This window comes from Klebsiella terrigena, assembly GCF_006539725.1.
GTDB lineage: Bacteria > Pseudomonadota > Gammaproteobacteria > Enterobacterales > Enterobacteriaceae > Klebsiella > Klebsiella terrigena.
Genome location: NZ_BJNO01000004.1, coordinates 57,095 through 172,437, shown reverse-complemented (window position 1 = coordinate 172,437; position 115,343 = coordinate 57,095). Strand labels below are relative to the sequence as shown.

94 protein-coding genes, 2 tRNA genes and 3 pseudogenes (2 of these 99 running past the window's edge) are annotated in these 115,343 nt (G+C 58.5%); 56 read left to right on the top strand and 43 right to left on the bottom strand.

Annotation, left to right across the window (positions count from 1 at the left end; all coding sequences use genetic code 11):
- Together ybcJ and folD are read right to left on the bottom strand one after the other, a co-directional pair.
- Positions 1–194, bottom strand: partial view of a ribosome-associated protein YbcJ gene (ybcJ, locus tag RTE01_RS07405; RefSeq protein ID WP_041144397.1) — the 5' portion only. 19 nt of this gene lie to the left of the window's left edge; only the first 194 of its 213 coding nucleotides appear in the window; the start codon lies at positions 192–194; its stop codon lies beyond the left edge, outside the window.
- Position 195: 1 nt separating this feature from the next.
- Positions 196–1,062, bottom strand: coding sequence for a bifunctional methylenetetrahydrofolate dehydrogenase/methenyltetrahydrofolate cyclohydrolase FolD (folD, locus tag RTE01_RS07400; protein ID WP_041144398.1), 867 nt, complete (start codon positions 1,060–1,062; stop codon positions 196–198).
- 353 nt (positions 1,063–1,415) lie between these two features.
- Here folD and RTE01_RS07395 point away from each other — a divergent pair.
- Together RTE01_RS07395 and RTE01_RS26365 are read left to right on the top strand one after the other, a co-directional pair.
- Positions 1,416–1,492, top strand: a tRNA-Arg gene (locus RTE01_RS07395).
- Between the two features lie 418 nt (positions 1,493–1,910).
- On the top strand, positions 1,911–2,006 hold the full coding sequence (locus RTE01_RS26365; protein ID WP_255313511.1) for a hypothetical protein: 96 nt from the start codon (positions 1,911–1,913) through the stop codon (positions 2,004–2,006).
- 91 nt (positions 2,007–2,097) lie between these two features.
- On the opposite strand, the pseudogene RTE01_RS26360 reads toward RTE01_RS26365, so the two are convergent.
- A pseudogene (locus RTE01_RS26360) lies at positions 2,098–2,242 on the bottom strand (IS3 family transposase); the annotation flags it as partial.
- A 491-nt stretch (positions 2,243–2,733) separates the two neighbouring features.
- Between RTE01_RS26360 and RTE01_RS26140 the strand changes: the two are divergent.
- A tRNA-OTHER gene (locus tag RTE01_RS26140) sits at positions 2,734–2,827 on the top strand.
- 15 nt (positions 2,828–2,842) lie between these two features.
- On the opposite strand, the pseudogene RTE01_RS07385 reads toward RTE01_RS26140, so the two are convergent.
- A pseudogene (locus RTE01_RS07385) lies at positions 2,843–3,240 on the bottom strand (tyrosine-type recombinase/integrase); the annotation flags it as partial.
- A 327-nt stretch (positions 3,241–3,567) separates the two neighbouring features.
- Between RTE01_RS07385 and RTE01_RS07380 the strand changes: the two are divergent.
- The 6 genes from RTE01_RS07380 to RTE01_RS07355 all read left to right on the top strand — a co-directional run bounded on the left by RTE01_RS07380 (position 3,568) and on the right by RTE01_RS07355 (position 17,537).
- Positions 3,568–5,229 carry a ShlB/FhaC/HecB family hemolysin secretion/activation protein gene (locus RTE01_RS07380; RefSeq protein WP_134525353.1) on the top strand — a complete coding sequence of 554 codons (1,662 nt, stop codon included), beginning with the start codon at positions 3,568–3,570 and terminating at the stop codon, positions 5,227–5,229.
- 12 nt (positions 5,230–5,241) lie between these two features.
- Positions 5,242–15,099, top strand: coding sequence for a hemagglutinin repeat-containing protein (locus RTE01_RS07375; protein WP_141334888.1), 9,858 nt, complete (start codon positions 5,242–5,244; stop codon positions 15,097–15,099).
- The gene (locus RTE01_RS07370) at positions 15,099–15,602 is read left to right on the top strand and encodes a contact-dependent growth inhibition system immunity protein (protein ID WP_134525354.1); all 504 of its coding nucleotides are present in this window, start codon (positions 15,099–15,101) and stop codon (positions 15,600–15,602) included. Before RTE01_RS07375 ends, RTE01_RS07370 begins: the two co-directional genes overlap by 1 nt.
- Positions 15,603–15,824: 222 nt before the next feature.
- Entirely contained in the window at positions 15,825–16,502 is a 678-nt protein-coding gene (locus tag RTE01_RS07365) for a CsgG/HfaB family protein (RefSeq protein ID WP_141334886.1), read from the top strand.
- Positions 16,503–16,514: 12 nt separating this feature from the next.
- A complete protein-coding gene (locus RTE01_RS07360; protein WP_134525355.1) occupies positions 16,515–16,859 on the top strand; it encodes a DUF4810 domain-containing protein in 345 nt (114 codons plus the stop codon).
- Positions 16,860–16,871: 12 nt separating this feature from the next.
- Positions 16,872–17,537, top strand: coding sequence for a DUF799 domain-containing protein (locus RTE01_RS07355; protein WP_041144405.1), 666 nt, complete (start codon positions 16,872–16,874; stop codon positions 17,535–17,537).
- 365 nt (positions 17,538–17,902) lie between these two features.
- Here RTE01_RS07355 and RTE01_RS07350 read toward each other — a convergent pair whose 3' ends face one another.
- Complete coding sequence (locus RTE01_RS07350; RefSeq protein ID WP_134525356.1) at positions 17,903–18,823, bottom strand: LysR family transcriptional regulator; 921 nt, start codon at positions 18,821–18,823, stop codon at positions 17,903–17,905.
- A 116-nt stretch (positions 18,824–18,939) separates the two neighbouring features.
- Here RTE01_RS07350 and RTE01_RS07345 point away from each other — a divergent pair, with 116 nt between their 5' ends.
- Positions 18,940–20,133 carry a serine hydrolase domain-containing protein gene (locus RTE01_RS07345; protein ID WP_134525357.1) on the top strand — a complete coding sequence of 398 codons (1,194 nt, stop codon included), beginning with the start codon at positions 18,940–18,942 and terminating at the stop codon, positions 20,131–20,133.
- Positions 20,130–21,302 carry an MFS transporter gene (locus tag RTE01_RS07340; RefSeq protein WP_041144408.1) on the top strand — a complete coding sequence of 391 codons (1,173 nt, stop codon included), beginning with the start codon at positions 20,130–20,132 and terminating at the stop codon, positions 21,300–21,302. The genes RTE01_RS07345 and RTE01_RS07340 overlap by 4 nt, the downstream gene beginning before the upstream one ends.
- 23 nt (positions 21,303–21,325) lie before the next feature.
- Here the strand turns inward: RTE01_RS07340 and RTE01_RS07335 are convergent, their stop codons facing one another.
- The 3 genes from RTE01_RS07335 to RTE01_RS07325 all read right to left on the bottom strand — a co-directional run bounded on the left by RTE01_RS07335 (position 21,326) and on the right by RTE01_RS07325 (position 23,403).
- The gene (locus tag RTE01_RS07335) at positions 21,326–21,934 is read right to left on the bottom strand and encodes a nucleotidyltransferase domain-containing protein (RefSeq protein WP_134525358.1); all 609 of its coding nucleotides are present in this window, start codon (positions 21,932–21,934) and stop codon (positions 21,326–21,328) included.
- A gap of 1 nt (position 21,935) precedes the next feature.
- Positions 21,936–22,760, bottom strand: a complete 825-nt coding sequence (locus tag RTE01_RS07330) for a hypothetical protein (RefSeq protein WP_134525359.1) — start codon at positions 22,758–22,760, stop codon at positions 21,936–21,938.
- 292 nt (positions 22,761–23,052) lie between these two features.
- Positions 23,053–23,403, bottom strand: a complete 351-nt coding sequence (locus tag RTE01_RS07325) for a DUF1304 domain-containing protein (RefSeq protein ID WP_115194009.1) — start codon at positions 23,401–23,403, stop codon at positions 23,053–23,055.
- Between the two features lie 380 nt (positions 23,404–23,783).
- On the opposite strand from RTE01_RS07325, the gene RTE01_RS07320 reads away from it, so the two are divergent.
- The 3 genes from RTE01_RS07320 to RTE01_RS07310 are packed head-to-tail and all read left to right on the top strand — an operon-like array spanning position 23,784 to position 25,263.
- Positions 23,784–24,287, top strand: a complete 504-nt coding sequence (locus tag RTE01_RS07320; RefSeq protein WP_041144411.1) for a hypothetical protein — start codon at positions 23,784–23,786, stop codon at positions 24,285–24,287.
- A 9-nt stretch (positions 24,288–24,296) separates the two neighbouring features.
- Positions 24,297–24,743: a DUF421 domain-containing protein gene (locus RTE01_RS07315; protein WP_041144412.1), complete on the top strand. Its 447-nt coding sequence runs from the start codon at positions 24,297–24,299 to the stop codon at positions 24,741–24,743.
- Between the two features lie 13 nt (positions 24,744–24,756).
- Positions 24,757–25,263, top strand: a complete 507-nt coding sequence (locus tag RTE01_RS07310; protein WP_255313510.1) for a 2-oxo-tetronate isomerase — start codon at positions 24,757–24,759, stop codon at positions 25,261–25,263.
- 148 nt (positions 25,264–25,411) lie between these two features.
- Here the strand turns inward: RTE01_RS07310 and RTE01_RS07305 are convergent, their stop codons facing one another.
- The 4 genes from RTE01_RS07305 to RTE01_RS07290 all read right to left on the bottom strand — a co-directional run bounded on the left by RTE01_RS07305 (position 25,412) and on the right by RTE01_RS07290 (position 29,472).
- The gene (locus RTE01_RS07305; protein ID WP_134525361.1) at positions 25,412–26,038 is read right to left on the bottom strand and encodes an IbrB-like domain-containing protein; all 627 of its coding nucleotides are present in this window, start codon (positions 26,036–26,038) and stop codon (positions 25,412–25,414) included.
- Positions 26,038–27,252: a phosphoadenosine phosphosulfate reductase gene (locus RTE01_RS07300; protein ID WP_218645778.1), complete on the bottom strand. Its 1,215-nt coding sequence runs from the start codon at positions 27,250–27,252 to the stop codon at positions 26,038–26,040. Before RTE01_RS07300 ends, RTE01_RS07305 begins: the two co-directional genes overlap by 1 nt.
- Positions 27,253–27,394: 142 nt before the next feature.
- Positions 27,395–27,964, bottom strand: coding sequence for a hypothetical protein (locus tag RTE01_RS07295; RefSeq protein WP_134525362.1), 570 nt, complete (start codon positions 27,962–27,964; stop codon positions 27,395–27,397).
- A gap of 641 nt (positions 27,965–28,605) precedes the next feature.
- A complete protein-coding gene (locus tag RTE01_RS07290; protein ID WP_134525363.1) occupies positions 28,606–29,472 on the bottom strand; it encodes a GNAT family N-acetyltransferase in 867 nt (288 codons plus the stop codon).
- Between the two features lie 841 nt (positions 29,473–30,313).
- Between RTE01_RS07290 and RTE01_RS07285 the strand changes: the two genes are divergently transcribed.
- The 7 genes from RTE01_RS07285 to lysS all read left to right on the top strand — a co-directional run bounded on the left by RTE01_RS07285 (position 30,314) and on the right by lysS (position 41,145).
- Positions 30,314–31,234, top strand: a complete 921-nt coding sequence (locus RTE01_RS07285) for a Kdo(2)-lipid IV(A) acyltransferase (RefSeq protein WP_134525364.1) — start codon at positions 30,314–30,316, stop codon at positions 31,232–31,234.
- A gap of 73 nt (positions 31,235–31,307) precedes the next feature.
- A complete protein-coding gene (locus tag RTE01_RS07280; protein WP_134525365.1) occupies positions 31,308–31,934 on the top strand; it encodes a CatB-related O-acetyltransferase in 627 nt (208 codons plus the stop codon).
- Between the two features lie 446 nt (positions 31,935–32,380).
- Positions 32,381–33,904 (top strand): lysine decarboxylation/transport transcriptional activator CadC, encoded by a 1,524-nt coding sequence (gene cadC, locus RTE01_RS07275; RefSeq protein WP_041144420.1) that lies wholly within the window; start codon positions 32,381–32,383, stop codon positions 33,902–33,904.
- Positions 33,905–34,269: 365 nt separating this feature from the next.
- The gene (gene cadB / locus RTE01_RS07270) at positions 34,270–35,607 is read left to right on the top strand and encodes a cadaverine/lysine antiporter (protein ID WP_041144421.1); all 1,338 of its coding nucleotides are present in this window, start codon (positions 34,270–34,272) and stop codon (positions 35,605–35,607) included.
- Between the two features lie 82 nt (positions 35,608–35,689).
- Positions 35,690–37,837 carry a lysine decarboxylase CadA gene (gene cadA, locus RTE01_RS07265; protein WP_041144422.1) on the top strand — a complete coding sequence of 716 codons (2,148 nt, stop codon included), beginning with the start codon at positions 35,690–35,692 and terminating at the stop codon, positions 37,835–37,837.
- Positions 37,838–37,896: 59 nt separating this feature from the next.
- Positions 37,897–39,369, top strand: coding sequence for a dipeptide permease DtpD (gene dtpD, locus RTE01_RS07260; RefSeq protein WP_134525366.1), 1,473 nt, complete (start codon positions 37,897–37,899; stop codon positions 39,367–39,369).
- Positions 39,370–39,627: 258 nt separating this feature from the next.
- Positions 39,628–41,145 (top strand): lysine--tRNA ligase, encoded by a 1,518-nt coding sequence (gene lysS, locus RTE01_RS07255; protein WP_041144424.1) that lies wholly within the window; start codon positions 39,628–39,630, stop codon positions 41,143–41,145.
- Between the two features lie 66 nt (positions 41,146–41,211).
- Here lysS and RTE01_RS07250 read toward each other — a convergent pair whose 3' ends face one another.
- The 6 genes from RTE01_RS07250 to RTE01_RS07225 form a co-directional block, all read right to left on the bottom strand.
- Positions 41,212–42,600, bottom strand: coding sequence for an amidohydrolase family protein (locus RTE01_RS07250; RefSeq protein WP_141334882.1), 1,389 nt, complete (start codon positions 42,598–42,600; stop codon positions 41,212–41,214).
- A 24-nt stretch (positions 42,601–42,624) separates the two neighbouring features.
- The gene (locus RTE01_RS07245) at positions 42,625–43,575 is read right to left on the bottom strand and encodes a carbamate kinase family protein (RefSeq protein WP_134525367.1); all 951 of its coding nucleotides are present in this window, start codon (positions 43,573–43,575) and stop codon (positions 42,625–42,627) included.
- A 79-nt stretch (positions 43,576–43,654) separates the two neighbouring features.
- Positions 43,655–45,073, bottom strand: a complete 1,419-nt coding sequence (locus RTE01_RS07240; RefSeq protein WP_134525368.1) for a YlbE family protein — start codon at positions 45,071–45,073, stop codon at positions 43,655–43,657.
- On the bottom strand, positions 45,073–46,620 hold the full coding sequence (gene fdrA / locus RTE01_RS07235) for an acyl-CoA synthetase FdrA (protein ID WP_134525369.1): 1,548 nt from the start codon (positions 46,618–46,620) through the stop codon (positions 45,073–45,075). The genes RTE01_RS07240 and fdrA overlap by 1 nt, the downstream gene beginning before the upstream one ends.
- The gene (locus RTE01_RS07230) at positions 46,598–47,473 is read right to left on the bottom strand and encodes an oxamate carbamoyltransferase subunit AllH family protein (RefSeq protein ID WP_115193405.1); all 876 of its coding nucleotides are present in this window, start codon (positions 47,471–47,473) and stop codon (positions 46,598–46,600) included. The genes fdrA and RTE01_RS07230 overlap by 23 nt, the downstream gene beginning before the upstream one ends.
- 39 nt (positions 47,474–47,512) lie before the next feature.
- The gene (locus tag RTE01_RS07225) at positions 47,513–48,118 is read right to left on the bottom strand and encodes an ankyrin repeat domain-containing protein (protein WP_041144430.1); all 606 of its coding nucleotides are present in this window, start codon (positions 48,116–48,118) and stop codon (positions 47,513–47,515) included.
- 264 nt (positions 48,119–48,382) lie between these two features.
- On the opposite strand from RTE01_RS07225, the gene RTE01_RS07220 reads away from it, so the two are divergent.
- From RTE01_RS07220 to RTE01_RS07190, 7 genes are all read left to right on the top strand, one after another.
- On the top strand, positions 48,383–48,877 hold the full coding sequence (locus tag RTE01_RS07220) for a DUF1097 domain-containing protein (RefSeq protein ID WP_041144431.1): 495 nt from the start codon (positions 48,383–48,385) through the stop codon (positions 48,875–48,877).
- A gap of 158 nt (positions 48,878–49,035) precedes the next feature.
- Positions 49,036–49,968 carry a LysR substrate-binding domain-containing protein gene (locus tag RTE01_RS07215; protein ID WP_041144432.1) on the top strand — a complete coding sequence of 311 codons (933 nt, stop codon included), beginning with the start codon at positions 49,036–49,038 and terminating at the stop codon, positions 49,966–49,968.
- A gap of 134 nt (positions 49,969–50,102) precedes the next feature.
- Positions 50,103–50,447, top strand: coding sequence for a DNA breaking-rejoining protein (locus RTE01_RS07210; RefSeq protein ID WP_228283751.1), 345 nt, complete (start codon positions 50,103–50,105; stop codon positions 50,445–50,447).
- Positions 50,448–50,511: 64 nt separating this feature from the next.
- Positions 50,512–50,727 (top strand): hypothetical protein, encoded by a 216-nt coding sequence (locus RTE01_RS07205; protein ID WP_134525371.1) that lies wholly within the window; start codon positions 50,512–50,514, stop codon positions 50,725–50,727.
- Positions 50,728–51,179: 452 nt separating this feature from the next.
- Positions 51,180–52,103, top strand: a complete 924-nt coding sequence (locus RTE01_RS07200; RefSeq protein ID WP_041147543.1) for a sugar ABC transporter substrate-binding protein — start codon at positions 51,180–51,182, stop codon at positions 52,101–52,103.
- 33 nt (positions 52,104–52,136) lie between these two features.
- The gene (locus tag RTE01_RS07195; RefSeq protein WP_115193403.1) at positions 52,137–53,621 is read left to right on the top strand and encodes a sugar ABC transporter ATP-binding protein; all 1,485 of its coding nucleotides are present in this window, start codon (positions 52,137–52,139) and stop codon (positions 53,619–53,621) included.
- Positions 53,622–53,640: 19 nt separating this feature from the next.
- On the top strand, positions 53,641–54,663 hold the full coding sequence (locus tag RTE01_RS07190) for an ABC transporter permease (RefSeq protein ID WP_172620482.1): 1,023 nt from the start codon (positions 53,641–53,643) through the stop codon (positions 54,661–54,663).
- Between the two features lie 44 nt (positions 54,664–54,707).
- On the opposite strand, the gene RTE01_RS07185 is transcribed toward RTE01_RS07190, so the two are convergent.
- The 8 genes from RTE01_RS07185 to RTE01_RS07150 all read right to left on the bottom strand — a co-directional run bounded on the left by RTE01_RS07185 (position 54,708) and on the right by RTE01_RS07150 (position 63,143).
- Positions 54,708–56,405, bottom strand: coding sequence for a GGDEF domain-containing protein (locus tag RTE01_RS07185; RefSeq protein ID WP_115193402.1), 1,698 nt, complete (start codon positions 56,403–56,405; stop codon positions 54,708–54,710).
- 318 nt (positions 56,406–56,723) lie between these two features.
- Positions 56,724–57,953, bottom strand: a complete 1,230-nt coding sequence (locus tag RTE01_RS07180; protein ID WP_134525372.1) for a Zn-dependent hydrolase — start codon at positions 57,951–57,953, stop codon at positions 56,724–56,726.
- Positions 57,950–58,432, bottom strand: a complete 483-nt coding sequence (locus RTE01_RS07175) for an L-2-amino-thiazoline-4-carboxylic acid hydrolase (RefSeq protein WP_041144439.1) — start codon at positions 58,430–58,432, stop codon at positions 57,950–57,952. Before RTE01_RS07175 ends, RTE01_RS07180 begins: the two co-directional genes overlap by 4 nt.
- Positions 58,433–58,449: 17 nt before the next feature.
- Positions 58,450–59,607 (bottom strand): branched-chain amino acid ABC transporter substrate-binding protein, encoded by a 1,158-nt coding sequence (locus tag RTE01_RS07170; RefSeq protein ID WP_134525373.1) that lies wholly within the window; start codon positions 59,605–59,607, stop codon positions 58,450–58,452.
- A 27-nt stretch (positions 59,608–59,634) separates the two neighbouring features.
- Positions 59,635–60,354 carry an ABC transporter ATP-binding protein gene (locus tag RTE01_RS07165; protein ID WP_115193399.1) on the bottom strand — a complete coding sequence of 240 codons (720 nt, stop codon included), beginning with the start codon at positions 60,352–60,354 and terminating at the stop codon, positions 59,635–59,637.
- Positions 60,347–61,114 carry an ABC transporter ATP-binding protein gene (locus RTE01_RS07160; RefSeq protein WP_041144442.1) on the bottom strand — a complete coding sequence of 256 codons (768 nt, stop codon included), beginning with the start codon at positions 61,112–61,114 and terminating at the stop codon, positions 60,347–60,349. Before RTE01_RS07160 ends, RTE01_RS07165 begins: the two co-directional genes overlap by 8 nt.
- The gene (locus tag RTE01_RS07155) at positions 61,111–62,220 is read right to left on the bottom strand and encodes a branched-chain amino acid ABC transporter permease (RefSeq protein ID WP_076944814.1); all 1,110 of its coding nucleotides are present in this window, start codon (positions 62,218–62,220) and stop codon (positions 61,111–61,113) included. The genes RTE01_RS07160 and RTE01_RS07155 overlap by 4 nt, the downstream gene beginning before the upstream one ends.
- An 8-nt stretch (positions 62,221–62,228) precedes the next feature.
- Positions 62,229–63,143, bottom strand: coding sequence for a branched-chain amino acid ABC transporter permease (locus RTE01_RS07150; RefSeq protein ID WP_457920874.1), 915 nt, complete (start codon positions 63,141–63,143; stop codon positions 62,229–62,231).
- Between the two features lie 207 nt (positions 63,144–63,350).
- Here RTE01_RS07150 and RTE01_RS07145 point away from each other — a divergent pair, with 207 nt between their 5' ends.
- From RTE01_RS07145 to RTE01_RS07130, 4 genes are all read left to right on the top strand, one after another.
- A complete protein-coding gene (locus tag RTE01_RS07145; protein ID WP_041144445.1) occupies positions 63,351–64,280 on the top strand; it encodes a LysR substrate-binding domain-containing protein in 930 nt (309 codons plus the stop codon).
- Positions 64,281–64,506: 226 nt separating this feature from the next.
- Positions 64,507–66,387, top strand: a complete 1,881-nt coding sequence (locus RTE01_RS07140) for a beta-glucoside-specific PTS transporter subunit IIABC (RefSeq protein ID WP_134525374.1) — start codon at positions 64,507–64,509, stop codon at positions 66,385–66,387.
- Positions 66,384–67,802: a glycoside hydrolase family 1 protein gene (locus tag RTE01_RS07135; protein ID WP_134525375.1), complete on the top strand. Its 1,419-nt coding sequence runs from the start codon at positions 66,384–66,386 to the stop codon at positions 67,800–67,802. The genes RTE01_RS07140 and RTE01_RS07135 overlap by 4 nt, the downstream gene beginning before the upstream one ends.
- A 2-nt stretch (positions 67,803–67,804) precedes the next feature.
- On the top strand, positions 67,805–68,644 hold the full coding sequence (locus RTE01_RS07130; RefSeq protein ID WP_134525376.1) for a PRD domain-containing protein: 840 nt from the start codon (positions 67,805–67,807) through the stop codon (positions 68,642–68,644).
- Position 68,645: 1 nt separating this feature from the next.
- On the opposite strand, the gene RTE01_RS07125 is transcribed toward RTE01_RS07130, so the two are convergent.
- The 5 genes from RTE01_RS07125 to RTE01_RS07105 form a co-directional block, all read right to left on the bottom strand.
- A complete protein-coding gene (locus RTE01_RS07125; protein WP_115193395.1) occupies positions 68,646–69,650 on the bottom strand; it encodes a LacI family DNA-binding transcriptional regulator in 1,005 nt (334 codons plus the stop codon).
- Between the two features lie 21 nt (positions 69,651–69,671).
- Entirely contained in the window at positions 69,672–71,081 is a 1,410-nt protein-coding gene (locus RTE01_RS07120; protein WP_141334878.1) for a sucrose-6-phosphate hydrolase, read from the bottom strand.
- The gene (locus RTE01_RS07115) at positions 71,081–72,451 is read right to left on the bottom strand and encodes a sucrose-specific PTS transporter subunit IIBC (protein ID WP_076944818.1); all 1,371 of its coding nucleotides are present in this window, start codon (positions 72,449–72,451) and stop codon (positions 71,081–71,083) included. The genes RTE01_RS07120 and RTE01_RS07115 overlap by 1 nt, the downstream gene beginning before the upstream one ends.
- 95 nt (positions 72,452–72,546) lie before the next feature.
- Entirely contained in the window at positions 72,547–74,064 is a 1,518-nt protein-coding gene (locus tag RTE01_RS07110; RefSeq protein WP_115193393.1) for a carbohydrate porin, read from the bottom strand.
- Between the two features lie 167 nt (positions 74,065–74,231).
- Positions 74,232–75,155: an aminoimidazole riboside kinase gene (locus tag RTE01_RS07105; protein WP_041144451.1), complete on the bottom strand. Its 924-nt coding sequence runs from the start codon at positions 75,153–75,155 to the stop codon at positions 74,232–74,234.
- A 256-nt stretch (positions 75,156–75,411) separates the two neighbouring features.
- On the opposite strand from RTE01_RS07105, the gene RTE01_RS07100 reads away from it, so the two are divergent.
- The 3 genes from RTE01_RS07100 (at position 75,412) to RTE01_RS07090 (ending at position 77,721) form a co-directional block, all read left to right on the top strand.
- The gene (locus RTE01_RS07100; RefSeq protein ID WP_134525377.1) at positions 75,412–76,053 is read left to right on the top strand and encodes a helix-turn-helix domain-containing protein; all 642 of its coding nucleotides are present in this window, start codon (positions 75,412–75,414) and stop codon (positions 76,051–76,053) included.
- A gap of 142 nt (positions 76,054–76,195) precedes the next feature.
- Positions 76,196–76,579, top strand: a complete 384-nt coding sequence (locus RTE01_RS07095; RefSeq protein ID WP_141334876.1) for a DUF3302 domain-containing protein — start codon at positions 76,196–76,198, stop codon at positions 76,577–76,579.
- Complete coding sequence (locus tag RTE01_RS07090) at positions 76,579–77,721, top strand: HlyD family secretion protein (RefSeq protein WP_141334874.1); 1,143 nt, start codon at positions 76,579–76,581, stop codon at positions 77,719–77,721. Before RTE01_RS07095 ends, RTE01_RS07090 begins: the two co-directional genes overlap by 1 nt.
- Positions 77,722–77,781: 60 nt before the next feature.
- Here the strand turns inward: RTE01_RS07090 and RTE01_RS07085 are convergent, their stop codons facing one another.
- From RTE01_RS07085 to RTE01_RS07075, 3 genes are read right to left on the bottom strand one after another with little or no spacing between them, the layout of a single operon-like run.
- The gene (locus RTE01_RS07085) at positions 77,782–78,585 is read right to left on the bottom strand and encodes an ABC transporter ATP-binding protein (RefSeq protein ID WP_141334872.1); all 804 of its coding nucleotides are present in this window, start codon (positions 78,583–78,585) and stop codon (positions 77,782–77,784) included.
- A complete protein-coding gene (locus RTE01_RS07080; protein WP_166793767.1) occupies positions 78,582–79,610 on the bottom strand; it encodes a FecCD family ABC transporter permease in 1,029 nt (342 codons plus the stop codon). The genes RTE01_RS07085 and RTE01_RS07080 overlap by 4 nt, the downstream gene beginning before the upstream one ends.
- Positions 79,611–79,667: 57 nt before the next feature.
- Positions 79,668–80,786 carry an ABC transporter substrate-binding protein gene (locus tag RTE01_RS07075; protein WP_134525378.1) on the bottom strand — a complete coding sequence of 373 codons (1,119 nt, stop codon included), beginning with the start codon at positions 80,784–80,786 and terminating at the stop codon, positions 79,668–79,670.
- 270 nt (positions 80,787–81,056) lie between these two features.
- On the opposite strand from RTE01_RS07075, the gene RTE01_RS07070 reads away from it, so the two are divergent.
- Both RTE01_RS07070 and RTE01_RS07065 read left to right on the top strand, forming a co-directional pair.
- Entirely contained in the window at positions 81,057–81,452 is a 396-nt protein-coding gene (locus RTE01_RS07070; RefSeq protein WP_134525379.1) for a hypothetical protein, read from the top strand.
- 188 nt (positions 81,453–81,640) lie between these two features.
- The gene (locus RTE01_RS07065; RefSeq protein ID WP_134525380.1) at positions 81,641–82,186 is read left to right on the top strand and encodes an RcnB family protein; all 546 of its coding nucleotides are present in this window, start codon (positions 81,641–81,643) and stop codon (positions 82,184–82,186) included.
- 57 nt (positions 82,187–82,243) lie between these two features.
- Here RTE01_RS07065 and RTE01_RS07060 read toward each other — a convergent pair whose 3' ends face one another.
- The gene (locus RTE01_RS07060; RefSeq protein ID WP_123551050.1) at positions 82,244–82,834 is read right to left on the bottom strand and encodes a lipid-binding SYLF domain-containing protein; all 591 of its coding nucleotides are present in this window, start codon (positions 82,832–82,834) and stop codon (positions 82,244–82,246) included.
- A 530-nt stretch (positions 82,835–83,364) separates the two neighbouring features.
- On the opposite strand from RTE01_RS07060, the gene RTE01_RS07055 reads away from it, so the two are divergent.
- The 11 genes and pseudogenes from RTE01_RS07055 (at position 83,365) to RTE01_RS07005 (ending at position 97,100) form a co-directional block, all read left to right on the top strand.
- Positions 83,365–84,543 carry a M20 aminoacylase family protein gene (locus RTE01_RS07055; protein WP_141334870.1) on the top strand — a complete coding sequence of 393 codons (1,179 nt, stop codon included), beginning with the start codon at positions 83,365–83,367 and terminating at the stop codon, positions 84,541–84,543.
- 19 nt (positions 84,544–84,562) lie between these two features.
- Positions 84,563–85,339, top strand: coding sequence for an ABC transporter substrate-binding protein (locus RTE01_RS07050; protein ID WP_041144462.1), 777 nt, complete (start codon positions 84,563–84,565; stop codon positions 85,337–85,339).
- Positions 85,340–85,520: 181 nt separating this feature from the next.
- Positions 85,521–86,474 (top strand): aldo/keto reductase, encoded by a 954-nt coding sequence (locus RTE01_RS07045; protein ID WP_134525381.1) that lies wholly within the window; start codon positions 85,521–85,523, stop codon positions 86,472–86,474.
- Between the two features lie 79 nt (positions 86,475–86,553).
- Positions 86,554–86,667: pseudogene (locus RTE01_RS07040) on the top strand (aldehyde dehydrogenase family protein); the annotation flags it as partial.
- A 348-nt stretch (positions 86,668–87,015) separates the two neighbouring features.
- Entirely contained in the window at positions 87,016–88,320 is a 1,305-nt protein-coding gene (locus tag RTE01_RS07035; protein ID WP_134525382.1) for an NAD(P)/FAD-dependent oxidoreductase, read from the top strand.
- A 348-nt stretch (positions 88,321–88,668) separates the two neighbouring features.
- Complete coding sequence (locus tag RTE01_RS07030) at positions 88,669–89,754, top strand: YncE family protein (RefSeq protein ID WP_141334868.1); 1,086 nt, start codon at positions 88,669–88,671, stop codon at positions 89,752–89,754.
- Positions 89,755–89,812: 58 nt separating this feature from the next.
- Positions 89,813–92,011, top strand: a complete 2,199-nt coding sequence (locus RTE01_RS07025; RefSeq protein ID WP_141334866.1) for a TonB-dependent receptor — start codon at positions 89,813–89,815, stop codon at positions 92,009–92,011.
- Positions 92,012–92,138: 127 nt separating this feature from the next.
- Positions 92,139–93,515, top strand: a complete 1,377-nt coding sequence (pheP, locus tag RTE01_RS07020) for a phenylalanine transporter (RefSeq protein WP_041144467.1) — start codon at positions 92,139–92,141, stop codon at positions 93,513–93,515.
- A gap of 186 nt (positions 93,516–93,701) precedes the next feature.
- Positions 93,702–94,907, top strand: a complete 1,206-nt coding sequence (locus tag RTE01_RS07015; RefSeq protein ID WP_166793768.1) for an MFS transporter — start codon at positions 93,702–93,704, stop codon at positions 94,905–94,907.
- A 16-nt stretch (positions 94,908–94,923) separates the two neighbouring features.
- A complete protein-coding gene (locus RTE01_RS07010) occupies positions 94,924–95,952 on the top strand; it encodes a sugar phosphate isomerase/epimerase family protein (RefSeq protein WP_141334864.1) in 1,029 nt (342 codons plus the stop codon).
- Complete coding sequence (locus RTE01_RS07005; protein WP_141334862.1) at positions 95,949–97,100, top strand: Gfo/Idh/MocA family protein; 1,152 nt, start codon at positions 95,949–95,951, stop codon at positions 97,098–97,100. The genes RTE01_RS07010 and RTE01_RS07005 overlap by 4 nt, the downstream gene beginning before the upstream one ends.
- A gap of 38 nt (positions 97,101–97,138) precedes the next feature.
- Here the strand turns inward: RTE01_RS07005 and RTE01_RS07000 are convergent, their stop codons facing one another.
- Complete coding sequence (locus RTE01_RS07000) at positions 97,139–97,555, bottom strand: Exc2 family lipoprotein (protein WP_041144471.1); 417 nt, start codon at positions 97,553–97,555, stop codon at positions 97,139–97,141.
- Positions 97,556–97,863: 308 nt separating this feature from the next.
- Between RTE01_RS07000 and RTE01_RS06995 the strand changes: the two genes are divergently transcribed.
- Entirely contained in the window at positions 97,864–98,844 is a 981-nt protein-coding gene (locus RTE01_RS06995; protein WP_134525384.1) for a LacI family DNA-binding transcriptional regulator, read from the top strand.
- A gap of 2 nt (positions 98,845–98,846) precedes the next feature.
- Here RTE01_RS06995 and RTE01_RS06990 read toward each other — a convergent pair whose 3' ends face one another.
- Together RTE01_RS06990 and RTE01_RS06985 are read right to left on the bottom strand one after the other, a co-directional pair.
- Positions 98,847–100,091 carry a mechanosensitive ion channel family protein gene (locus RTE01_RS06990; protein WP_041144474.1) on the bottom strand — a complete coding sequence of 415 codons (1,245 nt, stop codon included), beginning with the start codon at positions 100,089–100,091 and terminating at the stop codon, positions 98,847–98,849.
- Positions 100,092–100,168: 77 nt separating this feature from the next.
- Positions 100,169–101,596 carry an MFS transporter gene (locus tag RTE01_RS06985; protein WP_041144475.1) on the bottom strand — a complete coding sequence of 476 codons (1,428 nt, stop codon included), beginning with the start codon at positions 101,594–101,596 and terminating at the stop codon, positions 100,169–100,171.
- Between the two features lie 109 nt (positions 101,597–101,705).
- On the opposite strand from RTE01_RS06985, the gene RTE01_RS06980 reads away from it, so the two are divergent.
- Together RTE01_RS06980 and RTE01_RS06975 are read left to right on the top strand one after the other, a co-directional pair.
- On the top strand, positions 101,706–102,575 hold the full coding sequence (locus RTE01_RS06980; RefSeq protein ID WP_041144476.1) for a helix-turn-helix transcriptional regulator: 870 nt from the start codon (positions 101,706–101,708) through the stop codon (positions 102,573–102,575).
- Positions 102,576–102,729: 154 nt separating this feature from the next.
- Positions 102,730–103,692, top strand: coding sequence for a DUF2157 domain-containing protein (locus tag RTE01_RS06975; protein WP_409372330.1), 963 nt, complete (start codon positions 102,730–102,732; stop codon positions 103,690–103,692).
- Here the strand turns inward: RTE01_RS06975 and nfsB are convergent.
- From nfsB to RTE01_RS06960, 3 genes are all read right to left on the bottom strand, one after another.
- Positions 103,689–104,342, bottom strand: coding sequence for an oxygen-insensitive NAD(P)H nitroreductase (nfsB, locus tag RTE01_RS06970; RefSeq protein ID WP_041144478.1), 654 nt, complete (start codon positions 104,340–104,342; stop codon positions 103,689–103,691). The two genes, RTE01_RS06975 and nfsB, sit on opposite strands and share 4 nt — an antisense overlap.
- A 139-nt stretch (positions 104,343–104,481) precedes the next feature.
- Complete coding sequence (locus RTE01_RS06965) at positions 104,482–104,850, bottom strand: MmcQ/YjbR family DNA-binding protein (protein WP_041144479.1); 369 nt, start codon at positions 104,848–104,850, stop codon at positions 104,482–104,484.
- Positions 104,850–105,431: a TetR/AcrR family transcriptional regulator gene (locus RTE01_RS06960; protein ID WP_134525385.1), complete on the bottom strand. Its 582-nt coding sequence runs from the start codon at positions 105,429–105,431 to the stop codon at positions 104,850–104,852. Before RTE01_RS06960 ends, RTE01_RS06965 begins: the two co-directional genes overlap by 1 nt.
- Positions 105,432–105,620: 189 nt before the next feature.
- Here RTE01_RS06960 and RTE01_RS06955 point away from each other — a divergent pair, with 189 nt between their 5' ends.
- Together RTE01_RS06955 and RTE01_RS06950 are read left to right on the top strand one after the other, a co-directional pair.
- Complete coding sequence (locus RTE01_RS06955) at positions 105,621–106,721, top strand: MBL fold metallo-hydrolase (RefSeq protein WP_041144481.1); 1,101 nt, start codon at positions 105,621–105,623, stop codon at positions 106,719–106,721.
- Between the two features lie 32 nt (positions 106,722–106,753).
- Positions 106,754–107,095: a RamA family antibiotic efflux transcriptional regulator gene (locus tag RTE01_RS06950; RefSeq protein WP_041144482.1), complete on the top strand. Its 342-nt coding sequence runs from the start codon at positions 106,754–106,756 to the stop codon at positions 107,093–107,095.
- 36 nt (positions 107,096–107,131) lie between these two features.
- Here the strand turns inward: RTE01_RS06950 and RTE01_RS06945 are convergent, their stop codons facing one another.
- On the bottom strand, positions 107,132–109,276 hold the full coding sequence (locus tag RTE01_RS06945) for a TonB-dependent siderophore receptor (RefSeq protein ID WP_134525386.1): 2,145 nt from the start codon (positions 109,274–109,276) through the stop codon (positions 107,132–107,134).
- 154 nt (positions 109,277–109,430) lie between these two features.
- Between RTE01_RS06945 and RTE01_RS06940 the strand changes: the two genes are divergently transcribed.
- On the top strand, positions 109,431–111,053 hold the full coding sequence (locus RTE01_RS06940) for an alpha/beta hydrolase-fold protein (RefSeq protein ID WP_141334858.1): 1,623 nt from the start codon (positions 109,431–109,433) through the stop codon (positions 111,051–111,053).
- On the opposite strand, the gene RTE01_RS06935 is transcribed toward RTE01_RS06940, so the two are convergent.
- Positions 110,982–111,230 (bottom strand): DUF1158 domain-containing protein, encoded by a 249-nt coding sequence (locus RTE01_RS06935; RefSeq protein ID WP_041144484.1) that lies wholly within the window; start codon positions 111,228–111,230, stop codon positions 110,982–110,984. The two genes, RTE01_RS06940 and RTE01_RS06935, sit on opposite strands and share 72 nt — an antisense overlap.
- A gap of 499 nt (positions 111,231–111,729) precedes the next feature.
- Here RTE01_RS06935 and RTE01_RS06930 point away from each other — a divergent pair, with 499 nt between their 5' ends.
- Together RTE01_RS06930 and RTE01_RS06925 are read left to right on the top strand one after the other, a co-directional pair.
- Complete coding sequence (locus tag RTE01_RS06930; RefSeq protein WP_170197850.1) at positions 111,730–114,453, top strand: cation-transporting P-type ATPase; 2,724 nt, start codon at positions 111,730–111,732, stop codon at positions 114,451–114,453.
- 58 nt (positions 114,454–114,511) lie between these two features.
- A protein-coding gene (locus RTE01_RS06925; RefSeq protein WP_134525387.1) for an efflux RND transporter periplasmic adaptor subunit crosses the window boundary here: on the top strand, positions 114,512–115,343 show its 5' portion. It continues 248 nt past the right edge of the window; the window shows 832 of its 1,080 coding nt (coding positions 1–832); it begins with the start codon at positions 114,512–114,514; the stop codon falls past the right edge of the window.

The window sequence follows — 115,343 nt, the reverse complement described above, 5'->3', positions numbered from 1 at the left end:
CTCTGACCGGCAAAGCTGACCGTCTGGCCGGCAACGATCTTACAGCGCTTGCGGGTTTCAACCGCGCCGTCAACTTTCACCAGACCGTCGGCAATCACGATTTTTGCCTGCGCGCCGCTTTCGCTCCAGCCTTCGAGCTTCAGCAGATCGCACAGCTCAACGTGCGGGTGTTTACCCAGAGAAAAAGTCGCCATCTTAGGCCTCCTGAATGTCGTGATACTCTTCGCACGCCTGCAGCGTGTTCTGAATGAGGGTGGCTACGGTCATCGGGCCGACGCCGCCGGGGACCGGCGTGATGTATGACGCGCGCGCGGCGGCATCTTCATAGACCACGTCGCCAACCACTTTGCCGCTTTCCAGGCGGTTAATGCCGACATCGACCACAATCGCGCCTTCTTTAATCCATTCGCCCGGAATAAAGCCCGGCTTACCAACCGCGACGATCAGCAGATCGGCATTTTCGACGTGCTGACGCAGGTTTTTGGTGAAGCGGTGGGTCACGGTGGTGGTGCAGCCAGCCAGCAGCAGCTCCATGCTCATCGGACGGCCGACGATGTTAGAGGCGCCGATTACCACGGCGTTCAGGCCGTAGGTGTCGATGTTGTAACGCTCAAGCAGCGTCACGATACCGCGCGGCGTACAAGGGCGCAGGCGCGGAGCGCGCTGGCACAGGCGGCCGACGTTGTAGGGATGGAAGCCATCGACGTCTTTGTCCGGCGCGATGCGTTCCAGCACTTTCACATTATCGATCCCGGCAGGCAGCGGCAGCTGCACCAGGATACCGTCGATAGCCGAATCGGCATTCAGCGTGTCGATAAGCTCCAGCAGCTCCGCTTCGCTGGTGGTTTCCGGGAGATCGTATGAGCGGGAGATGAACCCCACCTCTTCACACGCCTTGCGCTTGCTGCCGACATAAATCTGCGATGCCGGGTTGCTGCCAACCAGCACGACGGCTAACCCTGGGGCGCGTTTTCCGGCCGCAGTGCGCGCCTTCACTTTTTCCGCGACTTCAGAGCGCACCTGCTGCGCAATCGTTTTACCGTCAATAATTTTTGCTGCCATCAGAGAGAGGATTCCATCTGTATCTTAACGAAAGGGGGTTGCTGATATTTTGTCAGAAGCCAGCCTCTCTGTCAGTCCTCGTTTGATTTTTTATCGCTTTTCGGCGCGCGGAGGGGCGATAAACCCTGCCGTTGCGGCGCGATTAAGATGCATAGCCGGCGAACCGGCTGGCATTTAAGCCGATGTTATGCGGGGAAATGACGACGCGGATTGGATAATCCTTATGCGTCGCCTGGTGCATAAGTAGGCAAGTGGGCCGTAGAAAACAGTTTGATGGCAAAATGCATTGACTCATCAGGCATGCACCGTATAATTCCCGGCGATTGCACATCATGAAGCTCCCGCTTCTCAGTGCGCCCTTAGCTCAGTTGGATAGAGCAACGGCCTTCTAAGCCGTAGGTCACAGGTTCGAGCCCTGTAGGGCGTACCATTTCAGTACGATTTGAAAATCAGCAACGGTTAATTGTGACGTATCTTTCAATATACCTCTTGCCAGAGCAAGCTTACGATTAAGAAACTTGTCCAGCGTCTCTTCAAAAGTCATAACTCACTATCATGGCCCATAGGGTAACCAGTAATAAAATAAGAATATTCTTATAATCGAATGTATAGAGTGTTATACACATCGCAAGAGTATTGATTCTGCGCATATCTAATAAATTTAAATACCTTGATATGGGGCATTCATAAAATTTATGATTAAAGTCCATCGTTTACGTGATTTTATTTTTATTCGGAATCTGAGTGCAGCCCACATATCATAATATCGTCATGTTTACAGCGGGTTCGCATAGCAGCCGTATCCAGCACAGTGAGCACGGGCGAGCCTGGATGATATCGATTTTGAAATGCCACTGCTCCACTGCGATGAAATTAACGTTGGCTACCTTTTGAAACTGTTGGCAGGTATTCAGGTAATACCGCCGAAAGAGCTGCTGGAGTAGAAGAAAAAAATCATGGATATCGTTGACAGCAATATCACGATGCGCAGAAAAGTGAGCTGATTGAAAACTTTATTGAAGAAAATCTGCTACACGTCACTGGTGTGGTTTTAGGTGTCTTTCCCTTACACTCAGCACACAGCTGTTTATACCCATTATGCCATTGTAGAAAGTCTAACATTTATAACACTTTCCGCTTCAGCAAAGGCGTAATTTTGATCGACAACAAGCTGAGCGGATTAGCGTTTGAACTCTGTGTGAATTATTTTTCATTATGGCAGCTATAATGTTCTGAGGTGAGCATATCACCTATGTTTAGGTGGCCAAATTCAGCGTAGCATTACAATAAGCGAGGGTACTATTGGTGGTAGGTATTTCGCAGAAAATTTCCGAACACCTCTTAATATTTATGTGTTTTTTATCCTTAGTTACGAAATGGATGTGTCGCTACTACCCTTTTGGCTCTACACACAAGCAAAATCAATAAGGAATTACACAGATGGCTAATTTCAAAGCTGGTGATAGAGTGGTCCATGCCTCGGGGTCTGGGCCCGAAATGATAGTTCTAAGGGCTTTCGATGGATTTGAAGGCTCCGAGATTCAAACACCTATGTGTGAGTGCGAATACTGGAGTGAGGGGCAAGGAAAGTTTATTCGCGAACGTTTTCCTCAAACTTCCTTAAAACTTGTGTCAGTGCCCGACGGCACTTGTTAATAGTTTTGAGTAAAAGCGCCCTTACAGGCGCTTTTTATTGCGAAAGAAATCAAGGGTTTTCGGCCTTCTAAGCCGTAGGTCACAGGTTCGAGCCCTGTAGGGCGTACCATTTAAAATCAATACCTTACGTCAATTCTAATCCAGCCTGATTTTCTCCTTGTGTCGTATTTGTGTCGTTAGCGCCCAAAATGACGTCAATTTTCCGTGCGTGTTCGGTCAAATAGTTCGCTGCCAGGTGAGCATAACGGCGCACCACCCGATGCTCTCCCAGCCGCCCATTTCCTGCAGAACAGAAAGCGGGACGCCGGACTGAATTAACCCGCTTGCCCAGATGTGCCGGAGGCCATGAAAGCGGAAATCTTCGCTCCCGGACTTCCTCAGGCCTGAACGTCAGGCATGATTATCATCAACCCGCCTGTTTCTTAGCTCGGGCGTCAACGTTGCATCCGGCCGATATTTTGCCGTGGTGTGAACGAATACCCACCTGAAATACTTCCCTATCCGATCCCTTAATACTCTGTATATCGACCTGCTGTCACTCAAACCCGATTATGTTTGAGCGGCGGCCATCTGCCTGGAATATATTTACGACCTTTTATATAAGTGGCTGTCCGCAGATATATTGATTCTGCGCCTGCTCATTTAAGTTCTCTGATATATATAGCTTCAGATTTGCCATCGCCATAATCTGATTTACTTAAATAAAGCCCCAATAAAAATCTGAAAATTGCCGCATTCCTGTCTTTGCTGTTTTAATCCCCCCGGGGCTGAGTGTAAGGTAGCCAAAGGTGTAAATAAAAGTCATTAAATACATTCATGACGTAAATAATAAAATATACAGGATCAGGGATGAAAGCTTTATATCCGGCGTGGGTATTACTGGCACTCAGTCAGCCCGTTTTGGCAGCCCCATTGTCACCAGCCGATCGCAGCAGCATTGAACAACAGCAGCAGCAATTACTCCTTCACAACCAGCAGCAGCGCGAGTCTCTGGAGCGTGCTGTACCCCTGATCCGCCCCTCTCAACCGGAGCGGCCTGCGCTGACATCCGGGCCTTGTTTCACTATCAACCGCATTGTGCTTGATGGCGCCACCCTTATTGATGCCCGCAGGCAGCGGAATTTACTTGCGCCCTGGCAGGGCCGGTGCCTGGATATGGCGCGAATTAATAAACTCACTAATAGCGTTTCCGACTGGTACATCAGCAGAGGATATATCACCAGCCGCGCCTTCCTGACCGAACAGGATTTACGTTCAGGGGAATTACGCTTAGGTATTCTGGAAGGAAAGCTTGAGAAAATCCGCATGGACGGCGCGCCAGAGCGCGAACTGAACATGGTATTCCCGGGCCTTGAAGGAAAAATACTTAATCTGCGCGATATTGAACAAGGCATGGAGCAGATTAACCGCACGCGCACCACGCCGGTACAAATTGAAATATTACCGGGCACGCAGCAGGGCTGGTCGGTAGTGCATCTTACCGCCACGCCGGAATTTCCCCTTTCGGCCTCCGCGAGCTTCGATAACAGCGGACAAAAAAATACGGGCGTCGGGCAGATTAACGGCGGGCTGAACGGCAACAATTTACTGGGTCTGGCCGACAGCTGGTTCGTCAGCGGCGGGCGCAGCAGCGCGTTTTCGCATGCAAAAGACGCGCAGAATTTTGCGGCGGGCGTCAGCGTGCCCTGGGGCTACAGCCTGCTGGAGTACAGCTACAGCTGGAACAACTATCTCAGCACCATCGATAACAACGGCTACCTCTGGCGCTCAAGCGGCGATACCGAAACGCACCGCGTCAATCTGTCGCACGTGCTGTTCCGCAACGGCGATATCAAAACGGGCGTCTCCCTGGGCTTAAGCCATCGCAGCAACCGCAACTATCTTGACGACGTGTTGCTGGAAAGCAGCAGCCGTAAGCTCACCAGCCTGCTGTTTGGCCTGAACCACACCCAGAAAATATTCGGTGGCGTAGCGACGTTTAACCCGACCTTCAGTCGCGGCATGCCGTGGCTCGGTGCTGAAAGCGACGGCAGCAAAAACGGTGATTTACCGAAAGCGCAGTTCCGCAAATGGAGCCTGAACGCCAGCTTCCAGCGTCCGGTGGCTGACAATCTGTGGTGGCTGGCGAGCGCCTATGGGCAATGGTCCCCGGACCGCCTCTACGGCAGCGAACGCATGACCATCGGCGGCGAAAGCTCGGTGCGCGGGTTTAAAGAGCAAACCATTTCCGGCGACAACGGCGCCTGGTGGCGAAACGAGCTCAACCACACCCTGTTCACGCTGCCGGTCATCGGCCAGGTCAGCGCGCTGGCGGCCCTCGACGGCGGCTGGCTGCACTCCGACAAGTGGGATCGCTATTCCGCAGGCACCCTCTGGGGCACGGCCGCCGGGCTCAGCACCGCCAATGGCCACGTTTCCAGCTCGTTCACCGTTGGACTGCCTCTCGTTTACCCGGACTGGCTTGGCCCGGATCACGTCACTGTTTATTACCGCGTTGCCGTCGCATTTTAAGGGATTATTGTCATGAATCAGCAGCCTCCCGTTCGCTTAACTTACCGCCTGCTCAGCTATCTGATGAGTGCCCTGCTCGCGACGCAGCCCTTGCTGCCTGCCGTTGCCGCTACGCTGACGCCAGTGGGTAATACCGCCATGGATAAAGCGGCAAACGGCGTGCCGGTGGTGAACATTGCCACCCCGAACGGGGCCGGGATTTCGCACAACCAGTTTAACGATTACAACGTTGGCAAAGAGGGGCTGATCCTCAATAACGCCACGGGCAAGCTCAATCAGACGCAGCTTGGCGGGCTGATTAGCGGCAACGCCAGGCTGAAAGCGGGCAAGGAAGCGAAGGGCATCATCAACGAAGTGACCGGCGGCAACCGTTCACAGCTTCAGGGCTATACGGAAGTGGCGGGCAACGCGGCGAACGTGATGGTCGCCAACCCGTACGGCATCACCTGTAACGGCTGCGGGTTTATCAACACCCCGCAAGCCACCCTGACCACGGGCAAACCTGTGTTTGACGCCAGCGGCAATTTACAGGCGCTGGACGTGAAAAAGGGCAGCATCACCATTGAGGGGCAAGGGCTGGATGCCAGCAGCAGCGATGCGCTGTCGATCATTTCACGCGCAACCGAAGTGAACGCCGCCATTCATGCGAAGGATTTAAAGGTGGTTGCCGGGGCCAACCGCGTTGGCACCGACGGCAGCGTGCAGGCGCAGCAGGGCGAAGGCAGCGCTCCTACGGTTGCGGTGGATACCGGTGCGCTCGGCGGGATGTACGCCAACCGCATTCATCTGGTGTCCAGCGAGAAAGGCGTCGGGGTTAACCTCGGCGACCTGAATGCTCGCCAGGGAGACATCACCCTGGATGCCGGTGGCAAACTCACCGTTCACAACAGCCTCGCCAGCGGGGCGCTGTCCGCTAAGGGTGAAAGCCTCACCCTGACGGGCGACCACAAATCCGGCGGCAGTATGTCGCTGAACAGCCAGGACGACATTGCCCTGAGCAACGGCTCGCTGAACAGCGACGGCGACCTGGTACTGAACGCCAACGGCACGATTTCGCACGCCAGTGAAAAGCTGACCGCCGGACGCGATGCGACGTTGACCGCGAAAAACATCAGTCAGGATGCTTCCAGCCAGATTAACGCTGCCCGCGATATCGCGGCTAAAGCCAGCGATACGCTTACAACACAAGGGCAGATGACCGCCGGGCAAAACCTGACGGTGAGCAGTAACACCCTGACGCAAAACGGCAAGCTGCTGGCGCATAACCGCGCTCAGCTGAATGCCGACACGCTCAATAACAGCGGCTCCGTTCAGGGCGCTTCCCTGAGCGTGGGCAGCGCCACGCTCGGCAACTCGGGTTCCCTGCTGAGCGGCGGTAACCTGACGGTTAATACCAACGATTTTACCCAAAGCGGCAGCACCGGCGCGAAGGGCAAAGCGAGCATCACCGCCAGCGGGAAGCTGACCAATACCGGCGCTCTGGTGAGCGACGATGCGCTGGCGCTGAAGGCGCAGGATGTGACGCAGAACGGCGTGCTGTCCGGCGGCAAAGGGCTGACGGTCAACGCGCAGACCCTGACTTCCGGCAAAAATTCGGTGACCCACAGCGACGCCGCCATAACGCTGATTACCACCACGGCGACGCTCGACGGGGAAACCAGCGCGGGCGGCGATCTAGAGCTTCAGGGCGACAGGCTCACCACGGCGGCGAGTGCCCAGCTCCAGAGTGGCAATAATCTCAGCCTCAGCGCGCGGGAAGCGGCGCTTGCGGGTACGCAGGCGGCACAAAAAGCCATGACGGTTAACGCCCGCGAAAAACTCACCCACAGCGGCAAAAGCAGCGCGGCATCACTCAGCCTTAGTGCGCCAGAACTGACCAACAGCGGCGTGCTCGTGGCTTCCACCCTGAACACTCAGTCGCAAACTCTCACCAACAGCGGCCTGATGCAGGGCGACAGTGCGTTGCTGATTGGCACACAAAAGCTGGACAACCAGCAGAACGGCACCCTCTACAGCGCCGCAAATCTGACGCTGGCTATTTCGGATATCCGCAACAGCGGGCTTATCACCAGCGATAACGGTTTAACGCTAAGCGCTGGCTCCCTCAGCAATCCAGGCAAAATCCTCGCTGACACGCTGAACGTCAAAGCGACCGCGCTGAGCGGCGACGGCCTGTTGCAGGGAACCGGGGCGCTGACCCTTGCCGGGGATACGCTCTCGCAGGGTGCCAACGGGCGCTGGCTGACGGCGGGCGATCTCGCCCTCAACGGTAAAACTCTGGATACCGCCGGGACTACGCAGGGGCAGAACCTTACCGCTCAGGCGGATAGCTGGACTAACAATGGCTCGGTGCTGGCAACCGGCAATCTTAACGCTACGCTGGGCGCCTCTCTGCTCAACAATGGCGACCTGATGAGCCAGGGCAATTTCGGGCTGAATGCGCCCGGGCTGAGCAACCACGGCAGCATTCTCTCGTCAGGCGAAATGTCGCTCGCCGGAACAACCTTTACCAGCGACGGCACGCTTCAGGGCTACACGCTGTCGCTGCGTCACAACAGCATCGACAACAGAGGATCGGTCACTGGCCTGAACGGCCTGGCCCTGAACAGTACGGGTCGGCTTACCAACAGCGGCGATCTGCTGAGCCAGAAATCGCTGACGCTGAGCGCAGGAGACGTGAGCAACAGCGGCCGGCTTCAGGGGCAGAACATCGCCCTGGACGGCAGCAGCCTGACCAACAGCGGCGCTATTCAGAGCGCGCTGGATTTAGCCCTCGCCCTGAGCGGCGACGTTATCGCCGCCACCGGCAGCAAAATCACCGCCCTGGGCGACGCCCGGCTGACCGGCAACGTGCTGAGCAACCAGGGATTAATCAGTGCGAAAACGCTGGAGGTGAAAGGCGATTCGCTCGGCAACGGCGGCGAAATCAGCGGCGTCAACGGCCTGAACGTGACGCTCAGCGGTAACCTGCAACAGCAGGGCAAAATGCTGACCGGCGGCCTGCTTAACGTCAACGCGAAAGACGTCAGCAACAGCGGGCAGCTTCAGGGCGCAGATAGCCAAATCAGCGCCAGCTCGCTCACCAACAGCGGGCGCGTGCAGGGCGACAGCGGCCTGACGCTCACCGTGCTTAATGCGCTCACCAACCAGGCCAGCGGCGTGCTTCTCAGCCAGAATGCGTTAAGCCTCACCGCGCCCGTGCTGACCAACGACGGCACCCTTCAGGGCAACGGCAAAACTACGCTCAGCGCGGCAACGCAGGCCCGCAACGGCGGCAAAATTCTCTCCGGCGGCGATCTGAGCTTCACCACGCCGGACTACAGCGGCAGCGGCTGGCTGCAGGCCACTAACCTGATGCTGAACGTGGCGAAGCTTGCCAGTAACGGCACCGTGATGGCGGCGAACCAGGCGACGCTCACAGGTAACAGTTTGACCAACGGCGGCACCTTCCAGGCCGCACGGCTGAACGTCAACACGCAGACCATCACCAACAGCGGCACGCTGCTCGGCAATCAGGGTTTGACGCTCAAAGGGAGCAGCCTCAATAACGCGGGCGGGAAGGTGTTCAGCGGCGGCGATATGCTTGCCGAAATGGTCTCGCTCAGCGGCGCAGGCCAGCTGGTGGCGCTCGGCAACCTGACGCTGAAACTCACCAACGGCTTGACCACCCAGGGCGTTATCGCCGCGAACAAGCAGCTCTCCGTCAGCAGCCAGGGCGATATCACCAACGGAGCCACATTGCAGGGCAACGGCATCACGCTGAATGCGGCGGGCAAGTTGACCAACAACGGCCAGCTGTCCGCAGGCAGCGGCGCCACGGCATTGAGCGGCAGCCAGATTGCGATGAACGCCAGCGGCAGCCTGCAGGCAGGCGGCGACGTCAGCCTGACCAGCCGGGGCAATATCACTCTCGACGGCTTTACCGGCACGGCGGGGAGCCTGGCGTTAACGGCGGTCGGGTCGATCGTTAACACCGCGCTGCTGTATGCGGGCAACAACCTCTCGCTGTTTGCCAACAGCATCTACAACCTGCACGGCGATATGCTGGCGGGTAATAACCTGGTGATGCAGAAAGACGCCAGCGGCACGGCGAACGCCGAGGTGATCAATACCTCCGGCAATATCGAAACCACCCGCGGCGATATCACCATTAAGACCGGGAGGCTTGAAAATTCATATCAACAAATCGAGTTTACCCACTCAAAAAATGATTATCGTGACCAGATACCTGACCTGGATGGCAACTCGATAAAAGTCTGGGCAAACGAAGAGTGGCACCCGGATTATGAGGTGCTGGTGGGCGGTGGGAATTCGGGGCCTGCGCCAAAACTTTATGTCTATATTGATGCAACAACCCGCACAAAGCGTTATCTGATTGAGAGTAACACTGAGAAGGCTATTGCTACAGGCAATGCATCGCGGATCATGTCTGCTGGCAAGATAAATATTGAGGCTGATTATCTTTTTAATAATGCATCTTTCATATTAGCGAACGGTGATATCAATCTTCGTGGGAATGTTTTCGAAAATAAGTCATATCAAAATAAAGTTTATGAGATCTGGCAGACATATGAATTTGACTCGGCTGGATTTAATTCAAACTGGGTACCGAAACCAGAGGATATATGGTTCCAGTATACTCTTTCAGATAACGAAGTTAATGAGGTTCAGGGCGAGACTTACAGAGCTGTCATCCAGGCGGGCGGCACTGTTAAGGCCATCTTCACCAGCGATATCAGTAACACCAATACAACCGCTAACGCCGGGCAAATCAGTAACACCATCGTCGCCCCGAACCTTAACACGCCTTCAGCGCAAAGCATCGGCGGCGGCGCAAGCCAGCAGGCGCTTGCCGACGCCGGAACCCAGACCATTACCGCTCCGGACTGGAAAGACAGCACCGCCAGCCAGGCAATTAGCGGCGGCTCGGGGCTGGCGCCAGGCGGCATGGACGGCAACTATCCTCTGCCTTCCGGCAACAACGGCTACTTCGTGCCGTCCACCGATCCGGACAGCCCGTATCTGATCACCGTTAACCCAAAACTCGATGGCCTCGGCCAGCTCGATCCGTCGCTGTTTGGCGATCTGTATAAGCTGCTCGGCATGAACCCCGGTGCTGCCCCACGCGAGACGGGCAGCCAGTACACCGACATGAATCAGTTCCTCGGTTCGTCGTATATGCTGGATCGCCTCAGCCTGAACCCGGACAAAGACTACCGCTTCCTCGGCGATGCGGCGTTTGATACCCGCTATGTGTCGAACTATGTGCTGAACCAGACCGGCACGCGCTATATCAACGGGATTGGTTCCGACCTCGACCAGATGCGCTACCTGATGGATAACGCCGCCGACGCGCAGAGTTCGCTTGGCCTGAAGTTTGGCGTGGCGCTGACCGCCGACCAGGTGGCGGCGCTCGACCACAGTATCCTGTGGTATGAAACCGCGACCATTAACGGCCAGACCGTGATGGTGCCGAAAGTGTATCTGTCGCCAAAAGACGTAACGGTGCAGCGCGGCAGCGCGATCGGCGGCAACAACGTGCAGCTGGCGGGCGGCAACGTCACCAACAGCGGCAGTTCGCTGCTGGCGCAGAACGCTCTGGCCATCGACAGCAGCAACAGCCTGAGCAACCTTAACGCCGGGCTTATCCAGGCGGGCGGTGGGCTGGAACTGAGCGCGCTGGGCGACATCAATAACATCGGCTCAGCCATCAGCGGCAAAACCGTCCAGCTGGAAAGCGTGGGCGGCAGCATCAATAACATCACCCGGACGCAGCAGTGGAGCGTGGGCGACGACAGCCGTCGCGACAGCGTGCACGTCAGCGGCACCGACGTTGGACAAACCGCCTCCATCAGCGCCAGCGACGGTCTGTATATGGCGGCGGCAAACGACATCAACATCACCGGGGCGAAGGTGAGTGCGGGCGCGAGCCTTACGATGGGCGCAGGCAATAACATCAACATCGCCGCCAATCAGATAACCGACAGCAGCAGCCGGTCGGGCTTCGGTGGCAAAAAAGACACCAGTTCGTCAGCGACCTCAAACCAGGGCAGCAGCATTACGGCGGGCGGTAACGCGGTGATGCAGGCGGGCAACGACCTGAACGTCACGGCGAGCGCCATCGACGCAGGTAAAACCGCGCAGCTGGTGGCGGGCAATGACATGAACCTGAACGCGGCGGGCAACGGACAGACCCGCCGCACGGGCGGCAGCGAAAGCCATCAGAGCAGCGCAGACAGAACCACCGTTTCAGCGGGCGACAACGTGACGCTGGTCGCCGGGCAGGACGTGACCAGCCAGGCGGCAGGCATGGCGGCGGAAGGGAATGTCGGTATCCAGGCCGGACGTGATGTGAACCTGCTGGCCGAAGAGTCCGTGACCGGCAGCAGCTCGCACTCGAAAAAGAAAACTGTTATCGACGAATCCGTGCGCCAGCAGGGCACCGAAATTGCCAGCTCCGGTAACACCGCGATTATCGCCGGACGCGACGTGAACAGCGAAGCCGCGCAGGTGACCGCCAGCGGTGATATCGGCGTGGCGGCAGGTCGCGATATCAACCTGACCACTGCGACGGAAAGCGACTATCACTACAAAGAAGAGACGAAGACCAAAAAAGGGTTCCTCAGCAAGAAAACGACCCACACCATCGCGGAAGACAGCGCGACCCGTGAAGCAGGCACCCTGCTTTCCGGCGATAACGTGACCGTTCAGGCGGGCAACAACCTGCTGGTGAAAGGCTCCTCCGTGGTGGGCGATAACACCGTGGCGCTGGGCGCAGGTAACAACGTCGATATCGTGGCGGCCACCAACACCGATTCCTCCTGGCGCTTTAAAGAAGAGAAGAAGAGCGGCCTGATGGGCACCGGCGGTATCGGTATCACCGTCGGCAGCAGCAAATCCACCCATGACCTGCGTGAAGCGGGCACCACGCAAAGCCAGAGCTTCAGCACCGTCGGTTCTACGGGCGGCAACGTGGTTATCGCTGCCGGCAACCAGGCGCACATTGGCGGCGCAGACCTGATTGCCGGGAAGGACATGAGCCTCAGCGGCAGCAGCGTCATTATCGACCCGGGCCACGACAAGCGCACCCGCGATGAAACCTTCGAGCAGAAGAAAAGCGGGCTGACGCTGGCGCTTTCGGGCACCGTCGGCAGCGCGATTAACAATGCCGTCACGTCGGCACAGGACACAAAAGAGGAGAGCGACGGACGGCTGAAGGCATTGCAGGCGACTAAAACGGTCCTCTCTGGCATTCAGGCTGGTCAGGCGGCGGACATGGCAAACCTCACGGCCGACCCGAACGCGATGGGCGTCAGCCTCTCGCTGACCACGCAGAAATCCAAATCGCAGCAGCATGCCGAAAGCGATGCGGTGGCGGGCAGCACCCTGAACGCGGGCAACAACCTTTCTATCACCGCCAACGGCAAAAAGGGTGAAGGCGATATCGTTATTGCCGGAAGCCAGCTGAAGGCAGGCGGCGACACGCTGCTGGACGCGAAGAACGACGTCATTCTCAGCGGCGCGGCCAACACCCAACAATCCAGCGGCAAGAACAGCAGCAGCGGCGGCGGTGTCGGCGTAAGTATTGGTGCAGGTAAAGGTGCCGGTATCAGCGTGTTTGCCAACGTCAACGCGGCAAAAGGCAAGGACAATGGCAACGGTACCGACTGGACTGAAACCACGATAGACAGCGGCAAAACCGTGACCATTAAGAGCGGGAACGACACCGTGCTCAATGGCGCGCAGGTTAACGGCAATAAAATTGTCGCCGATGTGGGCCACGACCTGCTGATGAGCAGCCAGCAGGACACCAACAAATACGACAGCAAGCAGAGCAGCGTGGCGGCGGGCGGCAGCTTCACCTTCGGCAGCATGACGGGCTCCGGCTATATCTCTGCCTCGCAGGACAAGATGAAGAGCCGCTTTGACTCCGTTGCCGAACAAACCGGGATGTTCGCCGGTGATGGCGGGTTCGATATCACCGTTGGTAATCACACCCAGCTTGATGGTGCGGTTATCGCTTCCACGGCGACGGCAGATAAAAACAGCCTCGATACCGGGACGCTGGGCTTCACGGACATCCATAACGAAGCGGATTTCAAAACCCAGCACACCGGCATCAGCATCAGCGGCGCGGGCAGCTTCGGCGACCAGTTCAAGGGCAACATGCCGGGTGGGATGATTGCGGTGGCGGGCAACAAAGGCCATGCCGAAGGCACAACTCAGGCTGCTGTCGCTGATAGCACCATCACCATCCGCGACAAGGATAACCAGAAACAGAATGTCGCTGATCTCAGCCGCGATACAGAGCACGCCAACGACAGTATCAGCCCGATCTTCGACAAAGAGAAAGAGCAGAACCGCCTGAAGGAAATCGGGATGATCAGCGATATCGGCGGTCAGGTGGCAGATATTGCCCGGACGCAGGGGGAGCTGAATGCGCTGAATGCTGCGCAGGATAAATACGGGCCTCTTCCTGCGGATGCGACGGAAGAGCAGCGGCAGGCATATCTGGCGAAACTGCGTGACACGCCGGAATACAAAAAAGAGCAGGAAAAATATGGCACCGGTAGCGATATCCAGCGCGGCATCCAGGCTGCAACGGCAGCGCTTCAGGGCCTGGCGGGCGGCAATTTAGCGGGTGCACTGGCGGGGGCTTCGGCACCGGAGCTGGCACATCTGCTGAAATCAACAGAAGACAATACAGCTGTTAACTCCATAGCCCACGCGATCCTTGGTGGTGCGGTTGCAGCGCTTCAGGGTAACAGCGCGGCGGCAGGTGCGCTTGGTGCAGGTGGTGGAGAGTTGGCGGCACGCGCTATCGCCAATATGCTCTATCCGGGCGTGGAAAAGTTATCTGAAGAACAGAAGCAGACAGTCAGTGCTCTGGCGAGTATATCGGCGGGGATGGCTGGTGGGATTGCTACGGGGAATACAGCTGGAGTCGCGACAGGCGCCGGTGCCGGGAAAAATGCGGTTGAGAATAACTATCTGAGCAGTACTCAGGCGCTGACTTTTGATAAGGAATTGTCGGACTGCCGCAAATCTGGCGGTGATTGCCAGGCTGTTATCGATAAATGGAAGAAAGTCAGTGATGAGCAGAGTGTCACTGTTGATGAACAACTGAAGGACGACCCTTTAACAGCTGTTGGCTGGGATAAGGAAGTTGCGGAGGGCGGATATGATATGACACAGCGCCCTGGCTGGCTGGGTAACATTGGTGCAGAAGTAATGACCAGTGATGAAGCCAAAGCCTATGTACAGCAGTGGAATGGCCAGGATTTGGCAAAAATAGATGTAAACAGTCCTGAATGGATGAAATACGCTGTGTTCGTGTCAGATCCGGAGAATCAGGCTATGCTGGCCTCCGGTGGGTTGCTGTTGAAGGATGTAACAAAAGCAGCTGTATCCTTCATGAGTCGCAATTCGGCAACTGCAAGTGTCAGCGCTTCTGAGCTAGGAATGCAGTGGGGTCAGGGTAATATGAAACAAGGAATGCCATGGGAGGATTATGTCGGAGGTTCATTGCCTGCTGATGCTCGTCTGCCGAAGAACTTCAAAACGTTTGATTATTATGACGGTGCGACAAAAACGGCAGTCAGCGCCAAATCGATGGACACTCAGACAATGGCAAAACTGGCTAACCCGAATCAGGTTTACAGCTCGATTAAAGAAAATATTGATGCCGCAGCTAAATTTGAGACATATACTCTTTCGAAGGCTCCCCTTGATTCTTCAATGATCTCTAATAGAGAAATCCAACTTGCAGTTCCGGCCAATACTACTAAAACACAATGGACAGAGATAAATAGGGCTATTGAGTACGGTAAAAGTCAGGGTGTAACCGTTAAAGTGACTCAGGTGAAATAATGAAATTTAATAAAGAACAGGATTATTGGGCGACTTGTTATTGTAATAATGAGTTCTTGCTAATTGAAACTCAATCAGGACTAGGAAGAACTAGTGCAGATCCACTATTCCCTCCCCATATACTACTACCTGAAGCTGACGACGAATCTGCTGGTGAAACTATATTGCAGGCTTTGTCTAATAGCCGGACACTGAATAATTTAGAGGATCGCGTTGCTTTTTTTGACCTTGAGAAAGGTAAGGAGAAGTATGCGGCCTGGATAGCCATGTTGATGGATAAATACGGTTATAAAACCAAACGTGCTTTATTCAAGGATATGAAATATTGCATTATTCATTGTGTGAATGGAGTTATCACCATACGGCCCACTCGCCATGAAAAACTGGAAGCATGGGGAAGAACAAAAGGAGATGGCCTTGAAGATGTTATTCTTTCTAATGACAACTCTCCTGCTGAAATTGGTGCGGGACTTCGACTGGCATTAAATCGATGTAAAGGATAACTAGATATCAATAAATCCCGCCTTATCCGGGCGGGAAGATTTTCCCAAACTTAAAGATCTCCAGTTCCATATGAGCTATTACACCCTATAAATAAACCATGAGGAGGTTTCAGCTATTACAACTCATCGAACTAAAACAAATTTGGAAAAATCCACAATGTAATATCACTAATGTTAGTGGATAAAGATTTGTCTCATTAATGTATAAAAGGAATAATATACATGATTAAAAAGATGATAGTCGGTTCTCTCAGCTTAAGCGCGTTACTTCTGGTGGGCTGTGCTACGGAATCTTCCCGCTCTGTTGAAGTCGCTAAAGTTGAAACAGCGCAAACAGTCTGGCAGGGGCAGCGTAGCCTTATAGCAGTTGGGAAATTTGATAACCGCTCAAGCTATATGAATGGCATATTTTCAGATGGCGTGGATCGACTGGGTAATCAGTCGAAAACAATTTTGGTTACTCATCTACAACAAACAGGTCGCTTTAATGTCCTGGATCGTTCCAATATGGATGAGATCAAAACTGAAGCGAACATCAGTGGCAAAGGCCAGGCGCTGAAAGGTGCGACCTATGTTATTACGGGAGACGTAACCGAGTTTGGTCGTAAAGAAACTGGCGACAGAGCTCTGTTTGGTATTTTAGGTCGAGGTAAATCGCAGGTTGCATATGCCAAGGTTGCCCTTAACGTCGTCAATGTCAAAACGTCCGAAGTGGTGTTCACCACTCAAGGCGCCGGGGAATACGAGCTGTCCAATCGTGAAATTCTTGGTTTTGGTGGTACCGCCAGTTACGACTCCACGTTAAACGGCAAAGTATTGGATCTGGCAATCCGGGAGTCTGTAAATCATCTGGTTGCTGCTATTGGAAATGGCACCTGGAATCCAGGAAGCACTAATTAAAAGGAATTAAAAATGAAAAAATTTAATAAAGTAATGCTTTGCGCCCTGGTGTTAATACTGGCTGGCTGTGCTGCAAAAGCTCCACAAAAAATTTATAACTGGGATGGCCATCAGGATTCTGTTTATCATTTCTACACCAATGAAAACAGTCCGCAGGAGCAAATCGCTACGCTACAGAAACTGGTTGAACAGTCGAAGGCAAATAATAAACCGGTTCCCCCAGGCGTACATGCTCAACTGGGAATGCTTTACGGTAAAACCGGTAATACGGACCTGGCAATGGCGGAATTTAATGCGGAAAAAAATCAATATCCGGAATCGACTTCTTATATTAATTTCCTGACAGCCAAAAAATAAAAGGACAATAACATGAAAGGATTATTCGCATTCTTTACTCTTGCTCTGGCACTGTTAGCAACGGGTTGTAGCACCGGGAATAAAAAATCGACTGACTATTCTGCATTCAGGGAGAGCAAGCCGCGCAGTATTCTGGTATTGCCACCTAAAAATCAGTCACCGGATGTCAATGCCAGCAATAGCTTGCTTAGCGTTGTTACTATGCCACTGGCTGAGTCCGGGTACTATGTCTTCCCTGTTGCGGTTGTGAGCGAAACATTTAAACAAAACGGCGTGACTAACCCGGATGATATCAGCTCTGTCCCGCTTAAAAAGTTGCACGATACCTTTGGTGCCGATGCGGTGATGTATATCTCAATTACCGATTACGGTACCTCTTATCAGGTTGTGAATAGCGATACGCGAGTGACTGCAACTGCACGTCTGGTGGATTCACGCACTGGTAAAGAGTTATGGACTGGCGGGGCAACGGCATCGAGCAATGAAGGTCAGAAAAATAGTGGTGGGGGATTGATTGGCATTTTGCTGACGGCAGCCATCACACAAATCGCACATACATCGACTGATAAAGCTCATGATATTGCAGAGGTTACTGGCGCACGTATGTTCAGCGCAGGCTCAAACGGTGGTCTGCTGTATGGTCCTCGTTCGCCAAATTACAATAAAACACAGTTGTAAAATCAACTGCGTATGACGGTCAGGGTCACCAAAGGTTTGGTGACCTTTTTGAAAATACATTAACAGCGGTCTGTTGCATTTTTAGTGCTTTCTGTAAGGGCGGTAACACGGTGATGCAGGGGGCAACGACCTGAACCTGAACGCGGCGGGCGCCGGGCAGACCAGCCGCACGGGCGGCAGCGAAGCCATCAGAGCAGTGCCGACAGAACCACGATTTCAGCGGACGACAACCTGACGCTGGCCGCCGGGCGGGACGTTACCAGCCAGGCAGCAGGCACGGCCATTAACCGACAGGATTGCCGGTCATTTAAATGATTCTCGAGCCGCGGCTATTCATCCCTGAGGCTCGGATCAAACGCTTAATCTCAGCTTCTGCTGCTGATTATCTTTCCACCGTTGGCGGTCGGAAACACCCGAGCGCAGAGGAAATCGACCAGCGCCCGAACCTTCGGCGAGGGGTGCCTGCTGGCGGGCCAGAGCACGTGGAAGACGCCGGCGCGTTCCACCCGATCGGCCAGAACGGCGAGCAGCCGGCCATCCGCCAGCGGTTCCGCAATCGCGAATTCCGGCAGATAGGCGATCCCCAGACCTTGCAGAGCAAAGCACACTCGCGTCTCAATGTTGTTGCAGATCATTGAGGTAGGGAGCTGCAGCTCGGGGTCTCCGGGCGCCAGCCGTAGCGCCCACGGCTCCAGTTTGCCGCTGTTGGGAAAGCGGTAGTGCAGGCAGGTATGCTCCAGCAGATCGGCCGGCGCCGTAGGGAGACCACGCTGCGCCAGGTAATCGGGCGAGGCGACCAGCATCGAGCGGAAGGTGCCCAGCCTGCGCGCCGACAGGCGCGAGTCCGTCGGGTGTCCCGTTCTGACTACCACGTCGAAGCCTTCTTCAATCACGTCGACCAGCCGGTCCGTGAAGTCCAGATCCAGCTCGATAGCCGGATATTCGCGCATGAACTCGCCGAGCACCGGCAGCACCAGCGAGCTGACCAGGGGCAGGCTGACCCGCAACCGGCCGCGCGGCGCTGCCGTTGCCTGCGACAGCTCCAGCTCCGCCGCCTCGATCTCGGCAAGAATGCGCCGGCTGCGCTCCAGGAACAGCGTGCCCTCGGCCGTCAGCGTCACGCTGCGGGTGCTGCGGTGAAACAGGCGCACGCCGAGCTTCTCTTCCAGCCTCGCCACGCTCTTGCCGATGGCCGATGCCGAAACGCCAAGCAGCCGGCTGGCCGCGACGAAGCTGCGCGTTTCGGCGACCCGTACGAACACCACGAAACCGTTAAGGTTGTCCACTTCACTCCTCCATTGCGGACATATAGTTCCGCTAAGACAGGAACTGTACCCTACTTTTTCTTTAATAGCCGCGTTTCTATCATGGCGGGAACGTTCACTGATGAAAGGAATTTCCCATGTCGGTTCCCGCATTTTCGCTACACACAGGCGTTGCGCCTGCGCAACTCTCCGCCCGAGTTCAGGCCGCCGTTCAACGGGCGCTGGACGAACGGCGTCTGGTCGGCGCCGTGGTCCTGGTGGCCCGCGACGGCGCGCTTATTCACCGCCAGGCCGCCGGCTGGGCCGATCGTGAAAGCGGTCGGACGATGGCCGCGGATGCGGTCTTCCGTCTGGCATCGGTAAGCAAGCCTATCGTCTCAACGGCGGCGCTGGTGCTGGTGGCGCAGGGAAGGCTCAGCCTGGACGACAGCCTCGAGCGCTGGTTGCCTGAGTTCAGGCCGCTGCTGCCCGACGGCCAGCCTGCGCGGATCGCCGTACGGCAACTCCTCAGCCATACGGCCGGGCTGGGCTACCGATTCTTCGAGGCCGATGCCAACGGCCCCTATGCGCGGGCCGGCGTATCGGACGGCATGGATGCGTCCGGTATCAGCCTGGCGGAGAACCTGCGCCGCATCGCCAGCGTGCCGCTGCTGTACGAGCCTGGCACGGGCTGGGGCTACTCGCTGGCGACCGACGTGCTGGGCGCCTTGATCGAGCGGGTGCAGGGCGAACCGCTTGACGCAGCCGTGCGCCAGCTGGTGACCGGCCCGTTGGGCATGGCCGATACCGGCTTTATCGCGCGGGATGCGCAGCGCGTGGCGACCGTCTACGTGAACGATACGCCTCAGCCGCATCCGCTGGCGGAAGGTGAAATCGTTTCGCCCTTCGAGGGGGCGGTTGGCATTCCCTACAGCCCTGCGCGCATCTTCGACCCGCAGGCGTTTCCCTCGGGCGGTGCGGGCATGGCGGGAACCGCCGAAGACTTCCTGCGCCTGCTGGAGGCCCTGCGTCAGGGCGGCGGCGCGATCCTGCCGGATGAGTTGATTGCGGAAATGGCGCGGGATCGGGCGGAGAATCTGGAGCTGCCCAATGCGCCGGGCTGCGGCTTCGGGCTCGGTTTTTCGGTTCTGCGCGATCGGACGCTGGCCGCTTCGCCTGAATCAGAAGGCACCTGGCGCTGGGGAGGCGCCTACGGCCACTCGTGGTTCGTGGATCGGGCGCGCGGGCTGAGCGTCGTCGCTTTCACGAACACCTTATACGAAGGGATGTCGGGCCGTTTCGTCGGCGATCTGCGCGATGCGGTCTACGGCGCCCTGGAGGCTGAACGATGAATTCGGCAACCGCGCATCGCATGCCCGTCGCGTCGCTGCTGGCGCTCGCGATGGCGGCTTTCATCACCATTCTGACCGAAGCGCTGCCGGCCGGCCTGCTGCCCCAGATGGCGCAAGGCCTGGCCGTCTCCGAGGCGTGGGTCGGCCAGACGGTTACTGTCTATGCCATCGGTTCTCTGGTGGCCGCCATTCCGCTGACCGCCGCCACTCAAGGAGTCCGTCGCCGGCCGCTGCTGCTGGCCGCCATTGGCGGATTCGCCATCGCCAACACGGTCACGACGCTCTCCGCCAGCTATGCGCTGACGCTAGCGGCGCGCTTCGTGGCGGGCGTTTCGGCGGGCCTGCTGTGGGCTCTGCTGGCTGGCTACGCGGCGCGGATGGTGCCGGAGCATCAGAAGGGCCGCGCCATCGCTATCGCCATGGTGGGCACGCCGCTGGCGCTTTCTCTGGGCGTGCCTGCCGGTACGTTGCTCGGCAATCTGCTGGGATGGCGGATGTGTTTTGGCATCATCAGCCTGCTGGCGCTACTGCTGATGGGCTGGGTGAGGCTGAAAGTGCCGGACTTCGCCGGGCAGCCGACGGACAAGCGGTTGTCGCTGCGGCAGGTGTTCATCCTGCCGGGGATCCGCCCGGTGCTGTTCGTGGTGCTGGCCTTCGTGCTGGCGCATAACATCCTCTACACCTATATCGCTCCGTATCTGCTGACGGCGGGAATGGTGGACCGCACGGATGTGGTGCTGCTGGTTTTTGGCGGGACGTCGGTAGCGGGTATCTGGATCGTCGGCGTGCTGATCGACCGCTACCTGCGCAGGCTGACCCTGGCAAGCACAATCCTGTTCGGCGCGGCGGCGTTGACGCTGGGTATGGCCGGTGGCGATCCTGTCGCGGTCTACGCGGCGGTAGGGGCGTGGGGGCTGGCTTTCGGCGGGGCGGCGACCTTGTTTCAGACCGCGCTGGCGAGGAGCGCCGGCGATGCGGCCGATATCGCGCAGTCGATGCTGGTGACCGCCTGGAATGCGGCTATTGCCAGCGGAGGTATCGTTGGCGGCGTGCTGCTGGACCGTTTTGGCGTCGGGGCATTCTCTCCTGCGCTGCTGGTGTTGCTGCTGGCCACGCTGCTGGTGGCGTGGTCGGCCAGAGATCGCGGCTTTCCCGCGTCGGTGGGATGACCGGCCGGGCGTTATCCCGGCCGTTACAGCATGCCTGCCCACGGATGGTGCGGGTGCAGGCGCTCGAGACACTCCCGCAGCCATAAACGCTCGGCCGGGAGTAATCCCGGCATGGCCCTGGCGAAATCCTCCTCGTCCTTCGGCCGACGGTGCTTTGCCTTGAACAGCAGCACGGCTGAGGGGCTTAGGTAAGGAATGCCGCTCGCGGTCCGCGCGACCATTTCGCTGCGCGGTCGCGTGAGCTGCGGATCCCGCTTATAGGCCCAGCGCTCATCCGTTCCCGGCTCAATCATCATATCCGCCCGCCAGCGGCCAGCGGGGCGATCGAAGCACCAGATCTGGGAAATCGCGGCCTCCGGTTGCCGGTCGGCCGCCAGCCGCTCGAGCACGCCGTCGCTGACGGTGTAAAACGCCATATCGCGCAGCGCACTACGAAAAAGGGGCAGATCCTCGCGCAGGATCGTGAACTCGATATCCTCATGCTCGCGCGTCTTCTTCCCGTGCCACAGATCGAGCGCCCAGCCGCCCACGACGCACCACGGCCTCGATACGCGGCTCAGCCGACGGGAGAGCTCGGCAGGGCTCCAGGAGTCCCAGCTATTCTCGTCTGGCACAATCGGTCGCTCGTTCATCTTATCGACCCTCATATTCGACCATCGGCGGACGGTTTTGCCGGGCCACCGCCCCGGCAGCTCCGCCAGAAATGCGGTACGTCAGGCCAGTGGATGAGAAGGCTGAGGGTAATTCCCGCTGCCCGGCCTCCGGCGAGGGGGCCGCCGCGTCCTGCTGATCAATTTTTTGCCTGAGCCAGGGGGCAAACTTTTTATAAAACTGCCGGGCTCTCCGCGAGCGCTCAAATTCATTCATGATGAAAAAAACAAAGGCGAAATTAAGCAGGTAAAAGGCCATCGCCATGACGATGAAGAAGGTTTTTTCCGGGCCGGTGCTGTTTTTCGCTATACCGGCAAAGAGCATGAATGCGGCAAATAAAATTAAAAAAGAGATGCCGGAAAATAGGGCGCGCTGTTTTCGTTCTCTTCTGTACCTGACGTTGTAAAGGCTCACCGAGCCGCTTTCAACACCCTGAGCAAGCGGCGCTTTGATAAATGACCGGAAGTCGCGGTCATCATAAGAGAGGCTATTCTCACGCAAAAAGGTCAGCAGCCGCTCATTGATTGAGAGGGGATAGAACATGCCGATAGTTTCATATAGCGCTTTGATGGTGTTTTTACCGGCATCGGTTAGCCTCTCATTCATCATGCCCGATATAGCGGCAAGGACCTTTGACCTCTTTTCCGTCACCGCTATTTTCTCTGCCGGCTGAATATCAAAGAATTTTCGCAGCCCAAGGAGGGCATACTTCATGATGCCTGGGACCAGCACCCCTAAAAAAAGCTTTAATGATTCCGAGCTAATAAAGGCGGAGATGTTATTTGCTGCTGAAGCGACGTCACTCACGGGCGAACTCCCTTTATTTCTTCCATAGCAACGGAATGACTCCCGCTATCCACAACCTTAGCCGGTTTATTTTCCAGGCAGACTAAACGATACAGGCTCATAACCCTGGGTTCAATGCCGCTGCCTTATTGACCGATTAATGCAAAGCGCGTGATTTTGACCCAGGATATTGGCGGGGATCTGCAGGGCTTGAGGCTCATCTCCTGTGCGCACCTGCAGCGGCGGCCGCTGATAGCCTCGTTACGCAACGGCCGGGGCAGGTTAACGGTGTCTTATTTACCGTAGCCCGCCGTCAGCCGATAAACAGGGCCGCCAGCGCCGCGATGGCGGGCAAAGCCTGAACGTAGAGTATTTTCCTGCTTGCCGTGATCGAGCCGTATACTCCGGCGAGTACAACGCAGGACAGGAAAAAGACTTTAAGCTGAAACCCGCTCTCTCCCGCCCAAAGTCCCCACAGCAAGCCCGCGGCTAAAAAGCCGTTGTACAACCCCTGGTTCGCGGCCATTACCCGGGTGTCGCGAGCGAAATCAGCGCTCAGATTAAATGCCTGACGGCCCGTTTTGGTATCCCATAGAAACATCTCGAGGATCAGTATGTAGAGGTGGATGGCGGCCACCAGGGCGATAAGAAGATTGGCTAACACGGCAGGCCTCGCTGAAAATGTGGGAGCAGGGTGATTATAGTTAAAACTCATTTGCGCCGCCGCTCGCTGTTTATCAGGGCGGCGGCGGGATGCGTTTTATACCTTAAATATGATGTATTAAATAGCGCGGCTATTTTAAACGCTCTGAACGAAGCGGCGCCCTGGCACACCCCAGCGCGAATGCAGCCAGTGCGTCGCGATTAAAAACGGACACAATAGCGCTACCGCCAATAACCTCGCGCTGCCTTCCTGCGGCGATCGGCTTGACATATTAAGCGTGCTTGCTATTGCTTAATCAGGCAAAGAATATGCGCCTTAAAGCAATATCTAATTGTAAAATATACGGTTTATAGCTTGCAGGCGAAGCGGTGGGGTGATGAATGGCAGATAATAAGGTGAAGTTGCCGGGGATAAAAGAGAGTCAGCGCCTGCTGAATTTTGAGGCCGCTTCGAGGAACGTGGGCCTGGTTATTCTGCTGGCTATTATCTGCATCGCGCTGGCCGGAGGATTTTCTGTCGGCTATTTCAGCGAGGCTGAAAAAACCAATCCGCCGGGGACGCTAAAGATCGACTACGAGTATTTTGGCCGGCTGCAAAAAGAGTTTCGCCTCAAAATCACGGCGCACCCGCAGCGGGGCGATAAATATGTCTTCAGCCTCGGCGGCGATTTCAATGAAAACTATGAGCCTGGCAGCATCTGGCCGCAGCCGGACGGGATGTACAGCCAGGGAAAGACGCTGTATCTGATCTACAACAACGTGAAAAATAAAGGCGACTTCGCCATCTGGCTATACGTCACGCCGGCGAAGCCGGGGAGGTCGGAGAATTCTATCCAGGTGAACGCCGAGCCTGAAATCCGCTTTTGGCAGTTTATTTATCCTTAGGGGGTTGCTATGGAGATGGTCTTCCGGGCGTTAGCCATTTATTTAATCCTGCTGGTGGTATTTAAAATTGCCGGCCGCCGCGCGCTGCTGCAAATGACCAGCTTCGACCTGATCCTGCTGCTGATTATCAGCGAGGCGACGCAGCAGGCCCTGCTCGGCAACGATTTTTCGGTTACCGGGGCGATGCTGACGATTATTACGCTGGTGGTGGTCGATATCCTGTTTGGGCTAATGAAAAAGTATATTTCCGGCGCGGAGTCCGCGCTCGATGGCTCCCCCGTGGTGCTGGTGGCCGACGGGGTACCGTTAACCGATAACCTGAAAAAGGTCGATGTCTCCTGCGACGACATCCTGGTCGCCGCGCGTCAAAATCAGGGCATTACGGAGTTTCGCAAAATAAAATATGCCATTCTGGAGCGCAACGGCCATATATCGGTTATCCCGGCAGAAGAGTAAGGAGCGCATCATCATGACGGATTCGGGCAAAACAACCCCACAGCTGACGGAGCGGGTGGCCGGGGCGCTGACCCGGCGAGGATTGATCCTGACCACCGCCGAGTCCTGTACCGGCGGTAACCTCGCGGTAGCGCTCTGCGCGCAGGAAAATACGGCCGCATTTTATGATATTGGCACGATTGTCTTCAGCGACTCGGCGAAGCGCAGGCTACTCGGCGTGCGTGCCAGCACGCTGGAGCACTTCACCGCCGTCAGCGGGCAAGCGGTAAGCGAGATGTCAGTCGGCGCGCTGGAGCGTGCCGGGGCTGATATCAGTATTGCGATCAGCGGCTATGCCGGGCCTGACGGCGGCGAGGACGGTACCCCGGCGGGAACGGTTTGGTTTGCATGGAATTTTCGCGGGCAGATATACACCGAACGGCTGCTGTTTTCTGGCCCCTGTCAGGAAGTGGTGGAAAAAGCGGTGCGCTATTCTCTGGCCGCGCTGCTGGAGAAGCTGGAGGAATGGGCGCCCGCGTGACGGCGTGCTCGTTGTGGCGGCCTGGCGGCAGCCGCGTTAGCTGCGCGGGGCCGCCGGCTGCGGTAAGGCGTGGGTGACCGGGCAGGGGCGCGTGGGCCGGATGTCGCCGCGGGCGCTAGCCTTGCGCTCAGGCGATCCCGGCCGTGGGCTATTCAACCGTCCAGGCCTGGCTGAAGCTATCGTTGATAAAAATCTCTGCCAGCCCGCTAATCTGCTTCAGGCGTAAAACCTCATCGCTGTCCATTCCCAGCTCCTGGCCGATGCGCCGATCGTCCCAGCCCAGGCGGTAAAGATCGCGAACGATATCCGACATGGCGGCGATCTGGTGCTTGCCTCGGGCGCGGTTGTGGCGAATGGTCGCGGCGATGCGCTCCTTCTTCCCCTGACGCGATACGTTGATCAGCGTAACCGGCAGATAGCCATGCAGGCGCTGGTGAATCTGCGGGTTGGCCGCGCTTATCAGATGCCGATGAAAGCCATCGACAACCAGATACTGCTCCTGCTGGCGAGCGACCACCACCGGCTGGGTGAAGCCATCCATTTCAATCGAGCGTTCCAGCAGCTTTTTCTCCGTTGCGCTCATGCTATTGGGGTTATAGTCGTTCGCCGTGACCGATTCGGCGTCAACCCATAATACGCAATCCACGGGCTCGTCGCGGAAGGGGCTGTGCCGGTGGATAAGCGTCTTGAGCTGGTTTATGGCATCAATCTTACTTTTCATATCTGAGAAAGATTCAAGGTATTCGGCCACGACCTTGCTGATATCCTTCGACATTACAGAGTCCCCCATGTCTTTCGTTTATTACTGATATTGTTGCAGTATCTTTTGTAATGCTCGGACTGGGTCGGACTGAATGACAGCGTCCGGCACCAGTAATCATTCTTGAGGATCGTTTTGCAGATCCGGCGCCAGGAGGGAATATCGCGAAAGCCAAGGTCCTTCTCCTGGGCATCAGGAATATCCTGCGGAAAGCCGCGCGTCTGATACCAGTGCAGGTAGATGGCTATCTTGTTGCGGTAATGCTCGGCGGTTGTCTCCGGCATGCTGTCGAGCAGGAACAGCGCGTAGCTGCGCCAGGTATGCTGCTCCGGCTTGCGCATCTGCGTTCTGAGGGCGAAATAATCACCGCTTTCGTTAGCGTACTTCGCGGCGCCGTGCGCGCCGGACACCCGGCGACACATCTTCTCCCAGGTGTCCGGTTCGAGCGTGTGGTAAAGCCATAACCCGCGGCGCTGCTCCGGGCCAAAGGGTTCGCACACGCGCATGTTTTTCAGCGTGACGCCGGCACGGTACATCAGGTCATACAGCGGGTTATAGGGGAGCTTTGATTTGGCGTTGAAGATCCAGATATCCTGAGTACGCCAGTCGTACAGAGGATAGCAGGTATAGCTTTTGCCTCCCGGCAGCGCCGTCGTCCAGGGTTTGTCATCAGCAAAACGCGATTTTGTCTGCGATGTCAGCGCCATATAGCGGTGTAGCGACTCGTCGGTGCGAATGCCGATCAGCGAGGCCAGGCTGCGTCCGGCGGCCAGCCACTGAATGAACGCCGGCACAAAGGATTCAAAGGTCATCGGATAGTGATAGAAGGGGAGGTCGGCGCCGTGGGTGACTGCCCCCGCTGGCGGCTGGCGCACCCATTCGACGCCGGGCTCCCAGCAGATCCACTCCGGCTGGTGCTGTGATACGCCGCTGACCGTGGTCAGCGGCAGGGCAATCCAGTAAAAGTGGCTGATGACGTCCTGATAGAGAGCCCGCATTTTTTCGACATGCTCAATGGTTAATAAATACTGCGCCTCCCAGTCAATAAACAGGACCACGAACTTTTTGCGCTTCTTACGCGCAACGGTTGCCGCCAGGTGAAACAGGATGGTTGAGTCCTTGCCCCCAGAGAAAGATAAACAAACCTGCTCAAATGATTCAAATACCCAGTCGAGGCGAAGCAGCGCCGCATCAAGCACATCCAGGTCGAGATTTATTTTCTTCACCAGCCCTCCAGGTTATTAAATGTAGGTTTAATTGTTCAGGCCCCGCGCGAACTAAGGGAATAGCCAACCTATATAGTTGAGCATGGCGAGCTTATTATTTATGCCAAGCTTGTCTTTTATTCTCAGATAGTAATGGGATACCTGCTTATTGCTCATGGAGAGCAGCCGTTCGACGCCGCCGCGGGACGGTGAAGTATATGCGGCGCGAAGGAACGTCATACTCTCTTTTTGTTAAGAGGCCGCCGCTGCGCAGTTCGCTATAATATCTCAGCAGCTTACCGATGCTGGTGGCGTTGTTGCCCTTGAGCTTTCTGCGCCATTCGCGTAATCCGGCCTGTTTAGAGATAAAGAAATCGGTCATGCCGTCTTTTATTTTGCGGTCACTGATAATTAATATTGACGCGTTACCGCGAATAATCAGCACCTGAATAACCGTGAGAAGCGCACAGATATTAGGGAAGTAGCTTTCTTCAAGAACAAAGAGATCCCCGGCACCGCTGGGCCGTATCGAGGCTTTTAGCGTCTCAAGGCCGTCGCTGAGGTACTGGTTCGCCATATAGGAATATGCAGAGATCGCCGCTGCCGGCGGGATATCCGTAAGGCTGCCGCCGCTATAGTTTTTCAACAATAGCTCAAGATCTAAGTAAGCGTAGTGTTCCGTATCGGGTTTAATTATCTTACTCTGTTGACCGGGTGCGCTTATTTGTTCATGCATAGAGAATGCCCGCAATTTTAATTGTTCACAGGGAGCGTCTGAACTCATGGGGGAAAATCATAAGGCGGGTTATATTGTTTTGGGTAGTTAATTTATCTTAAGTAATCTTTAGTAAGGAAAGTTGTTATTTTAATTACTGAAGCTCAGATCTTTTTATTTCTTATTTTTCTTTAGATGCTGATTTACATCATTGACATTTTTAATTGTTTTTAATGCGGGTTACGATCGCGCGCTATCTTAGGGGCTGGCGCGCTCTGTTTAGGCGTGAGGGGCAGAGGAATAGACCCTTTACTTTCGCCGTTGCCGCCAGGGCAGATTAAGATTAAGGGATCCTCTATTAGGCTGAGGATGAAGTCAATCCTATTTATGCCTTATTGCGCGCTTATTTAAAGCGCTCTGCCGCGGTAAATTAAAATAAAGCAAGGTGATTAATGATGGTGATAAATCATAAGCGGCAGCGGAGGCGCTCATCCGCCGTTTTATCCCTGCGTGGTCCCTGCTTTGTCCCTTCATTGCTCCCGCCTCGTCCCGGTTTTGACTCAGCCTTTTCTCCGTTCTTTCTCAGCGCTGTCTCAGTTTTGCCCCTCATGATTTCTCATGAGGGGATTTTGCGCTGAGAAAAGGCTGCAGGCCGCCGCGGCTCAGGCATGGGATAGCGTCGGGAACATCAGCCTGTTGCCTTTAAAAATGTTCTCTTTGGCCGTAGAGATAAATAAGAAGTCGTCGCCCTCTATTTTTTCATACTCGCCGATGCGACCTTCGAGCGGAGTGAAACCTAAAATCGCCAGCTGGGTGCGTTGGTCGGCGAGCTCATTGACGATAGCCGACATCGAACCGCTGGCGTCGCAGAAAATATCAAAGCAGATCAGCGCACGATCGTTTTGCATCGCGATGGCTACGGCACTATTTTTTTCCGAATAGTAGACGAAGTGCTTCATAAACGCCGAGCAGTAGAACATCAGCAGGCCGAAGTTATTGTGCGCCGAGAGCTGAGAGAAGGGATTGGATTTCTGATAATAGTGCCTGAGGATTGCCACATCGCTCTCTTTATCCATATCAAGACGACGGAAGTCGCCCTGGGCTGGGGTCACCGGCAGGGTATACTGATACTCATCGTACTGCTCGAAGCCAAATCTCGGATAGAAATCGACGGTGGTAGAGTTAGCAAACAGAAAAATCGCGTCGGCCTTATCCTTCCAGTCATCGAGAATATGATTAATCAACTGTGTCGCAAGGCCTTTATCGCGATGGTCGGTATCGGTCATCACGGTGCCTATCTGAATATAGTGCACGAGCTTCCCTTGCCACTTGAGGTCGATGACGTTGGCGGAGGCGTTAGCAATTACCTTATTATTATCAACGAAAGCGTAGGGAATGTATGACTCGGTCCAGTAGCCTTTTTTGTACCAGTCCTTGAATGAGAGGTCAAAGGTCTTAATAGCCAGGTCAATGAAGCTGTTCCTCAGGGCATCATTATCCTTAACCTGTTTGACTAATTTGTATTTCATTGGCCGGTCTTCCTTTTTATTTATTCTGCTACACGACAGTGCTGATGCTAATTTAATATTGAAAATCAATGACTCATCTATACCGGTAAGTATGAACGGTTCAGGATATTTGTACACCCCGCAGCCGACGGTCATTTCTCAGGACGTTGGCTCGGTCACAGTAAATACGAGGGAAGCGGGTGCCTGGCCGACCCTGGGGAGGCCGCTGCGTGTGGGGAAGGCGGATAGGGCGGCGGCCAGTCGGCCTGATACGGCATTTTTGACCCTATTTAGCGGTCGCGGTCCCAGTCGCAGATAATAAGCTTATCAAGGTCATGGCACCGAGGAAGCCGGTTTGCTTCAGCAGAGCGGATCAAAGCCTCCGGCGCCGTTCCCGGCGCGCTCCCCATGCACGAGGTCAGAAGCAGCACCGCGCGGAGTATAAGCATTTTAACCATGGTAGAGCCTGTCAGCAGAGTAAAATAGCCTGCCTGGTACCACTTCTGTTCGCTGAAATTGCAAGCGTGCTGTTTAATTTTGGATAATAAATCGCTGGTTAAACTAAAACGACAACGAGATGTATTACTTTATGATGCTATTACCGGTAGATATCCTCGTAAGCCCATCGCGCTATTGCTATAAACCTCGCGGTTATTTAGTTAATAATAAATTTGTTACCGGGATTAAGTCATTTTATGGCGGTGAAAGACCTATAATCCCCGGCAGAAAATAGCGCGCGGCCTGGGCGGAAATAAACTTCCGCACGATGAATTCACGACCTGTTTATTGCTAAACAGTATGCCCGTCCTCTGGCCTTATACATCGAAGCGTCTATATATTTGACTGAATTAACAGGAATAATATGACCCAGCTACCGAAGTTTTCCGCATCCCTGCTGCATCCTCGTTACGGCTTGATATGGCTGGGGGCTGGCCTGCTGTGGCTGGTTGTGCAGCTGCCGTATCCGCTTATTTACCGCCTGGGGACCTCGATTGGCCGCCTGGCGATGCGCTTTATGACGCGTCGTGCACGCATTGCCCGGCGTAACGTCGAACTCTGCTTCCCGGAAATGAGCGCCGCGCAGCGCCACAAGATGGTGGTGCAGAATTTTGAATCGCTGGGCATGGGGGTAATGGAAACCGGCATGGCGTGGTTCTGGCCGGAGCGGCGGATTGCCCGCTGGACCGAGACCAGCGGGCTTGAGGCGGTCATCGATTTACAGGCGCAAAAGCAGGGAGTGCTGCTGATCGGCGTCCATTTTCTGACCCTTGAGCTCGGGGCGCGGATGTTCGGCATGCATACGCCGGGGATCGGCGTGTACCGCCCCAATGACAACCCGGTGCTTGACTGGCTGCAAACCTGCGGGCGGCTGCGTTCCAATAAGACGATGCTCGATCGCAAAAACCTGAAGGGAATGGTGCGGGTGCTGAAGGAGGGCGAAATTCTGTGGTACGCGCCCGATCATGACTACGGGCCAGGCAGCAGCGTGTTTGCGCCATTTTTTGGCGTGGAGCAGGCGGCCACGACGACCGGCACCTGGGTGCTGGCCAAAATGTCGAAGGCGACGATCGTCCCCTTCGTCCCACGGCGTAAGCCAAACGGCGGCGGATATGAGCTCATCTCTATGATCCCAGAGTCGAGGCCGCCGCTGGAGAATCCGCAAACCACGGCGACGTGGATGAACAAGATCGTTGAGAAGTGCATCCTGATGGCGCCGGAGCAATATATGTGGCTCCATCGCCGCTTTAAAACCTGCCCTGACGGCGTCGCTTCGCGCTATTGAGCGCCGGTTGAGCGTTTCCGGCTTATGATATGTCCTGACTAACAGGACATATTAACGCGGAAGGAATGCCCCCATGACCGACAAACACTGGTCGAGAACCGAACGTCTGCACCAGACGGTGACCAATCCGAACATCATTATTAAAGGCACCCACAGCTACTACAGCGACTGCTGGGACAACGGCTTTGAGCGCTCCGTGGTGCGCTATCTGCACGGGGATGCGGTTAGCCAGCAGTGGCAGCCCTTAGGACAGCTGGATAAGCTCATCATCGGCAATTTCGTCTGCATCGGCGCGGAAACGGCGATCCTGATGGGCGGCAACAGCACCCATCGGATCGACTGGATCAGCCTCTATCCGTTTATGGAGTCCATTGCCGCATCGTATCAGCACCGCGGCGATACGGTGCTCAACGATGGCTGCTGGCTTGGCATGCGGGCGATGATTATGCCCGGCGTGACGATAGGCGAAGGGGCGGTGGTTGCCGCAGGCGCGGTGGTGACTAAAGACGTGCCGCCGTATGCGGTGGTGGGCGGTAACCCGGCCAAATTTATCAAATACCGCTTTGCCGAGTCGGATATTCAGCGCCTGCTTGCGCTGAACCTCTACGCTTTGCCGGAGGACGAGCTGCTGGCGCTGCAGCCGCTGCTGTCCGGGGAGGATATTACGGCGCTGGAGCAGGCGGTGCGGCGCCGTCGCTAACGCGTGAAAGTCCCGCAGCAAAAGGGCGGCGGGCGAGTGCCGCTTGACTTCGCCGCGACGGCGGGGTCGTCAGGATAGCCTGCCTGACCCCGCCGAAGAGCGCTCGGGGGCATAACAATACGATTTTTCAGCGTCAGCGCCGGTAAAGAGTAGGAATTAAATAGCATGATGCGTCTCCGTGGAGCCCGTTCGCTATCGGCGCGTAAACCGTCGCGCCCGAGGGAATGAACGCTGAATAAACGATGGACGCAGAGTGGTTCCCGGATATTTTTAATGAAATGGCAAAAGTGTTAATAAACTATTGCTGGTTTTGTCTAAAAACAAAAAATGGCTAAACTTAATAAACGCAGAGCGATATAACGCGTTCAAGGTCATGACCCCTATCATAAATAGGTAGGGTAAATGTGGTATCATCGCGCCTTTCCCTTTTCGTTTGGGCCCTTTTTATGCAACAACCTGTTGTTCGCGTTGGAGAATGGCTGGTTACCCCCTCTGTTAACCAAATTAGCCGGAAGGGACGCCAGCTCACTCTTGAACCGCGCTTAATCGATCTTCTGGTTTTCTTTGCCCGCCATCCTGGCGAAGTGCTCAGCAGGGACGAGCTGATTGATAATGTCTGGACGCGCAACGTTGTGACCAGCCACGTCGTCACCCAGAGCATTTCTGAACTGCGCAAGTCGCTGAAGGACGGCGACGATAGCAGCCTCGAATATATCGCAACGGTACCGAAACGCGGCTATAAGCTGACGGTGCCGGTCATCTGGTGTACGGAGGAGGGGGAAGAGCTGACGCCGCTCCTTTCGCCGCTCGCGCCGCAGGCGGTGCCGGAAGCCGCTGCGCCATCCGCGCCCGTCGCGTCCGGCGTTCAACCCCCGGCCAGGCCGGAGAGACGCAAGGGGATCAGCACCTTTATCGTCTGGGGGCTGTTCCTGCTGGCGCTGGCAACCTGCGTGGCGCTGGTGGCGCTGTCGAGCATCGAATCGCGCCCGCCGGTCAATAAAGCCCGCCTGCTGTTAAACCCGCGCGACATTGATATCCACCTGCTTAACGGTAACTCCTGCACCAACTGGGCGTCTCAGCACTCCTATGCGGTGGGGCTTGGCAGCCTGGTGACCACCTCGCTGAATACCTTCTCCACCTTTATGGTGCATGACAAAACCAACTACAACATCAACGAGCCGAGCAGCTCGGGTAAAACGCTGACCATTGAGTTCGTCAACCAGCGCCACTACCGCGCCCAGCAGTGCTTTATGTCGGTGCAGATGGTGGATAACGCCGACGGTTCCACCATGATGGACAAGCGCTACTTCATCACCAGCGACAACCAGCTGTCGATTCAAAACGATCTGCTCAATAGCCTGTCGGAAGCGCTCAAGCAGCCGTGGCCGGAACGCATGCAGACCATGCTTAAGCAGTACCAGCCTTCGCAAAGCGTTGCGCTGACCCACTTCTACCAGTCGCATCAGCTATTAATGAATGGCGATGTCGAATCCTTAGGAAAAGCCAGCGCGCTGCTTGATGACGTTATTAAACAGGCTCCTGACTTTACCTATGCGTATGCGGAAAAGGCGCTGGTGGACGTATTACGTCATTCGCAACAGCCGCTGGATGAACAGCAGCTCGCGGCGCTGTATGCGGAAATAAACCGGGTTGGCGATATGCCGGGTATTAAAGATCTGGCGGTGTTTTATCAAATTAAAGCCGTGGATATGCTGGGGCAGGGGAAAGTAGACGAAGCGTACCATGCGATTAATACCGGGATTGACATGGAAATGTCGTGGATGAATTACGTACTGCTGGGTAAAGTCTACGAGATGAAGGGCGAGAACCGGGAAGCAGCCGATGCTTACCTGACCGCTTTTAATTTACGCCCTGGCGAAAACACCTTTTACTGGATTGAAAACGCGGTATTCCAGACCTCGGTTACCCGGGTGGTGCCGTATCTCGATAACTTCCTCTCTTCAGAATAAGTAAACCCTCACCATGCGAATGGTTTTTGGCATGGTGAGGTTAAACTTATGTTTCTCATGAGGCCGGCGATTGTTATATTTGTGGGGTGATTTAACCGCCGCCAGCAACACATTTCCAACATAAAAATCTTCTCGTAACTGACTGTAATTTAATGATGTTTATCTTTTTATGATATCAACATGTCATCCTTATATGTTAATCAAAAAAGGTCAAAATATCATTTGTCTGATGTTTGCTGTTATTTCACTTTATCTTTAGGACTTATCTTCTTTGAATCAGTAATCTGGTTGGCAGTTGGTCGGGTCAATAAAAGGTTCACTATCATGATCTGTACCTCCCAAATAAACTTAGGAGAAAAGCAAACATGAGTTCTGCCAAGAAGATCGGGCTATTTGCCTGTACCGGCGTAGTTGCCGGTAATATGATGGGGAGCGGTATTGCATTATTACCTGCGAACCTCGCCAGTATTGGTTCAATTGCAATCTGGGGGTGGGTGATTTCTATTATTGGCGCAATGTCTCTGGCTTATGTTTATGCCCGACTGGCGACCAAGAATCCGCAGCAGGGTGGCCCAATTGCGTACGCTGGCGAAATATCTCCGGCGTTCGGTTTCCAGACTGGCGTCCTTTATTATCATGCCAACTGGATTGGTAACCTGGCTATCGGGATTACCGCCGTATCCTACCTGTCGACATTCTTCCCTATATTAAATAACCCGGTTCCAGCCGGTATTGCCTGTATTGCAATCGTCTGGATATTTACCTTCGTTAATATGCTCGGGGGGACCTGGGTAAGCCGCCTGACCACCATTGGTCTGGTGCTGGTATTAATTCCGGTGGTCATGACGGCGGTTGTCGGCTGGCACTGGTTTGACGCTGCCACCTATCAGGCAAACTGGAACACCTCCAGCACCACCGATAGCCACGCGGTCGTGAAAAGTATCCTGCTGTGCCTGTGGGCCTTCGTCGGCGTAGAATCCGCCGCCGTCAGTACCGGGATGGTGAAAAACCCGAAACGTACCGTGCCGCTGGCTACCATGCTGGGTACCGCGCTGGCAGGTATCGTCTATATCGCCGCGACTCAGGTTATTGCCGGGATGTACCCTGCTGCGCAGATGGCCGCATCGGGCGCACCGTTCGCCATTAGTGCTTCAACTATCCTCGGCGGCTGGGCGGCTCCGATGGTTTCCGCCTTCACCGCCTTTGCCTGCCTGACCTCTCTCGGTTCCTGGATGATGCTGGTTGGCCAGGCCGGCGTACGTGCCGCCAACGACGGTAACTTCCCGAAAATCTACGGCGAACTTGATAGCAACGGTAACCCGAAAAAAGGCCTGCTGCTGGCGGCGGTGAAAATGACCGTGCTGATGGTGCTGATTACCCTGATGAACTCCAGCGGCGGTAAAGCCTCTGACCTGTTCGGTGAGCTGACCGGTATCGCCGTACTGCTGACCATGCTGCCTTACTTCTACTCCTGCGTTGACCTGATTCGCTTCGAAGGCATCAACATTCGTAACCTGGTGAGCCTGATTTGTTCGGTGCTGGGCTGCGGCTTCTGCTTCATCGCCCTGATGGGGGCAAGCTCCTTCGAACTGGCCGGGACCTTTATCGTCAGCCTGATAATCCTGATGTTCTACGGCCGCAAAATGCACCAACGCCAGCACGCCAATGACTCTGCGGACAACTCTACCGCCGGCGCACATTAATCAGTAACCCCTTTTCCTGGAGCTCCTTCCTGCACCTGTCACTACGTGGCGGGAGGGGCTTTCTCTATCTGGAGATTTGACTATGAACGTTATCGCAATCATGAATCACATGGGCGTCTACTTTAAAGAAGAGCCTATCCGTGAACTGCATCGTGCCCTTGAACGCCTGGACTTCCGTATTGTCTATCCGAACGACCGCGAAGATTTACTGAAACTTATCGAAAATAACTCCCGCCTGTGCGGCGTTATCTTTGACTGGGATAAATACAATCTTGAGCTGTGCGAAGAGATCAGCAAGCTGAACGAATATATGCCGCTGTACGCTTTCGCCAACACCTACTCCACGCTGGACGTCAGTCTCAACGATCTGCGGATGCAGGTTCGCTTCTTCGAATATGCGCTGGGCGCGGCTGACGACATCGCCGATAAAATCAAACAGAACACCGATGAGTATATCGATACGATTCTGCCGCCGCTGACCAAGGCGCTGTTCAAATACGTGCGTGAAGGCAAATACACCTTCTGTACCCCAGGCCACATGGGCGGTACCGCCTTCCAGAAAAGCCCGGTAGGCAGCATCTTCTACGATTTCTTTGGCCCGAACACCATGAAGTCGGATATCTCGATTTCGGTTTCTGAGCTGGGCTCCCTGCTGGATCACAGCGGCCCGCACAAAGAAGCGGAAGAGTATATCGCCCGCGTCTTTAACGCTGAACGCAGCTACATGGTGACCAACGGCACCTCTACCGCCAACAAAATCGTCGGTATGTACTCGGCCCCGGCCGGCAGCACCGTGCTGATTGACCGTAACTGCCACAAATCGCTGACCCATCTGATGATGATGAGCGACATTACGCCAATCTACTTCCGCCCGACCCGTAACGCCTACGGTATCCTCGGCGGCATCCCGCAGAGCGAATTCCAGCACGCGACCATCGCGAAGCGCGTTAAAGAGACCCCGAACGCGACCTGGCCGGTGCACGCGGTTATCACCAACTCCACCTACGATGGCCTGCTGTACAACACCGATTTCATCAAGAAAACCCTCGATGTTAAATCCATCCACTTTGACTCAGCGTGGGTGCCTTACACCAACTTCTCGCCAATCTATGCCGGTAAATGCGGGATGAGCGGCGGCCGCGTGGAAGGGAAAATCATTTACGAAACCCAGTCCACCCACAAGCTGCTGGCGGCGTTCTCCCAGGCTTCAATGATCCACGTGAAAGGTGACATCAACGAAGAAACCTTTAACGAAGCCTACATGATGCACACCACCACCTCTCCGCACTACGGGATCGTGGCCTCCACCGAAACCGCCGCGGCGATGATGAAAGGCAACGCCGGTAAGCGTCTGATCGACGGCTCTATTGAACGTTCAATCAAGTTCCGTAAAGAGATCAAGCGTCTGAAAGGCGAGTCTGAAGGCTGGTTCTTCGACGTATGGCAGCCGGAGCATATCGACGGTGCAGAATGCTGGCCGTTGCGTTCCGACAGCGCATGGCACGGTTTCAAAAACATCGATAACGAGCACATGTACCTCGACCCGATTAAGGTCACTCTGCTGACTCCGGGGATGAAAAAAGACGGCACCATGGATGAGTTCGGTATTCCGGCCAGCATCGTGGCGAAATACCTCGACGAACACGGCATCGTGGTCGAGAAAACCGGCCCGTACAACCTGCTGTTCCTGTTCAGCATTGGTATCGACAAAACCAAGGCCCTGAGCCTGCTGCGCGCGCTAACCGACTTCAAACGCGCGTTCGACCTCAACCTGCGTGTGAAAAACATGCTGCCGTCTCTGTACCGCGAAGATCCTGAATTCTATGAAAACATGCGCGTTCAGGAGCTGGCACAGAACATTCACAAACTGGTCGAGCATCACAACCTGCCGGACCTGATGTTCCGCGCGTTTGAAGTGCTGCCAAAAATGATGGTGACGCCGTACGCCGCGTTCCAGAAAGAGCTGCACGGTCAGACCGAAGAGGTCTATCTCGAAGAGATGGTTGGTCGCGTCAATGCCAACATGATCCTGCCGTATCCTCCGGGAGTTCCGCTGGTCATGCCGGGTGAGATGATCACCGAAGAGAGCCGTCCGGTGCTGGAGTTCCTGCAGATGCTGTGCGAAATCGGCGCCCACTACCCGGGCTTCGAAACCGATATCCACGGCGCATATCGTCAGGCGGATGGTCGCTACACCGTTAAGGTGCTGAAAGACGAAAACACCAAGTAACTGAAGCACCAAAGGGAAGTGGCCTGCCACTTCCCTTTTTCACGCTGCAAGGAGACCTCATGAAAACACCCTCACAGCCGCGCGCGATCTATTACATCGTAGCGATTCAAATCTGGGAATACTTCAGCTTTTACGGCATGCGTGCCCTACTTATCCTCTACCTCACCCATCAGCTTGGCTTTGATGACAGCCACGCGATCAGCCTGTTTAGCGCCTACGCCTCTCTGGTTTACGTTACCCCTATTCTCGGCGGCTGGCTTGCCGACCGCCTGCTCGGCAACCGCACGGCGGTCATTGCCGGCGCGCTGCTGATGACGCTCGGCCACGTGGTGCTCGGCGTCGAATCCGATGCAACCTGGAGCCTGTACCTCGCGCTGGCGATCATCATCTGCGGCTACGGTCTGTTCAAATCCAACATCAGCTGCCTGCTCGGCGAGCTCTACGCCGTTGACGACCCTCGTCGCGACGGCGGTTTTTCGCTGCTCTACGCGGCGGGGAACGTCGGCTCAATCGCCGCGCCGATTGCCTGCGGGCTGACCGCCCAGTGGTACGGCTGGCACATCGGCTTTGCGCTGGCGGGGATCGGCATGTTTATCGGTCTGCTGATTTTCTTAAGCGGCAGCCGCTATTTCCGCCACACCCGCGGCGTCGACAAGCAGGCGCTGCGGGCGGTGACGTTTGTGCTGCCGACCTGGGGCTGGCTGGTGGTGATGCTGTGCGTGGCGCCGGTGTTCTTTACGCTGCTGCTGCAAAATAACTGGTCCGGCTATCTGCTGGCGATCGTCTGCGTGTTTGCCGCCCAGATGGTCGCGCGGATCATGATCGCCTCCCCGCAGCACCGCCGGGCGCTGTGGCAAATCGTTCTGCTGATGCTGACCGGGACGCTGTTCTGGGTTCTGGCGCAGCAGGGCGGCAGCTCGATTAGCCTGTTTATCGACCACTTCGTTAATCGTCGCCTGCTGAATATTGAAGTGCCGACGGCGCTGTTCCAGTCGGTCAACGCGGTGGCGGTGATGGCGGCGGGGGTGGCGCTGGCGTGGCTGATGCGCCCGGAAGGCGCCACCCGCTCCGCGCTGCGGGTATGGCTGAAATTCGCCTTTGGCCTGGTGCTGATGGGCTGCGGATTTATGCTGCTGGCGCTTAACGCCCGCCACGCAACCGTCGACGGCCAGGCCTCAATGGGGCTGATGGTCGGCGGCCTGGCGCTGATGGGGTTTGCCGAGCTGTTTATCGACCCGGTGGCGATGGCGCAGATCACCCGCCTCAACATGCCCGGCGTGACCGGGGTGCTGACCGGTATTTACATGCTCGCTACCGGCGCGGTCGCCAACTGGCTGGCGGGGATGGTGGCGCAGCAGACCACCGAATCGCAAATCAGCGAAACGGCCATTGCCGCTTATCAGCACTTTTTCTCCCAGATGGGCGCATGGACGCTCGGCTGCGTGGCGGCGATCGTGCTGATGGCGTTTGCCGCAACCTGCAGCCTTAGCAAACGTCGCGCCGCCGGCGAAATTCCCGGCGGCGGCGCGTAAGGCCTGAGGCTATCTCAGGTGCGGGAGCGGCATACGCTCCTTGCACCGTTCAATAATCAGGAGGAGGATATTCTGGCTGGCGCGGAAGCCTAAGATAAAAAATCGTTAGTGAAGCGATGGCTGAGTGAGATCAGCCGGAAGTGAAGCCAGGTTCGTTAAGATTGTTCTCCGGCGATAGCGCCCGAGACGGGCCGCGCTGGATGGTGACCTGGTTCAATTATCGAAGCAAGTTTGAAAGCAGGGTTATGAGGAACCAACATGTCTGAACAACAAGCACAAAGTGCCGATGAGGCAATTGACCTTAATAATGAACTGAAAAGCCGTCGTGAAAAGCTGGCTGCGCTGCGCGAGCAGGGTATCCCGTTCCCGAACGATTTTCGCCGTGACCATACCTCTGACCAGCTGCACGCTGAATTTGACGGCAAGGACAACGAAGCGCTCACCTCCTTGAACGTTGAAGTCTCCGTGGCTGGCCGCATGATGACCCGTCGTATCATGGGTAAAGCCTCCTTCGTGACCTTGCAGGACGTTGGCGGCCGTATCCAGCTGTACGTGGCGCGTGACGATCTGCCGGAAGGCGTCTACAACGAGCAGTTTAAAAAGTGGGACCTCGGCGACATCATCGCCGCCCGCGGTAAGCTGTTCAAGACCCAAACCGGCGAGCTGTCGATCCACTGCAGCGAGCTGCGTCTGCTGACCAAAGCCCTGCGCCCGCTGCCGGATAAGTTCCACGGCCTGCAGGATCAGGAGGCGCGCTATCGCCAGCGCTATCTGGATCTGATTTCCAATGACGCCTCGCGCCACACCTTTAAAGTACGCTCGCAGATCCTCGCGACGATGCGTCAGTTCATGGTGGCTCGCGGCTTTATGGAAGTCGAAACCCCGATGATGCAGGTGATCCCGGGCGGCGCGTCAGCCCGTCCGTTTATCACCCACCACAACGCGCTGGACATGGACATGTACCTGCGCATTGCGCCGGAACTGTACCTTAAACGCCTGGTCGTTGGCGGCTTCGAGCGCGTCTTTGAGATCAACCGTAACTTCCGTAACGAAGGCATCTCCGTGCGCCATAACCCCGAGTTCACCATGATGGAACTCTATATGGCGTACGCGGATTACAAAGATCTGATCGAACTCACCGAGTCGCTGTTCCGCACCCTGGCGCAGACCGTGCTGGGTAAAACCGAAGTGCCTTACGGCGACCAGGTTTTCGACTTCGGCAAGCCGTTTGAAAAGCTGACCATGCGCGAGGCTATCAAGAAATATCGTCCGCAAACTGAGATGGCGGATCTCGATAGCTTCGACGCGGCGAAAGCGATTGCCGAATCTATCGGCATCAACGTTGAGAAGAGCTGGGGCCTGGGCCGCATCGTCACCGAAATCTTTGACGAAGTGGCGGAAGCGCACCTGATTCAGCCGACCTTCATCACCGAGTACCCGGCAGAAGTGTCGCCTCTGGCGCGGCGTAACGACGCCAATCCGGAGATCACCGACCGCTTTGAGTTCTTTATCGGCGGACGTGAAATCGGCAACGGCTTCAGCGAGCTCAACGACGCCGAAGACCAGGCGCAGCGCTTCCTCGACCAGGTGAACGCCAAGGCCGCCGGCGACGACGAAGCGATGTTCTACGACGAAGACTACGTGACCGCGCTGGAGTATGGCCTGCCGCCGACCGCCGGTCTGGGCATTGGTATCGACCGAATGGTGATGCTGTTTACCAACAGCCACACCATCCGCGACGTGATCCTGTTCCCGGCGATGCGTCCGCAGAAATAAGCGACCGTAAAAAGCAAAGCCCCGAGGCGCGTCGGCGTCCCGGGGCTTTTTTATGTCCGCCTGCCGTCAGGCGCGGCCGACGCTGCCCCAGACCATTCGGCCCCGGTGGAAGGTTGCGGCGCGCGGCGAAATACGCGCCACCGCTTCGGCGGAGCAGGAGGCGTCAACCAGCACGAAGCTGGCGTCGTCCTGGACTTTGGGCCACACGCGCTCGCCCTTATCGTTCAGCGGCAGCACGTCGCCGGTGGCAATCGCCAGCGAACGGGAGAGCGTCTGCTCATTCGGGCGAATGTAGAGCTGGGCGTAGAGGTTGGCCTTCTCCAGCATGTCGCCGAGGCCGTACGGCGACCAGTGATCGATAACGCTGTCGGTACCGGTCATCACAAACACGCCTTTCTCACGCAGCTGGCTCAGCGGCATATGCAGGGTACCGATCGGCACGGTTGAGGCGATGGTTATCTGCGTGGCCGCCATGCGCTCGGCAATCGCCGCGACCTGCCGTTCGTTGAGGGTCGCCAGGGCAAAGGCGTGGCTGATGGTCAGCTTGCCCTTCAGCTGCGGGGTTTTCTCCACGGTTTCTACCATGTAGTTTATCGCCGCCACGCCCGCCGGGCTGGTTTCGTGCAGATGTATATCGACCCCTTTGTCATAGTCCAGCGCTATCTGGAACATCGTATCGAGCGACTTCTCCATTGCGCCGTCGACGTTGGTCGGGTCCAGGCCGCCGACATAGTGCGCCCCGGCCTGCATCGCTTCGCGTACCAGCGACTCGGAGTGCGACAGCAGCAGGCCGTGCTGCGGGAAGGCGACGATTTCACATTCGAATCCCGGACTGCGCCGTGCCAGCACCGCCTGCAGATTTTCGAGGTTTTTGAGCCCCGAGGTCGGTTCGATATTGCAGTGGCTGCGGGCCACGGTGGAGCCTTTGGACTGGATAAGATCGATCAGCTTCTCTGCGTGCTGCTGGGTATAGGGCTGCAGCTCCGGCAGGAGCTTCTGCTCAAGCTTAATCATATCCTGAATTGTGGTGCCCGCCGGGCGGTTCAGGGAGCGCCACGGGCCGCCGTAAAAGGTTTTATCGAGGTGAATATGCATGTCGCGCATCGCCGGGAGCATCAGCATGCCCGCCGCGTCGTAGCGGGGGAGGGTGGCATCGGGATGGCTTTTATTGCTCCGCAGGGCCGCTATTTTCCCGTCGCGAATCTCCAGGGTCTGCAGCTCGGTGCGGGTATGGACTACCGCCCCGTTCTCATACTCGAAGCCGCTCTCCAGCAGCACGTTGTCGAGGTAGTAGTGTTTATCGCCGAGGCTCGTGGTCCCCTGGGGATCGCTGCAGGCGGCCGGGCTGCCGCCGTCCGCGTAGGCCGAGGGGGCCGCTGCGCCGAGCAGGGCCGCGGCGGCGGCTATTTTTCCACTGCGGGTGAGAAACTCCCGGCGGCTATTGTCGTTATTCATCTTTCTTCCTTAAGCTATGCGCCGTTAGTTATGCACAATATGGGTGCCCGTTTCCCCGCGCAGCGCGGCGGGCAGGCGTTCGGGGGTGGTAATAATGACCCGGCTGCCGCCGTGGGCTAAGAAGGCCAGGCTGGCGACGATTTTCGGCAGCATGCTGCCCGCCGGAAAGTGGCCCTCCTGCAGATAGCGGGTCATCTCGCCGACCGTCACCGTTCCCAGCGCCTGCTGGTTGGCTTTGCCAAAATGAATGCACACCTTTTCGACGCCGGTGGTAATAACCAGCACGTCGGCGTGAATTTCCCGCGCCAGCAGCGCGGTAGAGAGGTCTTTATCGATGACCGCATCCACGCTCTGATAATCGCCGCCTTCGCCGCGCACGACCGGAATACCGCCGCCGCCGGCGCCGATGACCAGGAAGCCCTGGCGGGCGAGGGTTTTAATCGCCTCGGCCTCGACGATGCGCTTTGGCTCCGGCGAGGCCACCACCCGGCGATAGCCGCGCCCGGCATCTTCGACGAAGCGCCAGTCGGGATGCGCCAGCTGCAGTTCGTCGCGCTGGGATGCGCTAAAAAATGCGCCAATCGGCTTGGTGGGATGGGCAAAACCGGGATCGTTTTTGTCCACCTCAACCTGGGTGACGACGGTGACCGCCTTCTGCTCGCCGCGATGGGCCAGACGATTATTGAGCGCCTGCTGGATCAGATAGCCGATGCCGCCCTGGGTATCGGCAACGCAGTTGGCCAGCGGAGTGAGCGGCAGGCCTTCGCGCTCGTGGGCGATTTCGGCGCGACGGAGATCCAGCCCAACCTGCGGCCCGTTGCCGTGGGTGAGCACGATGTTATAGTCCGATGCCAGCATCTCCAGTACCGTATCCGCCACGGCTCTCACGGCTTCGGCCTGATGCTCAACCGACTGGCTGGCGTTATCTTTGATGATGCTGTTGCCGCCAATGGCAACGACCACGAGTTCTTTCATTGTCCGGGTTCCGCTACAGAGGGTAAGAGTTTTGGTTGTTCGCCGTTGCCCGGGAGCGGCGCCCCCGGGGAACCCTTTGCTACGCGAGGTAACGCTCGCTCCAGCGCAAAATGGCCTTTTCAAAGCAGGCGAACGGCGGGTGGACAATGCCGGCGCCGATCATGCCGATCCCGGCATCCTTATGGGCGATGGCGGTATTGATCACCGGCAGAATGCCGCTGCTGCCGACGCGGGTAATATCGATGGCGGTCGGGACGCCCATAAAGCCGAGCAGCGGAATGGTGACGTTGGGGTTTTCGCCGAGGGTGATTTCGCGCATCTGGCGCGAAAAGTCGATAGCCTCCTCAACCGTGCCGCCCACCAGCGCGACGATAGCCGGCGCCGTCGCCATCGCAAAGCCGCCGATGCCGTAGGTTTCGGTAATCGCGCTATCGCCGATATCCAGCCCGGAGTCTTCCGGTTTATAGCCGGCAAACATCGGACCGATAACCTGCTGGGCCGGGCCGGTAAACCACTCTCCCGGCAGGCCGCTGACCCGCAGACCGAACTCGACGCCGTTGCGCGCCATGGTGGTGACCACGGTGCTGTACTCAATGCCGTGGGCCGCGTCCATCGCCGCTTTGCACATCGCCATCCACGTCGGGCCGGAGAAGTAGTCGCTGCTGGCGACAAACTCGAAGACCTGGCGCTGCTGCTCAACGGAGTAGCCGGCCTGAATAATGCCCGGCGTCAGCGCCTGAATCAGCAGAGTGGTGCCCGCATTGTTGCGGTTGTGGCACTCGTCGCCCATATGCAGGGCCTGGGCCAGCATCAGGCGCAGGTCGATTTCGCCGACGATCTTCATCGCCTCCCGCAGCATCGGCCCCTGCACGTCGCGCATCCAGTTAAGGCGATCGATAACGCTCTGGTCGTTGGCCCCCATGCGCAGGATCTTCGCCATCTGCTCGCTCATGTTGGTAAACGCGACGTTGCCGTAGGTTTTATTCTCGACAATATGCATGAACATTGAGGCCGAGGTGACCCCCGCCATTGAGCCGACGCAGTCGTGCTCGTGGCACGGTGAGAAGATGATCTCCCCGGAGGCCGCCAGCTCTGCGGCCTCATTCAAATCCTGCGCCAGGCCTTCGAACACCAGCGCCCCGGTCACCGCGCCCTTCATCGCGCCGCACATCTGCTCCCATTTGACCGGCGGCCCGGCGTGGAGGATGGTTTTGGCGGTCATGCCGGGAACTACGTTAATGGCCTGATCGAAGCCGGTCAGCACCGGGTGCGACTGAATAATGCGCTCCAGCGCCTGCCGGTTGGCGGCGGCGATTTTGTCGGCCAGCGCGGAGTCGGCGATGGCGTCCAGCGCCTGCACGACCTGCATATTGCCCTGACCCGGTGGCGTCCAGTCGAGCTGGGTAACGGCGACGTGCTGCTTTTTCAGATCCTCGCTGAACAGGGCGATCCCAACGTTAATCACGTTCAGCGGCTGGTTGAATAGTGGCTGGCTCATCAGGCTTTCTCTCCTTTGCAGATAAATTCACGCGCCAGCAGGCCGGTATGGCTGCTGCTGCTGGCCAGAATGACGCCCGCATCGCTAAGCCGGCGGCGCTGTTGTTCCAGGGAAGGGGTATCGAGGTCGGTGCCGAGCACGTAGCCGAGGATCGCCAGCGGGCGCCCGTCGGCGGCGGCAATGGCCTGCGCCTGCTTGATCGCCTCCAGCATCGCGCCGGCGGGATCTTCGTGGGAGCCGAAGCCCAGCACGAAATCCATAACGATAACGGCGACCTGCGGATCGCGCGCCTCCTGCAATAGCCGCTGGATGCGGCTGGTCGGGTCGATCATCGGGTGCGGTCTGCCGTTGGTGAAGTCGTCATCGCCGAAGTCGAGGAAGGTATGCCCGACGCTGCGGTTGATATCCGTCAGGCGCAGGGCCGGGTCGGGGTGAATATTGCTGTAGACCTCGGCCTCGTGTTCCAGCAGCGCAAACATCGTCTCATCGCACAGGGTGCCGCCGCAGAACAGGCCACGAATATACTTCTGCTGCGGGGTCAGGCGTGCGCGAACGTCGGCAATCAGCGCCCGATCCGCCGCCAGGCGATCGCTGCCCGCCGGCGTAATGCCGCAGAGCGCGACCGCTTTCAGCGCCGCGTCGTAGGTGCCGCGGGCAAACTGCAGGCCGCTCTCATCCGCAGGCGCTTCGGCGCGACCGAGGAAGCAGGCCACCACCGGCTTGCGGCAGGCGCGGGCGCGTTCAATGACTCTACGCGCCACCGCCGGAGCCGGGGGTTTTGAGATCAGGACGATGATCTCGGTCTGCGGATCGTCTTCCAGCATCCCGATGGCGTCCAGCATCATCAGGCCGCCGATTTTTTCGCTCAGATCGCGCCCGCCGGTGCCGATAAGCTGCGACACGCCGCCGCCGAAATCGTGGATCCTAACGCTCAGCTCCTGGCTGCCGGTGCCGGAGGCGCCGACAATCCCGATATTGCCGCGGCGCACCGCGTTGCCAAAGCACAGGGCGGTGCCGTTAATGATGGCGGTGCCGCAGTCCGGCCCCATCATCAGCAGGCCTTTTTCATGGGCCAGCTGCTTCAGCGCCAGCTCCTCTTCCGGCGTGACGTTATCGGAAAACAGCATGACGTTAAGATCGTTTTGCAGCGCCTGGCGGGCCTCCCGGGCGGCGAACAGGCCGTTGACCGAAATCACCGCCAGATTGCTCTCGGGGAGATGCTTTTTGGCGCTGGCAAGCGTCGCGTAGCGGGCTTCATGCTGGCCGCTCTGCGCCTTGTTGTGGAACAGCTCTTCGATGGCCGCCAGGGTTTGTTCGTTGTCAGCGCCGTCGCGACCGTTAATGACGATCATCAGATCGCCGTTTTTCGCCCCGGCCAGCTCCGGCGTCAGCAGCCCGAGATTTTTCAGCACCCCTTTGTTCATCTCCGTGGCCATCGCCACAAACGCCTGCTCGACGCCGTCGAGCTGATTGGCCCGGGTCGAAATCGACATCAGCGAAACGGAATCAAAATAGGTATTCGGCTTAACGATTATTTTGACTGACATAATTTCCTCCATACGTTTGGCTCAGGGCGCAGGCGTCCGCCATGCCGTACAGCATGTCGCAGCCGGAGCTTGAGCCAATATTTTTAATATCGGCAATAGCCTCGATAGAAAAGGACGCTGGTTCATTCAGTAAATAATGAATAAATCGCGCAATACTTTCACGGTAACGCTGGTTTAATGCGGCTTCTAAGGTTATGGCGCTGAGCGGGGTGGTATTATTCCCGGCACGCTGCAGGGCCAATAAAAAATCATTCCGGTATTTTTCGCCCGGATGTCCGGGGAGCAATAAAATAACGCTGAGGCCAACCAGATAATCATCCGCCGACGGCGTCAGGCCAATACCCAGCCCCAGCATAGAGGACACCGCTGGCGTAATTTCATCTCCCTGCTGCAGGGCCGCTAATAAAGCGCGGCGGCGTTGCTGTAATTGCCGGCTAATTTCCTGATGAAAAGGATTATTGCCGCGATAGAGAAATAAGGTTTCATCGTCGTGCAGCTGCTGGCGGAGCGTTTGGCTCCAGCGCCGCCACGGAATATGCCGCAGGCGCTCGTCGCTCAGCGTGGGTTTGGTCATTTGCCAGCGCCGGCATTGCGAGGTCTCTATCCATCCGCTCTCGCCAAACGCGATGCCTGAATCAAGAAAGCGAACCGGCTGGCCGGGCCGGAACAGGTTGTCAAAGTGTGTGAGTGCCAACCTACAGCTGTTGGGCGCGTTGTCGTAATCTGCGCAAAGCAGCGTTAGCATCCGCTGCGGACCCGGAACAAACAGGTTTACCGCCCGGGAAAAGCGCTGTTCAACCCGCCCGCTGCCGCGCTGCGCGAGAAACCTTTCGTCCGCAGTTAGCGCTTGCACACACCGCCGTTTGGAGGTGTCGATAGCGGTTCTCCTCGGCTAGGCGCCCGCAGCAGTCAGCAGGCGGGCTATTGCGCTAAAGCCCTTTTCCCGCGCCAGCTCCAGCGGAGTCCTGCCGTATTTATCGGTCATATGCGGGCTGGCGCCGTGCTCCAGCAGCAGCGCAACGATCGCCTGCTGCGTGCTGCCGCCGTCGTTGAGTACGATGGCTTCCAGCAGCGGCGTCCAGCCGACAAAGTTGGTGTGATTAACGTTAATCCCGGTCTGCGTCAGCAGCTCTTTGACGATCGCCAGATGGCCTTTTTCACAGGCTGGCGTCAGGCCGACGCCGCCAAAACGCGTTAGGCAGTTGAGGTCCGGATCGGCGGGAAGAATTAAGCGCAGCAGCGTTAAATCATTATTCAGGCAGCTTATCAGGAAGGGGTTTAAGCAGGTCTGGTCCTGTTTATTAATATCGATCCCCGCAGCAATAAGCTGCGCCACGCAGTCATAGTGCTGATGTAAGCTGGCGAGGACGATGGCGGTCTGGCCGTGGCGGTTAGCGCTATTAATATTAACGCCCTTGAGCAGGCACTGTTTTAACTGTGCGAGGTTTCCTTGCTCCGCCGCTAACAGGTATTCAGTGATGAGATTTTCCCTGGACATAAACCGGCTCCGGATAATTTGCGCTGACGATTTTGGTTGATGGGCTGAGGATAGCAATGAAAAAATGATAAAAGAACCCGCTTAAAATTTATTCGCCGGAAAGCGGCTGATTGTTGAATATTATTTAATAATAGATGCAGGCTGTGCGGTGGTGCACCCTTTGCTGGTTTCTTCGTATTCCCCTTAATGCAATCGGGTTTTATTTATATATAGTTGCCGAAGGTAATAACGACGCCTGGAAACAATTATCCGGAGGAGGACAAGATGAACGGACTCACGGCTACGGGGATTACTGTCGGAATTAGCGCTGGCGTCTGGCAGCTTATCTCCTCACACGTTGGGCTTGAGCACGGCTGGGAATTATTAGGCACGATTGGCTTTGTGGCCTTCTGCAGTTTTTATGCCGCGGGCGGGGGTAAGGCGGGGTTCGTCAGGAGCCTGTTTGTTAACTACTCCGGGGCGGTATGGGCGTTTCTTGCGGCACTGGCCTCGGGCTGGCTCGCCGCGCTGAGCGGCATATCGGGCTTCTGGGCCAGCGTCATCGTCACGGTGCCGTTTTCGGCAGCGATCGTCTGGCAGGGGCGGTTTTCTCTGACCTCGTTTATCCCCGGCGGCTTCCTCGGCATGACGCTGTTCTTCGCCTCCGGGCTCAACTGGCCGGTGACGCTGCTGGGCTTTTTTGCCGGCAACTGCGTCGGCCTCATTTCCGAATATAGCGGCCGTCGGCTGAGCGAAGCGACGTCGAAGCCCGAAGCCTGAAGCGCCGCTGCGGCCTGAGAAAACCCGCGTTCTTTCAGGCCGATTGTGAGCGTGGTGTTAAAAGTTATTCAAAAATGGTTGCCCAATCATCCAGCAGGCAAATACATTCAGCATGAGGATCTAACGGATGGCCGGTTGACGAGAGCAGGAGCGGGCAAATGAACTCAATTTTTACCGAAGAGAATCTGCAGGCATTCACCACGGCGGCGCGCTTTGGCAGTTTTAGCAAGGCGGCGGATGAGCTGGGGCTCACAACCTCCGCCATCAGCTACACCATTAAGCGCATGGAGACCGGGCTGGACGTGGTGCTGTTTACCCGCAATACCCGCAGCATTGAGCTCACCGAATCCGGCTACTACCTTTTCCGCAAAGCCACCGACCTGCTGAACGATTTCCACGCCATCAAGCGCAGCATCGATACTATCGCCCAGGGCATCGAGGCGCGGGTGCGCATCTGCATCAATCAGCTGCTCTATACCCCGCGGCACACCGCGCGCCTGCTGCAGGTGCTTAAAAAACAGTTCCCCACCTGTCAGATAACCGTCACCACCCAGGTCTATAACGGCGTTTGGGACGCCATTATTAATAACCAGGCCAATATTGCCATCGGCGCGCCGGATACGCTGCTCGACGGCGGCGGTATTGATTACACCGAAATCGGCGCCATTCGCTGGGTGTTCGCTATTGCGCCGGATCACCCGCTGGCGTTTATGCCGGAACCGATCTCCGAAAGCCAGCTGCGCCTCTATCCGAATATCATGGTGGAAGACACCGCGAATACGATTAATAAAAAAGTCGGCTGGCTGCTGCACGGCCAGGAGGCGATCCTGGTGCCGGATTTTAATACCAAGTGCCAGTGCCAGATCCTCGGAGAGGGAATTGGCTTTCTGCCGGATTATATGGTCAATGAAGCGATGGACGAGCGGCTGCTGGTGACGCGTCAGATCCACAACCCGCGCCAGGACTCGGGAATGCTGCTCGCCACCCAGCACGCGGCGACCGGGCAGGTGACCCAGTGGATTAAAAAGGAGTTTCGTCCGGGCGGCGTGTTGACCGCTATTTATCAGGATTTGCTCCATCGCGGGAAATAATGGCAGCAGGCCCGGCCGCTTTATGTGATATAACAGCGCGTATAAAAACATAAGGTGTTAATTAAATGCAAAAATTTAAGTTAATTGTTGGTGGCCTGATCTGCGCTGGTTGTTTATTAACGCCGGTAGTATCGATGGCAAGTTATAAAATAAATACCCAGCCGATTCATTTCGATAAAGGCACCAGCGGTACCACTATTCATAATGCGGTGAGCGGAGCCGATGTAAAAGACTATACGCTGGTGGCTAAGGCAGGCCAGACGATGCGCGTCAATATGAAACGCGGCGCCCACCATCCCTATTTCAATGTCATTAACCCCGCCAATGAAACGGTTTTTAATGGCGCCATGCGCGACGGCGATTTTGAGCAGCGCCTGGCGACCAGCGGCAAATATACCGTTCGCGTATACCAGATGGGCGGCGCGCGCGATGAGGGAAAAACCAGCCCCTATGAGCTGACGTTTAAAATTATCCACTAGCCAGCCCTAGCCCCAGTCCTGGTCCCAGCCCCAGCCCCAGCACCAGCCTCAACACCAACCGCCTGTGGGCGGTTATTTCATCGCCACCCGGCTGGCCTTCGCGCGGCTGTGTCGCGTATCCACGACGATCTGCACCTCAACGCCGCGATCCTCGGCGGCAGCCAGCGCGGGCAATATCCGCAGCCTGAAAAGCGTAGGCGATCGTGCGGATCGAGGCGTGGGCCTGATGCATGGTTTGCAGTACCAGCCGGCGGCGACGCTCTCCCGCGTCTGTCTATGATAAAGCTTGTCCATTCATGAATGATTCCCCAATCAAATCATCTCCTGCTGAATGCCAGTCCCGCGCCCTCGGCTCGTGAGCAAACTGCTGGTTGCCTCTCATTTTTCGCTCGTTTATGCAGCAATGTTAGATATCTGTCAAAGTTCTGTTACTACGTAGTTTTAAAATTTTCATTTCAGTTATTTAATTATAAAAGTTTCAAATAAGTTGTTAATGAAACAAAACGACTGAAATCGAGTGCTCAGAACCAGTGATGATTAATGAACTACTGTTTTAATAATTCATTATAAATCAACCGATTTTAGCGGTTTGTGGCAAAAGATAAGCCGACGGCGCTGGCGGAGACGCGTTCTCTGGCCGAAGGACAGGCAGGTGTTTGACCCGTTTTTAATGAAACGAATCTTTCATTTATCTCAATGAACTGGCGTATCAACGACGCTCAAGGATCAACTGTGAATATCAAGAAAACGATTGTTGCCTCTTTGTTAGCCTGTATGTTGCCTGCGGTTGTTATGGCAAAAGATATTTCCGTCGGCGTTTCGATGGCGCTTTTTGATGATAACTTTCTGACCATCCTGCGTAATGCCATGCAAAAAGAGATGCAAAAAGATGGCGTTAAGTCGCAGGTAGAAGACGCCAAGGGCGACGTGGCGCAGCAGCTGCAGCAGGTACAGAACTTCATCGGTCAGGGCGTTGATGCCATCATCGTTGCCCCTGTCGACACCAACGCGGTGAAACCGATTATCGATCAGGCGACCAAAGCCGGTATCCCGCTGGTGTTCGTTAACCGTCGCCCGCAGCTGCCGCTGACGGACAAAATGGCCTACGTCGGTTCGGATTCGGTCCTCGCCGGGCGCCTGCAGATGGAAGCGCTGGCGAAGGCGATGAACGGTAAAGGAAACGTGGCTATCCTGCTGGGCGACCTGGCCAATGAATCGACCCGCGATCGGACGAAGGGCGTGGAAGAGGTGGTAGCGAAATACCCGAATATTAAAATCGTGCAGAAGCAGACCGCCAAATTTATGCGTAACGACGCGGTCGACGTGGTGAGCAACTGGATGACCAGCGGAGAAGATATCCAGGCCATTGCCTCAAACAACGATGAAATGGCCATCGGCGCGCTGCAGGCGCTGGGCAGCAACCCGAACCACATTCTGATCGCCGGCGTTGACGGCACCCCCGACGCGCTGCAGATGCTCAAAAACGGCAAGATGATCGCCACGATTTTCCAGGACGCGAAGGGGCAGGGCGAGGGCGCGGTCAACGCCGCCATCAAGCTGGCTAACGGTGAGAAAGTCGAAAAGGTCATCGACGTTCCCTACCAGCTGATCACCAAAGAAAACATGTCTGATTTCGTCAGCCGCAACCAAAAATAACGATCCCAGGCCCAGCGGTACGGAGATTTTTCTATGAACGCTTTTGCCCTAGAAGCCGAAGGTATCAGCAAGTTCTTTCCCGGCGTGAAGGCGCTCGATAATGTCTCACTGCGCGTGCGCCCTGGAACGGTACACGCGCTGATGGGCGAAAACGGGGCCGGTAAATCCACGCTGATGAAATGCCTTATCGGGATTTACCGTCCCGATAAGGGCGCGATAAAAGTCAAAGGCCAGCCGGTTCAGTTTCAGGACACCATGGATGCGCTGCGGTCGGGGATCTCGATGATCCACCAGGAGCTTAATCTGGTGCCGCATATGACGGTGGCGGAAAATATCTGGCTCGGCCGCGAGCCGATGAAGTACGGCTTCGTCGATCATCGCCAGCTGATCCGCCAGACCCAGACGCTGCTGAATAAGCTCAATATTCGCCTCTCCGCCGATCGGCTGGTGGGCGATCTGAGCATCGCCGCCCAGCAGATGGTGGAAATTGCTAAAGCGGTCTCGTGGAACGCCGATATCGTGATTATGGATGAGCCGACCTCGGCGTTAACCGAAGGGGAGGTGGCGCACCTGTTTACGATTATTCGCGACCTCCGGGCGCAGGGCAAAGCCATCATCTATATCAGCCATAAGATGGATGAGATTTTTGCTATTACCGATGAAATCAGCGTCTTTCGTGACGGCAGCTGGGTCGCCAGCCAGCAGACGGCGGAATATACCCGCCAGTCGTTAATCACTCAGATGGTCGGGCGAGAATTAACCCAGCTGTTCCCAAAATTCAATAATACGATCGGCGAGGATGTCCTGAGCGTGCGCAATCTGTCGCGCAAGGGCTACTTTGATGACGTCACCTTCAGCGTGCGCCGCGGCGAAATCCTCGGCGTTGCCGGGCTGGTCGGGGCCGGGCGCAGCGAGGTGATGGAGTGCCTGTTCGGTATGGAGAGCTTTGACGAGGGCGAGGTGCTGATTGATGGCGTCCCGGTGAAGATAGATTCTCCTTCCGTCGCCATCGAAAAAGGGATGGCGCTGCTGACTGAGGATCGCAAAAAGTCCGGCCTGTTCCTCGTCCTGTCGGTGCTGGAGAATATGAGCATCGTGAATATGCCGGAATATGTCGGTAAAAGCGGGTTTGTTAAACATGTGAAAATGGCGGAAGACTGTATGGAGCAGATCCGCCGTCTGAATATTAAAACCCCGACGATGGATCAAATTATTAATAACCTCAGCGGCGGTAATCAGCAAAAAGTACTGATTGCCCGCTGGCTCTTAGCCCAGCCCAAAATATTAATTCTCGATGAGCCGACCCGCGGTATTGACGTGGGCGCGAAGGCTGAAATTTACCATCTGATTAGCGAACTGGCGAACCGTGGCGTCGCGGTAATTATGGTTTCCTCTGAACTACCGGAAATTCTCGGGATGAGTGACCGGGTGATGGTCATGCATGAAGGGCGTATTACCGGCATCCTTGAAAAAGATGAGGCCGATCAGGAAACCATTTTGTCGTTGGCATCCAATTGAGGCGTAGAGAATGAGCAATATGAAATTGACCGCAGCTCCCGTAAATGAGAAACCCTCTTTCTTGAGTCAGCTACGGCATAAAATGCCGAAAGATACCGGGATATTTATCGTCATGGTGGTGATTGCCCTGACGTTTGAAATTGCCGGCTGGTTCGTTCGCGACCAATCATTTTTAATGAATAGCAACCGCCTGGTGCTGATCGTTTTACAGGTGGCGATTATCGGTATTATCGCCGTGGGGGTGACTCAGGTGATTATTACCACCGGGATTGACCTCTCCTCCGGCTCGGTTATCGCGCTTGCGGCGGTGGTGGCGGCAAGCCTGGCGCAGACCTCGGACAGCCTCACGCCGATGTTTCCCTCGCTGGTCAACCTGCCGGCGGCGATCCCCATTTTTGCCGGGATCGGCGTCGGTCTGCTCTGTGGGTTAACCAACGGTTTTCTGGTGACCCGCACCGGGATCCCGCCGTTTATCGCGACCCTCGGGATGATGGTTTCCGCGCGCGGTCTCGCGCAGTATTACACCCAGGGAAACCCGATTAGCTTCCTGTCCGACAGCTTTACCGCCGTGGGTCAGGGGGCGATGCCGGTCATTATCTTCTTCGTCATCGCCGCGCTGTTCCATATCGCGCTCAAGCATACCCGCTACGGTAAATACGTCTACGCCATCGGCGGTAACATGACCTCGGCAAAAGTGTCCGGCATCAACGTCAACAAGTACCTGGTCATCGTTTACACCATTGCCGGCGCGCTCTCCGGTCTGGCCGGCGTGGTATTGGCCGCGCGCGTCAGCAGCGGCCAGTCGAGCATGGGGATGTCCTATGAGCTGGACGCCATCGCCGCGGCGGTGATCGGCGGCAGCAGCCTGATGGGCGGCGTTGGGCGGATTACCGGAACGCTGATTGGGGCGGTGATTCTGGGGCTGATTAAAAGCGGCTTCACCTTCGTCGGCGTCGATGCCTACGTGCAGGATATTATTAAGGGCATCATTATTGTTGCCGCGGTGACCATCGATATGCGCCGTAACCGTAAGAAGCACTAGCCCACCTCATCGGCAGCGCCCGAGCGCAGGCTTCCGGCCCGCGCTCAGGGCAGGCCGCAGATCCGGTCACGGCCGCTGTTTTTCGCCTTATACAGTTCGCTATCTGCCCGCGACAGCAGCTCCTCCAGCGGGCACTGCCAGCCCTGAGAAACCCCGAAGCTGGCGGTGACCTTAAAGGTCTCGCCGCCGCTGGTGTGGAAGGTCAGCTTGCGGATTTCATGCTGAATACGCGCGGCGTAGCTGGCAACGTCCTGCGCCGTCGGGGCCAGAAACAGCACCGCAAACTCCTCGCCGCCAAGACGACCCACGACGTCGCTCGGGCGGCTAAACTTGTTCAGCGTTTTTGCCAGCGCCACCAGCACTTCGTCGCCCATCGGGTGTCCCCAGCTATCGTTAATCGACTTGAAGCGGTCGACGTCCAGCATAATAAGCCAGGCGCTCAGGGCCTCACTCGACTGACGCAGCAGCGCCTCGCCCCGGCTATTGAACGCCCGGCGGTTAAACAGGTGAGTGAGCGGGTCCTCCTCCGACTGGCGCTGGTACTGGCGACTGATGCGCGCATCTTCGCGCAGCTTTTTCCCAAGGGTGCCGAGCGATGAGAACAGCTCCTGCACCTCTTCCGCGGTGTCGTCATCGATCTGGACGTGCGCCTGCTTGCCGGCGATCAGATCGGCGGCAATATTATTTAAGCGCAGAATAGGGCGCAAAACCCGCGAGCGAATATAGAAAATCATCGCGATCGTCAGGGCGTAGACCAGGGCCAGCACCAGCGAACGGATGAGCAAACTCTGCAGCGCCCGGCGCTCGCTGGCGGTGTAGTGCTTTTTGACGCCGGCCATGTAGGTATTCAGCAGATTATCAAAAGCGCCGAGGCTGGCGTGATAATCAATGGCGAAGCGCTCGGCGCTAATGCTGTAGGGCTGATTGCCGTCGCTCTCCTCTTTTAAGCGGTTAATTAAACCAATCCCCTGCGTTTCGAAGGCCTGGCGGGTATTCTCCAGCTGGCGCTGAAAGTGCGGGATATAGCTCGCCTCGTCGCCCTGGGTTTGCAGCAGCCACCAGGCGGTATTAATCCGCTCAATGCCGCGGGTGATCCCTTCGCGGTTCGCCTGGGGAATTTTTGTTTGGGTTGCCAGCGGGATCAGCAGCTGCGAGCCGAGCCTGCCGGTGGCGTCGCGCAGCTCGCCCAGCGCCTGGGCGCGCAGAATAGGCCCCAGCGCGCTGGGCTCCAGCAGTAAAAACTCGGCGGTGCGCTCAAACAGCGCCTGATGGTAAAAGTCGGTCGCCACCACCATATCGCGGATGGCGTGCTCTGCCGTCGCCGGATCGCCGAGCTCCCGGCTGCGGAAGGTATCGGCGAGGCGCCTGGCGTGGGCCAACTGATGCTGCATTTCCACCATCAGCTCGGGGGAGAGCAGGTGCCGCGGGATGCTTTGCATATCGCGATCGGTGACCCGGCGGTGGGCCTCCAGCGCCTGCCACTGCCGCTCTTTATCCGCCAGCGGGCTCAATACCAGCTCGTTAACGAAGGCGCGTTCGCCGGCTAAATCGTTGGAGACCTGCAGGACGCGGTAAAAAATATCGAACTGAATAACGTTGTTATGCGCGCTTTTCCACATCGACCATGAGCCGGAGAGCAGCCAGAATGAGAGAATGGTGGTTAAACAGATTGTCGCTAACGCAGACCCCCAGATATAGCGGAGTACGTTGGACGATGCGGCGGCTTTTTTTTTCGTTTTCACACGTACCCGGCGTCAGCAGTAAGAGGCGATCCCATCAGGCTATTTTCGCGGCGAGTATGACCCGGCAGCGTGCCCGGCACGTTGACCTTAAGCCCGCCAGACACCGCTTCTTTCCCTGCGTACATTGGCCATACTATAGGCGATCTTCCTGCTGATTTTAGCAGAGAATCCAAAAATAAACGTCTTTAACCGCCGGGTAAGGTGCTGTTTTAATTTATTTATGCTGGGGTTTTCCTCTCCGAGGTCGCGCCGTGCGGCCCCGGAGAGGGGAGCGTTTGTCGCCATGCACAATCTCTTCGCTATGACGACAGGCGGGGATCAGGAGGATTCGCACGCGGCGCTAAGCAGGCTGTTAAGCAGGACGTTGGCCCCTTTTTCGGCCCACAGAGGGAGAATGTTTTCGGCCTCATTGTGGCTAATTCCCTTCTCGCAGGGGATAAATATCATGCTGGCGGGGGCCACTTTGCTGATATAGCAGGTATCGTGTCCGGCGCCGGAAACCATCCGTTTCGCGCTGTAGCCGAGCGCCAGGGCGGCCCGCTCGCTGCGCGCCAGGCAGTCGGGGTCGAAGGCGATAGGCGCGTAGTCAAAAATACGCTCGACCTCTGCCGTGACGCCGCGCTGGCCCAGCGCCGCGGCGGCGCGGCGCAGCGCGAGCTCCATCGCTTCGAGGGCGTCGCTTTGCGGATGGCGAAACTCGACGCTGCACTCCACGCGGCCGGGCACCACGTTACGCGACCCGGGCGTTACCTGCAGCGTACCGACCGTCGCGCGGCCGTCGGGCTGGCGGTCGATGCCGATCTCTTCCACCGCCAGCGCCAGCTCGGCAAAAGCGGTCAGCGCATCGCGGCGGCTGTTCATCGGCGTGGTACCGGCGTGGGCGGCGAAGCCGGTCAGGGTGACGTTGAACCAGCGCTGGCCCATCGCCGCGTGCACCAGGCCGATATCAATCCCTTCGTCTTCCAGAATCGGCCCCTGTTCGATATGCACCTCGTAGCAGGCGTGCAGGGGAAACGCCGCCGTCGGGTGCTCGCCGCGATAGCCGATCGCCTCCAGCGCCTCGCCGACGCTGACGCCGCTGCGATCTTCCCGGGCAAGAGCCCACTCTTCGCTAAACTGCCCGGCCCACACGCCGGAGGCGAGCATCGCCGGGGCAAAGCGCGCGCCCTCTTCGTTGGTCCAGTTCACCAGCACGATATCGCGCTCGGTTTCGACGCCGCGCTCGTTAAGCACCCGCAGCGCCTCCAGCCCCGCCAGCACGCCGTAAATACCGTCATAGCGCCCGCCCAGCGGCTGGGAGTCAACGTGCGAACCGGTCAACACCGGCGCCAGCGCCGGGTTTTTCCCCGCCCGGCGGATAAACATATTGCCCATGCCGTCGACACGGTAGCCAAACCCCGCCGCCAGCGCCCAGTCGCGCAGCAGATCCCGGGCCCGGCGGTCCTCTTCGCTCAGCGTCAGCCGGGTGACGCCGCCGGCGGGCGTCGCGCCGATAGTCGCCATTTCGTTCAGCGTGGCCCACAGGCGCTCGCCGTTGACGGTTATCATGATGGGTCCTTTTTTACGCGGTAGCGGAAATCACAGCACGGCGCGCCCTGCATAATGGTCGTGGTGCGGGTCAGCTCAACCTCCGGGGCGTAGCCGACGATAAACTTGTCATCGCGGGCGCAGGAGAGCAGGTGACCAATCTCGCCGAGGCCCATCTGGTGATACATTTCGGCGTAGCGGCAGCGGTTAACGTTGTAGTTGTACTGCCGATCGTCGGCATCGAGCACGGTGACCTCCAGGGCATTGTCCTTTTCCCACAGATACTGCAGGGCGACAAAGCTCTGAATATCCGCGCCGTTGGGCTCCTGGTCGGCAAAGGCTTTCCCTGCCTCAATGGCGGCGTTCTCAATCGCCTCGCCGATGACCGCCTGGGCGCGCGCTTTGCCTATCTCGCGGACCAGGATGTCGTAAATCGGCTTAATTATCTCTGCTTCAATTTTGCGGCGGGCAAGAATGCCCAGCTCATTATTATCACTCATCACATTGCCTCACTGCGTTACTTCGTGGTGGCGCCGCCGAGCACGGTTTGCGGCTGCCATTTGCCGTCGACGACTTTGTAGACGGTAAAGGTTGGCGACTTCAGATTGCCTTCTTTATCAAAGGCAATTTGCCCGGTGACGCCGGAATAGCTGATGGCGCGCAGGACGGGCAGGTAGACCGCCGGATCGACGGAGTCGGCTTTTTCCATCGCCGCCGCCAGCACGCGGGTGGCGTCGTAGGCGAACGGCGCGTGCAGCTCGATATGGGTGTGATAGCGCGACTGATAGGCCTGCTCAAAGGCCTTGCCGCCCGGCATCTGCTCCACCGGCAGGCCCGGCTCCAGCGCTACCACGCCGTTGCCCTCTTTTTGCGCCAGCTGCAGGAAGGTTTGGCTGACGAAGCCGCCCGCGCCCATCAGGGTGGCACTCATCCCCAGCTGCTTGATGCGGCGCGCCAGCGGTGCGGCCTGGCTATCGACGCCGCCGAAGAAGATAAGATCGGCGTTTTTGCTGCGGATTGCCGTTAGCACGGCGCTGAAGTCCACCGTTTTGTCATCGACGTACTGACGATCGACGATATCGATCCCCTGGGCCTTCAGCGACTTAATAAACTCATCCGCCAGGCCCTGGCCGAAGGCGGTACGATCGTCGATCACCGCGATGCGTTTGGCCTTCAGGGTTTGCACCGCGTACTGGCCGGCAAACTGGCCGCCGTCATCGTCGTGGCCCATCACCCTAAAGCTGGTATCGAAGCCCTGTTTGGTATACGCATGACCGGTCGCCACCGGCGCAACCTGGGCGATCCCGGCGTCGTGATAGACCCGCGCCGCCGGAATGCTGGTGCCGGTATTCCAGTGGCCGACCACCCCCGCCACGCCGCTGTCCACCAGGCGCTGGGCAACGGCTACCGCGGTACGCGGGTCAGACTGGTCGTCCTCCGACTGCAGCTTAAAGGTCACCGCCTTGCCGCCGATCGTCGGGTGCTGCTTGTTGATATCGTCGATGGCCAGCTGAGCGCCGTTTTCCAGATCCTTGCCAATACGCGCGGAGGGGCCGGTCAGCGGGCCGGCAAGGCCGATAGTGACGGTTTCGCCGGCGGCGGACCATGCGGCGGAAGAGGCAAAACCGCTGAGCACAATAGCGGCGCTAAGCGCACTGATTTTTGCTGTTTTCATTGTTTTTCCCTGATGTTGGTTGGTGTGTTAAACGGGCATTTCGCCCAGATAAATCTGTGCAATACGGTCGTCGGCCAGCAGCGTTCGCGACGCGCCGCGCTCAACGATGCTGCCGCTGTCCATGACCCACGCGCTGTCGGTGGCCTCCAGCGCCAGGCGCGCGTTCTGCTCGATCAGCAGCAGCGCCACGCCGCGCTGGCGCAGGGTGGCGATAACGCGGAAAACGTTCTCCACCATCAGCGGCGCCAGCCCCATCGACGGCTCGTCGAGGATCAGCAGCCGCGGGCGGCTGAGCAGGGCGCGGTTTAGCGCCAGCAGCTGCTGTTCACCGCCGGAGAGCAGCCCGGCCAGCTGATGCTGGCGCTCGCCGAGGCGGGGAAACTGGCTGAAGATATCGTCCATTTCGCGCTTCACCGCCGCGCCGTCGCGGCGCAGCCAGGCGCCCATCTGCAGGTTTTCCAGCACCGTCATGCGGGCAAAAATGCCGCGGCCTTCCGGCACCATCACCAGCCCTTCGCGCAGCAGCGTTTCGGCCCGCCGTTGGCGTACCGGCCTGCCGTTGAAGACGATGTCGCCGCTAAACGGCTCCAGCCCGGTCACCGCGCGTACGGTGGAGCTTTTGCCCGCGCCGTTGGCGCCAATAAGCGTCGTCTGCTCGCCCTCTTGCACGCTAAACGACACCTCGCGTACCGCCTGGATGCCGCCGTAGTGCACCCCAAGACCGCTAACGGTTAACAGATCAGACATGCGCGTTTCCTCCCAGCCAGGCGGCGATAACCGCCGGGTCACGACGTACGGTTTCAGGCGTGCCGCTGGCCAGCGTTTTGCCATAGTCCAGCACCATCAGGCGATCGCAGATCCCCATCACCAGCTTGACGTCGTGCTCAATCATCAGCAGCGTTTTGCCGTCGTTGCGGATGCGCAGCAGCAGCTCGCCAAGCGCCACTTTCTCCGCGGCGTTCATGCCAGCGGCCGGCTCGTCCAGCGCCAGCAGGCGCGGGTCGGTAGCCAGCGCGCGGGCAATCTCCAGCCGCCGCTGGTGGCCGTAGGCGAGGTCGCAGGCGCGGTAGTGGGCGAACTGGGCGATGCCGGTATACTCCAGCCAGTGCCACGCCAGCTCGCGGGTTTGCGCCTCTTCGGCGCGGGCGCGTCGGTGGCGGCTCAGCGCCGCCCACAGGCCGTTGCGGGTGCGTACGTGGCGGCCGACCATCACGTTTTCCAGCACCGACATCTGGTTAAACAGCCGCACGTTCTGGAAGGTGCGGGCGATGCCGGCGGCGGTGACTTTCTCAATGTTTTTCGGAAAGTAGGGCTGACCGGCGATGGCGAACTCGCCGCTGTCCGCCGGATAGAGCCCGGTTATCAGGTTAAAGCAGGTAGTTTTACCCGCGCCGTTGGGGCCGATAAGACCGTAGATTTCGCCCTCGTTGATGGCGAGCGAGACGTTATCGACCGCCGTCAGGCCGCCGAAGCGCTTGGACATATGGCTCACGCTGAGCAGGCTCATGCTTTGGCTCCTTTGTGTCCGGCGGGCCAGATGCCCTGCGGGCGCAGCAGCATCACCAGCACCAGCGCCAGGCCGTAGAACAGCTGGCGCAGAATTTCCGGGTCAATCAGCACTTCGCCAAACAGCGCCTGCTGCAGCGGGGCGGCCTGGCTGCGCAGCAGCTCGGGCAGGGCGGTCAGCAGAACGGCGCCGAGGATAACGCCCGGGATATGCCCCATGCCGCCGAGCACCACCATCGCCAGCACCGCAATCGACTCCTGCAGGGTGAAGGATTCGGGGGAGACGAAGCCCTGGAAAGCGCCGAACAGCGCCCCGGCGACGCCGCCGAACGAGGCGCCGATGGCGAAGGCCAGCAGCTTATAGTTACGCAGGTTAATGCCCATCGCCCGGGCAACGTCCTCATCCTCACGGATGGCGTGCCAGGCGCGGCCGATCCGCGAGTGCTGCAGGCGCAGGCAGACGAAGATAATCGCCACAATCACCAGCATCAGCAGGTAGTACCACAGCCACAGCGCCGGAACCTTAACGCCGAACCAGTGATAGACGCCGCTGAATTTAAGGCCGAACAGGCTCAGCGTATCGACGCCGGAAATACCCTTTGCGCCGTTGGTAATGTTCACCGGGCGATCGAGGTTGCGCATCAGGATGCGGATAATCTCGCCGAAGCCGAGGGTGACGATGGCCAGGTAGTCCCCGCGCAGCTTGAGGGTCGGCGCGCCCAGCACGATGCCGCAGCCCGCCGCCACCAGCGCGGCGAGCGGAATAATCAGCAGCCAGGAGGTGTGCAGGCCGTCCGGGAACCAGGCCAGCAACTGCGGAAACGCCTCCAGCAGATGCGGAGAGGCGAGCAGCGCCGCCAGGTAGGCGCCGACGGCGTAGAAGGCGATAAAGCCCATATCCAGCAGGCCGGTGTAGCCGACCACGATGTTGAGCCCCAGCGCCAGCATGATGTACAGCAGGGCGAAGTCGATAACCCGCACCCAGTAGTTGCCGCCGAGCTGGCTGGCGACCATCGGCGCCACCAGCAGCGCGCAGATAAACAGGGTCATGCCGGACCAGAAGCGACGGGATGCGGCGGGGGCCGCGACGAGTTGTGCCGTTGTCATATTTTTTCCTATGCCCGATGCGCGACGCGCTCGCCGAGTAAACCGGCGGGACGGAATACCAGCACCACAATCAGCACCATAAAGGCGAAGATATCCTGATAGTTGCTGCCGAAGACGCCGTGGGTCAGGTCGCCGAGATAGCCGGCGCCCAGCGATTCGATGATCCCCAGCAGCAGGCCGCCGAGCATCGCGCCGCGAATATTGCCGATGCCGCCGAGCACCGCCGCGGTGAAGGCCTTAATGCCGGGGAGGAAGCCCATTGAGAAGCTGGCGCTGCCGTAGTTGCTGGCCATCATGACGCCCGCCAGCGCCGCAAACGCGCCGCCGATGGCGAAGGTGAGGGTGATAATGGCGTTGGGGTTGACCCCCATCAGCGTGGCGATGCGCGGGTTCTCCGCCACCGCGCGCATGCCGCGGCCTAAGCGGGTAAATTCCACCAGCAGCCACAGGCCGAGCATGACCGCAAAAGCCAGCGCAACGGTGACGATGCCGGTCACGGTGACGATTGCCGGCGGATGCGCCGCGCTGCCGTGGGTCACGGCGATCGGCTCCATCGGCAGGATCTGCTGGAACATCAGCGGGTTGCGGGTCCAGATAATCATCGCCACGGTTTGCAGCAGCACCGACACGCCGATCCCCGAGATCAGCGGCGCCAGGCGCGGAGCGTTGCGCAGGCGGCGGTAGGCAAAGCGCTCAACCGCCATCGCCAGCAGGGCGCAGACGACCATAGCCAGCATCAGCGCCAGGCTCAGCTGGGCCAGCGGCGGCAGGCCGGGAAAATGGGCGTTTAGCGCGTTCATTGCCGACAGCGTCGTCAGGGCGCCGACCATCAGAATATCGCCGTGGGCAAAGTTAATGATGCGCAGGATGCCGTACACCATGGTGTAGCCGAGCGCGATAAGGGCGTAGATGCTTCCCAGCATGATGCCATTGATGAATTGCTGTATGAGTGTGTCCAACCGATTTACCCGACAATATGCTCAAATTACGGCTACCATCCAATAAATGAATTAAATTGTAAAATACGGATATATTCTTTCTTATTATGATCTCGAATTTATCTATCTTTATGATATTTAATATAATTAAATAACGTGTCGGATCTCACTTAGCGCTAAGAAAATCAATATATGAAAAAAACAGAACAATCGGCGGAGCGGGAAGGCTGGGCGGAAAGCGGCCTGGCCAACGATCCGCCGCTGCGGGCGGTGCGCGCTTTTGAGGCCATCGCCCGCCTCGGCAGCATCACCCTGGCCGCTCAGGAGCTGGCGATATCGCCGTCGGCGGTCAGCCATCAGCTGAAGGTGCTGGAGGGATATCTGCAGATCCCGCTTACCGAGCGCCAGGGGCGACGGCTGACCCTCAGCCTGCAGGGGCGGGAATACTACCGCTCCATCCGCGCGGCGTTTAACGTTCTGCGCCAGGCCACCGAGCATCTGGTCGATCAGGTCCAGAGCCAGCAGGTCACGATCAGCCTGATCCCGCTGTTCGGCATGGGCTGGTTTATTCCTCGCCTGCCGTCATTCGTTCACGCCAACCCGCAGACCGAAATTAACGTGGTTTACGCCAACCACCGCAACTACCTCAGCGACGCCTCGGATATGTCGATTCGCTTCGGCAACGGGCGGTGGGCGGGATATCAGAGCGAAAAGCTGATTTCCGGCAGAATGGTGGCGGTATGCAGCCGGGCGTTTATCCGCCTGCACGGACATATTGATACCCCGGAGCAGCTGCTGCAGATGCCGCTGCTCCACGACGAGGAGCGCAGCACCTGGAACCAGTGGTTTGTGCAGCAGGGCGTGAAGCGCCCGCCGCGATCGACGGGGCCGCTGTTTGAGGACGGGCTGTTAACCCTCGCCGGCGTGCAGGCCGGGCTGGGCTGCGCGCTGATGCGCGAGCCGCTGATCGCGCCGTATCTGAACAGCGGCGAGCTGGTGAAAATCTTTGATGCGGCGATCGATGACGGCCGGGATTACTACCTGTGCGTGCGCCAGGACAGCGAAATGACGCCCAACGGCAGGCTGCTGCAGAGCTGGCTGCGCAGCGAAGCGCTGGGCTGAGGTCCCGGGGAACGGCGTTGGTTTAAGAATTTCCTCAACCTGGCTCACACTTTTGCGCAGACCCGATTGAAACCGGGCCGGGCCGCTTAGATAATCCGGCGAAATAGCCCATTTTTATTACGGCGTGCTACTGCGAAAGCAGGCAAGACCAAAATAGGAATGCTCTCCCGCTAAGGGGAGCGTCTCCGTTTTGGTCTTTTTTTTTGCCTCAACACCAGGGAACACTATGAACTATAACGAAACGGCAGACAGAATCCTCCACTGCGTAGGAGGCGCGGAGAATATCCGCACGCTCACCCATTGCGCCACCCGGCTGCGCATGGAGTTCAGCGATCGCGCAAAGGTTAACGCCGCGGAGATCGGTAATATCGCCGGCGTGATAAGCGTGGTAGAGAAAGGCGGCCAGTTCCAGATTGTTATCGGCAACGAGGTCCAGCAGGTCTTTCGCCGCCTGAAAAAGGCGCTGCCGGCGAGTAAAGACCACCCGGCAGGCGATAAAAAAGCGCCGCGCCAGGGCGTAGTGGCAAGCGTGATCAGCGTCATCTCGACCACCTTTACCCCGGTTATCCCGGCCATTACCGGCGCCGGGATGATCAAGGCGCTGCTGGCTATTCTCAAGCTGACCGGCGTCATTAGCGAAACCAGCTCAACCTGGCAGCTGCTTAATATCATCGCCGACGCCGCATTCTTCTTCCTCCCGGTTCTGCTGGCCTACGGGGCCTCGATAAAGTTTGAGTGCAACCCGATCCTGGCGATGACCATTGCCGGCGTGCTGCTGCATCCGGGAATCGGCCAGATGCTGGCGGCGGGTAAAGCGGTGGACTTCGTTGGGATCAACGTCCTGCTCTCGGATTACGCCGGGTCAGTGCTGCCGATTATCCTGACGGTGTGGCTGATGTCGTGGGTGGAGCGCTTTGCCGAAAAGGTCACGCCGTCGATTATCAAATTCTTCATTAAACCGATGCTGATCCTGCTGATCACCGCGCCGCTGGCGCTGGTGGTGGTCGGCCCGGCGGGCATTTTGCTTAACGACCTGGTGGCCGCCGGCGCGGCGTCCATCGACCGTCACGCCAGCTGGCTAATCCCGCTGCTGATGGGCACGCTGCAGCCGTTCCTGATTATTACCGGTACCGCATGGGCGATGACGCCGATCGCCACCGGCCAGCTGAGCAAAAATGGCTACGAGATGATTAACGGCCCGGGCATGCTGGCCTCGAACGTGGCGATGGGGGCAGCGACGCTGTGCGTGGCGCTGAAAACCCGCAACAGCAACCTGCGCCAGCTGGCCTCCTCATCGGGCTTTACCGCGCTGCTGGGGATCACCGAGCCGGCGCTGTACGGGGTGATGCTCAAGTTCCGTCGCGTGCTGATTGCCGCGATGATCGGCGGCGGCTGCGCCGGGATGTACGCCGGTTTAAGCGGGCTGGTGCGCTATGCCTTTGTCTCCCCGGGCCTCGCGGCGCTGCCGGCGTTTATCGGTGAAAATCCGCTGAATATCGTCCATGCCCTGGTCACCTGCGCCATTGCGATGGTCGTGACCTTTACCCTGACCTGGTTTATCGGCTTCGAGGATATTCCTCAGGAGAGCGACGACGCCAGCGCCGCACCGTCGCCGGCCGCCAGCGCTCACGCCGCGGGCGATACCGCAATTTTAAGCCCGCTGCGCGGTCAGGTGGTCGCGCTGAGCGAAGTGAATGACGACGTATTCTCCGGCGGCCTGCTCGGACAGGGGGTGGCGATTCGCCCGCAGGAAGGGTGCCTGAAGGCGCCGTTTAACGGCACGGTGATGATGTTCCTCCCCTCCTGCCACGCGGTGGGGTTACAGAGCGAAAGCGGCCTTGAGCTGCTGATTCATATCGGTATTGATACCGTTAACCTTAACGGCCAGCACTTTAGCTCGTCGCTGAAGCTGGGGGATGAGGTAAAGGCCGGCGATGAGCTGATTCGTTTTGATATTGCCGCCATTGAGCGCGCCGGCTACGACCTGATTACCCCGGTTATTGTGGTAAACGGTGATAAGCAGCACCCGCTGTGGACCACCGGCGCGCCGCAGGTTGACTATGGCGATGCGCTGATAGCGCAGGCAGCCGAGGAGGTACGGGGATGATCTATCAGCAGCAGGCCCGCTTTCCGCAGGGCTTCCTCTGGGGAGCCTCAACGTCGGCGTATCAGGTAGAAGGGGCGTGGAATGAGGACGGCAAGGGGCCGTCGGTGGTTGATATGCTGAGCCATCCTCCGGGGACGGCGGATTTCCGCGTCGCCAGCGATCACTATCATCGCGTTGAAGAGGACGTCGCGCTGATGGCGCAGATGGGGCTAAAAGCCTACCGCTTCTCGGTGGCCTGGTCGCGGGTGATCCCCGACGGCGACGGCCCGGTCAACCCGGCCGGGCTGGGGTTCTACCGGCGGCTGATTGACGCCCTGGTGCGTCATCAGATTGTGCCAATAGTCACCCTGTATCACTTCGACCTGCCCTGGGCGCTGGAGCTTAAAGGCGGCTGGATGAACAGGGAGACCGGGGAGGCGTTCGTGCGCTATGCCCGGCTGCTGTTCAGCGAGTTTGCCGACAAGGTGCCGCTGTGGCTGACCATCAACGAGCAGAACACCATGATCCTGCACCCCGGCGCCATCGGCGTGCCGGAGGACCGCGAGCTGCCGGGGAAAAAGGCGCTCTACCAGCAGAATCACCATATGATGCTGGCCCAGGCGCAGATCTTTGCGCTGTGCCATCGCGAATTTCCCGGGCTGCAAATCGGTCCGGCGATTAACACCACCTCGATGTACGCCGAGAGCTGCAGGCCCGAGGATGCCATCGCCGCCCATAACTGGGAAACGCTGCGCTGCTGGAGCTTTCTCGACGTGGCGGTCTACGGGCGCTACAACGCGCTGGCGTGGGCCTACCTGCAGGACCGGGGGCTGGCGCCGGAGCAGCGGCCGGAAGATGCGCTTATCCTGCAGCAGGGGCGGCCCGATTTTATCGCTATCAACTACTACTCAACGGCAACCATCGCCGCCAGCCGGGGAGACGGCGGCGACGTGGCCCCGCGCGCCGGCGATCAGCAAATTATGCTGGGCGAAGAGGGGGTTTATCGCCCGGCGGAGAACCCGTGGGTCGGCAAAACGCCCTACGGCTGGGTGATTGACCCGGTCGGCCTGCGCCTGACGCTGCGCAAAGTCTGCGAGCGCTACGGCCTGCCTATCCTGATTAGCGAAAATGGGATGGGCGCTGCGGATAAGCTGGAGCACGACGGGACGGTCAACGACGATTACCGCATCGCATTTTTACAGGCCCATATCGAGCAGATGCGCCTGGCGATTGCCGACGGCGTGACGCTGATGGGCTACTGCCCGTGGGCGGCCATTGACGTGGTCAGCACCCACCAGGGCTACGCCAAACGCTACGGGTTCGTCTACGTCGATCGTGGGGAACAGGAGCTGAAAGCGCTGCAGAGGGTCCGCAAACGCAGCTTCTGGTGGTATAAGGATGTCATTGCGCGCAACGGTAACCACGACGAGTCTTAGAGATGATTGTTCAGAAGGTGCTTAATAACAGCCTGATACTCTCTTCCGACAGCGATAACAGGGAGGTTATCGTTATGGGGAAGGGGATTGGCTTTAGCAGCAGGCCGGGGGATGAGATTGCCGAGGAGAAGATTGAAAAGCTGTTTGTGATGCAAACGCCCATCAACCGAAGCGGCTACCTGGAGGCGCTCTCGGCGATACCGGATGAGGTTATCGAGATGGCCGCCATGATTATCTCCCGCGCCAATATGCAGCTCAGCAGCAAAGTGCGGGAGCAGATTTTCTTCACCCTTGCCGACCACCTCGATTTCGCCATAGCGCGCTGCCGGAAGGGGATTGCGATTCAAAACCGGCTGCTGCCGGAAGTGCGGCGTTTCTACCCGCAGCAGTTTCGGGTCGCCAGCGAGGCGGTGGCGATGATTCGCCAGCAGTACGGGATAGCGCTGCCTGAAGAGGAGGCGGGCAATATCGCCTTTCACCTGGTTAACGGGCAGAGCGAGGGCGATGACGTCGCGCAGACCATGCAGTCGGTGAAAATGCTCAAGGATATTTTTAGCCTCGTGCAGTACCACTTTAAGCAGGAGATCGACACCGGGTCGATTAACTACTCGCGCTTTCTCGTTCATATGCAGTTTTTCCTCCAGCGGCTGCAGGAGGGGGAGCTGGATACCGCCCGGGACAGCTTTCTGCTGGCGCAGGTCGTGAAGGAGTACCCGCACGCCTGGCGCTGCGCCGAGCTGATCCGAGACTACGTGCAGGCCCAGCTGGGAATAGCGCTGGGCGGCAACGAACTGCTGTGGCTGACCGTCCACCTGGTGAGGATCACCGGCTCGGACGAATAGGCTAGCGGTGGCGAATTTGCAGGGTCGCCGGCAGATAGCGCTGCAGCGGCTCCGGGGTGGCGCCGTCGATAAGCTGGCTGATCAGGTCATAGCAGTGCCAGGCCAGCTGGCGATTATCCTGCTGAACGGTATCAATGCGCAGCGACAGCGAGTCGTACAGATAGTGATCGTCGAAGCTGGCGAGATGGATGCCGGAATCGAGTAGATTATGCTGGCTCATGTAGCGCAGCACCCCTTCCAGCAGGCCGCAGGCGGCGGTGAACAGCGCCTGAGGCGGCCGCCCCAGCCGCGCGCAGAGCGCGGCAAACATTTCGTAACCGGAGCTGGGATGATAGTTGCCGTTAATCACCCATTCAGGGCGAAGCTCAACGCCCGCCTGCGCCAGCCCCTGGGTAAAGCCGGCCAGCCGGTCCCGCGAAGGCGAAAGCCGCGGCTGGCCGCCGAGAAACCAGAACTCCTCGGCGTGCTGGGGCGCAATCCGTGAGATCAGCTCGGCGGTGGGTGTGATGGAGTCGGTCATCACCAGCGGCAGGCTGCTGCCGCTGGGGCTGCGGTCAAACAATACCACCGGCAGCTGCTCGCTGAGCTTGAGGTAATCCGCGTCGTTGTGCATGCAGGAGGCGACGATCAGGCCGTCAACCTGGCGGGCAATCATATTATTGACCACCATGCTTTCCTGGGCCGGGTTTTCGTCGGTGCAGGAGATAAGCAGCTGCACGCCCGCCTCGCGGCACAGCATTTCCAGCTCGTGGGAGAAGACCGCGAAGCCGTAGTTGGTGATTTCAGGCACCACCAGTCCGATGGTATGGCTGCGGTTATCGCGCAGCGAGCGGGCGTGGATACTCGGCTGATAGTGCTGCTCGCGGGCGATGGTCTGGACGCGTTCGCGGGTCTCCTGCGCCACGCGCAGCTCTTTGCCACGACCGTTCAGCACGAGGCTGGCGGTCGCTTTCGAGACGCCCGCCAGCTCGGCGATATCTTTAATGGTAACGCGTTTGGTTTTCATCACGACAGCATACGCCCGAAATTAAAACGCTGATTCTACCATGCATGGCCGCAGCGGCCAGTAGCAGAATGCAGCCGGCGTCGCACCGCTGAAAATCATTTGCCCGGGATACTGCGGGAAATAGCGGCTGCTCATCACGCCTTCTCCGCCGTTAATGAAAATCTCAATGCTTGAGCTGTCGCATAAGATCCGCAGCGCCCGCACCTCTCCCCGCCAGTAGCGGTAGAGCGCGTCGTCGCAGGCCAGGCTGCGGCGTTCGAGGCGAATGCCGTCGGCGTCGAGAGTGAGCCTGAGGGCGCCGCCGAAATCAATCGCCAGCTCGTCGCCGGGCGCCACCTCAAAGACCATGTCCATCGGCGCCAGCGGCAGGCCAAGCCCCTGCCAGCCGCGGGCCTCGCCGCGCAGGTCCGCCAGCTCGCGCACCGGATGCTGGTAGAGTTTGCCGTCGCGCAGCTCCAGCTCCCGTAGGCAGGTCATCTGGTGGATCCAGCCGTGGGCGAGGGTCGGCTGGCGCATCTCTTCGCCGTCCGGAACCCCCATCCAGCCGACCAGCAGCCGCCGGCCGTCGGCGGCCAGCATGGTCTGCGGGGCGTAAAATTCGAAGCCGGCATCGAGCTCATAAAGCGCGCCGTGGTCAAAGCGGGCGCTGGCGTAGTCGAAGCGGCCCGCCGTCCACACGGCGGGATAGGTGTTGAGGAAGCGATCGGCCTCGCGGGCGATGCCCTGGGGGCAGCAGATCAGGATATGCTGGTCGGCGAGCGGGAAGAGGTCCGGACACTCCCACATATAGCCGGCGTCGCGCAGGCCGTTGAGATCGCTGCCGGCAATTTCGCCTGCCGCCTCCCACTGGTGCAAATCCGCGGAGCTGAACAGCAGCACCTTACCGCGCTTTTGCAGATCCTGGGCGCCGAGGACCATGAACCAGCGGCCTTCATGCTGCCAGACCTTCGGGTCGCGGACGTGGCCGGTGTAGCCCTTCGGCAGCGCCAGCACCGGGCCGGTTTTGCTAAAGGTACCGTCGCCGTTTTCCGTCGCCAGGCACTGCCACGCGGTTCTGCTGCCGTCTTCAAACTTCACGTTGCCGGTATAGCACAGGGTCAATTTGCCGTCGTTATCGACGGCGCTCCCCGAGTAGCAGCCGTTGCGGTCGTACTCTTCGTCCGGCATCAGCGCAATCGGCTCATGCTGCCAGTGCAGCAGGTCGGCGGAGCTCCAGTGCCCCCAGCACTTGAACGTATGATCGCAGGCTATCGGGTTCCACTGGTAAAACAGGTGATAGCGCCCGGCAAATTCGATAAAGCCGTTAGGATCGTTCATCAGGCCGGTGGTGGGGGCCAGGTGCCACTGCGGATAGTGGCTATCGCGCAGCGCGCGCGGCTGGCCCTGCATCACGGCGCGTAAAATTGCCGGCAAACGTGAAGGAAGTGACATTATTCAGCGTCCGTTTTGTATTTCAGCAGCAGGGAAACGGTAAAGGCCACGCCGAAGGCGATAACCATCCCGATAATATAGTTCAGCAGCGAACTGGCCTGCACGATAGCCATACCCGGGATTGCCGTCAGCCCGACCGCGGTCATGTAGACGTGCATCGATACCACCCACGCGCCGCCCGCCGCGCCGCCGATTAGGGCCGCGATAAACGGCTTCACGAAGCGCAGGTTAATACCGAATATCGCCGCTTCGGTGATCCCGAGCATCGCGGAAAAGGCCGAAGGCAGCGTGATGGCTTTGATTTTGGCATCTTTGGTTTTAAACCATACCGCCAGACAGGCGCCGCCCTGGGCAACGTTGGCCATGGCCCAAATCGGCAGCAGGAAGTTGACGCCGATCGACGGGTTGCCCAGCAGTCCGGCCTCAATGGCGTGGAAGCTGTGGTGAATACCGGTGATCACGATAACCGAGTAGAGGCCGCCGAACAGCAGCCCGGCCAGCCAGCCGGCGTGGGCGATCAGGGTGCTAAGAACAAACGAGATGCCGTCGCCCAGCGCGCGGCCGGCGGGGCCGATAATCAGCAGGGCGATAAAGCCGGAGATGATCACCGTCAGGAACGGCGTCAGGATCAGATCGAGGGCGTCAGGAATGACCCGGCGCAGCTGCTTCTCGACGATGCTCATAAACCACACCGCCAGCAGCACCGGGAATACCGTGCCCTGGTAGCCGATCATGGCGATTTCCAGACCGAAAAAGTTCATCGAATGGAAACCGGCGGCCACGCCCCAGGCGTTGGTGAGCGCCGGGTGGGTTAAGATGCCGCCGAGGGTTGCGCCGAGATAGGGGTTGCCGCCAAATTCGCGCGCGGCGGTGAAGCCAATCAGGATCGGCAGAATGATAAAGGCCGCCGAGCTGCACATATCGAGAATGATATAGATGGCGTTACTCGGATCGACCCAGCCGTAGGTTTTTACCATCCCCAGCAGGCCCATCAGCAGGCCGGAGGCGACGATAGCCGGAATAATAGGGACGAAGATGTTCGACAGCAGGCGCGCAATGCGCTGGAACGGGTTGAGCTTTCTCGCCGCAATATTGGCGGCTTCCGACTTGCTGGACTCGCCGATCCCGGCGACCTGGATAAACGCGGCGTAGACCTTGTTGACGATGCCGGTGCCAAAGATAATCTGCATCTGACCGGCGTTATTAAAGCAGCCCTTAACCCCTTCGATTTCGCCGATGGCCTTCTTGTCGGCCAGCGAATCATCGACCAGCACCAGGCGCAGGCGCGTGGCGCAGTGCGCGGCGCTGGCGATATTTTCCTTGCCTCCTAACAGCGGAAGCAGCGAGCGGGAAATGTGTTCGAAATCCATAGTACCCTCTGAATGCATTTATTATTTGTTGGTTTTATTTCCGCGGCAGCAGAGGACTGATGCCGCGGTTTTAAGCTGGTTTCAGACCCTTGCCGTCAGAACCAGGTCTCCATTTGCATACCGAACGACCATTCGCCGCCCGATTTAAAACCGCTGCTGCCTAAAGCGTCATCGCTGGCGTAGTTATCCAGCTTTTTGCTCCAGTCCATCCACGAGGTGTAGAGACGGATCTCCGGACGACTGAAGAAATCACCGATGCTGCCGACCTTAAAGGTCGGTGCGAAGGTGAGTTTATAGAAGCTGCCGTTCACCGCATTACGGTCGTTATAGCCCTCGGGTTTGAGATCCATATATTGGTAGCTGCCTTCGTAAGCGAGAGCGAAGTTCTGGTTGATCTCCTGAATCAGACGCATGTTGAGGGTCGCCCACTGGTAGCTGTCGCCATCGACATAGCGGTCTTTACTGCTCTGCGCCAGCACCGCCGGAGCGATAAACCAGTTCTTGCTGAGCGGCGTGGTGCCGTAGCTGGCGAAGCGCCAGGTATTGGCTCCCGGACGCAGCGCGCCGTCGGAACCGAGGCCTTTCACTTCTGCGCCCAGGCCGTGGCCGTAGAGCAGGGCCGTTTTGCTGCTGCCTTCCCGCAGGCCGTAAAAACTGTCGTTGTGCAAACCGAGTAGCGTATGTACCCCGGTATTTGCCGCATCGCCTTTGACCAGATTACCGTTGGTATCTTTACGATCGTCATTATCTTTCGCCCGCATCCCGCTGACCATCACCTGCACCGGGCCGATGAAGTGGTTCATGCTGAGGATGTAGTTCTGCACGCTATTGCTCGAATCATCAATATCGCCGAAGTTGCGTCCGTAGAGAGAGAAGTTACTCCGTAGGCTGTCGTTCCACTTCACGTCATAAATACCGCCGCCGGTACCCGCAAGGAAGACCACGTCGGAATCGACCCAGTGGATATCGAAGTTATCACGGTCGAAGCGTTTACCGGCCCACAGGGTGGAACCTTTAAACGGGCCTTCGAAGGTCGGCAGGTTGCCCAGTTCTACGAAGGCCTGACGAACGTTCAAATCGCTGGAGCTTGCGCTCCAGTCGTTGTAGGTGGTTTGTCCGTCGGCCACCATCACTTTGAAGCGGGTCGTCGCGCCGTTATCCAGGGTCTGCTTATGTTCAAGATTCATTTCAACATAGGTGTCGGCCTGGTTCCCCAGGCGGCCGATAGCTCCACCGGTTTCCCCCGCAGGCGTCATGTAGGCGCCGGATTTAGTACTGGAGGCTGAGTCGTTCATGATTACGCCGGAGCGGGCGTAGCCGTGGAACTCAAAGCCGCTCTTTTCATCGGCTTTCTTCTCCAGCTGGGCGGTGCGCTGGGCCACCTGCTGGGTGTTGTCCTGGGTCTTCTGCTGCTGCGTGGTGAGCTGCTCAACTTTCTTCTCGGCCGAGTCGGCGCGGTTCTCCGCAGTCTGCGCCCGGTTTTCCGCGTCCTGGAGGCGCTTTTCCAGGGCCATCAGGCGGGCTTCGATAGTGCTTAAATCCGTTTGCGCATGGACCGTACCGGCTCCGGTTAGCAAAGCAATAAGGACGGCAAGTGTGCTTTTTTTGTACATGCTGTTCGCATCCCAAAGATAAAAATGAATGATGTGTTGTTTTGCTAAACCGGTTTAATTCATATGTTAAACGCGACATGTAGCATAGCGAAATGAATTTTGCTAAACCGATTTAATAATTGTGACGGAGGCAACAAAGCGGGCCGTTGAGGACGGCCCGCGAGGGATCAAAACTGGCGATTGAGATCGTGCTGCCAGGGGAGGGCGGTCATGGCGCCTTTGGCGGTGGTCGCCAGCGCGCCGCAGGTTTGCGCCAGCTGCAGCGCGGGCTCCAGCGACGCCAGGTCGGTCGGTATGCCGTTGGCGGCGAGGCTGGAGAGCAGCCCGGCGACGAAGGCATCGCCCGCGCCGGTGGTATCGACGCTGACCACCGGCTTCGCCGCAAAGTGGATCGTCTGCTGCTGAAAAGCCGCCAGCACGCCGGCTTTACCCTGGGTGACCAGCAGCAGCTCCGGCCGGTAGCGCTGGCTTAAGATGGCGATACCCTGCGCCAGATCGCTGCTGCCGCTGATAAAGACCAGCTCCTCCTCAGAGAGCTTCACCACGTTAGCAAGCGACAGCGCCCTGTCGAGACAGGCCTGCAGCAGCGCCGGGTCCTGCCACAGGTCCTCGCGAATATTGGGGTCGAAGCTTACCCAGCCACCGACGCTTTTGATCTGCTCCATCGCCGCGAAGGTGGTGCTCCGGCTTGGCTCAGCGCTGAGGGCAATAGAGCAGACGTGGAGCCACTGGCGGGGCGCGAAGGCCGGGAGATCCTCCGGCTGCAAAAAGAGGTCGGCGCTGGGGCGCACCATAAAGGTAAAGGTGCGCTCACCGTGGCTGTCGAGATCGACCACCACGGTTGAGGTTCTCTGCTGCGGGTCGAGGCGCATATGGCTCACGTCAACCCGCTCCTGACTTAGGGTCTGGTGCATAAAGCGGCCGAAGGGATCGTCGCCGACGCGACCGATAAATCCGCTCTCTCCGCCGAGGCGGGCAACGCCTACCGCGACGTTGGCCGGCGCGCCGCCTGGACACTGCAGCAGCCGCCCTCCGCTCTCCGGCAGCAGGTCCACCACCGCATCTCCGACCACCCAAACTTTTGCGTTCATGCTCATCTCACCTCGTTGCTAAACTATATTAAACCGGTTTAGCTTTATTAAAGCATAGCCCCGTGCAGATCGAAACGCCGTGATGCCTAAAGTGGGAGACAGGGCAAAAAAAACGCGGCCCGCGGATTGACGCCGCAAAGCGGCCGACGATCGCGGCAGGAACTCCAGCTGTGGACTTTTACTCTCTATAAATCTTATGTATATTTTGTTAGGCAATGATTTGTTCAGCGGATTTTTCTGACGGGGAAAGAACGGGGTGAATAGCAGCTTTGGCGATATCTACTCTTCCTATCAGAATCTGGAACTGAGCACGCATCTCCCCGAGGTTATCGCCTGCGGTGAGCAGGTTGAATGGGCCGCCGGCACGCGCTTTCAGCCCGCAGAGGGGTACATCTACTTCCTTTTGCAGGGGCAAATGACGCTGGCGGTGGGCGATGCGCAAAATCTGTTAGGGATTGTGATTGAGCATATGCCGCTGGGCCTGCCGGAACGCTACTTTCCGCAGCTGAACTGGCTCTATCAGTGCCAGGGGCAGTGTCTTTTTGCCAAAGTCACGGTCGCCGATTTTGAGCGCATATTCTTTCACTCGTCGCCAAAATATATGCAGGAGCTGACCACTATTCTGGTCTATATGGGCATCTTCGCGATTGATGCCCACAATGAACGGGGTAATCTGTCGGGGTTTCAGACCATCAAATCGATGCTTTCCCGCTACCTGTTCCGCACCGGGATTGACGACGGGCAACGTGAAAGCCTGTCCGCCTTTATTATCAAACGCACCAACCTTTCGCGCAGCTACGTTTATCAGGTACTGGCCGCTCTGAAAGAGGGAGGATATATTACGGTGAAAAAGGGCCGGCTAATATCTATCGACCGAAAAATCCCTGATAAATTTTAATTATTCCGCGAGTAGTTATTTACTCTCTCCCGCAAGCTGCCGCGTAAAATAAACTCGCAGCACGCTGTATCGCTATTTCCACCCGGCCTCGGCACGCCGTCGGGATGGTATTTATTTCTCTTATTGAACTCTGGAGTATTCGATGACTCTTGACTATATCGCTCTGGCCATCCTGATTGCGGTGGTGCTGATTCTATTTTACGGGATAATTGTGATCCACGATATCCCGTACGAAATTGCCAAAAAAAGAAATCATCCGCACCAGGATGCTATTCACTACGCCGGCTGGGTCAGCCTGTTTACGCTTCACGTGCTGTGGCCGCTGCTGTGGATCTGGGCGACGCTGTGGCGCGAGGACCGCGGCTGGGGAATGCAGAAGGCGCAGCAGGAAAGCGGCGATCTGCATCGGCACCTGACTCAGGTATTAACGCGGCTGGATACGCTGCAGCAGGAATTAAATACCCTGAAAGGCCATCATTCGCTGCCGGTGGCTGCTGAAGGCGTCGCCACGAAGGAGGATAAATAATGGAAACGCTGCTGCTGCTGTGCTATTCCGCACTCTGTATCGTTATTTTTAAAATATTTCGTATTCCGCTCAATAAATGGACGGTGCCGACCGCGGTATTAGGTGGGATCGTTATTATCGGGGCGCTTATTTTAGGGATGAATTATAACTTTCCGTATACCGAAACGGGCAAGCAGGTATTTCGTACGGTGCCCATTGTGTCGCAGACGCGGGGCCGCGTGACCAGCGTTCCGGTTCAGGCCAATCAGATGCTGAAGCAGGGCGACGTGCTGTTTACTATTGATCCGACTCCGTTCCAGGCCAAAGTGGATGACCTCAAGGCGCAGGTAAAAGCGGCCAGCCAGGACGCGCTATCGCTCGACTCGGCGCTAAATAGCGCCCGGGCCAGCCTGGATAAAGCCAGCGCCGAGCGCGACCGGGCCCAGCGGGAGTATGCCCGTTTTGCTGCCGGTCATGATAAGGGTGCCTTTTCCGATCAGATGGTCGATACCCGTCGCCAGACGTGGAAAGCGGACGAAGCCGCGGTAGCGGCCGCAAAAGAGAACGTTGTCCAGGCGCGGAATGCCCTGCACTCCGTGGTTCACGGGGAAAATACCCGGGTTGCCTCGCTGCTGGCGCAGCTGCGGGAAGCCGAATTTAAGCGGGAGAATACCGTGGTGCGCGCGCCGTCTGACGGCTACGTGAGCACCGTGGGCCTGCGGCCCGGCACCATGTCGACGGCCCTGGGTCTCGCGCCGGTTATGACCTTTGTGCCGGTGACGGAGAATCAGTCCCGTGAATACGTCGCGGCGTTTCGACAGAACTCGTTGCAGCGTCTGCAGGCCGGGGAGAAGGCGGAGCTGCTGTTCCCGGCGATCCCGGGCACCGTTTTCAGCGCGGAGGTCGTCGAGGTTCTGCCGGCAATCGGTGAAAGCCAGTTTCAGGGCCAGGGCAAGCTGCTGACCACCGATGCGCTAATCGGTCACGGCCGGGCGCTGGTGGTCTTCAAAGTGAACGATCCGCGCCTGCAAAATTACCGTTTACCGCAGGGGACTGACGTCGAAGCGGCGGTCTATTCCGGACACTTCGAGCACCTGTCGCTTATTCGTAAGATCCTGATCCGCATGAAAAGCTGGGAAAACTACCTCTACCTCGATCATTAATTGCCGCCTCAGGCCGGCGCCCCGGTTCAGGGCGTCGGCGCTGCTCAAGGCCACCGCCGCCTACGCCGGCACCGCGCTGCCGACCAGTCCGTCAATAATCACCTGCATGATCCCCTGCGAGCAGGGCTCAATGCGTCCCCGCACGCCGTACACCTCGGCTAAGATCTCCGGCGTAATCACCCGCGACGGCGCCCCCTCGGCCAGCAGACGCCCCTCTTTTAGCATCAGCACGCGATCGGCGTGGCGCAGGGCGATATTAATGTCATGCACCACCACCAGGGTGACGATATTGCGTCTTCGGGTCTCCCTGCGCACCAGATCCATCACGTGGAACTGATAGTTCAAATCCAGCGCGCTGAGCGGCTCATCGAGCAGCAGCAGCGCCGGCTGGCGGATAAGCGACTGGGCCAGGCCGACGAGCTGCTTTTGCCCGCCGGAAAGCCGGTCGAGGTAGCTGAGCGCCAGATGTTCAATGCCCAGCTGGCGCAGCAGGGACATCACCTGCTGCTGGCTTTGCGCGTCGTGCACGCCGCCGGCCGCGCGCTGGGCGACGATAATCGACTCCAGCACGTGCAGATGGACGCCCGCCGGCAGCGTTTGCGGCAGATAGACCACCTTTTCCGCCCGCCGGGCAAACGGCAGCGCCAGCAGGTTTTCCCCGTCAAACGACAGCTCCCCCGTCGAGGGGCCCAGGCCGGCCATCGCCCGCATCAGGGTCGATTTGCCGCTGCCGTTGGGGCCCAGCAGGGCGGTGATTTCACCGCGCGGCAGACGCGGTACCGTCAGGTCGCGGATAACCTGGCGCTTCGGATAGCCGGCGCTGAAGCGCGACAGCGCCAGCCCCGTAGAGATGTGCGGATTCATACGTTCCCCCGGTGGCGCAGAATGATGCTCAGAAAGAACGGAACGCCAACCAGCGAGGTGACGATCCCGACCGGAATAATGGCGCCGGGGATCAGATTCTTCGACGCCACGGAGGCCAGCGACAGCACCAGCGCACCGATCAGGGCGCTGGCAGGGAGGTAAAAGCGGTGATCTTCGCCGAAAATCAGGCGTGCGATGTGCGGAGCCACCAGGCCGATAAAGCCAATCGGACCGACGAAGGCCACCGAAATCGCCGACAGGATGCTGATCCGTAGCAGGGTGGTTAGGCGCAGGCGGCGCACGTTAATCCCGAAGCTCATGGCCCGATCTTCGCCGAGGCGCAGCGCCGTCAGCTTCCACGAGCTCAGCATCGATAGCGGCATCACTACCGCCAGCACCGCCAGCAGGATGCCGACCTTCTGCCACGAGGCGCGGTCAATGCTGCCCATGGTCCAGAACACCAGCCCCTGCAGCGTGTCTTCGTTGGCGACAAACTGCAGCATGGAGACCAGCGCGTTGAAGGTAAAGACCAGCGCGATGCCGAACAGGATAACCCCGGAGGAGGCCACCTGGGTCCAGCGGGTAATGCCGTCCAGCAGCAGGGCGGCCAGCAGCGCGAAGATAAAGGCGTTGGCCGAGATAAACCACTGGCTGGGGATCCCCGGAATGCCGATCCCCAGCACGATGGCCAGCGCCGCGCCGAAGGCTGCCGCCGAGGAGACGCCGAGGGTAAAGGGGCTGGCCAGCGGATTGTTGAGGATGGTCTGCATCTCCGCCCCGGCGAGGCCGAGCGCGAGGCCAACAATAATTGCCATCAGGGCGTACGGCAGGCGGATATCCCAGACGATGACCCGCGTTCCGGCGCTGGCGCTGGCCGGATCGATCAGGGTTTGCCACAGCGTCTGCAGCGGCATCCCGGACGGACCCATCATAAAATCGAGCAGCAGAGAGATAATAATCAGCGCCGCCAGCAGCAGCATAAAAGCGATGCGGCGGCGCACGATGTGGCGGTAGTTGGCCATCACGTCCCGCCCGGCGCCTTGGGCTTCGAGGGCGGATTCAGTCGTCGAGCTCATGGGCGCTTACTCACCTTGTTTCCAGGAAAAGACGAAGGGCAGGTCGGGCAGGGTGGTGAAATGGCGCACGATATAGCGGTAGCTGTCATCCGGGCTGAGGCGGCTAAAGGTCTGCGGATAGATATCTTTCGCCAGATACTCCATACCGACGATATTCCACGGATGGTTGTAGAAGTGGTGATAGATCCCGTAGGCCCGGCCGGCCTTCACCGGTGGGATGGCGCTGACGCCGGTCCGCGAGAGCAGAACCTGAGCCTGGGCGTTCACCTCCTGCGGATTAACCCGGTAGCCCAGCGGCAGAACCTGGCTGTTGCCACGTCTTGAGCCGGTCATGATATAGGCGTCGGGCTTCATGCTAATTACCTTCTCCAGCGCCACAAAGCCGGAGGCGCCTGGCAGCACCTGCGCGCCGATGTTATTGGCCCCCACCGCTTCAACCAGCCCGCCCCAGCCGCTATGTCCGTGGGTAAAGCAGCAGGCGTCGCTGTTGCCCGCCAGCGCCTCGACGAAGACGTTCGCCTTCGGCGCGATGGCGGCGGTTTTCTGGCGAATCGCCTGCAGCTGCTGGCGATAGTAGTCGGTATAGGCTTTGGCGTTGCTTTCACGGTTGAGCACCTGGCCCAGCAGGTCGATACTCGGGGCGGTATCCTTCGCCGGGTTCACTTCATAATCGACAAACAGCACCGGAATATTGAGCGCGCCGAGCTTGCTGATAATGCCGCTCTCTTCCAGCGCCGGCTTCGCGCGCAGCTGGGCAATCATCAGGTCCGGCTGGCGGGAAATCACGCTTTCAAGGTCAATATTGCCCTTATCGCTAAAGCCCATATCCAGAATGCTCGCCGACTGCGGCCACTTCTGCTGCAGCATCTTCCAGGTTTCAACGTCCTGTTTTTTCGCCAGATTATTCCAGGCTACCAGCCGCTTAAAGGGGTTATCACGGTCGAGAAGCGCCAGCGCCATAATATCCCGGCCGTCCTGCAGGATGATGCGCTGCGGCTCGTGCTGGAGAGTAATGCTGCGGCCGTCGAGGTCGGTCACGGTGAGCGGGTACTGGGTGGCATAGCCGGACAGCGGGGCGGAGATTAGCGCAGTAAGAATAAGCGAACTTACTGATTTCATTGCCATAATGTGAGTTCCGTTTGCTAATTATAAATATAATGATTTTGATAATTATTCTCGTGTGAAAATAAACGGCAGATATATGAAATGTCGATTTCATAAAATGTAACAACTTTGCAGGAGTTGATAAGAATGGCCGCGACCGGTGCTTAACTGCCTAAAAAACAGGCTGTCAGCGCCAGAGGCAGTTTTAAGAACTATCCCTAAAGCCAAACGGCAGAATCTTGTGCCATGCTGAATGCGACTCATAACACTAAGCACGTTAGAGAGGAAATTATGAAAAAGGCAATGATTGCGTTATCTGCGATTCTGGTAGTAGCTCCCGTTTTTGCTGCAACCACCACCACACACGCTACTGATGAAACCGTCGCGGCGGCCCATGAAGGGGCTAACACGGCGAAGGAAAAGCTGCATAAGGCCCAGAATGAAGGCGATGAGCTGAAGCTCAAGTCTCAGCACGCGGCTGAAGGCAAAAGCGATAGCCTGGGCAGCAAGGTCAGCGAAGGCACGCAGAAAACCTGGAACAAGACCAAAGAAGGTACCGAGAAGGGTTGGGATAAGACCAAAGAAGGTACTGAAAAAGGCTGGAATAAAACCAAAGCCGTCACCGAGGAAGGCTGGGATAAAACCAAGCAGGGTGCTGACGATTTGAAAAAGAAAGTCACTGAGTAAATACTGACTGTTCTGTATAAAAGGGCCGCGCAAGCGGCCTTTTTTTATTGGTTCTGGCAAACGCCATATCCACCAGATTATTAAATTTAGCGCCCGCGACAATATGCCAGGAATACTCCTGGTTATCCCGATACTCACCGTTTCTCCACATTCCGCCGGTAAAAAGGAAATATATCAGGAGGTGGACAATGAAAAAGATTATTACTCTGGCAGTTATTTTATCCTGCACGATCACGTCGCTGGCCTACGCCGACGGCCCGAATGGCAACAACGCTCCCGGCCAGCAGGTATGGCAAAATGAGTCCGGGCACGGCAAAAGCGACGGCAATCGTCAGCAGGGGCCCGGCAACGGGCCGCAGGGAAACCAGGCGAACGGCCATCAGGATAACGGCCATCAGGATAACGGCAATCAGGATAACGGCCATCAGGATAACGGCAATCATCGTGGACCGAATCGCGGCGAGCAGGGGCGCGCAGGTGCTTCGCAGCATCATCGTCAGGATCGCCACGAGCAGGAGCATTTCGCCTGGAACGGCCACGACTTCCGCAAAGGCCAGCCCGCGCCTGAGCACTATCGCGGCAGCGCGTACCGGATTAATAACTGGCACGATCGCGGCCTGCCGGCGCCTCCTCAGGGGCAGCACTGGTCCTATATTGACGGTAACTACGTACTGATTGCGGCGGCGACCGGGATCATCACCTCAATTCTGGTGAATGGTCTTCTCAACAACTAGCCGCTAGCCTGCGGCATCCCGGAGCGGTATTGCATACCGTCTCCGGGAGCGCCTGTCCTATCTTTTATTCAGCTCGTCATCCGGCCAGTACTTGTAGCCGTTAATCATCGCCTGGGCGGCCAGCCCTTTTTCGGTCATTTCGTAGACGTTAACCTTCGAAGGCAGGGACGCGGTCTCCTTCGCGACGCCGTTGGCCGAGGCGCCGACCGGCGCAATGCCCTTATCGTTATATTTCGCCGCCGCGTTGGCATCGGCTCCGACGACATAGCCCCGGGTAATAAAATTATTCAGCGCCGCTTTATCGTGGAACACCACCACGGTGCGCTGCTGTTTTATCCCCACGCCCACGCCGGCACCGCCCTGGGCCATTTTCATATAGGTATCTTTACCGCTGCGGATATCTTTAACGACGCCATAGCCGCTGCCGAAGCCGAACAGCAGAATTTTGCTACTGTTGCTGGCAAATACCGCGTAGCCGTCAGAATGCTGAATATCGGCGCGGGCTTCCGGGTGCAGGGAATAAAGTTTGCTCAGCGTTTCGGTACGCATTTTTTGAATGCTGGCGCGCTGCTGGCTGGCGGTATCGCCCTGCGCGCTGCAGCCGGCGAGCGCCAGCGCCGATGCCAGAAAAAGGAGCTGATATTTCATTTTTACACTCTGCCGTAGGGGTTGCGATAAACGGGATTAAGGTCGGCGATCGTAGAATGAAATTGTGATAAAGACCCAGAACTTAAAAGTTTATATTTAAATTTTACCTGTTTATTAGCTTATTACTCTGCTCCCAGCCGGGGTGAAATAGCCTGCCCGGCGGCGCGTTTTCTACTGCGCCAGGCGCCGGCGTATTTTCCCCGGTGCTTTTGATAAGGCGCTGAATAATCATTAGTAAATAAGATGATGGCTCCCTCAGGAATTAGAAATGCTGCTTGCAATAACCGCTTATCCAGATAAGTTATTGACTCTGAGTATATTCTTCATCCTTCAGGTTTCGGCGCCGTCGGAACGTCAATTATTGAAGATATCCTGACCCAATGAATTTTGCTCTGCAGCGCGGCGAACGCCCAGGCGTTTACCCGGATTAGCGGCCGTATACCGCGCCCGACCGGGCGAAAACGGGAGCGGCCGGACTATTGCCCACGCGGATGCAGGCAGAATGACGATCTTATTTCCCGGAGACCGGCATGACCGATTTTGTAATTCCAGAAATTAAAGCAGCTGAAGATGAAATGATTGCGATCCGTCATTATTTACATGCCAATCCGGAATTAAGCCTCGAAGAGTTTAATACCAGCGAGCTGGTGGCCGGAAAGCTGACGGAGTGGGGCTATCAGGTGACCCGCGAGCTGGGAAAAACCGGGCTGGTCGGTTCATTGCGCAAGGGCGACTCGCCGCGCACCATCGGGCTGCGCGCCGATATGGACGCGCTGCCGATTTTTGAAACCACCGACCTGCCCTGGGCCAGCACCGTGGCGGGAAAAATGCACGCCTGCGGCCATGACGGCCACACCACTATCCTGCTGGCGGCGGCGAAGTATATCGCTTCTCCGGCCTGCGAATTTAACGGCACCGTGCACCTAATTTTCCAGCCCGCGGAAGAGGCCATCGGCGGGGCGGATTTAATGATTAAAGACGGGCTGTTCGATCGCTTCCCCTGCGAGCGCATCTTTGCGCTGCACAACATGCCGGGGCTGCCGGTCGGCAAGCTCGGCTTTTATGCCGGCAACTTTATGGCCTCGGCGGATACGGTCAAAATCACCGTTCACGGCTACGGCGGCCACGGCGCTCACCCTGACCGCACGGTTGACCCCATTCTGGCCAGCGCGGCGCTGGTGATGGCGCTGCAGAGCATCGTCGCGCGCAACGTGCCGCCGGGAGAAACCGCCGTCGTGACCGTCGGCACCTTCCAGTCGGGCATCGCCTCCAACGTCATTCCACAAAGCGCGGTGATGGAGCTGACCGTAAGGGCGATGAAGCCCGAGATCCGCGATCTGCTGATTAAACGCATCCACGAAATCACCGAGTTCACCGCCAAAAGCTACGGCGCAACCAGCGAGATCGAGGTTTATGACTCCTATCCGGTGCTGACCAACAGCGAGGAGGAGACGGCGTTTGCCAGGGCGCTGGCGCTGGAGGTCTTCGGCAGCGATAAGGTGCTGCCGTCGATCGCGCCGATGAACGCCAGCGAGGATTTTGCCTTTATGCTGCAGGCGCGTCCGGGCTGCTACTTCCTGCTGGGCAACGGCGAGAAGGGCGGCAAGGGCAGCTGCATGGTGCATAACCCAGGCTACGACTTTAATGATGACATTATTAGCACCGGCGCGACGCTTTTCGCCCGGTTAGTTGAAACGCACTGCCGCTGATCTCTGGAGCTCGTAAATAATGAAAAAATCACTTCTGCTGTGGGTTGCGCTGATGGCCTCAACGTCGGCGCTGGCCGCAGAAAATAAGGAAATTCGCTTTGGCGTCGATCCGACCTTTGCGCCGTTTGAATGGAAGGATCCGCAGGGCAAGCTGGCGGGTTTCGATATTGATTTAGGCAACGCCATCTGCCAGCAGCTGCAGGCCAAATGCGTGTGGGTGGAAAGCAACTTCGATGGCATCATTCCGGCGCTGAAGGCGCGTAAATTTGACGCCATTCTCTCCGGTATGTATATGACCGAGAAGCGTAAAGAGCAGATTGGCTTTAGCGACAAGCTCTATAACGGCCCGGTGTTCCTCGTGGCGCGCAAAAATACGCTGAGCGGCAATACGCCGGAGCAGCTGAAGGGCAAAACCATCGGCGTGGAGCAGGGCTCGGCGCAGGAAACCTACGTGAATCAGCACTGGCGTCCGGCGGGAATTAATATCGTGGCCTACCAGGGCGCCGACAGCGTGGTGCGGGATCTGGAGTCCGGGCGTATCGACGGCGCGGTGCTCTCCGGAATGATGGCGGACTACAGCTTCCTGCAGCAGCCTCAGGGCAAAGATTTCGCCTTCGTTGGCGGTCATTTGCAGGATGATAAGCTGTTTGGCGCCGGGGCGGCCATTGGCCTGCGCAAGGACGACGACGCCTTACGTCAGGAGATTAACGGCGCGATTGCCAAAATTCTTGCCGACGGAACCTATAAAAAACTGGCCGGGAAATATTTTAGCTTTGACGTCTATTCCGGGACATAATGCGGTTATGCAGGCGGCGGGCACGGAAAGCCCGCCTCAGGCTTCCTTTCTCTACTATCATTTCTGACCCTGGCCCGATAACGCAGGACGCAGAATATAAACGAGACCCTCACTCATTCGAGTTGAACCAGGCCGGGCGCGGGCAACCTGAAGGACGACGGGTCAATAAGGAGTGAACGGCATGATGACACGTCCATTGGGCAAAACCGGATTTTCCATTGCGCCGCTGGTCTTTGGCGGCAACGTTTTCGGCTGGACCTGCGATGAAAAAACCAGTTTTGCCATTCTTGATGCTTTCGTTGACCACGGCTTTGACGCTATCGATACGGCGGACGTTTACTCCCGCTGGGCGGACGGCAATCAGGGCGGAGAGTCGGAAACGATAATCGGCCGCTGGCTGCAGGCGCGGCCGGGGATGCGTGAGCGGGTTAAAATCTTCAGCAAGGTCGGCGCAGATATGGGGCCCGACGGGCAAAAAGGGCTGAGCAAAGCCTGGATCCAGCAGGCGGTAGACCACTCCCTGCGCCGCCTGAATAGCGACCATATCGATCTCTATTTTGCCCACTGGCCGGATCCGCAAACTCCGCTGGCGGAAACCCTGGAAGCCTTCCAGGCCCTGCAGCAGGCGGGAAAAATCCGCGCGACCGGCGCGTCGAACCTCGACGCACAGCAGCTGTCGGCGGCGCTGGAAGTAGCGCGCAAGGGCGGCCTGCCGGCCTGGCAGGTGCTGCAGCCGGAATATAATCTCTATCACCGCTCCGCCTTCGAAGGCGCGCTCTGCGATCTCTGCATCAGCCGCGAGATTGGCGTGGTGACCTACTACAGCCTGGCCTCCGGCTTTTTAACCGGTAAATACCGCCAGCAGGCTGACCTCGCGCAGAGCCAGCGCGGCGGCGGCATCGCCAAATATCTCAATCCGCGCGGGATGCGTATTCTCGATACCCTCGAAGAGGTTGCCGGGCAGCACAACGCTAAGCCGGCGGAGGTGGCCCTCGCCTGGCTGATGAGCCGGGAAGGGGTGACCGCGCCGATCGCCAGCGCGACCAGCGTCGCCCAGGTTGAGAGCTTTGCCCGCGCCGCCGGGCTGACGCTCAACGCCGCGCAGCTGGCGCGGCTCGAGATCGCCAGCGCCTGATGGCCGCCTGCCGGAGCCGTCGGGCTCCGGCTTTTCCCGGCTAGCGGTGCGTCGTTACGTTCAGCACCTGCGCGCTGGCGCCGACCCGGCGGTCCCCTTTGGCGGCATGAAAGGCTCGGGCATCGGGCGCGAGTTTGGCAGCGCGTTTATTGATGATTACACTGAACTTAAATCCGTGATGGTGCGCTATTAATAGCCGACGGGCCTGACGAAATATACTCTTTAGGGTTTAACTCTTGTCGGCAATAAAATAATACTTTGGGCTAATATTTAAATCACCCTCCCTCCGGCCGCTAGCTAACAACTTAGTGGCCTTTTTATTTACCTCATATATGTGTGCCAGAGAATTCAGCGAAAACTTGTACAATAATAAGCGGATTAAAAATGGCTGCTTATCCATTTTGGCGTTATTACTACAGGCTGCGGAATTATTTCTTTTGCTTATTGCTATTCGGCGAACTGTTGTTAATTAAATATTGCATAGTAATTTTTAATTAACAATTTTTAATTAACATTGGTTTTTTATTTTTAGGAGGTTGCAGTGACTGCGCCATTAAAAAAAATTGTCATTGTCGGCGGCGGTGCCGGCGGGCTGGAGCTGGCCACGCAGCTGGGGCATAAGCTCGGTCGACGTAATAAGGCTCAGATTATCCTCGTCGATCGCAGCCAGAGCCACCTGTGGAAGCCGCTGCTGCATGAGGTGGCGACCGGATCGCTGGATGCCGGCGTGGACGCCCTAAGCTTTATGGCGCATGCCAGTAAGCACTATTTTGAGTTCCAGCACGGCGCCGTTATCGATATTAATCGCGACGCGAAAACCCTCGTCCTGGCGGAACTGCGCGATGAAAACGGCGAGCTGCTGGTTGCCGAACGCACCCTCGGCTGGGATACCTTAGTGATGGCGCTGGGCAGCACCTCCAACGACTTTAATACCCCGGGGGTAAAAGAGAACTGTATTTTCCTCGACAGCGCCGAGCAGGCAAAACGCTTCCATCAGCAGATGCTTAACCTGTTCCTCAGGCATTCGGCTAACCCGCAGAACCTCGGCAAGGTGAATATTGCCATTGTCGGCGGCGGGGCGACGGGCGTCGAACTGTCGGCCGAACTGCACAATGCGGTGAAAGAGCTGCAGCGCTACGGCTATAAGCATCTGACCAACGAGGCGCTGAACGTCAGCCTGGTTGAAGCCGGCGAGCGTATTCTGCCGGCGCTGCCGGAGCGCATCTCCCTGGCCGCGCGCGATGAGCTGACGAAGCTGGGCGTCAACGTGATGACCCAAACCCTGATTACCCGCGCCGACGAGCAGGGGCTGCACACCAAAGACGGCAGCGTAATTAGCGCGGATCTGATGGTGTGGGCGGCCGGCATCAAGGCGCCGGACTTTATGCGCGAAATTGCGGGCCTTGAGACCAACCGGATTAACCAGCTGGTCGTTGAGCCGACGCTGCAGACCACCCGCGATAGCCATATTTTTGCCTTCGGCGACTGCGCCGCCTGCCCGCGCCCGGAGGGGGGATTTATTCCTCCGCGCGGCCAGGCGGCTCACCAGATGGCCCTCTTCACGGCGAACAACATTATTGCGCAGCTGAAGGGCCGACCGCTGAAATCGTTCGTCTATCGCGACCGCGGCTCGCTGGTCTCGCTCTCAGGCTATACCACCCTCGGGAGCATTATGGGCCATCTGCCGGTGGGGCCGATGATGGTGGAGGGCAGGCTCGCGCGCCTGGTCTACGATTCGCTGTACCGTATGCATCAGGTGACGCTGCACGGCTACGTGAAAACCGGCCTGCTGATGCTCTCCGGCGGGATTAACCGCATCATTCGTCCGCACCTCAAGCTGCACTAAACACGCTGCACGAAAGATGAAATAGCCTTCCCGGACGGCGGTGTCCGGGAAGGCGCAACGTCATGCTCCCAGGCTGGCGACAAATCCCTTCGCGTATCATGTTCTAAAATCAGCAGATTACTGTTTTTGCCCGCAACGGAAGTGATTACGCTTGCCTGAATGACGATAATGAGTATAGTTCTCATTCTTCTTTTTGTTTGCAGGCTAAGTAGGGAATGACCTGCGTCAGTGAGTGGCTCACAGGGAAACAGCGAAGGCGTAGGGTGGGGCTCGGTACGGCAAGGCTGAAGCAAAAAATATCGGCCAGGAGCTACCATCAGGTCATTGATTATGTAAAGGATTCCTCCTGTGAAATACGCTATTCCGGCCCTCGCGCTGGCTATCTCTGCGCTCTTAAGCGGCTGTGCCGCTACCCATACCCCTCCCGTTGCGCAACCGGCTGTCGACAGCGCCGCCGCTACTACCCTGGCGCAGCCGCTGAAGCGCGAGCTGGCCGAAGGCCTCTATGAAATGGCGCTGAGCCCGAAAGGCGATGCGCTGTACGTTGCCAGCGCCGAAGGTTTTAAAGACGTGCAGGGCGGGGCGGTCTATAAGCTCGACCCGAAAACCCTGAAGACCATCGGCCTGAGCTATACCGACCTGAAAAACTTTGCCGTCCAGATAACGCCGGATGGCGCAACGCTGTTCGTCACCAACTCCCTCGACGGCGGCATCAGCGCCATTGACACCGCCACCGGCAAAGTCAAAAAGCGCCTGCTGTTTAGCGAGCGCAACGAGAAGGGGCTGCCGTACGGCGCGCGGCAGATCCTGCTGCTGAACGACACTCTCTACGTGGGTGCAGTTGCCGACCCGGCGCAAATCTGGGTGGTTGACGCCAACACGCTGAAGCTGAAAGCGCGAATTAAAAACACCGGCAAATGGATGACCGGCCTGCACTATTCCGCGCAAACCGGGCGCCTGTACGCGGCCAACGGCGGCGGAGAGATCCTCGTTATCAACCCGCGTAATAACCGCGTTGAGCAGCGCTGGAAGCCGCTGGGCGACAAGCCGGCGCTGCTGCTGAATATCGCCGAAGATAGCGAAACCGGCCGCCTGTTCGTCACCGATAACTCAAAAGCGAAAACCACCCTGGTGCTGGATATTCACAGCGGCAAGGTGATCAAGCAGCTCGACGTGGGCGACTCGCTGGCGGTGCTGTTCAACCCGAAACGCAATGAGATTTATATCTCCCGGCGCGAGTCCGGCAAGGTCATCAGCCTCGACGGCACCAGCTATGCGCAGAAGCGTCAGTGGGATATCCCGGCTAACCCCAACAGCCTGCTGCTCTCAGCCGATGGTCAGACGCTGTTTGTGACCGTCAAGCAGCCGTTTAATAAAGATCATTCGACCAAAGGCCCGGACAGCGTTGTCCGCCTCGAGCTGGCGAATCAATAACTAAAATTGGCCCGGCAGCGGGCCCTTTGTTTCACTTTTCTCCTCCACGGGACACATTATGCACGTCACTCATACTTCATCCTTCCCGCTGCGTAAAACGCTGCTGGCGTTAACGATTGGCGCCATCGCCCAGGGCGCGGCGGCGGCGGACGACGCCAGCGCCGGCAAAAAAAACGAAGAGGTTATGGTCGTCCAGGCGAGCGAAGGCGGCGATTTTAAAGCCGGCGGCGACCTGGTGGTGCCGGCTTTCCTCGACGGGCAGATTGCCCACGGCGGCCGGCTGGGCATGCTCGGTGAACAAAAGGCGATGGACGTCCCCTTTAACGTCATCGGCTACACCGCAAAGCTGATTCAGGACCAGCAGGCGCGCACCATTGCCGACGTGGTCAGCAACGATGCGGGGATCCAGACGGTGCAGGGCTACGGTAACTTTGCCGAAACCTACCGCATTCGCGGCTTTAAGCTCGACGGCGACGACATGACCATGGGCGGCCTCGCCGGCGTGGTGCCGCGTCAGGTGATGGATACCCAGATGCTGGAGCGGGTGGAGGTCTTTAAGGGTGCCAACGGCCTGCTCAACGGCGCGGCCAGCAGCGGCGTCGGCGGGATGATCAACCTTGAGCCGAAGCGGGCTGAGGATATCCCAACCGCCAGGGTGGGCGTCGACTATACCTCCGATTCTCAGGTCGGCGGCAGCCTCGACCTCGGCCGTCGTTTTGGCGATGACAACCAGTTCGGCGCGCGCGTCAACCTGGTGCATCGCGAAGGCGAAGCGGCGGTGGAAAACGACCGCCGTCGCACGACGCTGGCCTCCCTGGGGCTGGACTACCGCAGCGATCGCTTCCGTTCATCGCTCGACTTTGGCTACCAGAAAAAAACCTTCCACGGCGGGGAGATGGGGGTGAACGTCAGCGGCGTCGACTTCGTGCCCGCGGTGCCGGATAACCGCAAAAACTACGGCCAGAAGTGGGGCTATAGCGATATCGAGAACGAATTCGGGATGGCGAAGGCGGAATACGATCTCAGCGACAGCTGGACGCTGTACGGCTCCCTCGGCGGCCAGCACGCGCACGAGACCGGCACCTACAGCACCGCGAAGCTGCTGAATGAAAACGGCGACGCGACCGCCGGGCGCCTGGACACCAACCGGATTATCGACGCCTTCAGCGGTATGGGCGGCGTGCGCGGTGACTTCAACACCGGCGCGATTTCCCATCAGGTCAACGTCGGCTACTCGGCGCAGATCAAGCGCGATAAAACCGCGTGGCGGATGTCGACGAAAAACCCGACCACCAATATTTATGATGGCCGCGACGTGCCGATGCCGGATAACACCCTGTTTGGCGGCAACTACTTCGACCCCCTGACCACCTCGCGCAGCCGCACTCAGGGCTGGCTGCTGAGCGATACGCTGGGCTTCTTTAACGACAATGTGCTGCTGACCGCCGCCGCCCGTCATCAGAAGGTGGTAGTGCGTAACTACAGCAATAAAACCGGCGTGGAGGACCCCGCTTCGCTCTATACCCAAAGCCGCTGGACGCCGACCCTGGGCCTCGTCTACAAGCCGTGGGAAACGCTGTCGCTGTACGCCAACCACACCGAAGCGCTGCAGCCGGGCAGCGTGGCGCCAAATACCGCCGCCAACGCCGGGCAGAGCACCGGGATCGCGCACTCGAAGCAGGATGAAGTGGGCGTGAAGGTTGACTACGGCACCGTCGGCGGGTCGCTGGCGCTGTTTCAAATCAAAAAGCCGAACGCGATTTCCGATGCGAACGGCTACTACGGGCTGGACGGCGAACAGCGCAACCGCGGCGCCGAGCTGAACGTCTTTGGCGAGCCGATGCTGGGGCTGCGCCTCAACGGCAGCACGCAGTGGCTCGATCCCGAGCAGACCAAAACGGCTAAGGGCGTCAACGACGGAAAAGACGCGGTTGGCGTGGCGCGTTTCTATGCGGTGCTGGGGGCCGAGTATGACATCAAGCCGGTCGAGGGCCTGACGGCCACCGCTCGCGTTAACCACACCGGTTCGCAGTACGCCGATGCGGCGAATACGAAGAAGCTCGACAGCTATACCACCCTCGATCTGGGCGTGCGCTACCGCATGCGCCTCAACGCCGATGGTAACGAAATGGTCTGGCGTGCGGGGGTAACCAACGTCACCAACGAGAAGTACTGGTCCGGCGTCGATGATTCCGGCACCTACCTGTCGGTGGGCGATCCGCGCACCGTTCGCGTATCGATGAGCTACGATTTCTAAGGCCAAAGCGCGGGGCGGGCCCGGACGGCTCGCCCCTCGTCGCCGGCAACAAACGCATCTGCGGCTTGAAGTCGGGCGAGCATAAGTGTAAAAGGTGCCCCTTCACTAAAAATGACAGGGGATCGACGTGAAAGACGCGTCAACGCAGTCGGATACCGTAGAACACGGCGGCCCGACGCTTCATCGCGGTTTACAGAACCGACATATCCAGCTCATCGCCCTCGGCGGCGCTATCGGCACCGGCCTGTTTCTCGGCATTGGCCCGGCGATTCAAATGGCGGGACCGGCGGTTCTGATTGGCTACGCCGTCGCCGGGATCATCGCCTTTCTGATCATGCGCCAGCTTGGCGAAATGGTTGTTGAAGAGCCGGTATCCGGCTCGTTTGCCCACTTTGCCTATAAATACTGGGGCCCGTTTGCCGGCTTTCTTTCCGGCTGGAACTACTGGGTGATGTTCGTGCTGGTGGGCATGGCGGAGCTGACCGCCGCCGGCATCTACATGCAGTACTGGCTGCCGGACGTGCCGACCTGGGTATGGGCTGCGGTCTTCTTTATTATCATCAACGCCGTTAACCTCGTGAACGTGCGCCTGTACGGCGAGGCGGAGTTCTGGTTTGCGTTGATTAAGGTGCTGGCGATTGTCGGGATGATCGGCTTCGGCCTGTGGATGCTGTTCGGCGGCCACGGCGGCAGCAAGGCGGGATTCGATAACCTGTGGCGTCACGGCGGCTTTCTGGCTACCGGCTGGCACGGCCTGGTGATGTCGCTGGCGGTGATTATGTTCTCCTTTGGCGGCCTGGAGCTTATCGGCATCACCGCCGCGGAAGCGCAGAATCCTGAAAAGAGCATTCCGAAAGCGGTGAACCAGGTGGTCTACCGTATCCTGCTGTTCTATATCGGTTCGCTGGTGGTGCTGCTGGCGCTCTACCCGTGGGTGGACGTGAAATCTGACAGCAGCCCGTTCGTGATGATTTTTCATAATCTCGACAGCAACGTGGTGGCTTCCGCGCTCAACTTCGTCATCCTGGTGGCCTCGCTGTCGGTTTACAACAGCGGCGTCTATTCCAACAGCCGGATGCTGTTCGGCCTGTCGGTGCAGGGCAACGCGCCGAAGTTTCTCGCCCGAGTCAGCAAGCGCGGCGTGCCGGTCAACTCGCTGATCCTCTCCGGGGTGATCACTTCCCTGGTGGTGCTGCTCAACTACCTGCTGCCGCAAAAGGCGCTGGGCCTGCTGATGGCGCTGGTGGTGGCGACGCTGCTGCTGAACTGGATAATGATCTGCATGGCGCATCTGAAATTCCGCGCCGCGCAGCGTCGTAAGGGACGCGAGTCGAAGTTCAAAGCGCTGCTGGCGCCAGGCGGAAACTATCTCTGCATCGCCTTCCTGGGGCTGATTCTGGTGCTGATGTGCACGATCGACGGAATGCGCCTGTCGGCCGTTCTGCTGCCGGTGTGGATCCTGTTCCTGTTTGTGGTCTTCAAGCTGCTGCGCCGTCCGGCGTAACGCCTGCGGCTCCGTCGTCCGACGGAGCCGTAATCCTTTATTGTGATCTTCTTCGCGCTTAGCGCATTTGCTTAAGGATCTTCCTTTTGTAATCGATTACTTTGTCAATCGAGCGGTTTTGTAATCGATTACTTTTTGAGGGCGGTCAAAATGGTATCAACAGCTGAAGGTCGTGAAAGTGTTCGCGTGCAGCACCGGTTTCTGGTGCCGCGCCTGTCGTTAATGATGTTTATGCAGTTCTTTATCTGGGGGAGCTGGTCGGTCACCCTCGGCCTGGTGATGACGCGCTACGATATGGCGCTGCTGATCGGCGATGCGTTCTCCGCCGGGCCGATTGCCTCCATTTTATCGCCGTTTGTGCTGGGGATGCTGGTCGATCGCTTCTTCCCGTCGCAGAAGGTGATGGCGGTGATGCACCTGGCGGGGGCGGCGATTCTGTGGTTTGTCCCGCAGGCGCTGGTCGCGCAAAACGGCGCGCTGCTGATCGGCCTGCTGTTTGGCTATACGCTGTGCTATATGCCGACGCTGGCGCTGACCAATAATATCGCTTTCCACAGCCTGGCGAACGTCGATAAAACCTTTCCGGTGGTGCGCGTCTTCGGCACCATCGGCTGGATTATTGCCGGGATCTGCATCGGGGTGACCGGTATTTCCAACACTACCGCCATCTTCAGCCTTGCGGCGCTGTGCTCGGTGGTGCTGGCGCTCTACAGCCTGACGCTGCCCCATACGCCGGCGCCGGCGAAGGGGATGCCGGTAAAGCTGCGCGATCTGCTCTGTGCCGACGCCTTTGCGCTGCTGAAAACGCGCCACTTCTTTATCTTCTGCCTGTGCGCCACGCTGATCTCCATTCCGCTGGGGACCTACTACGCCTACACCGCCTCATACCTGGCGGATGCCGGCGTGGCTGACGTCAGCACCGCGATGTCGTTCGGCCAGATGTCGGAAATCGTCTTTATGCTGGTGATCCCGCTGCTGTTCCGCCGCCTCGGGGTGAAATATATGCTGCTGGTGGGGATGCTGGCGTGGTTCGTGCGCTACGCCTTCTTTGCCCTCGGCGTCAGCGAAGAGGGGCGCTTCCTGCTCTATCTCGGCATCCTGCTGCACGGCGTGTGCTACGACTTTTTCTTTGTCGTCGGCTTTATCTATACCGACCGGGTGGCGGGGGAGAAGGTAAAAGGCCAGGCGCAGAGCATGATTGTGATGTTCACCTACGGTATCGGCATGCTGCTCGGTTCGCAAATCTCCGGCGCGCTGTATAACCAGCTGGTTGCCGGACAGGCCGTACCGCAGGCGTGGGTCACCTTCTGGTGGATCCCGGCGGTTGCGGCGGCGGTTATCGCACTGATTTTCCTTTTCTCTTTCCAGTATAACGAGAAAGAGCCGCGCTAATTTTTCGGAGGTGGTGATGAGAACTATCAAGGGGCCGGGCATCTTTCTGGCGCAGTTTATCGGCACGCAGCCGTCGTTTAACACCCTCGACGGGCTGGCGGAGTGGGCCGCGGGGCTGGGCTATCGGGCGCTGCAGATCCCGTGCAACCATCCGGCTATCTTTGACCTTGAGCAGGCGGCGGCGAGCCAGACCTACTGCGACGAGGTTAAGGGACGGCTGGCGGCGCACGGGCTGGTGATTAGCGAACTCTCTACGCATCTGGAAGGGCAGCTGGTGGCGGTACATCCGGCCTACGACGCGGCGTTTGACGGCTTTGCGCCCCCCGCGCTGCGCGGAAATCCGCAGGCGCGGCAGCGCTGGGCCTGCGAAAAGCTGCAGCAGGCGGCGATCGCCTCCGGGCGCTTAGGCCTGACGGCGCACGCCACCTTCTCCGGGGCGCTGGCGTGGCCCTATTTTTACCCGTGGCCGCCGCACAACCCGCAGCTGCTTGAGGAGGCGTTTAGCGAGCTGGCCCGCCGCTGGCGGCCGATCCTCGACGGCTTTGACCAGCAGGGGGTGGATCTGTGCTACGAAATTCATCCCGGCGAAGATCTGCACGATGGCGTGACCTTCGAGCGTTTTCTGCAGCTGGTGGATAACCATCCGCGCTGCAATATGCTCTACGACCCCAGCCATCTGCATCTGCAGCAAATGGACTACCTGGCCTATATCGACATCTATCATCAGCGGATAAAAGCCTTTCACGTCAAGGACGCGGAGTTCCGCCGCGACGGCCGCTGCGGCGTTTACGGCGGCTACCAGAACTGGCTCCAGCGGGCGGGGCGCTTCCGCTCGCCGGGGGACGGCGAGATCGATTTTAAGCGGATTTTTAGCAAGCTCACCGAGTACGGCTATGCCGGCTGGGCGGTGCTGGAGTGGGAGTGCTGCCTGAAAGAGGCGGAGGCCGGTGCCCGCGAGGGCAGCGAATTTATCCGCCGCCATATCATTCCGGCCTCCGGGCGCGCGTTTGATGATTTTGCCGCCGGAAGCGAGGTACGGGGATGATCCAGGTTGGCATTATCGGCAGCGGGTTTATCGGTCCGGCGCATATTGAGGCGCTGCGCCGGGTGGGTGATATTGAGGTGGTGGCGCTGTGCGACCACAGCCTGGCGCAGGCCGAGCAGAAGGCCCGGCAGCTGAACGTGGCCCACGCCTACGGCAGCGTCGAAGGTCTGCTGGCGCATCCGGGTCTGCAGGTGGTGCACAACTGCACGCCGAACCATCTGCATGCGGAGATTAATCGCCAGATCCTGCGCGCCGGGCTGCACGTCTTCTCGGAAAAGCCGCTGTGCATGCGCCCGGAAGAGGCCCGCGAGCTGGTGGCGCTGGCGGAAAAGGCCGGGGTGGTGCACGGCGTGAGCTTTGTCTACCGCCAGTTCGCGATGGTCCAGCAGGCGGCCAGCATGATCCGTGAGGGTCTGGTCGGGCGGCTGTTTTCGGCGCACGGCAGTTATTTGCAGGACTGGATGCTGCTGCAAACCGATTACAACTGGCGGGTGGAGTCGGCGCTGGGCGGGGCGTCGCGGGCGATGGCGGATATCGGCTCGCACTGGTGCGATACGGTGCAGTTTATGACCGGACGCCGCATCACCGAGGTGATGGCCGACCTCTCGACGGTGTGGCCGACCCGCCGGGCGGCTTTGCAGGGCGATGCCACCTTCAGCCAGCAGGGCGACGGTCGGGGCGACGAGGAGCGGGCGGTGGATACCGAAGACCGGGGATCGGTGCTGGTACGCTTTGATGACGGCAGTAAAGGCTGCTTCAGCATCTCGCAGGTGAGCGCCGGCAGGAAGAATCAGCTGACGGTTGAAATCAGCGGCAGCGCCTGCGCCCTGGCGTGGGATCAGGAAATCCCCCAGCGGCTGTGGGTCGGCCAGCGCGACCGGCCCAATCAGACCTTCAGCGACGACCCTTCCCTGATGCAGCGCGACGTTGCCGCCAGCGCCCACTTCCCCGCCGGCCATATCGAGGGCTGGCCGGACGCCTTCAAAAACATGATGCTGAGCTTCTACCAGGCGGTGCGGGCCGGGGCGATGCCGGATGCGTGTTCGCGGCGGTTCGCTTCGTTTTATGAAGGGGCGGACGTGATGTACATCGTTGAGGCTATTTTGCGCAGCCATCAGCAGCAGCGCTGGGTCAGCGTAGAGCGGTAGCGAGGGAGATGCGCCACCTCGGGTGGCGCACTGCCGGGCTATTTCACGCCGAGATAACCATCGAGATAGGCGGCGGAGAGCTCGCGGCCAAACAGCTGGGCGTCCTTATCTTCCATCGATGCGCTCCACTTATCGTCCGCCTTGCGGTCAAAAGAGTGCTCGGTCTTCGTGCCTTTGCTGGCCTGCTGCTTAATCTGCTCGGCCCGGCTTCTGGCGTCGTTTTCACTCATTCCCGCCGCGCGATCCTCTTTGCCGAGCTGATAGGTTTTGCTGAACGTCGGCAGGTTTAAGCGGTAATTATCCTGGCGATTCACGGCATAGTTGCCGCCGACAAAGTCGGAGCGGTGGGCGACAAAATAGTAGGCGTGGCGTTCAGGCGAAGACTTTGAGGCGCTGCAGCCGGAAAGAAGGGCCGCCGCGCAGCCGAGAACGATAATCGTTGATTTTAATTTCATTGGTAACATCATCCCTAATTATGAGTTTATTAACTAATTGAAAATATAATAATTATTTCTTTTAAGAAGGCGTAGCTAACGTACCGCTGGCGTCTTCTTTGAGCCCTATTTTGCATAAAAAAAAGACAGCGTAAACGCCAGAAGATAAGAGCCCTGATAATTGATAGTTTTCGCCGCGGCCAGCCCGGCGAAGGATTTTACCGCCCGGGCGGGCCATCTCGCCGCTCCCGACGACGCTGGATGCCTGCGGCACGCTCATTTATGATAGCCTGCGTCATATTACGCTTATCGCAGGAAGTGCAGCCCCTATGTCAATTCAGAAAATTGCTCGTCTGGCGGGCGTCTCGGTGGCGACGGTATCGCGCGTGCTCAACAACAGCGAGACCGTTAAAGCGAAAAACCGCGAGCGCGTGCTGCAGGCAATTGAGGAAAGCAACTATCAGCCCAACCTGCTGGCCCGCCAGCTGCGGACCGCCCGCAGCTACATGATCCTGGTGATGGTCTCCAATATCGCCAATCCCTTTTGCGCCGAGGTGGTGAAGGGGATAGAAGAGGAAGCTGAAAAGCACGGGTATCGTATTTTGCTCTGCCACTCCGGCTCCGATTTGGCGCGCTCAACCTCCGGGCTGCAGCTGCTCTCCGGGAAAATGGTCGATGGCGTGATTACGATGAACGCGCTCGCCAGCCTGCCGGAACTGACCACGCTTATCGGCGACGCGCCGTGGGTGCAGTGCGCCGAATACGCCGACGCCGGCAATATCTCCTGCGTGGGGATCAACGATCTTGACGCGGCGCAGGGGGCGGTGCTGCGCCTGGCGCAGAGCGGTCGTCAGCGAATCGCCCTGATCAACCACGACCTGAGCTATCGCTACGCCCGCCTGCGCGAGCGCGGCTATAAAAGCGTGCTGCACGTGCGGGATCTCAGCTATCAGCAGGTGGCCTATGCCAGCGATCTCAGCGCCGCGGCCGGAAAGGCGGCGATGGAAAGCCTGCTGGCGGCGAAAGAGCGGCCTGACGCGGTTTTTGCGGTGGCGGATTCGCTGGCCGCCGGCGCCCTGCGGGCCATTGCCCAGGCCGGGCTGCGGGTGCCGGAAGATATTGCGGTGATCGGCTTTGACGGCACCGAGCTGGCGGAGATGGTCTCGCCGCAGCTGACCACCGTTGAGCAGCCGTCGCGCGATATTGGCCGCACGGCGGTCACCCTGCTGCTGAAGAAAATTGATAACCCGACGGCGGAAGCCGAGCGGGTGATGATGGGCTGGCGCGTGATTACCCGCGCCAGTACCTGAGGTCAGGCGCCGATACGCCCGGCCAGCGAGCGAATGTCGTTGCCGGTAGGCGACTGGTGAATGCGCAGGCCAAACTCGTCGACCACGGCGAAGATGTGGTCGAAAATATCGGCCTGAATGCTCTCATACTCCGCCCACACCACGGTGCTGGTGAAGCAGTAGATCTCAATCGGCAGGCCGTTGGCATCCGGCGCCAGCTGGCGCACCATCATCGTCATATCTTTACGCAGCCGCGGATGGTTGCGGAGATACTCCTGCAAATAGGCGCGGAAGGTGCCGATATTGGTCATCTTGCGCAGGTTCAGCACCGAGCGATCGGCAGCGTTTTGCTGATTCCACAGGCTGATCTCCTCATGCCGCGAGTCCATATAGGGTTTCAGCAGCTTCGCCTGGACTAAACGCTGCTGCTCCTGCTCATCGAGAAAATGGATGCTGGTGGTGTCAATATTCAGGCTGCGCTTAATTCGGCGGCCGCCGGAGGCCGACATGCCGCTCCAGTTTTTAAAGGAGTCAGAAACCAGCGACCAGGTCGGCACGGTGGTGATGGTGTTATCCCAGTTGCGGACCTTTACCGTTGTCAGGCCGATATCGATAACCGCGCCGTCGGCGCCGTACTTCGGCATCTCCAGCCAGTCGCCGAGCTTGAGCATGTCGTTGGCGGAGAGCTGGATACCGGCCACCAGGCCGAGAATCGGGTCCTTAAACACCAGCATCAGGACCGCGGCCATGGCGCCAAGGCCGCTAATCAGAATGGCCGGCGACTGGCCAATCAGCAGTGAAATCACCAGAATTCCGATGATAATCGCGCTGACCAGCTTTACGCCCTGGAATATGCCCTTCAGCGGCAGCTGCGATGCGGTGGCGAATTTTTGCGAGAGGTTGAACACCACGTCCAGCAGCGAGAAGAAGGACAGCAGGGCATATATCATCACCCACAGCTGAGCGCCGGTAGTTAATATGTCGGCGGCTTCACTGCCTTTTTGCAGCCACAGAACCGCCTGCACGTTGACGATAATACCCTGAAGGGTAAAGGCCAGCCGATGAAACAGCTTGTTCTGGGTAATGATTTGCAGCCACAGGTGGCTGCTGGCCTGCGCGCGCTTTTCGAAGGTCCGCAGGACTACCTTGTGCAATATTAAATGGACAACAATGGCAGTCACAAAAATAATGCCGAAGATAATAATGAGCGAGGTCGTCGGGGTAATTTTGATGCCGGCTGCGGCGATTTGCGATATTAATTCCTGCATAACGTCTCCTTTACATCCAGCGGTTATGATGACCGCTGGATGCCTATTATGCAAATCTCCGGCCGCGCGCCGATGAATTATGAGGCGGCGACCAGCGGGCGAATATTCAGATGATGGCGCAGGCGCAGGGCGATGGCGCCGAGCAGCAGCATCATCACCACCTCAACCGCCAGAAAGTCGATCAGCGCCAGCGTGTAGTCGCCGCCGCTGCGCTGGGCGAGGGCTAAAAAGAGCGAACCGAGCAGCGCCGGGCCGAGCCCCAGCGAGGCCTGCTGCAGGGTGCTGAGGATCGCGCTGCCGGCTCCGGCATCGCTGGCGCTAATGTCGCGCATCCCGATACGGTAAAAGCTGTTGACGATCAGCGCCTGGCCGTAGCCGACCAGCGCGGTGGAAGGCACCAGCGCCAGGGCCGAGGTGCGGGTGGCGAAATGATAAAAGGTCGCCATCAGCAGCAGCAGGCCGATAATCTGCACCGTCAGGCCGATCAGCAAAATCCGCCCCATGCTGTAGCGGGCAATCAGCTTTGGCGCGTACAGCGCGGAGACGAAATAGGCCACCCCAAGGGCGATAAAGCTGTTGCCCGACTGCCACGGCGCCATCCCCATCCCGGCCTGCATGGTCAGCGCCATACAGAACATAAACCCGGACCAGGCGCTGAAAAACAGCAGGGCGGTCGCCATGCCGAAGCGAATGCTGGTGAGCCTGAGCAGGCGCGGAGGCAGCAGCGGCTGCTCGCCGCGACGCTGTTTGCGCAGCGCGCTCGCGCGCATCCATGCCAGCAGCGGCAGCACCGCCACCAGCATCAGCTGCAGCGTCCACGGCCAGTGCAGCTCCGGCCCCAGCGCCATCGGGAACAGCAGGCAGCAGAGGATCAGCGCCAGGCTGAAGGTGCCCTGCCAGTCGATTGTCGAGTGGCCTTCGCGCCGCGTTTCCGGCACGTAGCGCTGGCTAAAGGCCAGCACCAGCAGGCAGATCGGCACGTTGATAAAGAACGCGTTGCGCCAGCCCAGCCCGGCAATATCCGCCGAGACCAGCCAGCCGCCGCCCATCTGGCCGACGATAAACGCGATCCCGCCGATACCGCCGTAGAGGCTGATGGCGCGCGCGTGGGCGCTGCCCTTCAGGGTGACGTGCAGGGTGGCGAGGATCTGCGGGACGATCAGCGCCGCTCCGGCGCCCTGCAGGGTACGTGCCGCCAGCAGCTCGCCGATGGAGCTGGCCATCCCGCAGAGCAGAGAGGCGACGCCGAACAGCGTCACGCCCCACATAAACAGGCGCCGGCGACCGTAGTTATCGCCGAGCTTGCTGCCCATCGCCAGGCACACCGCAAAGGCGACGCCGTAGAGCGCGACGATCAGCTCCAGCTGGGTGGCGCTGGCGTCCAGCGAGTGGGTGATGGAATCCAGCGCGACGTTGGTGATTGAGGTGTCGATCAGCGGCAGCATCTGACCGGTTAACAGCAGAAATAAACCGGCGCGGCCGGGTGAAACAGCAGACGAATTCATTGGATCTCTCCATTGCGTCATTCAGCGGATGGACGTAGCATCAACGATAAATTAAACGGGTACCAGTTCCTGCTTATACTGGTATTGGCACTACCATGCTGGAGGTCATATGACCGTAATGCCGCAACGCGCGCCGCTGCCGGTCGCGCCCGACGACAGCCGTAAACAGCTCGGCGCCTTTCTGCGCGCCCGCCGTGAGAGCCTCGACCCGCAGCGTCTTGGCCTGCCGCGCGTCGGGCGGCGGCGAACGCCCGGCCTGCGCCGCGAAGAGGTGGCGATGCTCGCCGACGTCGGCGTCACCTGGTACACCTGGCTGGAGCAGGGGCGGGACGTTAACCCCTCGGAATCGGTGCTGGTTGCGGTGGCGAATGCGCTGCAGTGCAGCCCGCTGGAGACCCGGCACCTGTTCGTGCTGGCGGGGCTGACGCCGCCAGAAGCCACGCAGGTGACGGTGTGCGAAGGGATAAGCCCCGGCACCCGGCGGATGCTCGACAGCCTGATGCCGCAGCCGGCCAGTATCCAGAAGCCGAACTTCGATATCGTGGCGTGGAACGAGAGCTTCTGCCGCCTGATGGGCCTCGATTTTGCGAGTCTCCCGGAAGAGGACCGCAACTGCATCTACCTGTATCTGACCAACGAAACCTGGCGCAGCCGGATTGAAAACCGCGACGTGCTGGCGACCTTTGTCTCCTATTTCCGCGCGGCGATGGCCGAGCATCGGGGCGATCCGCTGTGGGAAAATAAGCTGGCGCGATTTTTCGCTGCCTCGGCGGAGTTTGAGTCACTGTGGCATCAGCGCTACGAGGTCCGCGGCGTGGAGAATCAGGTGAAGAACTTCCACCATCCGCAGCTGGGGCGCTTTAGCCTGCAGCAGATGTACTGGTACTCGGCGCCGCGCAACGGCTCGCGGCTGCTGGTCTATCTGCCGATGGATGAGGCCGGCGAGCAGGCGCTGGCGTGGCTGGACAATCAGGGCTGAGAGGGCGCCGGCAGGCCGCGGCGCGCTTTCCGTGTCATACTGATGCGATATTGCCGTAGGGATATGACTATCAATGAAAGTGACGCGCAGACAGGAAAAGATTATTCGCGAGGCCGTGAGCCGCTGGCGGGAAGATAACGTCATCGATGAGCGGATGCAGCAGCATTTAAACGCGCATTTAGTTCGTTCACCCTTCGACTGGCAGCGCCTGAGCCGCTACGCCTTCTGGACGGCGCTGGCCTGCCTGCTCATTGCGCTGGGCAGCCTGTTCGCCGATAGCGACGCGATCGCCTGGCTGGTGAACCTGTTCAGCGACTCGGCGCTGGCGCGTATTGCCCTGCCGACGGGGATTGCCCTGGCGTGTTATGGCTGGGGCTTTCGCCGCCAGCGGCGAGAAGCGCAGTGGCACTACAGCACCGAGGCGATGCTGTTTACCGGCGTTGTGTTTACCGCGGTGGCGCTCTGGCAGCTCGGCGTGCGGCTGGATGACGGCAGCGGCCATATTGCTCCGCTGTTCCTCGTCGGCTGTGCGATTTACGGCGCCATCGGCTACGCCGGCCGCTCCGGGCTGGTGTGGCTATTTTTTCTGCTGGCGCTCGGCAACTGGTTCGGGGCGGAAACCGGCTATGTATCAGGGTGGGGCGCTTACTGGCTGGGTATGAGCTACCCGATTCGCTTTGTGCTGTTTGGCGGCGCGCTGCTGGCGCTCTGTTTTGCGCTGCAAAAGCGGCTGCGCCAGCGGCGGCTGTTTAGCGTCAGCAAGGCGATGGGCCTGACCTATCTGTTTATTGCGCTATGGATTTTGTCGATTTTTGGCAACCACGATCTGGATAGCTGGTACGGCCTTTCACCGACGCAGCTGCTGCCGTGGGCGCTGCTGTTTGGCGTGGCGGCGGTTCTCTGTATCTCTATTAGCCTCAAAACCGATGACGGCATGCTGCGGGGGTTTGGCCTGACGTTCCTCGCCATAAATCTCTATACCCGCTTTTTCGAGTATTTCTGGGGGAGCATGCATAAGGTGGTGTTCTTCCTGATTCTGGCGGCGTCGCTGGCCGTGCTCGGCCGCTACGCGGAAAGAATCTGGCACGCCGGCGAGCGGCGTGCCGGGGGCGATTAAATCTCGGTAATGGTGGTCGCCTGCGGCAGGCGTGATTTTGGCAGCGCGGCGTTGAAATCTTCGACGCTATGATGGCCAACCGGCACCACCACTATGCTGGTATAGCCCTGCGCCTTGAGGTCGAACTCAGCGTCGAGGATGGCGAAATCGACGCCTTCAATCGGCACCGCATCGAGGCCCATGGCGGCAACGCCGAGCAGGAAGTTGCCGACGTTCAGATAGACCTGTTTTGCCATCCAGTGGTTAGCGTCGTTAAGATCTTTGCGGTGAATATCGGCAAAGAAGGTGCGGCCCTTGTGGTTACCCGCTTTGGCTTCCGGCGTCGCGAAGCGGCCGTCGGCCTCCTCCTGGTCGACCACGCGCTCCAGCCAGGCATCGTCCAGCTCGGTTTTGGCGCAGAAAACAACCACGTGGGACGCATCGAGGATTTTACGTTCGTTGAACACGTAGGTGCCGCTGGCCGCTTTAGCCACCCGCGCCTTGCCCTCATCGCTGCTGGCAACGATAAAGTGCCACGGCTGGGAGTTGGTGCTCGACGGGCTGAACTGCAGCAGCGTTTTCAGGTTTTCCGCCTGGTCTGCGGTCAGTTTCTTGCTGGCATCAAATGCCTTGGTGGAGTAGCGTTTTAGGGCGACGGCAACGATATCCATAACTCTTCCTCAGGTTTAATCTCAAGATAATTTGAGTTTACAGCCCCTTACGGAGCGTTCAGGGAAGGAAGAGTACAGCGATGCCGGGGAAATGATAAGAGACAAAAATGCGATAACACTTATCGCGCTGCGCTGAAAATCATTCAGGGCGCAGCCGCTGCTGGACCTTTTTCGGCAGTTTGTTCACCACCTGGTTCCACGAATCGTCAATCAGCTCCGCCAGCAGATCTTCGCTGATATCGGCGCCGGGAACCACGGTAATCCAGTGCTTCTTGTTCATGTGGTAGCCCGGCTCAATGCTGCGATAAATCTCCTGGTTCAGCAGTGATTTTTGCGGCTCGGCCTTGAGGTTCACCAGCGCCCGGCCGCGAACGTGGGTGGTGAGCATAAAAATGCGTCCGCCCACTTTGAACACGTCGTACTCCGGGCCGAACGGCCAGCAGTGCTCGGTAAACGGGTAGGTCAGCGCGATTCGCCGGGCGCTGTCGTGCAGTGAATCGGGAGTCATCAGGCAGCATCCTCATGCAGCGCCTGCCACATGGCCTCAAACCCGAGTGCGATCAGCTCCCGGGCGCGGTTCGGGTCGTGGCTGGCAAATTCGATAGTTGTTTCCGCCAGCGACAGAAACAGCGCGTCGCAGAAGGCGCGATAGGCGCCGCTCTGGAAGATAGCCTTGATCGACTGCTGGCACATCTCGTTGAGCTCGGGAAACATCTCTTTAACGCGGGTGCGCGTTTCGTCGGTGATCCTTTCGCTAAGCGCCATCCGGCGGATGGCCTTGTGCTCCATCGGGTTGCGAATACCCCAGTTGATATAGCTGTTCCAGATATTGCGCGCGTTCTCTTTTGGGCGCTTCTCGTTTGGCGTCAGCCCGGCAACCATCGACTCCACCAGGCCCGATTTGATAGAGAGGTACAGCTCGTTGAGCAGATCGTCCTTGGTGGCGAAATAGCGAAACAGCGTCCCCTCGGCAACCCCCGCGCTGCGGGCTATGGCCGACGTTGAGGCGGCAATACCTGACTGGGCGAAGGCGGCGGTTGCGGCCTCCAGTAACGCCTGCTTTTTATCTTCACTCTTAGGACGAGCCACTGCACTTTACCTCACACGTAATTAAACCCGGATCTAAGCATGCCTGGTGATGGCACTGCAACGGTGTATGTCAAAAATTGAAAATCGTCTTGACGACTTTCGTCTTCTTCCTAATAATGAGTGCTTACTCACTCATAATCAAGTCTTATAGCAAAACCTTTGGGACAGAGGGTTTAGCCTGGTCCGAATATGAACCGTGTCATTGTCAGCGTGGTCGCCATCATGTTATTAGCCTCAGCAACAGCTTTACCGTTTGTGTTAAATGCCGGGTTTGGTAAGGCGCCACAGGGCGCACAGCTTAGCCTCGTTGAACAATCGCCGCACTATCATGACGGCCAGTTTCATAACCAGCTGCCCACGCCGGGCTTTACCGGACAGAAAAACATGCTGGCCGCGTGGTGGGATTTTCTGGTGACTAAACGCGAAAACGCCAGGCCGCAGCAGCCGCTGCCGCTGGTCAATACCGATCTTGCCAGCCTCCCGGCGGGGCAGGACGCGATGGTGTGGCTCGGCCACTCCTCCTGGTTTTTGCAGCTGGCGGGCAAGCGCATCCTGATTGATCCGGTCTTCAGCAACTATGCCGCACCCTTTTCGTTTATCAACAAAGCCTTCCCGGGCGACTACCCGTGGCGCGCGGAGCAGATGCCGGAAATCGATCTGCTGATTATCTCGCACGACCACTACGACCATCTCGATTACGCCACCATCAAAGCGCTGATGCCGAAAGTTAAGCGCGTGGTCACGCCGCTGGGCGTCGGCTCGCACCTGCGCTACTGGGGAATGGACGGGGCGATTATCAGCGAGGCGGACTGGAACGAGTCGGTGAAGGTCAGCGATGAGCTCACCGTGCACGTCCTGCCGGCCCGTCACTTCTCCGGGCGCGGACTCAAGCGCAATCAGACGCTGTGGGCCAGCTTTATGCTGGTGACGCCGCAGCAGAAAATTTACTACAGCGGCGACAGCGGCTACGGCCCGCATTTCAAGGCCATCGGCGAGCGGTTTGGCGGGGTAGATCTGGCGATTATGGAAAACGGCCAGTACGACCAGGACTGGAAATATATTCATATGATGCCGGATGAGACGGCGCAGGCAGCCGACGATCTCGGCGCTCGCGCGGTATTACCGGGACATGCCGGGCGTTTCGTGCTGGCAAAGCACAGCTGGGACGACCCTTATAAACGGCTGGCTGAGGCCAGTGAAAAGCGGGCATGGCGTTTGCTGACGCCGATGCTGGGCGAGCCGGTTTGGGTCGCCGATAAGACACAATCATTTAATGCCTGGTGGCGGTAATCGCCAGTGTGGTTTAAGAGGAGAGAGGACTTATGACTATTTCCGCTCAGGTGATTGAGACTATCGTCGGGTGGATTGATGACAATTTGCATCAGCCGCTGCGTATTGATGATATTGCTCGCCACTCCGGTTACTCAAAATGGCATCTGCAACGACTGTTTTTACAATATAAAGGGGAGAGTCTGGGGCGCTATATTCGTGAGCGCAAGCTGCGGCTGGCGGCGCGCGACCTGCGCGATACCGACCAGCGGGTTTACGATATCTGCCTGAAATATGGCTTTGATTCGCAGCAGACTTTTACCCGCATCTTTACCCGGACGTTTAACCAGCCGCCGGGCGCCTACCGCAAAGAAAACCATCACCGCGCGCATTGAGAAGCATCCGCCGGGGGAGACCGGCGGATGCTTTTCTTACCAGGCGTAGTTGACCGTCGCCGTTACCGTCCGACCAATACCGTAGAAACAGGCGCTATCGCTGGCGCACGATGCGACGTATTTGGTATCGGCGATATTATTGACGTTAAACTGCACCTTCGCCCCCTGCAGGCGCGAGCTAAGCTCGCCTAACTCATAGCTCACCATGGCGTCATACAGATCCACCGCCGGCACCTTGAAGGTATTTTTGGCATCACCGTAGCTGGTGCCGATATAGCGCATGCCGACCCCGGCGGTCAGGCTTTTCAGCGCGCCGCCCGGCAGCGTATAGCTGGTGAACGCCGATGCCATATGCGTCGGGATGCGCGCCGGCGTTTTCCCTTCGGTTCCCGCCACGGTGGTGCTGACGGTTTCGGCGTCGGTCCAGGTGTAGGAGGCAATCAGGTTCAGGTTGTCGAATACCGTGGCGTGCGCCTCGGCCTCAATCCCTTTCGAGCGCACCTTGCCGCTGTTTTCAAACCAGCCCGCCGCGCTGTTGTAGGTGGCGACGTTGCTCTGCGTCAGGTCGTACATCGCGAGGGTCATCAGCGCATTCTGGTTTGGCTGATACTTCAGGCCGACCTCCACCTGCTTGCCCACGCTCGGGTCGAACGGACCCACTCCCGGCGCCCGGTTGGTTTGCAGGTTGGGTTCAAAGGAGGTGCTGTAGCTGATGTACGGAGAGAGGCCGAAATCAAAGGCGTAGAGCAGGCCGGTGCGCCAGGTGAATTTGCTGTCGTTTTTCTGGCTGCGGCTGGCGTCGGTAAAGTCGGTCGTTCGTACCTCCGCCCAGTCGTAGCGCCCGGAAAGCAGCAGCTCCCAGCTCTCCCAGCTCAGCTGATCCTGCAGGTAGACCCCCACCTGGTCGAGATTCTGCTGCTCGTCGCTGGCGGTACTGAAGGTACTTTCGTCGACGTTAACGCCGTACACCGGATGGCGCCAGTCGATATCGTACTGCGAGCCGCCGGCGCGGCCGAGGTACTGTTTATCCTTGCTGGTCTTATAGTCCAGCCCGCCGATGACGGTATGCGCCAGCTGGCCGCTGGTAAACTGCGCCTCAAGCTGGTTATCAATGCCGAACTCATCGGTCTGGCGCTCCTCGCGCTGGGCGCGGCGCGACAGTACCGAACTGTTGGCGTCGCTGGTGCTGTACACCAGATAGCGGTATTTCTGCTTGATGGTGGCGTAGCGGGCGTTCTGGCGCAGCGTAAAGGTGTCGTTGAGCTGATGCTCAAACTCATAGCCGATCGCCGTTTGTTCGCGCCACGACTGGTCATAGTTAGGGTCGCTGACGTTAAAATCGCGCGGAATATAGCTCCCGTCGACGCTGCTGACGGTGCCGTAGCGCGGGAGGAAGTTGCGGTAGCCGGCATCGGGATCTTTTTGATAGCTGGTGAGCAGCGTGAAGCGGGTGGCCTGGTTGGGATACCAGGTCAGCGCTGGCGCAATCGCCATCCGCGTCTCTTTATAGTCGTCAACCTGGTTATTCTGCGTGCGGGCGATACCGTTCAGGCGATACAGCAGGCTGCCGTCATCGCTCAGCGGGCCGCCAAAATCGAAGGCGCCTTCGGCGAGATGGTTGTTGCCGGTGCGGAACTGCACTGCGTGAACCGGCTGGGCGGTGGGGCGTTTGCTGGTCATGCTGATAAGCCCGCCGGGATTGACCTGACCAAACAGCACCGAGGCCGGGCCGCGCACCAGCTCCACGCGCTCCAGCAGCCACGGGTCAACGGTGCCGGTTTGCGAGGAGGCGGTGGCGCCGTAGCTCAGGCCATCGAGATACTTTGGCACATAGCTGAAGCCGCGCACGAAGACCTCGTCGTTGCGGTTGGACGACCCGCGATACTCGGTAAAGACGCCGGCGCTGTAGCGCAGCGCCTGGGATACCGAGGTGACGTCGAGGGCCTGCATCTGATCGCGGGTGACCACCGAGACCGACTGCGGCGTTTTGATAAGCTCGGCGGCGGTTTTGGTGGCCGAGAGCGTTTTTGTCGCCACGATCCCCTGAAGCGGCGCGGTGGGATCTTCGCTGCTCCCTGCGGTGACCACCAGCGTCTCCTCCGCCGCCTGCACCTGCCCCGCGCATGAAGCCAGCGCCATACCTGTGACCCAGAGTTTTGTTATCTTATTATTGTTAAACATATTTTTAGCTACATCCTTGGTTTTAATTGCCATAGAAACCCGTTTTTCCGCTAAGGGAAAATGTAACGGTCATCACCAACTGCTCAGATGTTATTGCAAATCATTACCATTTGCATTAGCGTTGGTAACAAATTCTTACAGGGATAATCGGGCAATGAAGATGGCATGGAGTGGTCTGCTGGTGGGGATGAGCGCGCTACCGGCGGCGGCAATGAACTGCGAGTCTCCCTCGCTGCAGGGAGAGCTGCAGGGAAAATTCGATGCCAGCGGTGAGGTCTGTTTTGACCTGCCGACGTTGGGGGAAAACTACGTCACCGCGACCCTCTCCGGCGTAACGGATGCCCGCCTGCTGGATGAGCACAACCGCCGCCTGCGCACGCTGCTGGCGGGCGGACCGGCGGACGGCGAGCAGACGGTGCTGTTTTCTCTGCCGGTCAACCGCCCCTCGGCGCTGGTGCTGCACGGCGAAGAGGGGGCCCGCTGGCGCTTTCAGTGGCGGATGAAGGAGACGACCGCGCTGGCAAAAAACCAGCCTCTGGACCCCGTTAGCCCGCGTCTGCAGCGTCTGATGCAGGAGCTGGCGGCGGGGGGCTCAACGGCGGGCTTCTGGCAGGAGCGCGAGCAGGAGGGAACGCCGATGGTTGAGGCGCTGGACGCCGACCATAAGCGCGTCACTTTTCTGTGGCGCGGGGCGAGCCGCAACGTGTTTCTGCTGGGATCGCCGGCGGGCGATCACGATCCGCTGTTTCGTCTCGGCAGCTCCGACGTGTGGTTTCGCAGCTACGTGGTCCCGGCGGATACGCTGATGCAGTACAAGCTGGCGCCGGACGTGCCGGTAATTGACGGCAGCACGCGCGACCAGCGGCGGGCAATTCTGGTCAGCGCCCAGGCCGATCCGCTGAATCCGCACAGCGTTAACGCCGCCCGCGATCGCTGGAACCGCTATTCGCTGCTGGCTCTCAACCCGGCGCGTTTCTGCACCCCGCAGCGGATGGCGCAGCCGCTGCGCTACGGCATCTTGACCCGCCATCAGCTCTACAGCGACTTTTTGCACAACAGCCGGGAGGTGACTCTCTATCGCCCGCGCCTGCCGCAGCCGGCGCGCTGGACCCTGATGCTGTTCGATGGCAAAACTTACCAGGATGAATATCACTTCGCCAACGTCCTCGATAGCCTGATCGCCAGCCACGCGCTGCCGCCGATTAACGTGGTGTTTATCGACAGCCTCGACCACCCGCGGCGGGCCAAAGAGCTGCCGCCCAATCCCTTCTTCGCCGACTTTATGGCCCACGAACTGCTGCCCTGGCTGCGCCAGCAGGGGCTGAACCCGACGCGACAAAAAACCGTGGTCGCCGGTTCGAGCTACGGCGGCCTGGCCGCTTCATGGGTGGCGCTACGCTATCCGCGCCAGTTTGCCAACGTGCTCAGCCTGTCGGGGTCGTACTGGTGGGCGCCGAAGGGGGAGGAGGCGAGCTGGCTGACGCGGCAGTACCAGCAGTCGCCGCGCTATCCGGTGCGCTTCTGGCTGCAGGCGGGCAAGTTTGAGACCTCGGGGCCGGACGGCGGGATTTATGCCAATACGCTGGAGTTCGAGCAGGTGCTGCGCGACAAAGGCTATCGCGTCAGCTTCCACCCCTCCTCCAGCGGCCACGACTATGCCGCGTGGTGCGAAGCGCTGGTGGCGGGGATGCGCGATTTCACCGGACTAACGCTCAAGGGAAAACCAGCGGCGCCAGACCCAGCGCAACACCAGGTATTCAATCGCGCCCAGCGCTAAAAACCACAGGCAAAACAACAGGGTGTAGAACTGGTTGAGATCGAGCAGGTGAAAGGTCGCAACCAGCTTCTGCGCCAGCGTGAGCCCAAGGGAGGGGGCCGGCAGCAGCAGGCAGGAGAGCAGAGCCAGCAGCAGGATACCGGCGGCAGAGATCAGCGTTTCAAGCGGATGTTTCATTACTTGTTAATCGTCAGTTAAAAAACATATTGTCGGGTAAAATATTCTTTAACGCAATATTATTTCATCGGCTATTATTTACCCTTCGCTGTATTATATCTGATGCCTCATTTTTAATTTTCCTGTTAATTTAAATCGAGACTTTTGTGATTAATTTAATAACGCTTTAATGTAAATTAAAGTCATTATTAGAGCATCGCCTTTACAAAACTATAGGTGCTGTAGCCCACCAGCGTGGCAATCAGGATAGCCAGCACAACGTACAGCGCCAGGCGGCGTCCGCGATAGATTTTAGTCATAATGGCCCTCGTTTAATATAGGTTTATTAATCTTCTGTAATAGTTGGTCTGAGAAACAACTTAACACATATTTTGAATTTTGCGAGAGATTAAAAAATTGCCACTGGATAATCTCGCGCATCCCGTGAAATTATAATCGTTCATTGGCCAGAAATGATTTCAGGCTTTCCGACTCACGGAATTTATAAGGAAAATTTAATTTGACCAAAATGATAAATCCCCGCAACGCGCCCCCTTCAGGGGAGGCCGCATCCCGTCAGGCTTATCAGCAGACCGTGGCTGAAGTTCTGGCACAGAAAGAGAGTCATGCCGAGGGCCTGACTTCCGCCCAGGCCGCAGAGCGCCTGAAAACCTGGGGCCCTAACGCGCTGCCGGAAAAGAAAGGCAAGCCGGGCTGGCTGCGCTTTCTCGCGCATTTTAACGACGTCCTGATTTTTGTCCTGCTGGCCGCCGCCGCGCTCACCGCGATCATGGGCCACTGGGTGGATACGCTGGTTATTCTTGGCGTCACCGTGATCAACGCCCTGATTGGCCACGTGCAGGAGAGCAATGCCGAAAAATCCCTGCAGGGCATTCGCAACATGCTCTCCAGCGATGCGCGGGTGCAGCGCAACGGCAGGCATGAAACCGTGGCGACCCGCGAGCTGGTGCCGGGGGATATCGTCATTCTGCGTGCCGGCGACCGCGTCCCGGCGGATATGCGCCTGATTGAAACCCACAGCCTGCGGGTGGAGGAGGCGATCCTGACCGGCGAGTCGACGGTGGTGGATAAGACCACCGACGCGCTGCAGGGCGAACTGCCGCTGGGCGACCGCACCAATATGCTGTTCTCCGGCACCACCATCAGCGCCGGTGCCGGCGTGGGCGTGGTGACCGCCACCGGCCAGCAGACCGAGCTCGGCCATATCAACCAGATGATGGCGGGGATTGAGAAGCACCGCACGCCGCTGCTGGTACAGATGGACAAGCTCGGAAAGGCGATTTTCGTCATCATCTTCGCGATGATGGCCGCGCTGTTCATCTTTAGCCTGGCGCTGCGCGACATCCCGCTTGGCGAACTGCTGCTGTCGCTGATTAGCCTCGCGGTGGCGGCGGTACCGGAAGGTTTACCGGCCATCATCTCGATTATTTTATCCCTCGGCGTGCAGGCGATGGCGCGGCAGCGGGCGATTATCCGCAAGCTGCCGACCGTCGAAACCCTCGGGGCGATGACCGTCGTGTGCTCGGATAAAACCGGCACCCTGACGATGAACGAAATGACCGTCAAAGCGATCGTGACCGCCGACTGCTGCTACCGCGTCGAAGGCGACAGCTACGAGCCGCGGGGCGATATCTGCCTCGAAGGCAGCGACGAGCCGGTGCAGATTAAGCCGGGCAGCGTGCTGGAAACCTGGCTGCGGACCATCGACCTGTGCAACGACAGCCAGATTATCCAGGACGAGCGCGGGCTGTGGGGCATTACCGGCGGACCGACCGAAGGCGCGCTGAAGGTGCTGGCGGCGAAAGCGCAGCTGGCGCCGGTTGAAACGCGCCTGATAGCCAAAATTCCGTTCGACTCGCAGTACAAATATATGGCCACCCTGCAGCAGATTGGCGACGAAGAGCGGGTGCTGATTACCGGCGCGCCGGACGTTATCTTCGCCATGTGCCGCCAGCAGATGAGCAAGCAGGGCGCGGTGCCGTTCGAGCTGCAGTACTGGGAAGATGAGATGGCGCGCTTCGCCCGCCAGGGCCTGCGCATGGTTGCCGCCGCTGGCAAACCGGCGACCGCCGGCAGCACGACGCTGACCCACGATGACCTGAGCGAAGGCCTGGTGTTCCTCGGCATCGCCGGGATGATGGACCCGCCGCGTCCGGAGGCCATCGAGGCCATCCACGCCTGCCAGAACGCGGGGATCCGCGTGAAGATGATCACCGGCGATCACCCGCAGACGGCGATGAGCATTGGCCAGATGCTGGGGATCACCAACAGCAGCCAGGCGATGACCGGCTACCGTCTGGAGCACATGGATGACGCCGAGCTGGCACAAGCCGCCGTCGAGTACGATATTTTCGCCCGTACCAGCCCGGAGCATAAGCTGCGGCTGGTGAAAGCCCTCCAGGATAGCGGCGAAGTGGTCGGGATGACCGGCGACGGCGTCAACGACGCGCCGGCGCTGCGTCAGGCCGACGTTGGCATCGCCATGGGGATCAAAGGGACGGAGGTCACCAAAGAAGCCGCCGATATGGTGCTGACCGACGACAACTTTGCCACCATCGCCAGCTCGGTCAAAGAGGGGCGTCGGGTCTACGACAACCTGAAGAAGACCATCCTGTTTATCATGCCCACCAACCTGGCGCAGGGGCTGCTGATTATCATCGCCCTGCTGGCGGGGAACATTATTCCGCTGACGCCGGTGCTGATTCTGTGGATGAACATGGCGACCTCCGCCACGCTCTCCTTCGGCCTCGCCTTTGAAGTCGCCGAGCGCAACGCCATGAACCGTCCGCCGCGTAAAACCGGTCAGCACGTGATGGACGCCTTTGCCGTCTGGCGGGTGGCGTTCGTCGGCACGATGATCGCCGTCGCCGCCTTTATCCTTGAGGCCTGGCTGGCGCCGCGCGGCCACAGCCCGGAGTTTATCCGCACCGTGCTGCTGCAGATGCTGGTGACCGCCCAGTGGGTCTATATGATTAACTGCCGCAGCAGCGACAGCTTCTCCCTCAACATGGGCCTGCTGCGGAATAAAGGTATCTGGCTGGTGAGCGGCGTGCTGCTGCTGATGCAGCTGGTCATTATCTACGTCCCGCTGATGCAGACGATGTTCGGTACCGAAGGGCTGCCGCTGCGCTACTGGTTTGTCACTCTTGCCATCGGCATGGTGATGTTCCTGGTGGTGGAGGTTGAGAAGCGCCTGACCCGCCGTTGGCGTAAAACCGCCTGAACCTTCGAGCCCCTCCCCTCCGGGAGGGGCGCGATAACGTCAGCAAGGAATTCCCCCTATGAAAAAAATGTTCCGCTGCGCCTTCCTGGCCTGCGGCCTGGTCGGCTACGCCCTCAGCGCCGCCGCGACACCGGCAATTCCGGTTCGCGTGGCGACCGTCGAGCGCGCCGCCCACGTCGATGAGCGGCAGATCCCCGGACGCGTCGAGGCGATTCACGCGGTCGAGATCCGCGCCCGTACCGAAGGCGCCATCGTCGAGCGCCACTTCGCAGACGGCCAGTACGTCAGGCAGGGCGACCGCCTCTTTACCCTCGATGACGCTCAGCCCCGCGCCGCGCTGGCGCTGGCCCAGGCCGAGCTGAAAAGCGCCCGGGCTTCGCTGCGCCAGGCCGAACAGCTGCTGAGCCGCTACCAGCGTCTGAAAAACAACCACTCGATTAGCCGTAACGATGTCGATAACGCGCAGATGCAGCGCGACGTCGCCGCCGCCGCGGTGGAGCAGGCGCAGGCGCGCGTTGCCGCGCAGCAGATTACGCTCGGCTACACCCGCATTGATTCGCCGGTGACCGGGCGCGTGGGCCACAGCCTGTTTCACGTCGGCAGCCTGGTGAATCCGGCCAGCGGCACGCTGGTGGATATCGTGCAGCTCGACCCGATCCGCGTCTCTTTTGCCTTAGATGAAAACGCTTTTTACAGTAAGGCGGGGCAGCATGACGATATCGGCGCGCTGAAGCAGGCGTGGCAGGCGTTGATTGCCCCCGGCGGCGTGCGCGAAGAGGGGGTGCTGACCTCGGTGGATAACCGCATCGACAGCCGCACCGCCAGCGTGGTGATGCGCGCCGAGTTTGCCAATCCGCAGCATCGCCTGCTGCCGGGCGGCAGCGTGACGG

Coding starts and splice junctions, on each gene's coding strand:
- RTE01_RS07345 (WP_134525357.1), top strand. CDS start 18,940: ATGTCGGTTCCCGCATTTTCGCTACACACAGGCGTTGCGCCTGCGCAA.
- RTE01_RS07050 (WP_041144462.1), top strand. CDS start 84,563: ATGAAAAAATCACTTCTGCTGTGGGTTGCGCTGATGGCCTCAACGTCG.
- RTE01_RS07365 (WP_141334886.1), top strand. CDS start 15,825: ATGATTAAAAAGATGATAGTCGGTTCTCTCAGCTTAAGCGCGTTACTT.
- RTE01_RS07125 (WP_115193395.1), bottom strand. CDS start 69,650: ATGAAAACCAAACGCGTTACCATTAAAGATATCGCCGAGCTGGCGGGC.
- RTE01_RS07220 (WP_041144431.1), top strand. CDS start 48,383: ATGAACGGACTCACGGCTACGGGGATTACTGTCGGAATTAGCGCTGGC.
- dtpD (WP_134525366.1), top strand. CDS start 37,897: ATGAAAACACCCTCACAGCCGCGCGCGATCTATTACATCGTAGCGATT.
- RTE01_RS07130 (WP_134525376.1), top strand. CDS start 67,805: ATGATTGTTCAGAAGGTGCTTAATAACAGCCTGATACTCTCTTCCGAC.
- cadC (WP_041144420.1), top strand. CDS start 32,381: ATGCAACAACCTGTTGTTCGCGTTGGAGAATGGCTGGTTACCCCCTCT.
- RTE01_RS07380 (WP_134525353.1), top strand. CDS start 3,568: ATGAAAGCTTTATATCCGGCGTGGGTATTACTGGCACTCAGTCAGCCC.
- RTE01_RS07215 (WP_041144432.1), top strand. CDS start 49,036: ATGAACTCAATTTTTACCGAAGAGAATCTGCAGGCATTCACCACGGCG.
- RTE01_RS07165 (WP_115193399.1), bottom strand. CDS start 60,354: ATGTCTGATCTGTTAACCGTTAGCGGTCTTGGGGTGCACTACGGCGGC.
- RTE01_RS06990 (WP_041144474.1), bottom strand. CDS start 100,091: ATGCAGGAATTAATATCGCAAATCGCCGCAGCCGGCATCAAAATTACC.
- RTE01_RS07225 (WP_041144430.1), bottom strand. CDS start 48,118: ATGTCCAGGGAAAATCTCATCACTGAATACCTGTTAGCGGCGGAGCAA.
- RTE01_RS06940 (WP_141334858.1), top strand. CDS start 109,431: ATGAAGATGGCATGGAGTGGTCTGCTGGTGGGGATGAGCGCGCTACCG.
- RTE01_RS06945 (WP_134525386.1), bottom strand. CDS start 109,276: ATGTTTAACAATAATAAGATAACAAAACTCTGGGTCACAGGTATGGCG.
- RTE01_RS07085 (WP_141334872.1), bottom strand. CDS start 78,585: ATGAATCCGCACATCTCTACGGGGCTGGCGCTGTCGCGCTTCAGCGCC.
- RTE01_RS07110 (WP_115193393.1), bottom strand. CDS start 74,064: ATGTACAAAAAAAGCACACTTGCCGTCCTTATTGCTTTGCTAACCGGA.
- RTE01_RS07240 (WP_134525368.1), bottom strand. CDS start 45,073: ATGAGCCAGCCACTATTCAACCAGCCGCTGAACGTGATTAACGTTGGG.
- RTE01_RS07160 (WP_041144442.1), bottom strand. CDS start 61,114: ATGAGCCTGCTCAGCGTGAGCCATATGTCCAAGCGCTTCGGCGGCCTG.
- RTE01_RS07115 (WP_076944818.1), bottom strand. CDS start 72,451: ATGGATTTCGAACACATTTCCCGCTCGCTGCTTCCGCTGTTAGGAGGC.
- RTE01_RS07175 (WP_041144439.1), bottom strand. CDS start 58,432: ATGAGTGATAATAATGAGCTGGGCATTCTTGCCCGCCGCAAAATTGAA.
- RTE01_RS07340 (WP_041144408.1), top strand. CDS start 20,130: ATGAATTCGGCAACCGCGCATCGCATGCCCGTCGCGTCGCTGCTGGCG.
- RTE01_RS07060 (WP_123551050.1), bottom strand. CDS start 82,834: ATGAAATATCAGCTCCTTTTTCTGGCATCGGCGCTGGCGCTCGCCGGC.
- RTE01_RS07140 (WP_134525374.1), top strand. CDS start 64,507: ATGAACTATAACGAAACGGCAGACAGAATCCTCCACTGCGTAGGAGGC.
- RTE01_RS07210 (WP_228283751.1), top strand. CDS start 50,103: ATGGCAAGTTATAAAATAAATACCCAGCCGATTCATTTCGATAAAGGC.
- RTE01_RS07045 (WP_134525381.1), top strand. CDS start 85,521: ATGATGACACGTCCATTGGGCAAAACCGGATTTTCCATTGCGCCGCTG.
- RTE01_RS06975 (WP_409372330.1), top strand. CDS start 102,730: ATGCAGCAGCATTTAAACGCGCATTTAGTTCGTTCACCCTTCGACTGG.
- RTE01_RS07075 (WP_134525378.1), bottom strand. CDS start 80,786: ATGGCAATGAAATCAGTAAGTTCGCTTATTCTTACTGCGCTAATCTCC.
- RTE01_RS07195 (WP_115193403.1), top strand. CDS start 52,137: ATGAACGCTTTTGCCCTAGAAGCCGAAGGTATCAGCAAGTTCTTTCCC.
- nfsB (WP_041144478.1), bottom strand. CDS start 104,342: ATGGATATCGTTGCCGTCGCCCTAAAACGCTACTCCACCAAGGCATTT.
- fdrA (WP_134525369.1), bottom strand. CDS start 46,620: ATGTCAGTCAAAATAATCGTTAAGCCGAATACCTATTTTGATTCCGTT.
- RTE01_RS06955 (WP_041144481.1), top strand. CDS start 105,621: ATGAACCGTGTCATTGTCAGCGTGGTCGCCATCATGTTATTAGCCTCA.
- RTE01_RS07310 (WP_255313510.1), top strand. CDS start 24,757: ATGACGGATTCGGGCAAAACAACCCCACAGCTGACGGAGCGGGTGGCC.
- RTE01_RS07025 (WP_141334866.1), top strand. CDS start 89,813: ATGCACGTCACTCATACTTCATCCTTCCCGCTGCGTAAAACGCTGCTG.
- cadA (WP_041144422.1), top strand. CDS start 35,690: ATGAACGTTATCGCAATCATGAATCACATGGGCGTCTACTTTAAAGAA.
- lysS (WP_041144424.1), top strand. CDS start 39,628: ATGTCTGAACAACAAGCACAAAGTGCCGATGAGGCAATTGACCTTAAT.
- RTE01_RS06980 (WP_041144476.1), top strand. CDS start 101,706: ATGACCGTAATGCCGCAACGCGCGCCGCTGCCGGTCGCGCCCGACGAC.
- RTE01_RS07315 (WP_041144412.1), top strand. CDS start 24,297: ATGGAGATGGTCTTCCGGGCGTTAGCCATTTATTTAATCCTGCTGGTG.
- RTE01_RS06995 (WP_134525384.1), top strand. CDS start 97,864: ATGTCAATTCAGAAAATTGCTCGTCTGGCGGGCGTCTCGGTGGCGACG.
- RTE01_RS07355 (WP_041144405.1), top strand. CDS start 16,872: ATGAAAGGATTATTCGCATTCTTTACTCTTGCTCTGGCACTGTTAGCA.
- RTE01_RS06965 (WP_041144479.1), bottom strand. CDS start 104,850: ATGACTCCCGATTCACTGCACGACAGCGCCCGGCGAATCGCGCTGACC.
- RTE01_RS07295 (WP_134525362.1), bottom strand. CDS start 27,964: ATGCATGAACAAATAAGCGCACCCGGTCAACAGAGTAAGATAATTAAA.
- RTE01_RS07120 (WP_141334878.1), bottom strand. CDS start 71,081: ATGTCACTTCCTTCACGTTTGCCGGCAATTTTACGCGCCGTGATGCAG.
- RTE01_RS07090 (WP_141334874.1), top strand. CDS start 76,579: ATGGAAACGCTGCTGCTGCTGTGCTATTCCGCACTCTGTATCGTTATT.
- cadB (WP_041144421.1), top strand. CDS start 34,270: ATGAGTTCTGCCAAGAAGATCGGGCTATTTGCCTGTACCGGCGTAGTT.
- RTE01_RS06950 (WP_041144482.1), top strand. CDS start 106,754: ATGACTATTTCCGCTCAGGTGATTGAGACTATCGTCGGGTGGATTGAT.
- RTE01_RS07105 (WP_041144451.1), bottom strand. CDS start 75,155: ATGAACGCAAAAGTTTGGGTGGTCGGAGATGCGGTGGTGGACCTGCTG.
- RTE01_RS07280 (WP_134525365.1), top strand. CDS start 31,308: ATGACCGACAAACACTGGTCGAGAACCGAACGTCTGCACCAGACGGTG.
- RTE01_RS07335 (WP_134525358.1), bottom strand. CDS start 21,934: ATGAACGAGCGACCGATTGTGCCAGACGAGAATAGCTGGGACTCCTGG.
- RTE01_RS06985 (WP_041144475.1), bottom strand. CDS start 101,596: ATGAATTCGTCTGCTGTTTCACCCGGCCGCGCCGGTTTATTTCTGCTG.
- RTE01_RS07055 (WP_141334870.1), top strand. CDS start 83,365: ATGACCGATTTTGTAATTCCAGAAATTAAAGCAGCTGAAGATGAAATG.
- RTE01_RS07290 (WP_134525363.1), bottom strand. CDS start 29,472: ATGAAATACAAATTAGTCAAACAGGTTAAGGATAATGATGCCCTGAGG.
- RTE01_RS06935 (WP_041144484.1), bottom strand. CDS start 111,230: ATGAAACATCCGCTTGAAACGCTGATCTCTGCCGCCGGTATCCTGCTG.
- RTE01_RS07360 (WP_134525355.1), top strand. CDS start 16,515: ATGAAAAAATTTAATAAAGTAATGCTTTGCGCCCTGGTGTTAATACTG.
- RTE01_RS07180 (WP_134525372.1), bottom strand. CDS start 57,953: ATGATAACCGTCAACGGCGAGCGCCTGTGGGCCACGCTGAACGAAATG.
- RTE01_RS07150 (WP_457920874.1), bottom strand. CDS start 63,143: ATGCTGGGAAGCATCTACGCCCTTATCGCGCTCGGCTACACCATGGTG.
- folD (WP_041144398.1), bottom strand. CDS start 1,062: ATGGCAGCAAAAATTATTGACGGTAAAACGATTGCGCAGCAGGTGCGC.
- RTE01_RS07010 (WP_141334864.1), top strand. CDS start 94,924: ATGAGAACTATCAAGGGGCCGGGCATCTTTCTGGCGCAGTTTATCGGC.
- RTE01_RS26365 (WP_255313511.1), top strand. CDS start 1,911: ATGCCACTGCTCCACTGCGATGAAATTAACGTTGGCTACCTTTTGAAA.
- RTE01_RS07285 (WP_134525364.1), top strand. CDS start 30,314: ATGACCCAGCTACCGAAGTTTTCCGCATCCCTGCTGCATCCTCGTTAC.
- RTE01_RS07145 (WP_041144445.1), top strand. CDS start 63,351: ATGAAAAAAACAGAACAATCGGCGGAGCGGGAAGGCTGGGCGGAAAGC.
- RTE01_RS07065 (WP_134525380.1), top strand. CDS start 81,641: ATGAAAAAGATTATTACTCTGGCAGTTATTTTATCCTGCACGATCACG.
- RTE01_RS07005 (WP_141334862.1), top strand. CDS start 95,949: ATGATCCAGGTTGGCATTATCGGCAGCGGGTTTATCGGTCCGGCGCAT.
- RTE01_RS07370 (WP_134525354.1), top strand. CDS start 15,099: ATGAAATTTAATAAAGAACAGGATTATTGGGCGACTTGTTATTGTAAT.
- RTE01_RS07305 (WP_134525361.1), bottom strand. CDS start 26,038: ATGTCGAAGGATATCAGCAAGGTCGTGGCCGAATACCTTGAATCTTTC.
- RTE01_RS07070 (WP_134525379.1), top strand. CDS start 81,057: ATGAAAAAGGCAATGATTGCGTTATCTGCGATTCTGGTAGTAGCTCCC.
- RTE01_RS07190 (WP_172620482.1), top strand. CDS start 53,641: ATGAAATTGACCGCAGCTCCCGTAAATGAGAAACCCTCTTTCTTGAGT.
- RTE01_RS07250 (WP_141334882.1), bottom strand. CDS start 42,600: ATGAATAACGACAATAGCCGCCGGGAGTTTCTCACCCGCAGTGGAAAA.
- RTE01_RS07375 (WP_141334888.1), top strand. CDS start 5,242: ATGAATCAGCAGCCTCCCGTTCGCTTAACTTACCGCCTGCTCAGCTAT.
- RTE01_RS07155 (WP_076944814.1), bottom strand. CDS start 62,220: ATGACAACGGCACAACTCGTCGCGGCCCCCGCCGCATCCCGTCGCTTC.
- RTE01_RS07245 (WP_134525367.1), bottom strand. CDS start 43,575: ATGAAAGAACTCGTGGTCGTTGCCATTGGCGGCAACAGCATCATCAAA.
- RTE01_RS07000 (WP_041144471.1), bottom strand. CDS start 97,555: ATGAAATTAAAATCAACGATTATCGTTCTCGGCTGCGCGGCGGCCCTT.
- RTE01_RS07095 (WP_141334876.1), top strand. CDS start 76,196: ATGACTCTTGACTATATCGCTCTGGCCATCCTGATTGCGGTGGTGCTG.
- RTE01_RS07135 (WP_134525375.1), top strand. CDS start 66,384: ATGATCTATCAGCAGCAGGCCCGCTTTCCGCAGGGCTTCCTCTGGGGA.
- RTE01_RS07170 (WP_134525373.1), bottom strand. CDS start 59,607: ATGAAAACAGCAAAAATCAGTGCGCTTAGCGCCGCTATTGTGCTCAGC.
- RTE01_RS07320 (WP_041144411.1), top strand. CDS start 23,784: ATGGCAGATAATAAGGTGAAGTTGCCGGGGATAAAAGAGAGTCAGCGC.